We start from the raw sequence: 112,411 nt of genomic DNA, 5'->3' as shown, positions 1-112,411 counted from the left end.
GACCAGAAATGGCGAATGGCTGGCAGTCAATCCGCCGCCCGGCGCGCTCGCGGTCAATATTGGTGACATGCTCGACCGGCTGACCAATGGCAAGTTGCGCTCGACCACGCACAGGGTCGTGAATCCGATGGGCGAAGCGGCCTATCGCGCGCGATATTCCATGCCGTTTTTTCTGCATTTCCGGCCCGATTACGTCATCGAAACGCTGCCTTCCTGCGATGACGGTAATGCTCCGGAGCCGATTTCAAGTCACGAATTCTTGTTGCAACGCCTGCGCGAGATCAACCTGGCCTGATTCTCTAACCGCTTGCCTAACCGGGCCGGATTCGCGCCAGCGGAATCTTTGCAGAATCCTGTTGCATTGCAGCAACAGTCATAAGGCTCTGAAATAACGTCTTTTATTGACCGTCATTGCGCCTGTGTAAAAGTTTTGCCCTGGTTGTCATTGTCAGGTCACAAATTCCCCTTTTTCGCATCACCTATCGCATCTAGCGGGCGGGCAATTCCGATCCCACCCATTCGTATCGACAAGAGAACAGGGACCATCCGACCCATGAAACTCAAATATCTTCTGGCCGCCAGCGTCGTCAGCCTTTCGGCAACGGCCATGGTTGCCGCACCCGCCACCGCACAATCGATTACTTCGGGCGTTGAAGGCGAAGTCACTTCGACCACCGGCAGCGCCATCCAGGGCGCAACGGTTGTCGTGACCGACACGCGAACCGGTCAGAGCCGCACGCTAACCACGAGCGCCGATGGTACATTCCGCACCGCCTCGCTCGTCCCGGGCGGGCCATACACCATCACGGTTACGGCTGACGGTTACGAAGGCCAGTCGGTTGAAGGCCAGTTCATCACCGTGTCGGGTAACACCGATTTCACTTTCGAGCTTTCGGATGCCGCGGCTGGTGCGTCGGGCGACGGCTTTATTGTCGTCACCGGTGAGCGCGCCAATGTGCAGCAGCTTGCTGTCGGCCCCGGCACCGCATTCGGCGAAGCAACTCTCGAAGCTTTCCCGAGCCTGACCCGCGACGTTCGCGACATCATCCGCCTCGACCCGCGCGTGAGCCTTGAGCGTGACAACGAAGTCGATCGCATTTCCTGCCTAGGCGGTAATGATCGCTCGAACACGTTCACCGTCGACGGTATCGTCCAGGCCGACGTTTTCGGCCTGAACGGCACGCCTTTCGCAGCGCGTAACTCGCTGCCGCTGCCGTTCGACGTAGTCCGTGAAACCTCCGTTGAATTCGCGCCGTTCGACGTCGAATATTCGGACTTCACCGGTTGTCTCGTCAACGTCGTGACCAAGTCAGGTACCAACGAGTTCCACGGTTCGGCATTCTACACCTTCTTTGATGACAGCCTGCTTGCAGACACGATCATTGACGGTGACGGTAACGAGCGTCCGCTGTCTTCCGGCAGCGAGAAGCGCTGGGGTGCGACCCTTGGTGGTCCGATCATTCCCGACCGCCTGTTTTTCTACCTTGGTTATGAAGAGACTGACCTGGGTGATGCGAATGACGAAGGCCCGGTTGGCGGCGGTTTTGCCAATGAAGTCGATGCCATCAGCCAGGCCGACTTCGACCGTTTCGCGCAGATTGCGCGCGATGTGTACGGTCAGGACATCGGCGGCTATCCGCGCACACTGGAGGAAACCAGTGTCCGCTACTTCGGCCGTCTCGATGCCTACATCACTGACGATCACCGCCTCGAAGCTTCGTATCAGAAACTCAAGGAAAGCAATGTCGAGCCCGACTTCGGCGGCGATAATCTGGGCGGACTGAACTCCTTCGAGAATGAAGGCACGCAGTCGGATTACTACTCGGTCCGTTTGTATTCGGACTGGAGCGACTCGGTTTCGACCGAATTGCGCCTGAGCCGTTCGGAAGTATCCGACGTGCAGGGTCCGTTCGGCTTCGGTGAAGCACAGTCGGACAACCCGACTGTCCGCCTCGTCGTCGGTACCCGCCAGCCGGGTAATGACGGTATCCTCGGTAACAATGATGACGATTTCGGCGTTCTGAACACCGGCCCGGGCATTTTCCGCTCGGCCAACGCGCTCAATACCACGATCGACCAGGCGAAGTTCCAGATGAACATCGACGCTGGTGCAGGCCACCTGTTCAAGATCGGTGCCGAGATTAACCAGTTGGAAGTCTACAACCTTTTCGCAATCAACGCGACCGGTTCGCTCTACTTCTCCAGCCTCGACAATTTCGAGCAAGGCATCGTCAATCAGGGCAACCGCTTCTTCCCGACCAACGAACAGATCGTTCGCGGTCAGGGTTATGGTGCCGACATCAACGCCACGCCGACCGGCGACATCAATGAAGCGGCAGCAACTTTCAATCGTACGATCTATTCGTTCTACGCACAGGATGAGTGGCAGGCGACTGATCAGCTGACGATCAATGCCGGTCTTCGCGTCCAGTTGTACGATGGCGACACGCCGCGCGCGAACCCGTCGTTTCTGGACCGCGTGGGCTTCTCGAACGCCAATCCGTTCAGCAAGCTCGACCCCGTCCTTCTGCCGCGTTTCTCGGCAACCTACGAGTTCGATAACGAAGGCTTCCTGAGCAGCTCACGCCTGACTGGTGGCGTCGGTATTTTCTCGGGCGGTGACCCGGTGGTCTACTTCTCGAATGCGTTCTCGAACAACGGCTTCTCGACCGCGCTGGGTACATCGCTCGACTGCGGCGCTGCTTTCCCGGCGAGCGTGGTCCAGAATGGCGCATTCACCGGCTTCCCTGACTGTGTGCGTGCCGGCGGCAGCGCCGATGCGGCAGTCGGTGGCGGTGACGTCCAGTCGACCAATCCGGACTTCGACGTACCGACCGTGGTGCGGGCCAATATTGGTTTCTCGAGCGATATCGGGACCGACACCGGCTTCTTCAGCAACTGGAAGATGAACCTCGATTACATCTACTCGCGGTTCAACGACACGCTGAACTTCGTCGATCTGGTCCAGACGCCTGACGTTCGTACCAACGGCGGCTTCACTGTCGACGGTCGCCCGATTTACGCTGCGATCGACAACACCTTCCCGGGTTGCGACGCGTCGCTGGTCTACGCGGGCGGCACTCCGCCGGTGTGGAACAATGTCACTGCGGCCTGTTTCAGGAACACCGCCAACGGCCGCAATGCCGGCGTGGATGATTTCATCCAGCTGACCAACGGTCCAAGCTACGACAGCCACATCGCATCATTCCTACTGTCGAAGAACTTCAGTGAAGGCATCTTCACTGAAGGCGGCAGCGTGGCATTGCGCTTCGGCTATGCGTTCACCGATTCGAACAACAACCGCAACGTCGGCTCATCGACCGCGACTTCGTCTTACGACGTGACCGCCGCTTTCGACCGCCAGAACCCGGCTGTCTCGACCTCGAACTACGAAACCCGCCACAACATCACGGCGGCTGTGAGCTTCAAGGAAGAGTTCATCGGTGACTATGCAACGCGCCTCGGGATCTACTTCCGGGCACGTTCCGGTCGTCCGTACAGCCTGACTTTCGACGGCGGTGCGGTGTTTAACGACAGCTCGTCGGGTTCAGACAATGCTCTGGTCTATGTGCCGTCAGGCGTGGGTGACCCCAACGTTTCGCCGTTGAGCGATCCGGCTGCGGTCCAGTCACTGATCAATTATGTTGCGGCTTCTGGCTGTGATTTTGAGCCCGGTCAGTCGATCGAACGCAACACCTGCCGTAACCCTTGGTCCTATGACCTCGACCTGCGCTTCAGTCAGGAACTGCCGTTCCTCGGCAGCCTGACCGGCTTGGTCGACGATCGAATCGAATTGTTTGCGGACTTCGACAACTTCCTTAACTTTGTCGACAGCAAAGCAAACCGCGTGAAATTCCAGCGGGAATTCACCGATGTGGTCGATGGCGGGGTCGACGGCAATGGTCGATACATCATCTCGGGCTTCAATCCGGATGACGATCAGTTCGTGGCGATCTCCAGCTCGGCCTGGAAAATTCAGGTCGGCGTTCGCTACGAGTTCTAATCGAACCCGACAGCCCAACTCCTACCAAACAGGCGGCGGTCCCTTCGGGGGCCGCCGTTTGTGTTTGCGGATCATGCGGCGGCGAGCAGTCTTTCGGCCAGATCGGCCCGGCGTCCTGACGAAACCCCGTCTTCGCGCAGCGCCTTCTCAAAGGCCTTTGCGCGGTCGCCCAGTCCTTCCTCTCCGAACATGCCGGCCGTACCGGCAAGTTTGTGCACTGTGCGGGCAAGTTCCTCGATCGTTTGCGCGTCGTCGAAACCCTGGCGCAAGGTCGCGGCCACGGCGTCGAGTGCCTCTTTCCGGCGCTCCCGCCAGCGTTCCTCGAGAGAAGCTGACTTCTCCGGATGAACAAAGTCGTTGGTTGGTTGCGGCGCAACTTCGCTGCCAGCGACTACGGGCAGCCATTTGACCAACGCCGCTTCAAGGTCGGCCAAGGCCAGTGGCTTCGCCAAATGGCCCTGCATGCCGCTGTCGAAGGCCGCCCGGATATCATCTTCGAACGCATTGGCTGTCAGGGCCACAATCGGCAGCATATCTGCGTCTATTCCCAGGCTGCGGATCGTCTGTGTCGCAGTGTATCCGTCGCATTCGGGCATTTGCACATCCATCAGTACCAGCTGATACGGCCGCCCGCACGATTGCGCCGCCATAACTCGGGTAACGGCTTCCTGCCCGTCTTCAGCAATGTCGATCTCGAGCTGGAACCGCTCCAGCATGGCAGCAACAAGGATGCGGTTGATGTCATGATCTTCTGCCAGCAAGACGCGAGAGCCTGGTATGACGCACGCCTGCACGCTTTCCATGGCTGCTACATCTGAACGAGCCTCTACGTCCGAGGCTTCGACCAACGGTAGCCTTAGCGCAAAGCACGATCCGGTGCCTGACACGCTTTCGACCGTTAGCACTCCGCCGAGCAATTCGGTCAGGCGGCGGCTGATCGAAAGCCCCAGTCCGGTTCCCCCGTATTTGCGCGCAGTGCTGTTTTCCGCTTGCTCGAACGGATTGAAAATGTCTTCCAGCCGGTCCGGTGGAATTCCGATACCGCTGTCTGCGACCTTGATGATAAGAGCGGGCCCGTGGCGCGCCACCGATAGCTCGACCGCACCTTGGGTGGTGAATTTTACGGCATTGCCCAACAAGTTGAGCAGTATCTGTCGTAGCCGCAAGCTGTCACTCATAATCGCATCGGGAACATTGTCGGCCACGCTGTGGAGCATTGCGACACCCTTCTGTTGCGCAGTTGGCGAGTGGAGCCGCACGCATCCTTCGACCAAGTGCCGCAGCGACAAGGCTTCTGGCCGAATCGCGATTTCGCCCGCCTCGATCTTTGAAATGTCGAGAATGTCATTGAGCAGCAACATCATGTTCTTGCCGGAATCGCGCACCAGCTCGGCGTGCTGGCGTTGACCGCCGGTCAGATCGCTTTCCAGCAACAGGTCGACAAAACCCAGAACCCCGTTCATCGGCGTGCGGATCTCGTGGCTCATATTCGCCAGAAATTGTGATTTGGCGAGAGCGGCGTTTTCTGCGTGGCGCCGCGCCCTGATCAGCTTGCGTTCCAGCAGCACCCGCTCAGTTACATCGCGATAGGAGACGATGATCGAGTCCGCTTGTGCGGTTTCCGCGTCTCGCACCAGTGTGCAATTCGCCTCAATGTAAACCGGTTTGCCCTGATCATCGTCGAGCACGCGGCGATAGGTCAGCCGCTCGCGATCCGTCTCGCCTTTCATGAGGCTTTGCTGCAGCTCCGTGATCCGCTCTTTCTCGTCAGGATGAACACCGTCATTCGCCGGTTTACCGACAAAGGCCTCTGCTGGCTGGCCGAGTACTTCTTTGACCGAGGCCGATGCGAATATGCAGATGCCGCTCATGTCGAATTGCATAACCGCATCGGACATGTTGTTGGTCAGCAGGCTGATCTGAGCCTCGCTTCGCTTGAGATCCGCGAGAATATTCTTCTGCCGCTGGAGCGCGGCGGCAACCGGCAGGCCTGAAACAAAAGCCGAGGCGAGAAACACTTGCAATACGACCAGTTGGGTCTCCAGCGAATGGTCGATCAGGTGGATTGGCCCGGTGCCGCTGTATGTGCAGAGAGTTGCGACCACCCCTACCTTGAAAGTCGAGAACGCCGTGCCAAGGCTGCCCAGCCGAAAAGCATGCGCAATCACCACCATGGGAACGAGGAACAGCAGGGGGAAGTCGGTCTGGAAGAAGACGGCTGTGGTAAGCGTCGTTCCGGCGATCGTCAGAAATATCCACTCGTAGGCTTCGCGCCGCGTCGGCAGGCGCGGATCACGCATCGCCTGAAGGAATATCAGGAGCACCGGGGCGATGATAATCATGCTCAGGCCATCGGTGCCGGCCCATTTGACCCACCCGGACAAACCGTATTTGCCAAGCGTCGCCATCGAAGCTGTTGCGGCCACACAAGGCGCGGCCACCCCTGCCAGCAAGACGAATTTCGCCAGATGATCGATCCGGCGCATATCGGGCAGCGGGGCGATGAACCGCCGCGAGAGCATGACGGCAAGCGTGATCTCCAGCGTGTTGCTAGCGCTCAATATCGCTGCGGTGCTTGGTATGTCTCCGGCGGCAAGGTTGGCCGAGATATTCCCGATGAACAAAGTTGCAAGGACCGGAATTTCGCGCTGCAGGCGCAGATGCAGCAGAAATGCGACGGCGATGGCGTTCGGCACCCAGATCATCGCGATCCGGCCATCCCCGCGCGTCAGTTCAATAGAGGTATAGGCGACAAGAGCGAATGCCAGCCCTCCGCCGAGCAGCAAGACGCAGTTCCACGCCGCGTTGCGTAAATCGATCGACACCGGATTTTCGGCAGTTCGGAACATCGCCAGCCTCCTGACGATTGGTTATAGGCGGGGATGGTCGGCAAATTGCTGCGACGGATATAGGTGATTGTGCGCAATGGTAGAGGATGCAGGTCAGAGTTTCACGACGATCAAGCGCAAACCGCGTCCGGGGATGATCGCCTTGATCGTTCTCTTCCATATCGTCTTTCTCTATGGGCTTGCGCGTTTCCTTGCCCCCGGCGCTGTCCAGTCGGTGGAGCGCAGCGTGGTCGAAGCCGTTAGCGTGACGGTAACGACGCGCGATGCCACTCCGCCAGAAGACGACCCCGAACCTGACGAAGGCGCGGCGGGCGCGCCGGGTGAACGGGCGACGCCCAAGCCGGTGACGGCACCAGACATGCCGCTACCCCTGCCCAAGAAAACGCCTGTGCCCAAGGCATCCTCCACCGGCACTGAAAGCCGGTCGGGCGCGCGCGACAGCGGGGACGGGACCGGCGCATCCGGTGACGGACTTGGCACCGGTTCCGGCAATCAAGGCGGCGGACAAGGCAACGGCATCGCCAACAAGCCGTCGGTCCGTTCGGGCCGGTTGGACCAGGCGCGCGACTTTCCCGTGCCGGAAGGCGGGCGTTCAGTCCGGTTCGGCAAATCTGTCACCGTCGTCTTCACCGTCGCCACCGATGGCCGCGCCAAGAACTGTTCGGTTGCCCGCACACAGGTTGATGCGGAGGCAACGGCGCGTGTCTGTCCACTGGTGATCGACAAGATCCGCTTCAACCCCGCGACCCGGGCAGATGGCACGCCGGTCGAAGCACGCTATGGCTATCGGGTCGATTTCAACGGACGATGATGATGAACGGTGCGGTAACCGGATAGCAAGGCACCAGCGCTATGCCTCCTTTCGCGAAGGAACTGACGGCAATGAGCTCGAAAATACATCCGGTGATTCTGTGCGGCGGCAGCGGCACGCGGCTGTGGCCGCGCAGTCGTGCGGCGCGCCCGAAGCCGTTTCTTCCTCTGCTGGGTAAGCGGACGCTGTTCGAGCAGACCCTCGATCGCACGACCAATCCGGCCATTTTCGGTCCCGCTACGATCGTTGCGGGCTCCGCCCACAGGGATCTGATTGCCGGACAATCCGGTGCGGCCGAAGGCGTGCGCAGGATCGAAGAACCGGCCGCGCGCAACACGGCGCCCGCCATCGCTCTTGCCGCTCTGCTTGCAGACGAAGATGACATTCTGCTCGTCTGCCCGAGCGACCATCATATCGCCGACCCTCAGGCGTTCGCTGTAGCGGCGGAAAGCGCCGCCGCGTTGGCAGAGGAAAACTGGCTGGTGGCCTTCGGGATCGAAGCGGCAGCGCCGGAAGCCGGCTACGGCTATATCAAGCGCGGAGACCCAATCGCCGGTGGCTATGCGGTCGACCGCTTTGTCGAGAAGCCCGATCTGGAAACGGCGCGAGGCTTCGTCGAGAGCGGCGAGTACAGCTGGAATGGCGGCATTTTCTGCCTGAAGGCCGCAACCTTTCTTGAAGAGCTGGCGGCCCAGCGGCCGGCCATGGCGGATGCTCTGCGGCAGTCGGTCGAGCGCGGCGAAGAGCGGGACGGCATCTTCCACCCGGATGAAGCAAGCTTTCTTGCCATTGACGGTGAATCGATCGACTATGCGGTGATGGAAAACACCGACCGCGCCGCGGTGGTTCCGGTTGCGATGGGCTGGTCGGACATCGGCAACTGGCAGGCGCTGCATGCGGCAAGCGAGCGCGATGCGGACGGAAACAGCGTCAAGGGCCGGGCGCAGCTGGTCGATTGCAGCAATGTTCATGTGCAGACCGATGGGGCGCGCGTCTCCGCCATAGGGCTGGAAGACGTAGTCATTGTTGTCGACGGGGACGAAGTGCTGGTGACCACCGCCAGTGGTGCACAGAAAGTCGGCAAGCTGAAAGGCGCTGCGGGCCAGTGAGCGCGGTGCGCCGCCTGCCGATCCGCGAGGTCGCCAAGGTCTGGGGCAGGGATCGCCTGCCCGAACCCTTTACTACTCCAGCAGGCGAACGAATCGGCGAGATCTGGTTTGAACCGCAGCCGCCGGTCTCCGGCCTGCTCGCCAAATACCTCTTCACCAGCGAGAAACTGTCGGTCCAGGTCCATCCTTCCGATGCGCAGGCACCCGAAGGGCTCAGCGGCAAGGAAGAGTGCTGGCTGGTGCTGGATGCGGAACCGGGCGCGGCGCTGGCCATCGGGTTCGACGAACCGCTGGACCGCAAGGCAATGCGCGCGGCTGCGCTTGACGGCTCCATCGAGCAGCTGTTGACCTGGCACGAGGCAAAGCGCGGCGATTTCTTCTACCTGCCTGCCGGCACAGTCCACGCCATCGGTCCCGGCCTGAGCCTGGTCGAGATCCAGCAGAACAGCGACATTACCTATCGGCTGTACGATTATGGCCGTCCGCGTGAATTGCATCTCGACCAAGCGTTGGCCGTGGCGTGCGGCGAGCCTTACGATGCGGCGCTGCGCAGCCATGTCGATTTCAGCCAGAATGTTCGGCTGGTCGACGGCCCGAAGTTCACGCTCGATCTGGTGGTTTCTGCGCAAATGCCGACCGTCGATGGACCGTGTCTGGTGATGCCGCTCGAAGGTGCGGTTACGCTGGCGGGGGAAACTCTCGGGCCGGGCACGTGCTCTGCGGTCGAGGACGTTTCGCAAATCTCGCCATCCGCTGACGGGAAGCTCCTGATTGCCACTGCCCTGACCTGATTCCGAATTGCGTCGGTTGCGACTTGGCCCGAACATCGCCAAATGCTCCGTCAGCAACCTCCAACGCGGAAATTCCCGAATGATCGCACAGACCATCCAGCTCGCGCTTGCGCCGGTGTTCGTCCTTGTGGCGATCGGCAACATCCTCAACATCCTCACCAGCAGGCTGGCGCGGGTGGTCGATCGCAGCCGCGAACTGCGCCGTCTGCATGGCGAGACCGAAGATGGCGAACACGATATGGTGGTGGTGGAAATCCGCATCGTTGCGCGGCGGATTTCGCTGATCGGGCGCGCCATGCGGTTGCTGGTGATGTCCGGCCTCAGCATCGGCCTGACGGTGGGCCTGCTGTTTGTCGAGGAAATGGCGGGCGCGCGGCTGCAACAGATTGCCGCCGGGGCGTTCCTCGTGTCGGTAGGCCTGTTGATGTGGGCTCTGCTGTTGTTCCTGCGTGAAACACAGGTTGCGGCGGAAAGCCTGCGCATCCCCGAGACGTTTCTGGAACTGGACCGGAAACTCTAGAGCAGCTTGACACTTGCTTGACGAAGTTGACACCGTGTCAAGCGGGCGAATCTGCCCTTAACTATTGATATTGTTGAGATAAACGCCCTTTCGGCACCTTGACGCTTTGAGTGGAGCCCCCCGGGGACATGGTCAGGGCGGTCCACTCCTGATGGAACCTGCGGCGCGGCAAAAGCGGATGACCGGAAAACATCCCTGCACGATAGCGACCGCGGAACGTGTAGGAAAATGCTTTGGAGCAAAACCGGCTTCGCACGGAATGCCTCTAGCGAGTGTTTCCAGTCACAACCGCGCGCCTGTCCGGTTTCAGGCGACGCATCGCGGTAGCTGAATGGCCGTTGATGGGTGGGAAGCTGCCTGTCTGCTTTTGGCCTGCTAAATGGCGGAATCAGACATTAAAGCGAGCTCACTGGCATGGCAGCATTGCGCCCCAATCCAAGACATCGCCGTTCGAGATCTTAGTCCCCAAGAGCTGACGTTCTCCAAGGCCATTCCGGCCAAGGAGAATAGCAATGACGTATTCACATTTTGATCCTGCAACTCAAAACCGAGTGCCTTGGAACTTTGGAGCTAAGATCGGTCCCAAGCGTCCATTCAATCAGAAGCAGATCTGGGCGATCCGTTTCTTTCTAGACCGAGAGGAGCGTATCCGAGATCGCGCGCTGTTTGATCTGGCGATTGATAGCAAGCTACGAGGCTGTGACCTTGTCGAATTGAAGATCGGCGATTTGGTGAATGGTCCAGAAATCAGGTCACGAGCGACAATCACGCAACGCAAGACAGGTCGACCTGTTCAGTTCGAGATTGCGGCGGACGCGCGTGCAAGTCTGTTCGCCTGGCTGGAGCTCAGAGGCGGTGACGTAGAGGACTTTGTCTTCCCGAGCCGGGTTGATCCGGTTCGTCACTTGAGCACGCGACAATACGCTCGGCTTGTTGATGAGTGGGTTGAGGCCATTGGATTGCGGCCTGAGGAGTACGGCACCCACTCGCTGCGCCGAACAAAGGCTTCGATCATTTACAAAGCGACGGGCAACATCCGAGCAATCCAGATATTGCTCGGTCACTCCAAGATCGAAAACACGGTGCGCTACCTTGGCGTCGATATTGAGGACGCCCTCTCTTTAGCGGAGAAGACCGAGATCTGACCACTGCTGGACGCCAGTCACAAGCTGGCTGGCGTCCGCAATTGGGGTGGTATTTGCCCTTTCTCGAATGCTGAATTCGTCACGACTATCTCCTGAAAACGATCTCAGGCTCCTACCGTGTTAGAGGCCAACCTCTCTCACCGACGATGAAGTTGGGAGTTATCACGCAATTCTAATTTGGTGCTGCGTCATTCCTGGACTGACCCCACGCACTGCGGAAGGTGCTTGGAGAACGTCCCATGCCTTCTTTCGGAGAGAATCACGGAGGGGTTCGCTATCTGTTATCTTGCCGGGGATTCGAGTGAGGGAGCTTGAGATTATCGAAGGCTACAAGCCAAGTTCCTCAATCTCCGCTCTCTCGGTCTTCAACCGCGCGCGGATGGGATCAATCACCGCACGGATCGCTGGCAGATTACGGATCGGGTCGAATAAGGGATCGTCCTTGAGCAGGTTGAAATTCGTCGGATCGATCGTTGCATAGGAGTATGGCCAAGCAAATCCAGGGAGGGACTCGACGATTTCAATTGCTGTCTTCTCGTCCCCAATCAATGCTGCATACTCCAGCTGAATAATCTTCTGGTCGAGCCAGTTGAGGTCGGCGATGTTCCATCGTGTCATCACCTTTTCCAAACTGTCGAGATGTTTCGCCACCTCGCTCTCCCGGCCGGCACGGCGAAGCGCAAGAACCAGATAAACCGAGATATCAGGGATCACACGCTCGGGCTGGCCTGTTGCGTCAGCAAACTCAAGGTATGCGTCATGGTCGGGAAAACGGGCGTCGTAGTCTGCCAGCAGTTCTTCATGACGGTCATACTGGAGGTAGAGCGGAAGAGCGCCCTTAACAAAGTTCATGTCATCCCATGCACCTGATCCGGTCAGATCGAATTCGCGTAACACTTCGCGCGAAGGCAATCGGGCTAGGTCAACTTCATCCATTACGCTTGCAGGAGCCTTGTTCCGAGGCCAAACGATACCGTCCACTTGAGGCATGCCGAGCAGTATTCGTATCGAACGATCCTGCAGGTCCGAACCCCACATGCGTTCTGATTCAGTAGCGGTGCGAACGGCGTTTTGCATGAGGCGCATGTAGCCGGAAAGATCGCCCTGCAGCCGCGCGAGCCGCGCCTCGGCGAAAAGGCGCTGGCTCGGCGTTACCGCCGCAGCGATGACGTCGCTTTCCATTTCACGGGCGATGTCCAAATTGCCAAAATGAGCCGCCATGTCTGAGCCCATCCAACTTGCCGGCCAAAGCGGATCAATTTCAAGCAATTGTCGATGGCTCGTGAGCGGATGACCTCCTTCGAGGATGAATTTGCGCTGGGTCACCCCGAGCCAAAACCAGCCTTCGGAGTCGCCTGGGTCAAGCTCGACAGCGCGTTCCAATTGACTTAGCGCCTCATCCGCATCCTCGCTCGAGATGCCCATTACTTTCATCGCCTCGATCGTATCAGGATTTAGATCAAGCGCTTGCCGGGCGATTTCTCTTGCCTTCGCTACACTTTGTTTGCGCTCCTCGAATTCAAATGCCGGGTAGAGAAACTGCGCTTTCGACAGAGCACCCCATCCATCGGCAAATTGCGGGTTGCGCGTAGTGACCTGCTGCAGGATCTCCAGCGCAGCCTTTCGCTGGTCGTTACCGCGCGTCTTGAGCAGCCCCAACCCCACGAGGTAGAGGCGATAATCTCCCGCAGAAATCGACGTTGGTTCCTGCTCACCCTTCACTGGCCGGCTCAGCGCAGTGGTTATCGCACGCGCTGTTCGAAAGGGGAGGTGCTCGACTTCGTCGGGAGCGCTCTGGAAGGACTGTGAAAAGAACTCCTGTCCGTTCTCTACGTCCACGATCCGAACCTGAAGCGACGACCGCTCTACGTCGGTCGTGAAATTGCCAATCCACACGTAGTCAGCGTTGAGCCGTTCCCCGATTTCCGTTGGCGAAATGCCCTGATCGACGAGAATTTGTGCACTCTCACTGGCAGTGACTTGCATCGCACCGACCTTGGCGAAAGCAGACCGAAGTTCCGCTTCGAGGCCGCTTGAGTAGATAGGATCTACGCCTTCTTCGATCTCTAGTGGCAGCATTGCCAACCGAACCTCTTCGATCCCAGGATCTGCGGCAGGCCTCCACCACAAGATGGCACTTAGCAGCAAGATGAGCGTTGCTCCCACCGTTGCGGCGACCAGCGCGTGAGACCGCAGTGATCGCGCAGCCGTTTCGGCAGGGCTGCTCTCAGGATTTAGGCTTGTCCGGGGTTCATCTGACTGCCCATGGAGGAGCAAGCGATAGCCCACTTTGGGTATGTTCTCGACGACAAGGGCTTCACCGGCCACCTCCTTCAAGCCGCTGCGCAACACCGAGATCACTCGGTTGATCGATGTGTCACCAACGATCCGTCCTTCCCAGCAGCGTTCAATTAAGTCGTCTCGCGAGAGGGTGTTTCCAATCGGATCGGACAGAGCAGTGAGGACCTGCATCACCTTCGGCTCGAGCATGACTTCCGCCAGCGGACCGTAGATCTTTCTGACTGAGGGGCGCACGGTCACAGGACCAAGTTCGAAGTCGCCATGATGCGCGAGGTCGATTTTCTGCGACCGCGCCTTAAGCACTTCATCCGAATTGATCGTCTGATCGTTCATGCCACCTGCCCCTCGCGTACACACTACAGTGCAACTTTCTTATCGCAAATAGACCGCGTTCTCACCGCGAATTCCGCAGAATTTGGCAGAATGGGCGCAATATAAACTTTTCATAAGGTCAAAATCACTGAAATTGCTGTGTTTGTGTGCAGCGCCATAAGGCCAAATCGGTCACTTTCATTCTCGTCCAGCAGGCAGTTCGGGCCGATCCGATCAGCGCTTCAGGCCGGACGCCCGATGAATACGCGGTAATCTCGCCGCACATTTGAGGAGAATGAAAATGACGAAGTCCCTAACCGCAGCTGCAATCGCTCTCGCTGCAATCGCTCTGCCCGTTTCGGCCGCCCAGGCGAATGAAGGCGCAACCGTGCAAGTCAGTTATGCAGACCTTGATTTGAGCGGCAAGGCTGGTCAGGACATCTTCGACCGCCGCATCGAACGTGCGATCGAAAAGGTTTGCGGAAATTTGACTGGTCGTCCGACATTCGATTCGTCGATTCGGAATTGTCAGCTTGAGACGCGAGCGGCTGCCAAGCCGTCGCGCGACCTCGCAGTCGCAAACTACGGCAATGCGCGTCTTGCGCGCTCCGACCGCCAGATCCGCTTCGCCGTGAAATAGGCGGGGCCGCAGCCAAAAGGCTGGGCGGCACCTGCAAGGACTGGACACCTCGAAGGACTGTCCGCTCAACCTCCGATACCGGGCCGCTAGTGTCCCCTTGCGGCCCGGTATCATACACCCACCAAAGGCCGCGCTAGTTGCAAGCGCGGCCTCTTTAATGATCCAGATCAGAAGCTAGCGTCGAGCCGGACCGAAAATGTTTGGGGATCGCCCAATACACCGAACTCGGCGCCGGGCCTCGCTGCAGTCAGGAAGGTGTAATAATTCGCGTCGAAAAGGTTTCGCGCTAATAGGCTGATCCTGAATCCTTCTATCGCGTAACCCAGCCTGGCGTTGGCAGTAAGCCGCTCGCAACAGCGGTTAACAGCGAGGTTGGCGCTGGAATTAAACTGGCTCGAACGAAAATTTACATCGACCCCACCAAACATCCCGCGCGCAGGCTCGTGCGCGAAGCCGAGATTGGCGGACCAGCGCGATGAGAACGGAAAGCGATTTCCGTTGAAGTCGGGACTATTGAATTCCGACACGGGACGCGCTGGATTAAAACGGTCGTTGGGGAACTTGTCGAATTCGGTGTGCGCATAGCCGATCGCCCCGTAAAGCTCCCAGTCCTCAACAGGCTCAAATGCTAAGTCTGCCTCCAAGCCCCAAATTGTCGATGCGCCAGCATTTTCGATCGAGAAGACAAATGGGAAATCGGCCCGCGGCTGGCGAACCTGCTGGTCCGACCAGTCGGCGTAGTAGGCGTTGGCATTGAAGCGTAATCGACCGTCTAGCAACAACGTCCGGAGTGCCAACTCGTAATTCCAAAGATATTCCGGTCCGAACTCATTCACGCGGCCGTCGATCACGTCGAACACTCCACCACCCGCCTGATAGGCGCGCTGGACCACGAAGGAGACGTTTGCATTGTCATTCAAAGCCCAGCGCATGCCAATTCTCGGTAGCCAAGCATCGTAAGAAGCCGCGATGCTTTCGCTTTCGGATCCGAGAAAGCCATTCAGGAACGCGAGATCAGGTGGCAGCGGCGCCACCGAAGTAGTCAATGCAATCGATGCGGTATCAAGTTCTTCGTAATCGTATCGGAGGCCAAGGAGGAAATCGAGATGGTCGCTCAACGCGATCTCTGCTTCGACAAAGGCCGCATAGTTGCGCGTATCGATCGAGAAATCCGAATCGCGGGCCAGCCTCACATCGAAAGGGACGCTGGGTACGAGGAAAAAGAACGGAATCACGAAATCGTCAGTTCGCGCTTCTCTGAGGTCGTAATAATACCCGCCGACTACGCCGGCCCAGCTCTCGCCCGCGAATGCAAGGCGCAATTCTTGCGTGATGATCCGCTCGTTACCAGTACGCTGGCTGAAAGACAGCGGCGAGGGCGTGTTGTCGCCGTCGAGCTGTCGTGAATACACTGTATCCTGATACGTACTTATGAGCCTCAATTGCGCGGCAGGATTGATATTCCATGAAGCGTTCAGCGACTGGATGAAAGTCTCTGTACTCTCGAGACCGGGCAGGTCGTAGGCGACTTCGCGCATCACCTCGCCGGCACGTAAAGGCACGCCGGGATTGCCGTTTGTGGCGCTCACCCCGCTTTCGCCGCGCAGATTGTCGGTGAAGCTGGTGCTGGTAACAATCGAGATGTCCGCAACCGGTTCGATCAGCAGTTTCAGCCGCGCCGAGGTCAGGCGCGAGGGGTCGGCATGGCCGCCAAGGAAAGAATTGGTGACGAACCCGTCGCTTTCGAGCCGATTGATTGCAATCCTGAAAGCAAAGCTGTCGTCGATGATTGGTCCGCCGCCGGCGATGGCGGCCTGGTAAGTACTGGCTTCGCCAGCTTCGGTACGCAGGTCAAGTGACCACTTGTACTGAGGGTCGCGGGTTCGGATATAAATGCCGCCGGCCAGAGCGCTCCTTCCGAAATTAGTTGATTGGGGCCCGCGAAAAACCTCAACTTGCTCCAAGTCCCAGATGTCGGTCGGGCCAAGCGCGGTCGTGCGGTTGCCGAGCGGCGAATCATCCACAAAGATCAGCAATGTCGATCCCCGGCCGCTGACCCCACGCTGGTCCACGCCGCGAATGGAGAAACTGCGATCGCCGACGGTTGCTGAAGCGTTCGCAACGCGGTTGATCGTATCGGACAAGTCACGTCCGGTTTCGCGAAGCAATTCTTCTCGAGTCACGACCCGAACGCTGTCGGTCGTTTTCTGAAGGCTGCGATCCATCTTCTGACCGGTGACAATAATGACCGGTACATCATCGTCGGGATTTTCAACATCGGCGTCGACTTGCGCATGCTGCGCATGGGCCGCGCTAATTGAAAGAATCAAAGCCGAATAAAGCGAGCACGTCCTCGCAAGTGGAAAACGCATATTGGCACCCCTAAACAAAGAAGGTGTCGCTATCCCTCATCAAGACTAGCAGCACACCGACATTGTCCCCCTGTCGTTCAGACTGCCAAGTTCCTGAACGAATTGCAATTGTTGCTTTGCAAGCGATTGCTTCGGCACGTGCTAGGTTCCTCACATGGGAGAAATTCGGGCCAAGACGGGTTGGCGACCGACCGCAGTCTGATTTCCCTTTGCTACGCTCGAGTGACTGCGTCCTCGATGTCGACGCCGAGATAGCGAACCGTATTTCAATCTTGGAGTGGCCGAGCAAGAAATACGTCGCACTTATCTTGTCTGCCGCCTCGTGAATGAAAGAATATTTTGCGCGGCACGGTGAATTGTACTCCTCAGTTCGGAGGACATTTCGCTTAATCCACTCATCAGCCAGTCGTGTATTTTTGCGCACAATGACATGCGGTGTGTGATCGAACTGACCGAGAAAAAATAATGTCCGACGGAACTACCTCGAGGTTGAAGCCAGGCGAGCAGACTTACTATTGTGTCTGAAGTTGTACGCCAATGGGTCGCATCGAGAGCAAGTCATTTTCCATTCTTTGGGGGGAAGGACCTAGGCGTACGTCCGCTTTCAGTGACAAAATTAGGGGAGAGCTTAGGCTTGGATTGGGGCGCTAAGCGGACGCCGGAATGAGCTTAGCTCAATGACCGCCTCTGGGTGGAAAGCGGACATTCCGGCTACAACGATTGCGGTAATTTATAGCGCTAATGTAGAATAGCGCAGCAAGCTTTCACTTCACCAACTGAGTGCCGTCGAGATGTCGATAAATCCAAAGTCCCGAGTTTCTCGCTTGTCGGAGATGGAGTTTTTAAAACTAGCGGATTTCAACCAAGGCCAGGTTGGCGTGTTTTGGTCCGAGCCGGGAGGGCCAAGCCCGTGGGAGATGCATCCTGACACTGACGAAATGCTCTATATCTTAGAAGGCGCAATTGACGTGGAGGTACTGCCCATCAATGGAAGTGAAGGTGAAACGAATTCATTACGCTCAGGAGAATTCTGTATTATTCCGCGAGGATGCTGGCATCGGCACATCATTTTAGAGAAGACCCAAGAGCTTTACATAACCCCAGGGGCATCGATGCATTCGACCGATGCTGATCCACGATGAACCATCCGTATCGGGAAGCATGCTAGCTTAAAGCTGTTTTATTTTTTAGGGCATTGGGTATGAGTCCCGGTAAATCACTCGTCTCAGAGTTGCTCTAGAATTACTCAATAATCGAAACGGTTCACTCGGTTTCGTTTTGCTTTAATCTCCGAGCTATCAAGTTACTCACTTCGACCAAATTTCCGTCGGGGTCGTGGAAGTAAATCGATTCAATCAATCCTGTTGCTCCGTCTCTCTCCACCGGACCATCAATAATCGTGATGCCAGAAATCTTAAGAGCATCGGCAAACTGTCCAACCGGTTGGTCGGAGAGAACGCAGAAATTGCCGGTCCCTGGCAATGTGTTTTTGGCAATTTCAGGAACGCTATCAAACTGCTGTATGCTGATCTTGTTTGAACCGAAATGTAGAGACCATTTCCCAGGCCTTTCCTCTCTCCGAGCCATACCAAGCATTCGTTCGTAAAACTGCAGGCTCGCTTCAACGTCGCGCACACTTAGCACGATGTGGTCTAATCCGATTAGCGACATGAGCCTACTCCTACCAAAGATAAGGTATTAGACGCTTGACCGCCAAGTCCGCAATTGGGTCGTTAGCGGCTGGTCCGCTGTCAAGCATCGCACCCCTCATTGCCTAGGCTTCCGCACATTTCGGCAGCCGTAGTGTTGAGTATTACCGATTGCCTCCATCGCAATTGTTCGACATCATTTTCAGGTCATTACGGTAGACGCGGAGGCCGACAATGAAGATGCACATCAAGAGCGTAATGGTGGACGATCAAGCAAAGGCTCACGAGTTCTACACCGAGGTCCTTGGCTTCCAGACAAAGCACAACATAGAACTTGGCGAACACCGCTGGCTCACACTGGTGTCTCCTGAGGAGGAAGACGGGGTTGAACTAGCGCTAGAACCGAACGAATATCCCGCTGCAAAAGCGCTCCAGGCATCTCTTCAAAAGGACGGTATCCCGTGGACGCAGTTCAGTGTGACTGACATCCAAGCGGAATATGAAAGACTCCAGCAGTCAGGTGTCGCATTTACTGGTCCTCCAATGGAAGCTGGGGGCTTTAAGTTTGCGGTCTTCAACGATACCTGCGGCAACTTGATCCAGTTGATTGAAGTAAAAGACTGAATGACCGCAATTGGGTCGTTTGCTGGAACTGTGAGCGCTTCGCTACACATCACCCGAGGCTGACTTCGCTGCGAGCACATTTGCCAATTCATCGAGCGCAAGTGGCCAATTCTCGGCGTGCGCACTGCGAGAGTCTTCAGAGACGAAGCCGGAATGGTGGAGTTTCAATAAGGTCTGTTCGCCTGAAGGGATCAAGTCGATCCTCAATACCGTTTCAGCACCGCAGGTTCCTTCCTGCTTTCCATTCCCGGTTAGCCATGTGGTCTCGACCATCTTGTCAGGCTTAAGCTGCAGGAACCGGCCGTAGTGTGGATGCCGCCCCCAGTCGTCGCGATTGTAGAAGAACCACGCGCGCCCCTCTTGCGGCTCCATCGATAACGTGCCTGGCTGGGCAAACCAGAGCTCGAACCCAGTCGTCCAGGCGTCGTAGAGCGTCGCAGGGCTTGCATTGAATGAATGCCTCGCTTTAGCGGTCAGCGTCGGTGCACAGATCGCTGGGAGGGGAATGGAGGGCATGAGCGTATTCTAGAGTTAGTCACGCGTAGTGCCAGCGGAATTACTTCAGAACTCGATTCCAGTCGCGCCGGTCCTCATGCCGGGTGAGATTGTCTTTCGCACAGAAGAGGCGCAGAATGCGACCTCCTTGGAGGAAACGTGCGGGTGGAGGTTAATGCTATGAAACACGCAGGAAAGACGCCTTGGCACCTTTGGCTGGCCGGATCTTTGGCCGTCTTTTGGAACGCGTTTGGCGCTGTCGATTACACCATGACCCAATTAGGTAACCAGGCGTGGTTCGCTTTCATGGGCTTCGACGATGCCACCACTGATGCGATGCTTGAGTTTCTTGGCGCTGCCCCGGCATGGGCAGATGCAGTCTGGGCGCTTGGAGTGTGGTGCGGCCTGCTCGGATCGCTCCTGCTGCTGGCACGGAGCAAATGGTCTGTTTGGGCTTTTCTCGCATCGATCACTGGGGTGATCGGCTCGATGATCTATCAGGCGAACGTGGATTATCCTTCGTCTCTGGCAGACGTGGCCAGCTCTCCAATCATGTATATCGTGCTTGCGGTTGCGTTGGGTTTGCTTGGCTATGCTTGGGCCATGAGCAAACGCAGCGTCCTACGCTGAAGTTGTCGCAGTGCCATCCTGACCTGCAGAGAATCTGGGTTCGTCCATTCATCCAGATCACACTAGCCGCGTGTCGGGGGTTCGGGTCCATCCTCCGATGCCGCAGCAACAAATTGCTGTGCAAAGCCCGCACGTGGCAGCGGATTGTGCTGACGTCCGGAATTGGGTCGTTTGCCGACAGGCCGGTTTTGTCTCAAAAGTCGGATTAGCTGCCAGTCCGCTTTCGGAAAATCCAAGGCGCGGCTGGATGTCCGTTATGGGGTGGAAAGCGGACAACTGATTACCTCAGCAATTAAACCCAGTAGCGCCTTTTGGTGTGCACACAACGTAAACACCATCCTCGCTTCGACTTAGCTTGAATTTGACCGGACTTTTCTCGGATAGGTATGTGTGATCGAAGTATTTGATCGTGATCACGCGTTCAGAAACACTGCCACGCAGAACTTCCGACACATGCAGGCGAGCAGTGATCAATCCTTGTCCGACGACATCATCTGGAAGGTCCAAGGCCTCGTAGCTCAGGTTTTCGAGCCGACCGACAACTTCAACTTGATTCGCATTGGTACCGATACCAGGTGTGGCACAGCCGGAGACTGAGGCAGTCAACAGGAGGAATGGTGCCCTCATAATCATACGAATAGCTCACAAAACCGTCGCTCACAGGCGCCATCGTATCTCTAAAGCTAGCAATGGCATAGCCAGAAGACTGCTGCAAATGTCTGCAACTGGGTCGTTACCCGAAAGTCGGCTTTCGAGGTCACGGTGCGCTGAAAGCAGTCGTCTCGCGACACCTTCGCGCAGCTTCTTTGGGCCGCAAGCCCTAGTCGCCCTTGTCGCCCGGCCCCTCGAGCATCTTCGTGCCCTGTTCCTTGAAGCCTTTCGCGATCATCGGTTCGACGAAGCTCAGCATCATCGGCAGCTGGACTTCGAACACCATCTGGCCGTCCTCGACATCGACGTGGCCCTGGATTTGCTGGCCCATGGCGCCAACCATCAGCGCCAGCCGGTCATCGCTGACCCAGTCGCTTTCCACCGTCGCGCCGGGGAAAGGGATATGATCGACGATCTCGCCGGTTCGTTCGCGCAGGCGTTTGCGCACTTCTTCGCGCGGGAGGTTGTGGGGTACTGCAACGCGCATCAGCTTTCGTCCTTCTTGCCCTCGTCCGGCCCGTCGATTTCGCCGCCGTATCTGTACTCGAGATAGCGGGTGCGGATCGCCAGATCGTCGAGCGAGCCTTCGGCCAGTTGCCGGGTCACGCTGTCGATTTCCTTCGATATCTTGCCGAGGCTTTCGGTCAGCTGTTCGTCGGGCGTTGCGCCGGCGCGTTTCTCATCGCGCAGGTGGCGCGGGATCTTGTTGTAGCTGTCGACTGTCTCGGGCAGAACTTCACCCACCAGCTTGCGCACCTCGCGCGTCGCCGGGTGCTCCTGATCGACCGTTTCCAATTGCAGGCCGAGCGCGTCGAGCTGGACGCCCATATCCTCGACAATGCGCGCGGCGGGCGCGGGCAGGGCGGGGCGCTGGCTTTCCAGCCACAGCTCGGTCCGGCCGACCATCTGGCGCACATTCCCCTTGTTGAGATCGGCGCGCTTGGGGACTTTCATCTTGGGGAAGACGCCCAGGGCGGCCGTTGCGGCGATGATCGCAATCACTGTGATGACCACGCCCCAGAACCCGATGCCGTTCAGGATCATGCCGGCAAAGCTTGCCGCGATCATGATGCCGAACACCGCCAGCAGTACGCGGATGAGCTTGCGCATCAGGTGCTGCGACTTGAGGCTGGCCGAGCCCTGGCCGATCGACTTCGCGCGCCGGTGACGCCCGCCTTCGCGGTTGTCGCGCAGCACCATTGCGCTGTCCTGCATGATGCGGTCGCTGTCTCGGGTGAGGTCGTTCATTGCGGTCAGATCAGCTTTCGATGCTCAGCAGCTTGGATTCGCTGATCGAGTTCTGCGCCTGAGCCTGCCCTTCGGCGCGGGCGATATAGCCTTTCGATTTCTCGACTTCTCCTGACAGAGCCTCGACCGTCTGCTTCATCGAATCGAGCGCGCGCAGCTTGAACGTGTCGACCTCGTCCATCGTGTCGTAAATGTTCTGGAAGGCGCGCTGCAGCGTCTCCAGCGGGATGGTGCTGGCCGCGGCCTGTTCATGGATCTTGCCGGTCTGGTCACGCAGCATGGTGCTGGTGCTGTCGATAATGCCTGCGGTGGTCTGGTTGAGCGCGGTAATCTGGCCGAGCACGAGACGCTGGTTTGTCATCGCCTCGCTCACTGTCACTGCGGTGCGCAGCGCGCCGACTGTCGTGGTGCTCGCGCGATCGACCCCTTTCACCAGTTCGACATTGTTCTTCTTGACCAGATCGAGCGCGAGATAGCCTTGCACGGAAACCGCCATTTGCGTCAGCAGGTCCTGCGTGCGCTGGCGGACATAGAACAGTGCGGTCTCCCGCACGGCCTTGGCTTTCGCCGGGTCGGTCGCGTCGAGTTCATTGGCTTTCTCTTCGAGCTTCTCATCGAGCGTCTTGGAGATGTGGATCATCTGCTCGAGATTGCCCATCGCTTCCCACAGCTTGGCACGTTCGACATCGATCGCGGCGTTGTCCATCAACAGCTCGTCCTTGCCGTTGCCGAGCTTGTTGAGGATATCCTGGATGTGGGTTTGCGCGCTCTGATAGCTGCGGAAGTAGTTGGTCAGCTTGTTGCCGAACGGAATGATGCCGAGGAATTTGCGCGGTCCGGTGATCTTGCCGCGCCGGCCCGGATCGAGATCTTCGACCACCCGGCGCAATTCGGCGAGGTTCGCGCCGACACCTTCGTCCTGATCCATCGCGCGCAAAGGGCGATCGAGGAAACGGTTCGACTGTCCCGCCGCCGCCATGATTTCCTTGCGGCCCATATTGGTCAGCTGGTCGACCTTCTTGCCAAACTCGGGCGAATTCGCGTCGACCGAGATGAGGTCGGTGACGAATCCGTCGACTTTCTCCTCCAGCTTGCTCTTCACTTCTTCGCCGACCGGAACGAGGCCGGCGGCCTTTTCAGGCGCGACTTGCGGCACCGGATCGGGCGGTGTCAGCTCGAGATCCGTCTCGGTCGCGGTGGCCGTTGGCTTCTGGGTTTCGGTCGGTGTCATTCCTGCTCTCTTCTCCCTGCGGACAACCGCCCGCGCACTTCATGTACTGTATTAGTAACATAAGACACAAAAGACAAGCTTTGCGCCTTCGGATGGCAATGGAAGTGTCGGCTTTTTTATTGGCTTGGCAAGCGCTAAGGACGCAAGCCATGAACGAGACGACGACCAGCGGTGCCGGTGTGGCAGAGAAAATAGTGCCATCGGCGCGCTGGACCTTCCTTCGTGCGCTCGCCAGCATCCGAATCTGGTGGCGCGAAGCTGTTCTGGGGACCGTCAACCAGGGCGAAGTTATCGAGAAGCGCCGCGAAGACTGCCTCTTGTCGGCGCGTTACATGTTCATGACCGCAATGTCCGGCGGCATTGCGATCCTCGGCCTGCTGCAATCCTCGCCTGCGGTGGTCATCGGTGCAATGTTGCTGTCTCCGCTGATGGGTCCGATCATGGGCCTCGGCTTCGCCTTGGCGATCGGCGATTATCGCTGGTTGCGGCAATCGGCGAAATCGCTCGCCTGGGGTTCGGTGATGGCGGTGGGCCTGTGTGCGTTGGTCGTCTTCATCTCGCCCCTGCAGGAAATTACTCCGGAGATTGCGGCGCGCACTCGGCCCAATCTGTTCGATCTGTTTATCGCGCTCTTCTCCGCCCTTGCCGGTGCCTATGCAATGATCCGCGGCAGGGAAGGAACAATCGTCGGCGTGGCGATTGCAACGGCCCTGATGCCGCCGCTTGCGGTGGTCGGCTTCGGCCTGGCGACGTTCAACTGGACGGTCTTTTCCGGCGCGCTCCTGCTCTATGTGACCAACCTGCTCACCATCGCTCTCACCGCATGGGGCATGGCGAAGCTTTATGGTTTCACCACCATGCTCAGCGAAAAGCAGACGCAGTTCCAGAATTTCGTCGTGATTGCGGTTATCATTGCTTTGGCCGTTCCGCTCTATCTCTCGCTCCGCCAGATCGTGTGGGAAGCCAATGCCGCCCGGCAAGTGCGCGCGGAACTGGTCGAGAATTTCGGTTCCTCAGCCCGTCTTTCCCAGCCGGAGATCGATTTCGATAGCGACCCCATTAGAATTTCGGCCTTTGTCTGGACGACATCGATCAAGCCGGATGTCGAGACGATGGCGGAACGCCGACTTTCCCAGCAATTGGGCGACGACGTGATTGTCGATCTCAAACAGTTTCTGGTTCGTGACGAGCAGAGCGCTGAACAGGCGCAGCTGGCGTCTGCCAAGATCGAAGAAGAGGCGGCGGCCAATGAGCGGGTCGATGATCTGGGTGCGCGTCTGGCAGTGGTGGCAGGGGTCGCAGAAGCCGACGTACTGGTCGACCGCCAGCGCCGCAAAGCCATGGTCCGGGCCAAACCGCTACAAGGCGCAACGCTGGAGACTTACGCGGCGCTAGAACGACGCGTCGCAGCGACCGAGCCGGAATGGACAATCGAAATGATCCCGCCGGTTTCGCGCATACCGGACTTTGCCTTCAACGGAGAAGAATTCACGCCTGAACAGGCCAGCGTGCTGCAACTGGCCGCATGGGCTTCGGCGCGCAACGGAATGCCGCTGCGGGTCATCGGGCGCGGCGACGCGGCGGAAATGGTCGCAGCGGCGCTGTCCGAGAACGGCGCGAGCGATGTCCGCCGGGTCGAGCAGTCAGGTGCCGTCCGGATTGAATGGGGCGATGCTTCGGGCCGCTGAGCGCCCCATCGCAGTTCGAGCGGAAACAGGCGCTGGTCAGGCGGCCTCAAGCAGCGACAAGGGTTGAATCTCGCCGTTCAGGTAAAGCCGTTTCGCCTTGGCGCGGCTCAATTTGCCCGAGCTCGTGCGCGGCAGGCTGCGCGGCGGAACCAGTTCTACGACGCAGTTCATGCCCGTAATCGAACGGACCTTGTCCCTGATCTGCTCGTGCAGCCGGGTGCGTTCTTCCGGGTCGGACACGCGGCAATGGACCAGCACGGCCGGCGCTTCTTCGCCATTGCCGGTTTCCACGCTGAAAGCTGCAATGTCGCCGTGGTTGAAGCCGGGCAGCTGTTCCACTGCCCACTCGATGTCCTGCGGCCAGTGGTTCTTGCCGTTGATGATGATCATGTCCTTCGCCCGCCCGACGATGAACAGATAGCCATCGGCCATGTATCCCATGTCGCCCGTGTCGAGCCAGACATCCCCGTTTTCCTTAGCGACGAGGCATTCGTCGGTCGCTTCTTCGTTGCGGAAATAGGAATGCATCACGCTTTTGCCGCGGCACCACACCTTGCCGATCTGGTGATCGCCCTTGGCGGCATCGTTCTCGCCGCGAATCTCGACTTCCATCCCCGGCAGAGGTTTGCCGCAATTGACGATCGCGCGATAGCGGGCAGGGCGCGAAAGATCGCCGCGCGTGCCCGAAAGGCGCTCTTCCTCCACCAGCTCGACCTTGATGCCTTCGCCCGGCGGCATGACTGTGACGGCCAGCGTCGCTTCAGCCAGACCGTAGGACGGGGTGAAGGCATTGGCCTTGAATCCGGCTTCGGCAAAGGCGTTGACGAAGTGCTGCATCACATCCGGGCGGATCATGTCGGCACCATTGCCGGCGGTGCGCCAGCGCGACAGATCGAAGCGGTCGCCAACATGGCTCTGGCTGGAAATCCGGCGGGCGCAGATATCGTAGCCGAACGTCGGCGAATAGCTCAGCGTGGTGCCCTTGTTGCGGCTGATGAGGTCGAGCCAGGCCAGCGGACGGCGCGCGAAATGCTCGGTCTTGATGTAATCGATCGACGCCTGGTTCGCGATCACCGACAGGAAACACCCGACCAGTCCCATGTCGTGATACCATGGCAACCAGCTGACAACCCGGTCGTTCTCGCGGAAATTCATCGAGGTGGAATGGCCGTGCAGATTATGCAGCAGCGCCTCGTGGGTTACGGCCACCCCGGTGGGGAAGCGGGTCGAGCCCGAGGAATATTGCAAATAGCAAATATCCTCCGGTTTTGCTTCCGGCAATTCGCACTCCGGCGCATCGCGCATCGCAAAACTATCCCAGTCGGTTCCCTCGCAGCCCTGACGATCGGCTGCCGCCTTGGCCATTTCAGCAATTTCGGGTGGATAGATCAGGACCTTGGGGTCGGAGCTTTCCAGTTGCACCGCCAGCTGGTCGATATAGCCTTCCTTGCCGCCGAACCCTGTCGGCAGCGGAAGCGGGACCGGCCAGGCGCCGACATAGATGCAAGCGCAGAACAATGCCGCGAATTCGGGGCAGGTTTCCGCAATCAGAGCGACCCGGTCTTCCTTGCCAATGCCCGAGGCAACCATCCGGTGGGCCATGACCAGAGCGTCTTCACGCATCTTGCGGTAGGGATAAACGCGTTCCAGCGTGCCGCGCATGTCATGAAAGTTGAGGCCCTTCTCGCTTAACGCAGCGTAGTCGATCGCCTCGTTGAAGGTCGTGAAGTCAGACCTGCGCCGGGGTAGGCTGCAGTCGTTTGGCGTCGGCACTGGCGTGGCGTCGGTCATGGTGTCTGCTGTCATAGTGTTAGGTCTGAAACCTGTCCCTCTGGGGCGTTGCCTGCACGCCCGTTTCCTGATTCAGTGCTCTTAATCCGCGGTGGCACCGTTTTCAAACTTTCCCATTTCCCAAGGAGTGTGGCACGAATATGGCCGATGAGCGACCGTGCCATATCCGGAAAGCGTCAGAAACGCCCGCCAAAACCGCTTGATTCGCAGCGATTACAGGATCTTGCGCTTTCCTATGTCGCGCGTTTCTCGACCAGTGCAGCGAAACTGGAAGGATATTTGGCCCGGAAATTGCGCGAACGCGGGTGGGAAGAAGAGGGGCAACCCGATATTCCCGCACTTGTCGGCCGCTATGTCGACCTCGGATATATCGATGATGAAGCCTATGCGCGCTCCAAGGCGGGTTCGCTTTTGCGGCGGGGCTATGGCGCGCGGCGGGTCGGGCAGGCGCTCTATGCTGCCGGGATCGACGAAACCATTCGCGCGGCTCTCGATCCTGAAGAACATACGAGGCGTGAAGCTGCGATAGTCATGGCGCGCAAGCGGCGTTTCGGGCCTTTTTACGTCGGAGAACTGGAACGCGACCGCCAGGAGAAGCAGATTGCGGCGATGCTGCGCGCAGGCCATTCATTCGATCACGCCCGCAAGGTAATCGGCGCAAATGAAGAGCGAATCCTCGAAGAATGGTTGGCCGAAGCGCAAGCCGAGCTAGACTGAGACCATGAACATGATCGCCCGATTCGCTGCATTGCTCGCTGCCTCGCTATTCCTGATCGCTTGCTCGCCGCAGCAAAGCGCCGACCGGACAAGCTCGCTGGCCACTGAAACGCCGCGCGGGCTCCATCCGGAATCCGGTCTCAAAGTGATTCCCCTGACCGTCACCAGCGGCACGGCAGTGCACAGTTTTCAGGTCGAAGTCGCCGCGTCCGCAGAGGAGCAGCGCAAGGGATTGATGTTTCGCGCCAGGCTGGGGCCGAACGAAGGGATGATCTTTCCGCGCAATCCGCCCGATCTCGCCAGTTTCTGGATGAAGAACACACCGCTCCCGCTCGACATAATCTTTGTCGGGGAAGACCGGAAAATCCTCAACATTGCTGCAAACACTGTTCCCTATTCACTCGACTCGGTTCCTGCGGCGGGCCTGACGGCACTGGTGCTGGAAATACCCGGAGGACGTGCGGCGGAACTGGGGATCGAGCCCGGGGATAGTGTCGAATGGTAATCTTGGTGCTTGGCCAGCGCCCTGCATTCCGCTAGTCGCGCGGCCATGGGTTTCCTCGGCAAGATATTCACCTGGTGGGATGGCGCGACCATCGGCACGCATCTGTGGACCGCGCGCAAGGGCGAGCATATCGGCACCGATGCTCAAGGGAATAAATATTACCGCTCGCGCAAGACGGGCGAAGGGCAGCGCGAACGGCGCTGGGTCATTTACGACGGCGCAAACGACGCGAGCCGTGTTCCTGCAGAATGGCATGGCTGGCTGCATGGCTCGTTCGACGATGTTCCGGAAAGCTTCCTTCCGGCGCCGAAGATCTGGGAAGTGGATTTTACCCCGAACGCGACCGGTACGCCGGATGCCTATCGCCCCGCCGGTGCGCTTGAGCGTGGCGGCAGGCGCGCGAAGGCGGACGGGGACTACGAAGCCTGGTCGCCCGAGGGCTGACCATGAGGCGGACGGGTCTCTCAGCCAGCGTGGCGGCTCTGCTGCTTGCCAGCTGCGGCAGCGATTCTCCCCCGCCCGCCGAAGCACCCGAGACTGAAATTCCGGAAGACCTTCAAGCGCAGGCCGGTGCCGCACGCGCCGCGCCCGCAGGCGAGATCGGCACCCCCATGGCGGACCGTGTCGCGACGCTCGGCCTGCTCAACAAGCGCAACAATTTGACCGAGGACATTCAGCTCAAACCCGGCGAATCACGCCGTGTCGGCGATGTGATCATCCGGCTGTCCGCGTGCGAACGGACCGCGCCGTGGGAAATGCCGCAGGAGACCGGAGCTTTCGTGCAAGTGCTCGTGCGCGACAGGGCGAGCGATGAATGGAACCGGGTCTTTTCCGGCTGGCTGTTTCGCAATTCGCCATCGCTCAACGTGGTCGAGCACCGGGTTTACGATGTCTGGGTGAAGGACTGCGCGATGAGTTTCCCGGGTGAGGAAGATGGCCCGCCGCGGCCTGCCCCGTCGCCCTCCCCGTCGCCCTCAGCACCGCCTGCACCGGCAGCCTCGGAACAGACCGCCGAATAGGCCTGCGGAAGGGTCATTGCCGGCTCGCCCCGCGCTTGCGCCAACAATGCCAGATAGTCTTTTTGCGGTAACTCGGCAGCACCGAGCGAAGCAAGATGTTCCGTCATGAACTGGCAGTCCAGCAAACGATACCCGGCACGCTTCATCAGGGCCACGAGCCACGCGAGCGCGACCTTCGAAGCGTTGTCGGCACGGCTGAACATGCTCTCACCGCAGAATACCTCGTCGAACGCCACGCCATAAAGGCCGCCGACGAGTTCTGCGCCGTCCCAGCATTCGATCGAATGGGCATGGCCGATCTCGTGCAGCGCGCGATAGCTGGCCGCAATGCGGTAACTGATCCAGCTCTCGGGGTGATCCGCGCGCGGCGCGGCGCAAAGGCTCACCACATCGGTGAAGGCCCGATTGATTGTCACTCGGAAGCGATCTTTCCGGAGAAGTTTCCGCAAGGATCTGGAACACCGGAACCCGTCGAGCGGGATCACCGCGCGCTCGCGTGGCTCGACCCAGAATATCTCGGGGTCGTCGCGCCCGTCGGACATCGGGAATATCCCGCTGCGGTAAGCCAGCAGCAGCGTCTCTGGCGGGATCAACGGAAAGGCAGGGGCGTGCATCGCCTGCGTTCTATACCCTGCGACGGGCTCTTGCGATAGGGATCGGTATCGCGCCTTGCCAAGCTGTGTGCTTGGCTCTAGAGGCGGCTTCCGCCTGCAGGGGTGTAGCTCAGTTGGTAGAGCATCGGTCTCCAAAACCGAGGGCCGTGGGTTCGAGTCCCTCCGCCCCTGCCAGGCGTCTTGTCCGAAAATCATCGCCGGCCGCTCGCATTGATGCGATCGGGAACCGCTGTCTTTCCAGCGCATTACATTTGCTGGACGGGGCGAATTGCCTATCGGAGTATCACAATGTCCCAGCAATCGTTTCGCAGCAGTGCGCCGGACAATTGGACCCAGCCGCGCCCGCATAGCGACCCGACCCTGCGCTATATGCGTTACGGCCCGGTACAGCCGATGGATCAGCCCGGTTTCTTCGCGCGCCTTTTCGGACGCGGATAGAGAATCCCGACCGATCCTGAACGGTAGCCATTGCTTGGCTTCAGGGAACCGCAAGACCAGTTGTGCATTTCTATCGGTGAACGGAGCAATCCGTCATATAGGAGATAAACCATGTCGAGCGGAAGTTTTCGCAGCAGCCGTCCAGACAACTGGAATTCACCGCGCCCTTATAGCGATGCGTCCACGCGTTACATGAAGCACGGTCCGATCTTGCCGATGGACGAGCCTAGCTTCTTCAGCCGGATTTTCGGCTGGCGCTGAGCGGCAACACTTCGGATCAAGTCGCCCTGCCTGACCATGCGATGATCGCGTCGCAAGGCAGAGCGGCGGCGCGGCGTTGTTGTCGCAGCGCTTGAATTACAGGATCCAGAGCAGCGCTCTCCATCACCGCGACAACGGCTCCGCCGAACCCGCCGCCGGTCATCCGCGCGCCGCCTCTGCCTCCGATCAGCGTCTGAAGATCCGTCACCAGGCTGTCGACAGCAGGGTGACTGACTTCGAACAGATCGCGCAGCGATGCGTGGCTCTGGTTCAGGATGGCGCCAAAGCCCGAGAGGTCGCCCGCCGCCAGGCAGATGGCCGCTTGGCGCGTACGGTCGGTCTCCTCCACAACATGCCGCGCCCGCCGCTTCACCACCGGATCAAGCGCCGCTTGCGTGACGAGTTCGCTGCCCGCTTCCCGCAAGGAGGCAAGCCCGAGCGCCTTGGCAGCGGTTTCGCATTGCTGGCGCCGCAAGTTGTATTCGCCATCGACCAGCCCGCGCGTCACATTCGACTGGACAATGAGCACCGCCCAATCTTCCGGCAAGGCGATATGCTCAACCGACAGGTCGCGGCAATCGAGCAGCGTCGCATGGCCGGATATCCCTGCCGCCGATGCCATCTGGTCCATGATGCCGCATTGCACGCCTGCATACCGATGCTCGGTCTGCTGCCCGGCTTGCGCCATTGCGACCGCGCCGGGGTTCTTGTTGCCTGCCGCCTGAGCGAAGGCACGGGCGAGTGCTATCTCCAGCGATGCGGAGGAGGACAGGCCGGTCCCGCGGGACAGGTCGCCCGCAATAGCGAGTCTCATGCCCGGCACAGGCAATCCGAATTCCGGCATGATTGCCGCCATGCCGCGCAGATAGCTGCGCCAGCTACCATCAGGGCCAGGTATGACGGAAAGCCGGAAACTGTCGGTCTCCCCACTCGCGTCGCGGGCAATTGCTTCTACCTCTTGGCTGGCAGGAGCCCAGGCAACGGCAGTGCCCTGCGCAAGCGGCATCGGCAGGACCAGCCCGTCGTTGTAATCCACGTGATCGCCGATCAGATTGACCCTTCCGGGTGCGAAGGCGACGCCTTGCGGCTCCTCGCCGAAGTGTGTGACGAACGCCTCACGGGCCTTCTCGCGTGCCGAAATGTTCATGGTGCGACCGCCCGCAGCCGTTCAGCCGCCTGCTCGGCCGTCATGTCGCGCTGCGTCTCCGCCATCAGTTCGAACCCGACCATATGTTTGCGCACGCTGGCCGAGCGCAGCAGCGGCGGGAAGAAATGCGCGTGCAGGCGCCAATGATCGCATGAGCCTTCCATACCGTGCGGAGCGCCGTGCCATCCCATCGAATAGGGAAACTCGCAGCCGAAGAGCCCGTCATAACGCGCCAGCAGCCTGCCGAGAATTTTAGCCAGATCATGGCGCTCATCATCGCCGAGTTCTTCCAGCCGGGCCCGGTCGGCACGCGGAACCAGCGCAGTCTCGAACGGCCACGCGGCCCAGTGCGGGACAAAGGCGGCCCAATTGTCATTGACCTCGACCAGACGTTCCCCGGCTTTCAATTCCTCCGCCAACACGTCATCCAACAGAGCGCGACCGTTGTTCTCCCGATAGGCCGCTTGCGCCGCATCTTCGTCGGCCACGATCTGCGGAAGAAAATCGGTCGCCCACATCTGCCCGTGAGGATGGGGTGAGGACGCGCCCATCATGGAGCCGCGGTTTTCGAATATCTGGACATGCGCCCAGTCTGCCCCGGCCTTTTCCGACAGGTCGCACCAGCATTCGACCACGTCGCGCCGCTGTGCATCATCCATCCGGCTGAGCGAGAGCGCGTGATCGGGGGCGTAGCAAATGACCTGCGTTTCTCCGCGGACTGCTTCCCGTTGAAACAAGGGGCCGGCGTCGATAATCTTGGAATCGGATGCCAACAGGGCAGGGAAGTCGTTCGGAAACACCCATGTTCCGCAATAGTCCGGATTGGTATCGCCGTTCGCGCGGGAATTGCCCGGGCACAAATAGCAGTTCGGATCATGCCCCGGGCGTTCTTGCGCAGAGGGCGACGAGACTTCGCCCTGCCATGGGCGCAGGTTCCTCTGCGGGGAAACCAGCACCCATTCGCCGGTCAAAAGGTTCCTGCGCCTGTGGGGCAGCGCGTGGTCGGGCAGATCAGTCATGGCTGCGCTGTATCAAAGTCTGGCGGTTGCGGGTATTGCGAGTTTGCGCATCGTCCTTGGCCCAAGTAAGTCGTAAGACATGGACACCAACCCACCAGACCACAGCATCAATTTTTGCCAGGCTTGCGCGATCCGCAATCGCGCGATCTGTGCCGATCTCGAAAGCGCCGAGATAGATCTGCTCAACAAGATCGGCAGCCGCCGCAGATTGAAGCCCGGCGAACAGATTTTGTGGGAAGGTGAAGAGGCCGTGCTCGTCGCCAATGTGATTGAAGGCGTGTTGAAGCTTTCGACGCAAACGGTCGATGGCAAGGAGCAGATCCTGGGCCTCGCCTATCCGTCGGATTTCCTTGGGCGCCCATTCGGCTCGACCACGCCCTATGGTGTCGAGGCGCTGAGTGATGCGCATGTGTGCACTTTCCGGCGTAGCGACTTCGAACGGTTCGCGCGCGAACACCCGCGGCTGGAGCACAAGCTGCTAGAGCGCACGCTGAGCGAGCTCGACAGAACGCGGCGCTGGATGTTGCTGCTTGGCCGGATGAACGCCGAACAGAAGCTCGCCAGTTTTCTACTCGAAACGTCGGAGCGGCTGACCCCTGCCGATTGCGCCTTCACCATGGACGAAGCGCCGATGCAGTTCACTCTGCCGCTCACCCGGCAGCAGATCGCCGATGTGCTGGGGCTGACAATCGAGACGGTCAGCCGCCAGTTCAGCAAGATGAAGAAGGACGGATTGATCGACCTTCCGACGCGGCGCGAAGTGACGATCCTCGAGCGGGCGGCACTGGAAGATCTGGCGGGCTAGGCCGACCAGACCGACAGGTCTTGCCCGGCGGATTTTTTGACCTCGCCTGAGAGCCCGACCGGCTCTTGCGAACCGTCGGTCAGCAGAGCGATTAAATCCGCATCACCCGGCGCGATGGAAGCAAGCGTCCGCGCGCCTTCGGGTGTGCGTGCAACAATGACACCCGAGCGCACCGAACCGTCGCGGTCGTAGTGCAGCGTATAACTCTCGATATTCGCCGGTCCGGTATAATCTTCGGCGATTTCCGGTACTTCGCCGCGTGCAGCATCGGCCACCGCCTGGCGGTCGAAATCCTGAGGGAAGGCAAGAACCGGCGGCTCGGATGACAGCAACACTGCATGGTTGTGCGTTGCGTAACCGCCGTTGGCGAACAGCAGGCCTCGGGTAACGCCGTTGCCGCGCTCGCGGCGTAGCACATCGACCATGCTCGCCACCGCATGGCTCATGTAATTGCCGATCGGTCCGCCGCCGAAGGTGAGGCCGCCGAACACTGTGGCCGGTTTTTCGACCGGCCAGCCCAGCACGCGCCGGGCCATCTTGGGGACGCAGGGGAAACAGGAATAAAGCTCGACATAGTCCAGCTCCGCCACTGTCACACCATTTGCCTTCATCGCTTCTCTGATAGTCACTTCGAGGCTGGGCGAACGATCGTAGTGGTCGCGTTTGAGGAAGTTCTTATCCTCTTCAGCCGCAGCGCCGTGACCGATGAAAATCAGCCGTTCGCGCGGGACACCGCGTCGCTCCGCTTCGGCTAGGCTGGTGACGAGGAAGCCCGCGCCCTGGTTCACGCTGGCGTTGGCGACTTGGAACTTGGTGTAGGGAAAGGCGATCGGGCGGTTTGTATCGCTTGGCGTGACGACTTCTGCCGCGCTCACGGGTTTGCGCAGCCACGCGGCTTCGTTGGCGGCGGCCACCTCGGAGAAGCGTGACCAGATCGCGCCGCTTTCTTCCTGCCCCTCGGCCAGCGTCTGCCCGTAGGCCGCGCGCCCGGCGTTCTCATACAGTGGGTAGACGTCGGTTGGCACCACGAGACCGTAGCTTTGCGCGTAGCCCTTGTGGACGCGGTGGGTCGCATCGCGCAGGGCATCGGGTCGCTGGGCATCGGGTCGCTGGGTATTGGGTTGGGGCTTGTCGGCTGCTGCCTGTGCGGCCTTGAGCTGGCCTGCCGTGCGCAGCGCCTCGCCCCCGACGATGGCGCAGATCGTCGCTTCGCCGCGTGCGATCCGGTTGGCTGCTTCGCTCATCAGCCGCGTCGGGCTATCACCGTGCGGCGGGGTCTCGACTACATGCGCAGGATGGATGCCGAGCATTTCGGTCAGCTTGCCCGCCACAGGATTGAGGTGCGGCCATGCGATCTGGCCAATCACCGACAGGCTGTCGCAATCGGCCAGCCATCCATGGCCGGCGTCTGCATCTGCTTTGTGGAGCGCGGCGGACATCAGAGCGACCGGATCGAGCCCCTTGTCGGGCGTTTCGGGCCGGTCGTTGATCTGGCCGACGCCGACAACAACCGGAGTTTTGGCCGGATCGTTGCTCATGCCGGAACGCGGCTATCGCTGAGCGCGGAGTAGATCAGCGTCTTCAATTGCCGCCGGATCGGATAGGCGCTCGAGGGGTAGACCTGTGTCATGAACACCATGCTGATCGCTTCGACCGGATCGACGAAAAAGGCGGTCGAATACGCGCCGCCCCAGTAGAATTCACCTTTGCTCGCAGGCATCAGCGTCTTTGCCGGGTCGATCACGCAGGCGAAGCCGAGCCCGAAGCCGACACCGGCGTTCTGGCTTTCGGAGAACATGCTTTCCGAAAGCTGGGTCAGGTCTGCGCCGCCGGGCAAGTGGTTGGCGGTCATCAGGTCGAGCGTCTTGGGCGCGATGATCCGCGCGCCGTCGAGCTCTCCCCGACCAGTCAGCATCGCACAGAAACGGTGATAGTCGGCCAAAGTGCCAACCAGACCGCCGCCGCCGCTGTCGAAACGGCCCGGCTTTCTGAGTCCGCTGGCGGGTCCGGCATCGAGCAGTTTGGCAGGCTTGCCCGGCTGGTACTGATAGGCATCGACCAGGCGTGCGTGGTTTTGATCATTGGTCCCGAACGCCGTGTCGACCATCCCGAGCGGGCCGAAGATATGCTCGGCGAAGTAGTCACCCAGCCGCTGACCGGAAATCCTCTCAACCGCGATGCCCAGCACATCGGTCGAGACCGAATAATTCCACCGTTCGCCCGGATCGAATTCGAGCGGCAGCTTCGCAAGGCGATCAACAAATTCAGCCGAATCCAGATGGCGCCGTGCAAAGTCGAAATTGTGCTCCCGGTAAAGCGCGTCGATATTGGTGCGGTTCTGCAGCCCGTAAGTGAAGCCGGACATATGCGTCAGCAGGTCGATAAACCGCATCGATGCAGCTGTGCGGCCGGGCATGAAGGGGATCGATCCGCCGCCGCCGGCATAGAGCGAAAGGCCGGCGAACTCCGGAAACACCCGCGTGACCGGATCTTCCAGCGCGACCTTGCACTGTTCGACCAGCTGCATGAAGGCGATCGAAGTGACCGGCTTGGTCATCGATGCGATGCGGAACAGCGCATCCTCGCGCAGATCCTCGCGCCCTTCGCCCATCGTGCCCAGGTTCACATGATGCACCGGCTTGCCGTCGCGGGCGACCAGCAGCTGCGCCATTGGCAGCTTGCCCGGGCCGACATAGGCTTCTGTCAGAAAGGGCGCGATCCGAGCCAGCCGGTCGGCGTCGAAACCCAGCGAGGCCGGGTCATGCAGGTCGAACATGGTCAGCCGATCAGTCTTCGAAGCCGTCGACCCGCTCGACGATGATCGCCGGGGCCATGCCGCCTGCCGCGCACATGGTCACCAGACCGCGGCTCTTGCCCTGCCGTTCCAGCTCATCGACGATGGTGCCGATCAGGATCGAACCGGTTGCCCCGATCGGGTGACCCAGCGCGATCGAGCCGCCGTTGACGTTCACATTGTCCCAGTCGAGCTCCAGGTCGCGCACGAATTTTGCCGCAACTACCGCGAAAGCCTCGTTAATCTCCCACAGATCGATGTCGTCCTTGGTGAGGCCGGCTTTTTCCAGCACCTTCTTTGCAGCCGGAACCGGCGCGTTGAGCATCAAGGTGGGGTCGTCGCCCATGTTGGCGGTGGCGACGATGCGGGCGCGCGGTTTCAGTCCGTGCTTCTCGCAATAGTCCTTGCTCGCCACCAGAACGGCAGCTGCACCGTCAACCACGCCCGAGCTGTTGCCCGCATGGTGGAAGTTCTTGATGTCGAGATCGGGATATTTCTGGTTCACCAGTTTGCGGAATGTCGTGCCGTTCGCATCGAGCGGGACATCGGCAATCTTGGTGAAGGCCGGCTCCAGCTGAGCGAGGCCTTCTCGTGTGGTCTGCGGGCGGGGAAACTCCTCCCGGTCGAGGATCACAGTGCCTTCGTCATCGACCACGGGGACGATCGATTTGTCGAACCGGCCTTCCTCGATCGCCTGTGCCGCGCGCTGCTGGCTGCGGTAGCCGACTTCGTCCAGCTCTTCGCGGGTAAAGCCTTCCATGGTGGCGATGGCATCGCCGCAAATGCCCTGATGGCTCTGCGGGTGAACCTTCTGCAGGCGCTCGTTATAGCTGCCCATCATCGGCGGCTTGAGCCCGGCCTGCATCTTTTCCTTCGCCATCTGCGCGGTGAGGCTCATCATCTCCGTGCCGCCTGCCACAACGCAATCGGCCATGCCGCTCATCACTTGCGCAGCGGCCAGGTTCACTGAAGTGATCCCGCCGCCGCAAAAGCGGTCGAGCGTCATGCCTGAGCTGGTCACATCGTACCCGGCATCGAGCGCCGCCATCCGGCCCAGATCGCCGGCCTGCATCCCGTCTTGCGTGGAGACCGACCAGATCACATCGTCGACTGTCGAAGTATCCAGATTGTTGCGATCCTTGATCGCTCTCAGGACCGCCGCGGCAAGATGTTGCGGGTGCTGCTCGGCCAGAGCGCCTTTGCCTTGTTTGCCAATCCCGCGCGGGGTGCGGGCAGTGTCGACGATATAGGCTTCGGTCATCTCTTGTTCCTCTCGGGTCGTTCCGTTTGCAGTTGACGTATCCGTAAACCTTGGCCAGCAATGCGGCAAGACAGGTTTCAAATGAAAATCGGAGAGGACCCCCATGACCGTCGAACAGCCGAGCGAAGAACAGCAGAGCGCGGAAGTGCTCACCGAAGAGCGCGATGGCATCCTGATCATCACGATCAACCGTCCCGAAGCGAAAAACGCGATGAACAAGGCCGCGGCCGACGGAATCGCGGCCGCTGTGGACAGGCTCGACTCGGACGATAATCTGCGCGTTGCAATCCTCACCGGTGCGGGCGGCACCTTCTGTTCGGGCATGGACCTGAAAGGCTTTCTGCGCGGGGAATCGCCCAGCATCGAAGGGCGCGGCTTTGGCGGCATCACGCAGAAGGGCCCGGTCAAGCCGCTGATCGCTGCGGTTGAAGGCTATGCGCTCGCTGGCGGGATGGAGCTGATGATCAGCTGCGACCTGATCGTCGCCAACAAGGATGCAAAATTCGGCATTCCCGAAGCCAAGCGCGGCCTTGCCGCCGCTGCAGGCGGCCTGATGAAGCTGCCGCGCATGATCCCGCCGAAGATCGCCATGGAGCTCGCGCTGACCGGCGATTTTGTCGACACCGCGCGCGCCTATGAACTGGGCCTCGTCAACCGCGTGACCGATGGGCCGGCGCTCGATGCGGCGATCGAACTGGCCAATGCGATCACCAAGAACGGTCCGATTGCGGTGCGCGTTTCGAAGCAGATCGTGATCGAGTCCGGCGGCTGGAGCCAGGACGAGATGTGGGACAAGCAGGCCGCGCTGCTGCCGCAAGTCTTCATGTCCGAGGACGCGCGTGAAGGCTCGCTCGCCTTTGCTGAAAAGCGCGCGCCCAACTGGAAGGGCAAGTAACGATGGCTCAGACGAAAGGCGGTCCACTACACGGGATCCGCATCGTCGAATTTGCCGGGATCGGGCCGGGGCCGTTTTGCGGCATGATGCTGGCGGACCATGGTGCCGAAGTGATCCGTATCGACCGGGCAAGCGGTAGCCGTGGCGGTTCGCAACCGGTTACGACCAAGGACGTGCTGGCACGCGGGCGCAAATCGATCGCGCTCGATCTCAAGAGCGCTGAAGGCGTCGCGCTTGCCCGCAAGCTGTGCGCCAGCGCCGATGGCATTATCGAGGGTTTCCGTCCCGGCGTGATGGAGCGGCTGGGTCTTGGGCCGGAGGAACTGCTGGGGGACAATCCCAAGCTGATTTATGGCCGGATGACGGGGTGGGGCCAGACCGGGCCGTACGCGCCCTATGCCGGGCATGACATCAATTACATCGCACTGGCCGGGGCGCTGGCGCATTTCGGGCGAGAGGGCGGCAAACCGACCCCGCCAATCAACATGGTCGGCGATTTCGGCGGCGGCGGGATGATGCTCGCCTTCGGCATGGTCTGCGCCCTGCTCAATGTTGCGCGCGGCGGAGAAGGCCAGGTGATCGACGCGGCGATGACCGATGGCACCGCGGTGCTGATGAGCATGATGCACGGGATGAAGAACATGGGCGTCTGGTCGGAAGACCTCGGCGTGAACCTGCTCGATACCGGCGCGCATTTCTACGACACTTACGAAACGGCGGACGGCAAGTTCGTCTCCATCGGCAGCATCGAACCGCAATTCTACGCCGAGCTGCGCCGCCTTGCCGGTCTGGTCGAGGATGCCGATTTCGACGCTCAGCATGACCGCCGCCAATGGGGCGCGCTGAAAGACAAGCTGACCGCCCTGTTCAAGAGCAAGACCCGCGACGAGTGGGACGGACTGATGGAGCACACCGATGTGTGTTACGCGCCGGTGCTGACCATGAGCGAGGCGACCGCGCATCCGCACAACGCCGCGCGCGAGACTTTTGTGGAGATTGCCGGGGATCTGCAGCCTGCGCCCGCGCCGCGTTATTCCGGCACTGCGACCGCAACTCCGCAACCGGCACCCATGCCGGGTGACGACACCGACGAAATTCTCCAGTCGCTCGGCCTGTCCGATGATGAACGCAGCGCCCTGCGCGAAGCAGGGACAATAGCTTAAACCGACCAGCCTTCCAGGGACCGATCCGATGCTCGATACCGCCAACCGTTTTGCCTATAACGAAGACCATGAGATGTTCCGCGACACCGTTCGCAAGGTCTTCGCGCAGCACATGGAACCCTATCTCGACGAGCACGAAGAGAAAGGCATCGTCCCGCGCGAGACGTGGAAAGCGGTGGGCGAGGCAGGCCTGCTGTGTCCGACAGTGGGCGAGGATTACGGCGGCCTCGGGCTCGATTTCGGCTATTGCGCGATCGTCAGCGAGGAACTGACGTACCTCGGTTCTTCCGCCGGTTTCACTTTGCAGAACGACATTACGGCGAACTATTTCGAACGGCTCGGCAGTGAAGAGCAGAAGCAGAAATATCTGCCCGGCATGGTCAGCGGTGACGTGATCACTGCCATCGCCATGACCGAACCGGGTGCCGGGTCCGACCTGCAGGGCATCCGCACCACTGCGAAAGAAGACGGCGATGACTACATCGTCAACGGTTCCAAGACCTACATCACCAATGGCCAGAACGTCGATGTGGTGATTGTGGTGGCCAAGACCGACCCGACGATGGGCGCGAAGGGCACTTCGCTGATCCTCGTGGAAGAGGGCATGAAGGGCTTCGAGAAAGGCCGCAATCTGGACAAGATCGGGCAGCACAGCGCCGACACCAGCGAGCTGTTCTTCGAGGATGTGCGCGTGCCCAAATCCAACGTGCTTGGCGGCGTGGGCAGCGGCTTCGTCCACCTGATGGAAGAACTGCCGCAGGAACGCCTCGGCATCGCGGTCGGCGCGCAGGCGGCGGCGCAAAAAGCGTTCGATCTCGCGGTGGAATTTACCAAGGATCGCAAGGCCTTTGGCAAGACCGTGTTCGAGTTTCAGAACACCAAGTTCACCCTCGCCGAGCTGAAGGCGGAGCTGCAGGTCGGCTGGGCGCATCTCGACTGGGCACTGCTGCGGCACTTCAAGAAAGAGCTGACCACCGACGAGGCGAGCGCGGCCAAGCTGTGGCACACCGACCTGCAATGGAAAGCGGTCGACACCGCGCTCCAGCTGCACGGCGGCGCGGGCTATATGAACGAATACCCGATCGCACGCCTGTGGCGCGATGCCCGCGTGACTCGCATCTTCGGCGGCACGAACGAGATCATGAAGGAAGTGATCTCGCGCAGTATTTGAGGTGCACTCCTCACTCGTCATTGCGAGGAGCCTAAGGCGACGCGGCAATCCAGTGTAATTCGTGCCGCCCTGGATTGCCGCGCGGCTGCGCCGCTCGCAATGACGGGAGTTGGGTGATTAGCTGCCGTCGGGTCAACCAGACATGCCTTGCCTTCGATACCGAACGACTAACCCGTAGCTGCCAATTACGATGAATGCTGATGCAAGGAGCGCGAGGAGGGTCATCCTACTCAGATCGCCATTTTGCACATTGTCGCCGAAAAGACCGACTTCTATCAGAACACCCCAGTAGGTTAGGCCCCACACGGCAGCCAACATCAAGACAACGCTCGAAATTTGCGGCCAAATGCTTCTCGATGTGCGACTTGCCTCCATGCGCAAGAAAATTGCCAAGGCGAGTGGCCCACAGAATAGCGCAACGGGGAAAAGAGGGTCAAACATCCATGAGTTTTGAATGAAGAATGCAATGACCGCAACTGGGCTTTAAGCAGACATCGGGCCCGCTTTTCCCCTCACCCAATAAACCCCCGCACCTCCCCAACGAAATCCTCGAACCGGTCATGGTGCACCCAGTGCCCGGCGCGGTCGTAGTCGGACACGCTCACATTGTCCCCGAAGTGCGCGATCCGCCCATCCTTTACCGGATTGCTCGCCCAGCTGTCGTTGCCGTAGATCATCAGCGTGGGGCAGGTGATCCGGCCCCATAGTTCCTCGATCTGCTCCATCGTCATGTCGTCTTGCGGCCAGGCGTGGAGGTGGGGGTCGAACTTCCAGCTCCAGGTGCCGTCTTCGTTGCGGATGGTGCCGTGGCGGGTCAGGTGTTCGGCCTGTTCGCGGCTGAGATAGCTGTTCGCTTCGTGCATCCGGCTGGCCGCGTCCTCGAAGGTCTTGTAACGTTTGGGCAAGCGCGCGGAGGCATCGCGCTTCTTGTCGATCCATTCCTTGCGGTGTTCGTACCATGGCTTCTCCGCCATCTTGGCCTGCACTTTCGGGCTTGGACCCAACCCCTCGATCGAGACCAGCTTGCGGACCTTGTCGGGATACATACCGGTAAAACGCGTTGCGACATTGCCGCCGAGCGAGTGCGCCACGACGGTTACCGGGGCCAGCTCCAGCTGGTGCACCAGCTGCGCGAAGTCATACACATAGGCGGTCATCGGATAATGGCCGGTGTTGGTCCACTCGCTGTCACCGTGCCCGCGCAGGTCGGGGCAAATCACGTGCCAGTCCTTGCGCAGTTCCTCCGCCACCCAGTCCCAGCTGCGGCAATGGTCGCGCCCGCCGTGCTGCAGGATCAGCGGCGGCGCATCCTGGTTGCCCCAGTCGGCATAATGCAGCCGGGTGCGCTGGCTGATGAAGCTTTGTGATACAGGGCCGATAAGATCCAAGTGGGTTTCCCTTCACGTAAGCGGAAATTTGCGTTGCGAGGCGCTACCTATCTGATACGCTGCCCGGCAACAACATATCGAGAGAGGAAATCAGTCATGCCCGCCATCGACGTGCCCCAGCCCGAGTTCATGGAAGACGAGGAAATTTCGATCTTCGCCGATGCCGTGGGCAAGTTCTACCAGCAGCATGCCCCGGAAAAGCGCATTCTGAAATGGCGCGAGGATGGCCAGGTCGAGCGCGAGTTCTGGAACGAGGCGGGCGGCGCAGGTCTGCTCGGCGTCTCCGTGCCGGAGGAATACGGCGGCCACGGCGGCGATTTCCGGCATGACATGGTGGTGATCGATCAGCAGGCCAAACACGGGGTGGAAGGCTTTGCAGCCTCGCTCCACAACACCGTCATCCTGCCTTACCTCGTGCGCCACGGGACCGAGGAGCAGAAGAAGAAATACCTGCCCAAGCTGGTCACCGGCGAACTGGTTAGCGCCATCGCCATGACCGAGCCGGGCGTGGGATCGGATTTGCAATCCATCACCACCACCGCGCTGAAGGACGGCAATGGCTACCGGATCAACGGGGCCAAGACCTATATCTCCAACGGGCAGACGGCAGACTTCATCATCGTGGTCGCCAAGACCGACCCGAAGGAAAGGGCCAAGGGCATTTCATTGATGCTGCTCGAAACCGACGGCGCAGAAGGGTTCCAGCGCGGCAAGAAGCTCGACAAGATCGGGCTCGACGCGGCCGATACCAGCGAGCTGTTCTTCGACGATGTCTTCGTTCCGGCGGAAAACGTGCTTGGCGGGGTGGAAGGCAAGGGCTTCTACCAGCTGATGGGCGAATTGCCGCAGGAACGGCTGATCATCGCCATGGGCGCAATGACCGGCATCGAGAAAGCGCTCGAAGTGACGCTGGAATTCGTCAAGGACCGCAAGGCGTTCGGGCAGACGATCTGGGATTTCCAGAACACCCAGTTCACCCTCGCAGAGCTGAATGCGCGCGGCACTGCGGCGCGGGTGTTCGTCAACCACTGCATCGCCTTGCACCTCAAGGGCGAGCTCGACGTGCCGACAGCTTGCATGGCCAAACTCATGGTCACGGAGCTGCAGGGCGAAGTGGTCGACAAGTGCCTGCAATTCCACGGCGGGGCAGGCTTCATCAACGATTACCCGATCGCCCGGATGTACCGCGATTGCCGCATCACCCGCATCTTTGGCGGCTCCAACGAAGTCATGAAGATGGTGATCGCCAGATCGATGTGACGAATGGAGCTTAGGCTGTAACCCGGATCAGTCCGGTATGGACTCGCGCCCCACGACGCTGAGGCCGTAGCCTTCCAGCCCGACCACAGTGCGGTCGCTGTCGGTCAGCAGGACCATTTCGCTGACCCCGCGGTCGACCAGGATCTGCGCGCCGATGCCGTAATCGCGCAACTCGCCTTCGCCCGGCGGGTGGCGGCCGATTTCGGCCTGCAGCTTCTCCGGCCGGTCGGGCATGATCAGCACGATCATGCCGTTTCCGCGCTCTCCGATGGCGGCCATCGAACGTTGCAGCTGGCGCTTCTTCGGGCCTGACTGGCCCAGCACATCGTCGAAGATCGAGATCGCGTGCATCCGCACCAGCGTGGGATTGTCAGGATCGACATGGCCTTTCTGCAGCACCACATGCGTCGCGCCGGACACCTTGCTGCGATAGGTCATCGCGCGCCATTCGCCGCCGTAATCCGACTTCAGGCTGCTTTCACTGACGCGTTCGACCAGATGATCGTTGCGCAGACGATAGGCGATCAGATCGCGAATGGTGCCGATCTTCAGATCATGCTTGCGCGCAAAGCTGACCAGATCGTCGAGCCGCGACATGGTGCCGTCTTCGTTCATGATCTCGCAGATCACGCCGGACGGATTGAGCCCGGCAAGCCGAGAGATGTCGACTGCCGCTTCGGTGTGGCCGGCCCGCACCAGGACCCCGCCGTCGCGCGCGGTCAGCGGGAAGACGTGTCCGGGGGTGACAATGTCATCGGCGGTCTTGGAACTGTCCACCGCCACGCTGATCGTGCGCGCCCGGTCGCCCGCGCTGATCCCGGTGGTCACGCCTTCGCGCGCTTCGATCGACACGGTGAAAGCGGTCTGCATGCTCTCCCGGTTGTCGCGCGTCATCGGCTCTAGGCCGAGCTGCTGGCAGCGCTGCTTGGTCATCGACAGGCAGATCAGGCCGCGCCCGTGCGTTGCCATGAAGTTGATCGCTGCGGGTGTCGCCATCTGTGCGGGGATGATCAGATCCCCTTCGTTCTCGCGGTCTTCGTCGTCGACGAGGATATACATCCGGCCGTTGCGCGCTTCCTCGATGATGTCTTCGATGCTGGCGAGGACCGGGCGGTCGTCATTCGCTTCGAGGAAGGCTTCGAGCTTGCCGAGCGTTTCTGCGGTGGGGTTCCACTGCGGTTCGGTGCAGTCACGCAGCGAGTTGGCATGAAGGCCCGCGGCCCGGGCAACGGCGGAGCGCGACATGGTCCCTTGATCGACAAGGTTGCGGACGCGCTGCTGGATGGTTAGTTCACTCATGGCGAAGGACGCTAAGCATCCGAATGTGATTCTGCAAGCCGCAGTCCACATTGTAATGTGAAAGTTAGAGGAATGGGCGCGATATGACCGATCCCGCAACGGGCGATCTGGCGCAGCAATTGCGCTCGGCCATGCGCCGGCTGCCGGGGCCGGTGTCGATCGTTACGACGCATGATCCCTCGCTCGACGAGCCGGTCGGCATGGTCGCCTCGGCTGTCATTCCGGTGTCGATGGAACCGGCTTCCATGCTGGTTGCGGTCAATCGCCAGTCGCAATGCCACGCTTCGATCGAGCAGGCGGGCCGGTTCTGCATCAATTTGCTGGGGACGGGGCACCGCGATCTGGTCGAGCCGTTCTCGACCCCCTCGATGCGCGACTCGCGTTTCGCCAGCGGAAGGTGGGAGTATGCCGACACCATGCCCTATTTACCCGGAGCGATGGCGAGCCTGTTTTGCCGCGTCGAAGCGACGCTGGTCCACGGGTCGCACGAACTGTTTGTCGGCAACACCTATGACGTGAAACTGGCGGAGGGCGAGGAACTCGACCCGCTCGGCTGGATGGAAGGCGGTTTTGCCCGCTTCGGCGCGCTGGACTGATGCGCGGTCAGGCCGCGCGGTTGACCAGATCGCCGATAAACAGATCCCCTGCACCATACAGATAGGCCTGATCGAAATCGCCCATCCGCTCCAGCGCCTTGCGATCATTGCACACCAGCTTGCCCCGGCGGAACTCGGCAAGTCCCGTCTTGCGCAGCTCCCCCAGCGACCGGTTCATATGGATCGGGGTCGTGCCGCACATGTCGGCGAGATCGGCCTGCGTCAGGGGTGAACGGAACCCGTTCGGCTGCGAGAGACCGACCTGTTCCAGCCGCAGCCAGATTTCCGCCAGCAGATGGGCCGTGCGCTTGCTCGCCTTCAACTGGTGGAGCTTGAGGATCCACTGGCGGTGGATCGATGCGTCGAGCAGAGTGGAGAACCAGAACAGGCGCGCCAGATGCGGTTCGCTCTGCTGGATATCTTTCAATCGATCGTGCGAGACACGTCCGATTTTGGCCGGCCCAAGGGTAATCAGGTCATGGTCGAGCCGCTTCAGGGCGTAGGCATGCAAATCCATGAAATCGCCGGGCACCTGCACGCCGACAACGTGGCGCTGGTTGTTCTCGATGATCGAGCGGATGGCAAAACCTTCAATCAGCATGGTTGAGAAATCGCACACCACGCCGCGCTGCAGAACGACGTGATCGTCGTCGAACGACTGGACATCCTCGATCGAGCTTTCGAAAATCTCCTTTTCGCGCTCGGTCATTGCATGGCGCAGGCGGCCTTGCAGGAAGCGGCAGGTCAGCGGATACTTTTCAAGCTCATCCTTCATATCCTACTCAAGGCTGGAAGCGGGCTTCTGTTCCGGCCAGACATCAATATTTATAACATTGGCGCAGATTTGGCCCCGTGATGGGCGAGCGATTCACGCACGCGTTCCAGCGCACTTCCGACCGGGTCGGTCTCGTCCAGCAAGGCGAAGCTGCCGCTGACCACATAGCTGCAATGGCCATGGACCGACGCAATGAGCGACCGGGCGAAGCGGGCAACATCAAGCGCGGTGTCAGGCGGCAGGACTGCCGCGACTTCCTGCTCGACAATCCCGGTCAGTGCCGCACGGCCTTCCAGATCAGCGTCCGACAATCCTTCGCCTTCGGGCACCTTGTGTTCGTAAATCGCCGACCACAGCAGCGGGCGGGCGAGGGCAAATCCGAAATATCCGCGGACTAGGCTTGCGATGCGGTCTTCGCCTCCGGTTTCGAGCTCCTGGCGCAGCCATGCGGCCCACTGTGTGAATGTGCGCGTGTTGATCGCCGCCAGCAGCGCGTCGAGCGAGCCGAACACATTGTAGATTGTCCCGACCGAATAGCCCGCACGCTTGGCGACTTCACGCCCAGAGAAGCGCGGGTAGCCGACTTCGCCCATCAGCTGATGACCCGTGGCCAGCAGCAGTTCGCGCAGTTCGCCCGGTGTGTGATCAGAACGGCGTCCCATGGGGCCATCCTTAACAGACAATTGAACGCTGTCTAATTTTTATATTGAACAATGTTCAATTGTGCGATAGCCCGTGCTTCGATTGCGATTGGGGAGAATTCCGCGTGACTGTATTCCTGCTGCTCGTTCTTGGTCTGGCCACAGCCGTCCTGTGGACCCGCGCCGACCGGCTCGATCGCAAACTGCGCAATGTCGAGCCGCGGCTCGAAATGCTCGAATGGGCACTGCGCCAGCGTGCCAGGCAGGATGCGGGACCCGAACCGACTGCCGAAGGGCCACCGGCTGCTGTCCCTGAAGTGCCTCGGGAGACGGTCGCCGAGGAAAGGCCGCAACCGCAAGCCGCGCCTGTCGCCGCACCCGCACCCGAACCCGCACCCGAACCCGCACCCGAACCCGAACCCGCACCCGTTCAGGCAACCAAACAGCCGAAGCTTGTCCCCGCCATGCGCCAGGCCGAAGAGACGGTCAGTGCTGCCGCCGCGCCACCCGCTCCGAGTTATCACGAAGAGGTTGAGCCATCGCGGGGCTACCGCGGTCCGCGGTTCGATTTCGAGGATCTGTTTGGCCGCCTGCTGCCGATCTGGGCGGGCGGCGTCGCGCTCGCGGTCGCGGGCTTTTTTCTCGTGCGCTATTCGATCGAGCAGGGATTGCTCGGCCCCAGCGTACGCACCGCGCTGGGTTTCCTGTTCGGTACAGGCCTGCTGGCCGGCGCTGAACTTGCCTATCGTCAGGAACACCGCCTCGCCGATCCGCGCGTCAGGCAAGCACTGGCAGGGGCGGGCATCGCCACGCTTTATGCCAGTTTCTACATGGCGGGCAGCCTGTACGGGCTGATCGGGCCGGGGCTTGCCTTTGTCGGGCTCGCCGCTGTCACCGCGGCTGCCATTGCGCTGTCGTTCCGGTTCGGATTGCCCAGTGCGATCCTCGGCCTGGTCGGCGGCTTTGCAGCCCCGGTGCTGGTCAACAGTGATGACGCGAACCTGCCGCTGCTCGCGCTCTATCTGGCGCTGGTAACCGGCGGGCTGAGCTTTGCGGGTGACCGGCAGGGACGCAGCTGGCTCGGCCTCGCCGCGCTGGCGGGCGGGCTGGGCTGGGGCGTGCTGATGCTGTTCAGCGGGGTCACCGGCACAACCGATATTCTGGCGCTGGGCGGATATATCGTGCTGCTCGGTGCGGTTATCCCGGCCTTTACCGGCGGTCCCGAAGCGCCCCCGATCCTGCGCGCGATCATCGCCGCCATTGCCGCCTTGCAGATGGCGGCGATGGTGTCGATCGCGGGCTATGATCCGGCCGCCTGGTCGCTCTACCTGCTGCTCGCCGCCGCGCTCGCTTTCTTCGCCTGGCGCGAGCCGCGCATGCGCGAGGCGACCGGCTTCGCTGCCTTGCTGTCGCTGTGGATGCTCGGCCTGTGGAACGACCCGCCGACGGATGCTTTCGTCGCAGTGGTCGCGGGGCTGACAGCGATCTTCGCGCTTGTGCCTCTGGCGCATGTCTGGCGCCAAAGCGAGCGGTGGAGCGATATTGCGCAGCTCGTCATCATGCCGCTGGGCCTCGCTTTGATCGCCGGGGTGCAGTTCCATTTTGACTTCAACGAATATGGCCGCGCAGCGCTTGCGCTCGGATTTGCCGCGATACCTGCGATTGCGGCGGCCCGGCGCTGGCCCGCTCGCGATGAGGACGTGGCGTTCGTCGCACTGTTCCCGCTTGCGGCGGCATCCCTGCTGGTGACAGCAGCCGGCTGGTGCGTCGTACCGCTGTGGGCGGCGGTGTTCCCGCCGGCCATCGTAGGCTGCGGCATCCTCGCGCTGGGTTTCCAGCGGGACCAGATGGGGCTGTCAGCACAGGCGTGGGCCGCGTTCGGCGCAGCCGCCGTTGCGTTCACGATCGGCTCGACCGGCGACAGCGAGATCATCCGTCTGGTGGAATGGGGCGATGCGCAATTCGAAGGGCAGTCGCTCCTGCGCTGGCTTGCCTTGCTCGCGCCGCCGCTCCTGTTTGCCATGCGCAAGGCGATCACGCCAAGCCGCCTGATGGGCGAGATCGTGGCGGTCGGAGTGTTTTACGGCCTCGCCGCGCAGATCCTGCCGGGTGAAGCGCTCGCCTGGTTCATCGCGTCGGCTGGCGTGGCGCTTGCGCTGCTGCCGCAAAAACGCTTGCCGGGTGCCTTCACCGCGCTGGCGATCAGCGCTGGTTGGGCGCTGGAGCCATTGGCCAAATGGGCCATGCATGCCGCGCAGTCGCTCACCGGCGAGGCGATGATGATCGCCGACGTCGTCGGCTGGAGCGAGCTTGGCCTGATGATCCTGCCGGGAATGCTGGCGCTGGGCGTGCTCGCGCGCACCCGGTTCGAGGAGGACGGCGACGCACGCGTACCGCTGCAACTCGGTTTTGGCGTGCTGGCGATGGTGGCGTTCCATATCGTGTTCAAGCAGCTCTTCGCAATCGTCACGCCGGAACAATTCGTGGCTTATGGCCTGACCGAACGCACGGTTTGGCAAGCGCTGCTGCTTGGTGCAGCCTTGATGCTGTGGAAGCTGCCCGAAGGCCGCGCAGGAACGCGTTTGGCGGGCGGGCTGGTGGCCGGGGCATCGCTCGCGCATTTCACGCTCTATTCGCTGGTGTTGCACAATCCGATGCTGGTGGCGCAGGCGGTCGGACCGTGGCCGGTGGCAAACCTGCTGGTCCCGGCCTTCGGCCTTGCGCTGGGCTCGATCGCTCTGCTCCGTCACCTTGGCGAAGCGCAGGGCAAACCGCTTCAGCGGGTGTGCGATGCAGCCAGCATGGTGCTGATCGTGCTGCTCTCGCTCGGCCTCCTGCGACAGGGATTTGCCGGATCAATCCTGCTCGATCCTCCGGTTGGCGCGGCGGAAGATTTGCTCCGTTCGCTGCTCGGCATCATGCTCGCAATCGGGTTCCTCGGGTGGGGCGCATACAAGGACAGCCGAACCTGGCGCATCGGTTCGCTGGTGCTGATCCTCGTCGCAGTGCTCAAGGTGTTCCTGTTCGACGCCGCCGGACTCGAAGGGCTGGCGCGGATTGCATCGTTCATGGCGCTGGGGTTCAGCCTGATCGGGATCGGGTGGTTCTACACACGGCAATTGCGGCGCGCGCAGCCAGGGGGCCAAGGCTAAAGCCCTATTTCTGTTCGCGTTCAGTTTGCTGTCACCTGCGTCTCATGTAGGGTATGTGACGGGACTGGACGGAGGGACCGAAATGATTCTCTGGTCGGGGCTCCGACTTGCCCTGATGGCAGGTCTGGCATCGGCGGCCGCCCCGGGGTGGGCGGACGTGTTGGAAATCGATGGCGAGGAAAGCCGCTGGGTGGCCGGCGGGCCGGAAGTGCTGTCCGCTGGCGGGCAGGGCACTGCGGTCATGCTCGCGCAGCCGCCGGTGCAGCTTTCTGCCGATTTCATCGTCCCTGAAGAATCGATCGCCGATGTCGCTGCCGGCGTCGGGCTGGTTCCCGCAGAATATATCGCCAAGGTGCACGAACTGGCGGGCCGGTTCGATCTCAGCCCGGCGCTGATCGAAGCGCTGGTGTGGCAGGAAAGCCGCTGGCGGACGGGCGCTGTCTCGCATGCCGGTGCACGCGGACTTGCCCAGCTGATGCCCGGCACGGCGCGCGAGATGGGCGTCGATCCGGATGATCCCTTCTCCAATCTGGAGGGCGGCGCACGCTACTTGCGCGAACAGCTCGACCGGTTCGGCGGCGATCTGGAGAAGGCGCTCGCCGCTTACAATGCGGGGCCGGGGCGCGTGATCGCTGCGAATGGTATCCCGCGCATTCGTGAAACCCAGTTGTATGTCGCGGCCATCATGGGCCGTCTCGCCAATCATTCCCGGAGTGTTGAATAGATGCATTCGTTTTCCCGCCTGACCGCCGTGATGCTGGCCCAAGTTCTGGTCGTGGTTCCCACCGCTGCCTTCGCCCAGACCGCCGACCCGCAGGGTTCGGGTCCGATTGTCGCTGCACTCGGCTGGCTGCAGGGAACGTTGCTGGGCAATGTCGCGACCGCCGTGGCCGTGATGGCTGTCGCCGCTGTCGGTTTCATGATGCTGACCGGCCGGCTTAACTGGCGGTTCGGCGCGACGGTGATCATCGGCTGCTTCATCCTGTTCGGGGCGGCTTCGATCGTAGCCGGTATCCAGGGCGCGGCAGGGGGCTGACGCGGCGATGGATAGCCCGATGGACACACTCGTCCGCCACCCGGTTCACCGCGCTTTGACGCGGCCGCAGATGTTTGCCGGGGTGACGTATAATTATTTCATCATCAACATGCTGGTGACGACTGAACTGTTCCTGATCTTTCAAAGCTGGCTGTCGCTGCTCGGCGCGCTGGTGATGCATGTGATCGGCTATTTCGCCTGCTTGCGCGAACCGCGCATTTTCGACCTGTGGATTACGAAAGTGAGCAAATGCCCACGGGTCCCGAACTGGAAACGCTGGGGCTGCAACAGCTACGCCCCGTGAAAACAAGAAACCGGAATTGCGACCTGTTGGAGGGTCGAGACGTATGAGCAAATGGATCGGAGCCGCAGCCTGGAGCGCGAAGGAAGCCCGCGCGGGCGACCGGCTGCCCTATGCGCGGCTGATCGATGCGAACACGCTCTTGCTGCGCGATGGTTCGGTCATGACCGCGATCCAGGTTCCCGGCCTGCTGTTCGAAACCGAAGACACGATCGCGCTGAACGCCCATGCCGCGACCCGCGAAGTGGTGCTTCGCTCTACCCTCGACGCGCGGTTCGTAATGTATCACCACGTGATCCGCCGCCGGGTGGAGGTGGAGCTGGACGCGGAATTCGACGATCCACTGTCTGCGCATATCGACCGGCGATGGAAGGAACGGCTGGGCAAGGGCGCGCTGTTCATCAACGATCAGTTTGTAACTCTGATCCGCCGCCCGGCGCGCGGCAAGGCGGGCCTCGCCGAACGCGCGGCCAAATTCTTCAATCGCAAGCGCGACGCTGAATATACCTACGATCCGAAGGATGTGCGCGCACTGAAGGCTGCGGCGACCGGTCTTGTCGCTTCGCTGCAAAGCTACGGTGCAGCAGTTCTGGGCGAGTACGACGCGCAAGAAGGGCGGACCAATTCCGAACTACTCGAACTGCTCAGCGCGCTCTACAATGGCGAGATGCGCCCGGTTCTCAAACCGTCGGACGAGACCGATATCGGCCATATGCTGCCTTATCGCCGCACTTCGTTCGGGCTCGATGCGATGGAGCAGCGCGGCGCGCACGAGCCGGATTTTTCCGCGATCCTCAGCCTGAAAGACTATCCCGACGCGACTTCGCCCGGCCTGCTCGACGGGCTGCTGCGGCTGCCGTTCGAGATGATCGTGTCGGAAAGCTACGCTCCGTACGAACGCCAGACCGCGCGCGAGCGGATGGACCTTGCGATCCGCCGCCTGCGGTCGGCCGACGAGGAAGCCGTGGCCGAGCGCGGCGACATGCTGAACGCGCGCGACGAGCTGGGCAATGGTGCGGTCGGCTTCGGCGATCATCATTTGTCGGTGCTGGTGCGCGAAAGCGATCTGGCGCGGCTCGATGAAGCCAGTGCCGCCTGCGCTGCCGCGCTGGCCGATACCGGCGCGATTGCCGTGCGCGAGGATACCAATCTCGAGCCCGCCTTCTGGGCGCAGTTCCCCGGCAACGAAGGCTATATCGTGCGCCGCTCGATGATTTCGAGCGCCAATATGGCGAGCTTCGGCAGCCTGCATGGTTTCGCGCTGGGGCAGGCGCATGGCAATCACTGGGGCGATGCGGTCACGCTGCTCGAAACCACCAGTGCGACGCCGTTCTTCTTCAATTTCCACCACGGCGACCTAGGCAATTTCTCAGTTATCGGGCCGTCGGGTTCTGGCAAAACCGTGGTGATGAATTTCCTTGCCGCTCAGGCGCAGAAATTCGCCCCGCGCACCATCCTGTTCGACAAGGATCGCGGCGGCGAGCTGTTCATTCGCGGCATTGGCGGGCGCTATGACCGGATCAGCGCGGGCGAGCCGACCGGCTTCAATCCGCTGGCATTGCCCGATACGCCGACAAGCCGCGCTTTCCTGCGCGACTGGCTGGGCGTGCTGCTCAATGCCGAGGGGCCGGAAGAGGCCGCGACCATCGCTGAAGCGGTCGATGCGACCTATTCGAACGAGCCTTCGCTGCGCCGCCTGCGCCATTTCAAGGAATTGCTGTCGGGCACCCGCCGTCCGCAGCCGGGAGACCTGGCGGACCGCCTCGCGGCATGGATCGGAGCAGAGAACGGGAACGGGGGCGAGAACGGCTGGCTGTTCGACAATGCGCAGGACCGGCTCGATCTGAGCAACCGTGTGCTCGGTTTCGACATGACTGCGCTGCTGGAGAATCCCAAGCTGCGCACGCCGACCATGATGTATCTGTTCCACCGGATCGAAGAACGGTTGGACGGCAGCCCCACCATGATCCTGATCGACGAGGGCTGGAAAGCGCTCGATGACGAGGTTTTCGCCGCGCGTATCCGCGACTGGCTCAAGACGCTGCGCAAGCGCAATGCGCTGGTCGGTTTCGCGACGCAGTCGGCGCGCGACGCGCTCGACAGCCGCATCTCCACCGCGCTGGTCGAGCAGACCGCGACGATGATCTTCATGCCCAACAGCCGCGCACGCGCAGAGGATTACTGCGACGGTTTCGGCCTGACCGATCACGAGCTGTCGATTATCCGTACGCTGCCGGCGCACAGCCGCTGCTTCCTTGTCCGCCAGCCTGACGCCAGCGTGGTGGTGCGGCTGGATCTGTCGAACGCGCCCGAAGTTCTGACCATCCTTTCGGGCCGCGAAGCCTCGGTTCGCCGGCTCGACCTGCTGCGCGAAGCGGTGGGTGACGAGCCAAGCGAATGGTATCCCGCGCTGACCAGCCATACATGGCCCGGCCTCGGCCCCGAAGCACCCGAAGGCGGGCTGTGGGAGGCCGCCGAATGAGCACCGCATGCGATCAGGCCAAGGCGGAAGTCGGCAATGGTGTCGCAGCAGCTCTGCGCGCCGTCGATTGCACCGCCAATGAAGTGACCGGGGCAGCCTTCGGACGGCTGTTCGCACCCGGCGGCGCCATGGGGCCGACACTGTCGATTCTGCTGGCCATTTTTGTGGCGCTGTTCGCCATCGCGCTGTTGCTCGGGCGGACCAATCTGTCGATCAAATCGCTTGTGCCGCGGATGATGACGCTGGGGCTGGTGGTCACCTTCGCCACCAGTTGGGCGGCGTATCAGGGGGTGGTCTGGAACCTCGCCATTCTCGCGCCGGACTGGATCGCGACGACGCTGTCCGGCACCGATGCTTCGGCCACGATTGTCTTTGCCGACAAGCTCGACGTGGTGTTTGCCGCGATCGAACGGGCAACGCAGGATCCGCAGAATGCTCAGCCGGTTGACGGTTCGGGCTACGGCGCGACCAGCGGAGAGGAGATCTCCGCTTTCTCGCCCAAAGGCTTATTGTGGATGGGCGCGATGATCCTGCTACTCGGTACGGTCGGCGTGCTGGTGACCGCCCGTATCGGCCTCGCGGTGCTGGTCGCGCTCGGCCCGATCTTCGTGGTGCTCGCGCTGTTCCCGGCAACGCGCGGCCTGTTCACCGGCTGGCTCAAGGGTGTGGTGATGCTCGCGCTGACCCCGCTGTTCGCTGTCTTGGCGGGGGGTGTCATGCTGGAGATCAGCATCCCGATCCTGTCCAGCCTGCAGCAAGTGCCTGGTCAGGTCGATGCCCGTGCGGCGGTGGCGTTCTTCCTGATCGCAGCGGTCCACGCGGCGCTGATGGTGATGGTGCTGAAAGTCAGCGCCACCATGGTTTCAGGTTGGCGGGTGTTCGGCCTTGTCCCGCAGCAGGGCGTGAGCGAGCGGGGCCTTGCCGCCAGCGCACCTGCTGCCGCGCCGCGGCGCCTGCAAACTGCGCAATCGACTGCGCAGGCAGCGGGCTTGTCCAACCCGCCGCGCCGTATCGCCGTGTCGGGCGTGCCCGCCGCCATGCCAGCCAATGACGCGGCCGGTTCGTCTGCCGCGCAGCCGCGCACCGGCAAGGTTTTTGCGACATCTTCAGCTGCCGCTCAGGCGCAATCGCCGAGGACGGCGCCGCAACGCGCTCAAGGGATCGGCAACCGGTTCCGCCCGGCGCACAGCGGCGCACTCGCCCGCTCAACGGAGAAAATGAAATGATCCGCGCAGGACTTCCCGCGCCCTCTCTTGCTCTGGCCGCTCTGGTCCTTCTCGCGGCTCCCGCGATGGCGAACGACCCGCGTTTGGTCGAACGGCTTTATGATCCCAACACGGTGGTGCGGATCGAAGGCCAGACCAAAGTCCAGGCGACGATCAAATTCGGCGAAAACGAGCAGATCGAAAACGTTGCGATCGGAGACAGTACGGCATGGCAGGTCACGCCCAACAAGCGCGCCAATCTTCTGTTCGTCAAACCGCTGTCGCCGTCGGCTGCGACCAATATGACCGTCATCACCAATCGCCGGACATATCTGTTCGACCTGGTGGCGAGCCCGCGCGCAAAGCCGCTTTACGTGCTGACCTTCACTTACGCCGAAGAGCCGGAAGAACCGGAGATGGCCGGGGTCGTCCGCGAAACCGCGTCCAGCATCGAGCTTGCGGCGGCGACGGACCCCTATGCCGTGGTCGATCCGGCGGAGCTGAATTTCCAATGGGAGCGCGAAGGGGTGCGCCAGCTGCTGCCGAGCCAGGCGTATGACAACGGCGCGGCGACTTTCCTGACCTGGCCGAGCGGCCAGCCGGTACCGGCGATCCTGGTCAAGGACGAGGCCGGCACGGAAGGCCCGGTCAACTTCGTAGTGCGCGGCGATTTGATCGTCGTCGAGGGCGTGCCGCGCGAAATCATTCTGCGTTCGGGGGAGGATTCCGCAACGCTGACCAACACAGGGCCGATCCGTTCGGTCCGTACACCCGCCTCGTCTGCCTTTGCGCAGTCGGGTCGATAGGAGGTAGCAGGCTATGCGTCTCGCAATGCGTCTTCCCGCCAGGAACGGCGGCACCGGAGTGGCCAACGACACCGATCCGCGTGAACAGGAAACAGCCGAGGTCATCGACCTTGCGAGCCGCAATTCCTACCCGGCGGTAACCCAGCGCAAAGGCGCGTCGGACGGCTTCGGGCTGGCGGCGGGCGTGGCAGTTGTCGCGCTGCTTGGCTTTGCGGCGTTCTGGGGCATGAACAGTGCGCGCACCGACGGCGATGAGGTGGCACCCGCCGCGCAGGCCGGCACTGAGCCCGCGCAGGTCGGCGGGGTTCCGGTCTCGCAGATCCCGATCCAGCAGCCGGTGACCAGTTCAGTCGCGCCCAATCCGAATATCAATCGCTACGATCCGGCGCCGCAGCCGATCTACTCGCGCGATCCGGGCGCTTACGCCGTGGCGGCTGCCAACCCCTATGCCACGCCAACTCTGGTATTCGACATGAGCGGCGCGCCGGTCGGTTCGGTCGCAGTGCCGGCCGCAGCAATCACCGGTGAGCCACTGGCGGCTGCCGTTGCGACGGGCAATTCCGCTGCCGATTTCGCCAGCCGCGTCGGCGGCGTGGGCGGTTCGACCGCGCAAGCCAAGGCGATGGTCAATCCGGCGACCACGGTCACGCAGGGCACGCTGATTCCCGCGATCCTGGAGACTGCGATCGACACCGATGTGCCGGGCTATGTCCGCGCCGTGGTGAGCCAGGACGTGCGCAGCTTCGATGGCACCAAGGTCCTCGTCCCGCGCAGCAGCCGCCTGATCGGCCAGTACCAGTCGGGCGTGCAGAACGGGCAGAAGCGCGCCTATGTGATCTGGAACCGGGTCATCCGGCCCGATGGTGCGTCGGTCAGCCTGCAATCTCCGGCGGTCGGTTTCGACGGCACGACGGGTCTCAAAGGCGATGTGGACTCGCGCTTCTTCCAGCGGTTCGGTTCGGCCATGCTGCTTTCCGTGGTCGGCGGGTTGTCCGCGATTGGCACCGGCGGTGCTTCCGTCGTTCTCGGCGGCGGCGGGCAGGCAGCGGCCAGCGCAGCGCAGCAGGACGGGCAGATCGGCCCGGTCATTCGCGTTCGCGTCGGCGCGCCGATCCGGGTGTTCACCGCGCGCGATCTTGATTTCTCGTCGGTCGACTGATGCGGCTGTGAGCGCCGACATCCACCCCTTGCAGCAGAGCGAACCGATCGCCGGAGAGCGCAGCGTCTATCTCGACGCCTATCTCGCACCGTTCCGCCAATGGCTCGAGCGGGACACTGTTACTGAGATCATGGTCAATCGGCCGGGCGAGGTGTGGATCGAAGACGCCGCATCGCCCGGCATGCAGAAAATCGACACGCCCGATATCGACGACAAGCTGGTCCAGCGGCTCGCCGAACAGGTCGCGCGGGTCAGCCATCAGGGCATCAATCGCGAGCACCCGCTGCTCGGCGCGACACTGCCGGACGGCGCGCGCATCCAGTTCTGCGGGCCGCCCGCCGCGCGCAAGCACTGGGTCATGGCGATCCGCCGTCACCGCCGGCTCGACTTGCCGCTGGACGCATATGATGCGGGGCCGCTGGCTGCGCCGCGCCAGGACGCGATGCCCGATGCGCAGCAGCAGCCGATTGCCTATCTGCGCGAGGTGATCCGCCAGCGGCGCACGATCCTGATTTCCGGCGGCACTTCCACCGGGAAGACGACTTTCCTCAACGCCATGCTCGGCGAAATCCCGCGGGAAGAACGGGTGGTGCTGGTCGAAGACACGCCCGAACTGAAGCTTCCCGGCGAAAACGGTGTCGGCCTCGTCGCTGTGAAGGGGGAGCTGGGCGAGGCCAAAGTCACTGCGAACGAACTTCTCCAGGCGGCGCTACGCCTGCGTCCTGACCGGATCGTGCTGGGCGAGTTGCGCGGGGCGGAATCGGTTTCTTTCCTGCGCGCGATCAACACCGGCCACCCCGGCAGTTTCTCGACCATTCATGCCAATTCGCTGCGCGGTGCGCTCGAACAATTGGCTCTCATGGTCATGCAGACCGGGATTGGCCTGACCCGCACCGACACCATCGACTATGCCGCATCGGTGATCGATGTGATCGTCCAATTGGGCCGTGACGCGTCGGGCAAGCGCGGTATTTCACAAATCGCCAAGAGTCAGGATCTGATTTAGCAGCCGGCCTTTTCCTGTCTGGCGAACACCGCCGTTCTGTGTCATCCAGAGGTTGAGGATATTCACGAGGTCTGGCGCGTATCACCGACAAGCCTATCATCCACGCAAACGACGATGCGGTGCACGGCCGCTCAGGACTTATGAGCAGCCAGATCGCGGCCAAACTCGACGAGCATTATGAGCCCTCGGAAGAAGCGCCGCAGCGCTACATCAATCGCGAGCTGAGTTGGCTGGCGTTCAACACGAGGGTGCTGGAGGAATCGCGCAACGCGAACTACCCGCTGCTCGAACGGCTGCGGTTCCTGTCGATCTCAGGCAGCAATCTCGACGAGTTCATGATGATCCGTGTCGCCGGTCTGGTCGGCCAGGTGCAACGCGGGATCGAGCGGGTTGCCATCGATGGCCGCAGCCCTTCGCAGCAACTTGCCGCGATCCGCGAAGCGGTGCTGGAAATTAATCACCAGCAACGCGGCAATTGGGCCGCCCTGCGCGACCTCCTCGGCGAAGCGGGGATCGACATCGCCAACAATGTGCGGGTCGATCCGGAATCCTATGACCGCCTGAAAGAATATTTCCTCGACGAGATCGTGCCGATACTGACGCCGCAAGCGCTCGATCCGGCTCATCCGTTCCCGTTCGTCGCGAATGAAGGGGTCGGCCTGCTGTTCACGCTCACGCGTCAGAGTGACGGGGCGCAGATTGTCGAAATGGTGCTGGTGCCTTCGGCGCTGCCGCGGTGGGTCCGCGTTCCGGGCGACAAAGCGGTCTATATCAGCATCGAGCGGCTGATTTGCCGCTTTGCCGACCATATGTTTCCCGGCTTCACGATCGAAGGCGATGGCGCGTTCCGCGTGCTGCGCGACAGTGATATCGAGATCGAGGAAGAAGCCGAAGACCTCGTCCGCACCTTCCGTAGCGCAATCCAGAGGCGCCGCCGGGGGCAGGTTATCCAGCTCGAAATGGAAGAGGATTTCGACAAGGTCGCTGAGGATATCCTGCTCCAGCAGCTGGCGACGAGCGAGACGACGATCATCCGGACCGACGGGCTGATCGGGGTCGAAGGTCTGTCCGATATCGTCGAGGAAGACCGACCCGACCTCAAGTTTTCCAGCTACAGCCCGCGTTATCCAGAGCGGATTCTTGAGCATGACGGCGATTGCTTTGCCGCCATCCGCGAGAAAGACATCATCATTCACCACCCCTATGAAAGCTTCGAAGTGGTGGTCGATTTCCTGCGTCAGGCAGCGCAGGACCCCGATGTCGTGGCGGTCAAGCAGACGCTCTATCGCGCAGGCAGCCAGTCGACCGTCATCGCAGCGCTGATTGCGGCAGCCGAAGCGGGCAAATCGGTCACAGCTGTGGTCGAACTCAAGGCTCGGTTCGACGAAGAACAGAATTTGCTGTGGGCATCCGAACTGGAGCGGGCAGGGGTGCAGGTCATCTATGGCTTCGTCGACTGGAAGACCCATGCAAAGGTGTCGATGGTGGTCCGCCGGGAAGGGGCGGGCTATCGCACCTATTGCCACTTCGGGACCGGCAATTATCACCCGGTAACGGCCAAGATCTATACCGATCTAAGCTTCTTCACCGCCGATCCGAAACTGGGCCGCGATGCTGCGCGGCTGTTCAACTTCGTGACCGGCTATATCGAGCCGCGCAAGACCGGCCAGCTGGCGGTTTCTCCGATCGGATTGCGTGAGAAACTGTATGACCGGATCGATAAAGAAATCGCCCATGCGCAGGCGGGAAAACCGGCGGCAATCTGGGCCAAGCTCAATTCATTGACCGATCAGGGGGTGATCGACCGGCTCTATGCCGCATCGCAGGCGGGCGTCGAAATCCAGCTGGTGATCCGCGGGATATGCTGCCTGCGGTCGGCCATTGCCGGCCTGTCGGAAAACATCCGGGTCAAATCGATCATCGGCCGGTTTCTCGAACACAGCCGGATCTGGGCGTTCGCCAACGGAGAGGAAATCCCGAGCAGCAAGTCCAAGGTCTATATTACCTCGGCCGATGCGATGTCGCGCAACCTTGACCGGCGGGTGGAAGTGATGGTTCCGATCCGCAACAAGACGGTGCGCGACCAGGTGCTCGAACAGGTCCTCCTCGCCAATTTGCTCGATACGGAGCAAAGCTGGGAGCAACAGAGCGATGGCAGCTATCAGCGCGCCGGGCCGGGTGAAAAACCGTTCAATTGCCACCGTTACTTCATGACCAATCCGTCGCTGTCGGGGCGCGGCGGTGCGCTGGAGGCCGGGGCGGTCCCGCAACTCGCGCTGCGCAAGGGCGCTGTTTGATGGCGCTGGGCCGGCGGCACGCGGACAGGCAGGGGGCATTTTCCGGCAATCGCGTGTCGCGTGCGATCATCGATATCGGCTCGAACACCGTCAGGCTGGTGCTCTACGGCGGTTCGCCGCGCGCGCCGGTTGTGCTGTTCAACGAGAAAGTGACCGCTACTCTGGGCCGCGAAATCGGTGAGACCGGACGGCTGGCGGACGAAGCAATCGATCTGGCCATGCGCGGATTGCGCCGCTTCGCCTTGCTCCTGCGCGATCTCGACGTGACCAAGATCGATGTCGTTGCCACCGCAGCCCCGCGCGAAGCCAGCAACGGGCCGGAATTCCTCGCACAGGTCGCAGCGCTCGGCTTCGAGCCGCGCTTGCTGTCGGGCGAAGAAGAGGCGGAAACCAGCGCGATGGGTGTAATTGGCGCTTTTCCCGGCGCGACCGGAATCGCAGCCGATCTCGGCGGGGGCAGCCTCGAGCTGGTGCAGATCGCTGACGATGCTTGCTCTGCCGGCGCCACCATGCCGCTCGGCACGTTGCGCCTGCGCGCACTTGTCGGTGCTGACGAAGCGGCAAGCGCGGCGGCAATCGGAGACCTGATCGATCGGGCCGGTGCGCAGTTTGCCACCGGGCAGACGCTGTATCTTGTTGGCGGGACATGGCGGGCCATGGCGGTGTTCGCGATGGAGCAGCGCAATTATCCGCTGACGGACCCGCATGGTTTCAGTATCTCCGGCGAAGAAGCGCAAGGCCTCGCACGCGCGATCGCCCGGTCGAAACCCGGAACCCTGCTCGCTCTGCCCCGGATATCCGAAATGCGGTCCGAAAATCTGCCCTATGCCGCAACTCTGCTGCTGGTTCTGCTCAGCCGGTTGCAGCCCGACAAGATCGTTTTTTCTTCCTGGGGCCTGAGAGAAGGCGTGCTCTATTCCGGGCTCGAGCCGCATGCCCGGCAGCAGGATCCGCTGCTCGCCGGGGTTGGCGAATTTGCCAGCTTGCGCGGATGCCCGCCGGTCCTCGCCACTCGCGTGGCTGGCTGGACGGCCGCCGCCGTTCCGGCAAGTGGACACGGCAGCGAAAGATTGCGGCTGGCGGCTACCATGCTGGCGCTGTCTTCCATGCAGATCGAGCCCAATCTGCGGATCGATCTGGGTATCGAATGGGCGCTCCATAAACGCTGGATTTCCGTCTCTGCATCGGATCGGGCACTGATGGCTGCAACGGTTTCAGCCAACGGAAATGTTTGCGACATGCCCGATGCGGTGAAAGTGCTCGCTTCACCCGATGCGATAGAGGCGGCGATTTGCTGGGGGCTGGCAATACGGCTGTGCCGCCGGCTTGGCGCGCGGTCCCGCACGCTCTTCCAGCTCAGCAGCTTGCAGGTCGAAGACGACCGGAAACTGGTGCTCTCGATCGAACACAGCCACACGCCGCTGTTCGGCATCCCCAACGAGAAGGATCTCGATCTGCTCGCCGGGCGGCTGGGGCTGGAACCGGAATTCCGCCCGATCGAAGATGCCGGCGCGGCGCGCGCTCAGGCCTATGCAAAGTAGGCGTACAGCTGCGGTAACGGCTAATTATTCGCGCCTGAGCGCAGTGTTTTGCGTAATCCTATTGCCAGATGCCCATCAACTGGCTTAGCTTCCATCTTACAGGCTGCAACAGACGGCCATAACATGGGAGAGGACTATGAGGGTGAAGGCCACCTTGCTTGCCGGCATCGCGGGTTGCGTGCTTGCCGTTCCAGCATACGCTCAGGACGAAACGGACACAGAAACGGCACCACGTTTCAAACCCGGTGAAATCGTTGTTACCGCGCAGCGCCAGGCCGAAAGCCTGCAGGCGGTTCCGATCGCGGTTAGCGCATTCTCCGCCGAATCGCTCGAAGCGCAGCAAATCGAGAACGCCAGCGATCTGCAGCTGACCCTGCCGAACGTATCCTTCACCAAGAGCAACTTTACCGCGTCCAGTTTCACCATCCGCGGGATTGGCGATCTTTGCGTCGGCGTCAGCTGCGACAGCGCGACCGCCATCCATCTGAACTCTGCACCGTTGTTCGGCACGCGGCTGTTCGAGACCGAATATTTCGATCTCGAGCGGATCGAAGTCCTGCGCGGTCCGCAGGGCACGCTGTTCGGACGAAATGCGACTTCCGGCGTGGTCAATGTGGTCAGCGCCAAGCCCGACCTGTCCGGTTTCGGCGGGAAGGCCGAATTCGAATACGGCAATTACAACAGCATGAAGGCCAAGGGCATGATCAATGTGCCGATCGGCGAGACGATCGGTGCACGTGTGGCGGGCTTCTATCTCAAGCGTGACGGCTACACGAACAACCTGTTCGACGGCAACGATATCGATGACCGCGATATGTACGCCATCCGCGGCTCGCTGCGGTTCGAACCGGGCCCGGATACGACCATCGACCTGATGGGCTACTACTTCCGCGAAAACGACAATCGTCTGCGGATTCAGAAGCAGCAGTGTCAGCGCGATCCCACCGGCGTGCTCGGCTGTCTCAACAACCGTCGCGATTTCGACAAGACCAATTCCAATTCGACCTTTACCGGTACGCTGGGTTCATCCGAATTCCTCGCCATTAACGGGATCCCGTCAACCTTCGGTCTGAACAGCCTGTATGGCCCTGACGCCTATGCGAATTTTCAGGAGCCTGCCGATGTTCGGACGGTGAACACGCAGTTCACGCCGGAATATTTCGCCGACGAATTGCAGATTTGGGCCCATATCGAGCATGATTTCGGCGCGATCAACGTCGGGCTCTCGGGCATGTACCAGGAAACCAGTGTCGACTCGCGGCAGGACTACAACCTCGGCGTGGGCGAAATCCCCAATGCTGCGCTTGCCTTCGGCACGTTGAATACTTTCGCCAATCCGCTGGTCGTCGGTCCAGCTGTCGCATCCTATTTCCAACCCATCACCGATGCCTTGTTCGATGGTAACGGCAATCTGTGTGTTTCCGACACGCGGCTCGACAATCGCGGTGCATTCGAGGGCTTCCGGGTCTGTACCCCGGACGGAACCCAGTTCGACCGGTCCAATCAGGAAAATGAATCCTGGTCGGCGGAGCTGATCATTTCATCGGATTTCGATGGTCCGTTCAACTTCCTGCTCGGCGGCATCTATGCTGACTCCAAAGTTCTGGAGAACAGCTATTACGTGAATGCCTTTGCCATCGATTATATCACCGGTGTGCTGGGTTCGTTTACCAGCCTGGGCGGCGGTCTTCCGCCGAGCTATCTGGCGACATCGTTCTTCCGCAACAACACGCAGGACTTCAAGCTGGAAAGCTACGGCATTTTCGGAGAGGTCTATTTCGACATCTCCGATAGCCTGAAGCTGACAGCCGGCCTGCGCTACAACGATGACAAGAAGGCGATCTCTGCGCGTTCCACTCTGGCGAGTTTCCTGAACCCGTACAGCAACGATGGCGATCCATTCGACTCGCCGTTCGTTGGTTCGTTCGATGCGGACCCCGGGACTGCGGGCAATCAACTGGTTCAGCAGCGTTCGGTGGCATTCGACGAGATTACCGGCCGCGTGGTGCTCGACTACCAGATTTCGCCGGATAATCTGCTCTATGCATCCTACTCGCGCGGCTACAAATCGGGCGGGATCAACCCGCCCCTGCAGCCGATTTTCGCTGTGCCGGACAGCTTCGGTTCGGAATCGATCGACGCGTTTGAAATCGGTTCGAAGAACACTTTCGCCAACGGCGCGCTGCAGCTCAACGCGACCGCGTTCTACTACAAATACAGCGATCTGCAGCTCAGCCGCATTATCGCGCGGACATCGGTCAATGATACGATCGATGCCAATGTCTGGGGCCTTGAACTTGAATCGCTGATCCAGCCGAGCGACCGCTGGCTGTTCAACATCAACTTCAGCTATCTCAATGCCGAGGTTGCCGGTGACCAGTTCTTCTCCAATCCGCGCGATCCGGGCGGCGGCGATCCGAATGCGGTGATCATCAAGGACATCACCAATGGTGCGCTGTGCGCCGTGCAAGGCGACAATGCGAATGCATTTGTCAATTTCGTCAATGACTTCGTCAGCAATGCCGTCGGGCAACCCGGATTGTTGGGACCCACGACGGCTTTCCCGGGGGATAGCGGCATCGCATCCCGCGGAGCGTTCAGTATCTGCCAGAACCTTGCCAATGCGGCAGCTGGACCTGCGGCGGCGCTTTTCGGTCCGATCAACGTCCTCAGCCCGGGCGTACAAGTGAACCTGAAAGGCAACAAGCTGCCGCAGGCGCCTGAGATGAAAGCCTCGGTGGGTGCGCAATACACCTATGATTTCGATAACGGGATGTCTTTGGTCCCGCGCTTCGATGTGGCCTTCACCGGTGAGCAATACGGCAATGTGTTCAACGGCCGGGTCAACCGGTTGGAGCCATTCGTTCAGGCGAATGCGCAAATCCAGCTGAACGGTCCGGACAGGCAGTGGTATGCCAGGGCCTTCGTACAGAACATCTTCGACAGCAACTCGACCACGGGCCTGTATGTCACCGATGCTTCTTCGGGCCTGTTCACCAACATCTTTACGCTCGACCCGCGCCGCTATGGTATCGCGGTCGGTATCGATTTCTGATCCACCAATCGGCGTAACAAGGGAAAGGCCGGGCCATCACGCCCGGCCTTTTCCGTTTGGCGCAGGGGTACTTGCTCTATTCCGATTTTGCGAAGGGGGAGAAATTGGTCCCGGTGTCGTAGATATCGATCCCCTCCGCCCGCTTGAGCTTGCTCACCACGAGATAGGTAACCGGCGTCAGCACAGCCTCCCACAAGACCTTCAAAGCCCAGTTGGTGACCATCACCAGCAGCACGTCGCGCGTGTCCCACACGCCAAGAAACGCGACCGGATAGAAGATTGCACTGTCCACCGCCTGGCCGAACACCGTGGAGCCGATCGTCCGGCTCCACAGCGCTTTGCCGGCGGTCCACACTTTCATCTTCGCGAGCACGAATGCGTTGACGAATTCGCCGGCCCAGAACGCCAGGATCGAAGCAAGGACAATCCGCGGAACCTGCCCGAAAACGCTTTCATAGGCCGCCTGACCGTCCCAGCTATCCGCCGGGGGGAGCGCCACCACGACGAACGACATGAACGCCATGAAGACCATCGCGGCAAAGCCGACCCAGATGCACCGCCGCGCGCGCTGGTAGCCGTAAACCTCGGTCAGGATGTCTCCGATCACATAACTGACCGGGAAAAAGAGGATGCCCGCGCCGAAAATGAAGGCCCCCTCCGGTGCGGGCCACCAGCCCTGCGGCCACCATGCCACTTCGACGGCGGACAGTTTCGCTGCGCCGATTACGTTCGACAGCAGCAGGATGGCGACAAACGCCGCCATCACGATATCGAAATACCGGAAGCGGCGCTGCTTGGTGCTGCTTGTGTCGATACGTTGTAAAGGGCTTTCCATGGAAGCAGCACTTATCGCCATTTGCGAGCGGCGCAAAGCACGGTATGGCCGCATCCGGCGCGCGCCCGTAGCTCATCTGGATAGAGCGCGAGACTTCTAATCTTGAGGTAGCAGGTTCGAGTCCTGCCGGGCGCGCCAACCGGCCCGCAGGGCCGGGTGGTGGGCCCCAAAGGCATGAAGCTTGTTCGGATTCGGAGCAGCCGCAGGCTGAGGAGAAGAACGAGGAGCGCAGCGACGAGGACAGTCCTGCCGGGCGCGCCAACCGGCCCGCAGGGTCGGGTGGTGGGCCCTAAAGGCATGAAGCTTGTTCGGATTTGGAGCGCCGCAGGCGCGCAGATGAACGAGGAGCGCAGCGACGAGGACAATCCTGCCACGCGTCAATTCCGCATGTCGGCAGAATTTCAGGATTCGTGAATTGCCTTGCAGGGACATCCGGCGAACCAATGAGCAGCGTAGCACCCGCTGATGGATAGTCCGCTAACGACCCAAAGGCCGACAGCGTGGCGACGGCCCAATTGCGTTTAATGTCCAGCAGCGCGCTTGATCCCGGCAAAAACGCTCAGCAGAAACCATCGGGGCGCCAGCCCAACTAAGGTTGAGGGTCCCTCAATAATCAAGCTTCCTTCCGACAGGGCCTCGCCAATTGGGCGAATGCCACGCCAGATTTCAGCCATCGTCCTTACATCGGTCTCGATGCGAAGGGTATCATCGAACCCGGGAGGCTTGATGCAGACGTCAACGCGAGGGTGTTCGCAAACAAGCCAGAACAAGCGGTGGTCTTTCGGGGCGTCCCTGAAGTAAAGTGCGAGCACGGTCCGGCCCTTGGGCATGGCCGCCGTGTCGATCCGCCGGTGCATGGCCCAAACCAGCCAGGCCGGATCAAGGTCTTCCTTCTCAATGTCCCGCGCCCAGCGTTGGCCCCAGGTTCCTACAGCCGAAAGTATAGGTTTCAATTCCGATCCGGCCTCAGTCAGGATGTACTCTTCATGCCCATCGGGACCGAACGGTCTTCGCGAAACAATTCCAGCGCTTTCGAGTTGGAGCAGCCGCTGCTTCAACAGCGTGGCAGAGATGCGTGGAACTCCCCGGCGGATTTCGTTGAAGCGGGTGGCCCCCGCATTGAGCTCGCGAAGAATCAACAGCATCCATTTTTGCGTCAGCACTTCGGATGCCAGGGCAACGGGGCAGAACTGGCCAAATTGGGATGGCATGGGCATTCCCTCCAGCTTTACATTGTCACAGCTGGCGACAAATGGCGATGACCGGTCCAGATATGTGACTAGCCGGCACGTGCTGGCGCCTTATCCTTGCCTTCATGATTGGGCACAAGACCACCTCTGCCATTTCGCGCAGAGCCATGCTGGCGCAAGGGACCGCAGTCTTGGCCGCGGCGTCGGCGAGGAGAGCATTTTCGATGGAAACAACGGACGACCGGAAACCGAGAACCCGCCAGCGCGCATTCGACCGCGACCGCTTTGTTGAGGACTGCGTGAGGGCTCACCGCGCTCAGGGCATGGAAGCCGTTGGCGAGGTTCTGGCCGCTGAGCTCAAGGATCATCATGCTGTGCTGAGAGCTCTTGGCGGTCCAACCAAGGCAGGCCTCGATGTTATGTACTCCTCGCCGGACTTCACCATATTTGCAGCGCACTGGACGCCGCAGATGAATCTCCTGCCACACGACCATATGATGAAGGCTCTGATCGGCATCTATACCGGGCGCGAGGACAACATCCTGTGGCGACGGAGTGACGACGGCATAGAGGCCTATGAAGCCAACTGCTTGTTCGAAGGTGATATCGCATACCTGCCTTCAAACGCGATCCATTCCGTTACCAACCCGCTTCAACGCTTCACCGGCGGTATCCACATCTATGATGGCGACTTTTTCGAGACCGAACGTCATCAGTGGGACCCGGAAACATTGGCGGAGGAGCCGTCCGACGGGGATGCGATCAAGGCCATGTTCGCACAAGAGAACGAGCGGCATTTCGCCAGGCGCGAAAGCTGAGTTTCGGGTGCCGAGGAATGCGGTCCGCTTTCCACTCAACAGCTGAAATTCGGCTATCGCTCGATGCCTCCTGACGCCGGGCAGGCAGCTTCCAATCTTTGTCTGCCGGGCGCGCCAATTGATTCATTCGGCCGAGGTGCCCGCCAGGAGGCTTGCGTTGCAGCGGCGGTGGCAATCACCCGCGCATCACGTCATCCAGCGGCTCGCCGGTGATCGGATAGCCCGCATCGTCCGGTATGCGCAGCCAGCGTTGCTCGCCTTCGACCGACAGGAAAGGTGCGATCGTTTTTACCGGGAAGCGGGCGCAATCTTCTGCTGCGCGGGCAAAACTGCCGAATTGCGCCAGCCGTTCGAGATTGCGCCGCGTGGGATAGATTACGGAGAGGTCGCCGCGCTCTGCGGCATCGAGCGCGCCTTGTGCGGTGATCCAGAACAGTTTCGTGTTCTCGGTTTCGTCGACTGCGATATCGACCGCGCCCGTTCCAAGATCGGCGAGGTAGAAGCGCGTGTCGAACACGCGCGGAATGCGCTCGTTCTTGGGAAACCAGCGCGCAAACGGCAGCACTGCGTCGATCTGAAGCGTCCAGCCCATTGCCTCAAGCACAGGCGCGATGGCGCCGTCCTCCAGCAGCAGTGCCCGCGCCTTTTGTGCCGCAGCGGCATCAATCGCGCCCTTCAGGCCGATCGCAAGCCCGGTCTCTTCCAGCGTTTCGCGAATGGCGGCGATGCGATGAGCGACTTCGTCATGCGGCAGATCGCTGGCGGTGGCACTGGCGAGATCGTAATCCGCCGGGTCCACCCTACCGCCCGGGAACACAGCGGCACCGCCGGCAAAGGTCATGCTGCGCGACCGGGTTACCATCAGCAATTCTGGCGGCCCGCCATCCCCGGCGCGGCGAAAGACCACGACGGTTGCAGCGGGAATGCCATCGGCGTTCGCGCCTGGGTGTATTTCGTGTTCTGCCATGCTTAGGTGTTTGGCCCAGCGCCCCGCTTTTGCCAAGCGTCATGCGCCGGCACTTGATCCGGGCCGTCGGAAAGTTTTACAACTGCCAGCTCGGCCAATTCCTGTTAACCACTGCAGAGCGCGGAAAACTGCGGTTCAAAAGTTCTGGCACGCGTCCTGCATATTGTAACACATATCGATTGGTCCTCGATAACAGGTGCAACCCACGGTCTCCCGGGTTGCCCGACCCGAAAAAAGAAGGCCCGGTTCGTGCAACACGAACCGGGCCTTTCTTTGTGGTCTCGGACTGACCGGGTTACTCCGCTTTCGCGACGCCTTTTTCGGTCATGACTGTCTGGAGTTCGCCCGCTTCGAACATCTCCATCATGATGTCGCTTCCGCCGAGGAATTCACCCTTCACATACAGCTGCGGGATGGTCGGCCAGTCGGAATAGGCCTTGATTCCCTGGCGGATTTCCATGTCTTGCAGCACGTCCACGCTTTCGTAGGCGACGCCGCAATGATCGAGGATCGCGACGGCACGGCTGGAAAAGCCGCATTGCGGGAACAGCGGGGTTCCCTTCATGAACAGGACGACATCGTTCTTCTTGACGATTTCGTCGATGCGGGTGTTGGTCTCGGACATAGGATTTCCGTCTGGCAGTTTGCGTCTATGCGTCGGAAGTGGGGGCTTGCGTCGTCAGTTGCAAGGCGTGCAAGGTGCCGCCCATGTTGCCGCCAAGCGCATCGTAAACCATCTTGTGCTGCTGAACCCGGCTTTTGCCCGCGAATTGCGGCGCAACAACCTTGGCTGCCCAGTGATCGTTGTCACCGGCCAGATCGCGCATTTCCACTTCTGCGCCGGGCAGAGCGGCTTCGATCATGCTGACGATATCTTCTGCCGCCATCGGCATCCGATCAGCCCTCGCTCATGAACTGGCGACGCGCTTCGATCGAGCACTCTTCCAGTTTGGCGCGGATGTCGGCTTCGCTGACATCGCATTCTGCAGCGGTCAAATCGCCCAGCACCTTGCGGATCACGTCTTCATCACCGGCTTCCTCGAAATCGGCCTGAACAACGGCCTTCTTGTAGGCGTCGGCTTCTTCTTCGGTCAGGCCCATCAGCTCTGCAGCCCATGCACCAAGCAAACGGTTACGGCGCGCGGCAACGCGGAAAGCGGTGTCCTCATCCATCGCAAACTTGGCTTCTTCGGCGCGCTCACGGTCTTTGAAATCAGTCATTCGGCCCTCACAAAAGGAAACTATTCACTGTGCTTGAAATAGGTGCCGCGTCCCTCCCGGGCAAGCGGCATTGTGCGCCGGTCAGTCCATTGTGACGACCAGCTTGCCCACCGCCTGCCTGCTTTCCAGCTTGGCGATGGCATCACCGCCGCGCTCGAGGGGGAAGGTTTCGGAGACCAGCGGGTCGATCTTGCCGGCCTTCATCAGGTCGAACAGCTCTTCGACTTGCGCGCGGAACTTGACCGGTTCGCGCGCGGTAAACGCGCCCCAGAATACGCCGGCAATGTCGCAGCTCTTGAGCAGAGTCAGGTTGAGCGGCATCTTCGCGATGCCGGCCGGGAACCCGACAACGAGGAAGCGCCCCTCCCATGCTATGGAGCGAAGCGCGGGTTCGGAATATTGCCCGCCGACGATATCATAAACAATATTGGCGCCTTCCGGGCCGCAAGCGGCCTTGAACGCGCCGGCCAGTTCCTTCGAAGCGGCCTTGTCCATTTCACCCTTGGGGTAGATCACGACTTCGTCCGCCCCGGCCTTGCGGGCGACTTCGCCTTTCTCTTCGGAAGAAACAGCGGCGACCACGCGCGCGCCGAAAGCCTTGGCCAGTTCAACCGCCGACAGGCCGACGCCGCCCGCCGCCCCGAGCACGAGCACAGTGTCGCCCTGTTTGATATGGCCGCGGTCCTTGAGGCCATGGATGGTCGTGCCGTAGGTCATCAGCAGAGATGCCGCTTTTTCGAACGGCACGCCATCGGGAACGGGGAACATCCGGCCAGCCGGGACAACGACCTTTTCCGCCAGCCCGCCATTGCCGATCCCAGCCATCACCCGGTCGCCGACCTTGTAGCCTTCGACCCCTTCGCCGACCGCTTCGATCACGCCAGCGATTTCACCACCCGGTGCGAAAGGGCGTTCCGGCTTGAACTGGTACAGGTCGCGAATGATCAACGTGTCGGGAAAGTTGATCGCGCAGGCTTTCACATCGACCAGCACTTCTCCCTTGCCGGGTGCCGGCGGATCGATTTCGTCCAGGGTCAGCGTTTCCGGGCCACCGGTGGCGTGGGTGCGCAGGGCTTTCATGCAACTTTCTCCGTAGTTCCTCGGGCAAGCCACGGCATCTGCTGAGCATGGCGGCTCTCATAATCTGAAATGGCGGCATCGCGTTCGAGTGTCAGCGCGACTTCATCGAGCCCGCCGATCAGGCAATGCTTGCGAAAAGGATCGACCTCGAAAGCGAAGCGATCCTGAAACGGGGTCGTGACTGTCTGGGTGTCGAGATCGATAGTGACCGGATCGCTCTGCGCGACTTCCAGCAGGCGGTCGACTTGTTCTTGCGGCAGTTCGACAGTCAGAATGCCGTTCTTGAAAGCGTTGCCGCTGAAGATATCGGAAAAACTCGGCGCGATGACTGCGGCAATGCCGAGATCGAGCAGCGCCCATGCTGCGTGCTCACGGCTCGACCCGCAGCCGAAATTGTCACCGGCGATCAGGATCGGCGCACCGGCATATGCGGAATCATCGAACACATTGCCCGGTTGCGCGCGGACAGTCTCGAACGCGCCTTTGCCAAGCCCTTCGCGGCTGATGGTCTTGAGCCAGTGTGCCGGGATGATCACGTCGGTGTCGACGTTTTTCGCGCCGTAAGGAATTGCGCGTCCCTGAATGGTCGAGACCGGTTCCATCAATCGGTTTCAGGCGGCTCGCCGGTCGGCGTGTGCGGCGCGATCGAGGTTCTGGGCGGCTTGCTGTCTTTCGCCTCCTTGCGCTTGTTGGCATAGAGCAGGGCCGCAGCAATCGCCGCCGACCCGATGGCGCCAGCTGCCATGGCAGCCTTCCCGGTGATTTTCTTTGTCATGTCTTTCTCATGGGGTTGGGGCTGGATTCTGGCAAGGGTTGAGTGCGGTGAGTGGCCCGTCTGTTTCGATCAAATGTCTGTTCCGCTCAACTCGCTTGGGGCGAACAGCCACATGTCGATCCCCACCCGGTCTCCCGGACAATGCTCGGTCAAGCTCCAGTGCGTCACTGCACCGCAGTGGCAAGTGGCGATTGTCATACCAGATCGCGAACGTCTGTGAGTTTTCCCGTCAGCGCGGCGGCCGCCGCCATTGCGGGGCTCATCAAGTGGGTGCGCGCACCGGGCCCCTGACGGCCGACGAAATTGCGGTTGCTGGTCGATGCGCAGCGTTTGCCGGGCAAGACCTTGTCCGGGTTCATGCCGAGACAGGCCGAACAGCCCGGCTCGCGCCATTCGAGCCCCGCGTCGATGAAGATCCTGTCCAGCCCCTCTTCCTCAGCCTGCCGTTTCACCAGGCCGGAGCCGGGGACGACAATGCCCCATTCGATATTGGCCGAGATATGTTTGCCGCGCAGCACATCGGCGGCGGCGCGCAGGTCTTCGATCCTGCTGTTGGTGCAGCTCCCGATAAACACCGCCTGCACTGCGACATCGGTCAATTGCTGGCCGGGCTGAAGCCCCATATATTCCAGGCTCTTGCGCGCAGCGGTCTGCTTTGAAGGGTCGGCAAAGCTTTCCGGGTCAGGCACGGCGCCGCCGATCGGCGCGGTGTCTTCCGGGCTTGTGCCCCACGTTACCGTGGGTTCGATATCCGCTGCATCGATGCGGACCGAGGTATCGAATTCAGCGCCGGTATCGGATTTCAGACCGCGCCAATAGTCGACGGCGCGGTCCCAATCGTTGCCGGATGGTGCGTAGGGCCGGCCCTTGAGATAGGCGAACACAGTCTCGTCCGGGCCGATCAGTCCGGCCCGTGCACCGGCTTCGATGCTCATGTTGCAGACGGTCAGGCGGCTTTCGACGCTCATGCGTTCGAATACGTCGCCGCGATATTCAATGACATGTCCGGTGCCGCCCGCAGTGCCGATTACGCCGATGATATGGAGGATCAGATCCTTCGATGTCACGCCCGGACCAAGTTCGCCGTCGACGCGAACCTCCATCGTCTTCGCGCGCTTCAACTGGAGTGTTTGCGTCGCCAGGACATGTTCGACTTCACTGGTGCCGATGCCAAAAGCGAGTGCGCCTATTCCGCCATGGGCAGCGGTGTGGCTGTCCCCGCAAACGATGGTCGAGCCGGGCAGAGAGAAGCCCTGCTCCGGGCCGACGACATGGACAATGCCCTGCGCGGCGGCGGTGGCGCTGATATATTCTATGCCGAATGCGGGCGCGTTGGCTTCCAGCGCAGCGAGCTGGGCGGCGCTTTGCGGATCGGCGATGGGAATGCGTTTCCCGTCCCCGTCCACGCGGGCTGTCGTTGGCAGATTGTGGTCGGGAACCGCCAGCGTCAGATCCGGGCGGCGGACTGTGCGACCGGCCAGACGCAATGCCTCGAAGGCTTGCGGGCTGGTGACTTCATGCACCAGATGCCGGTCGATAAAGAGGATGCTGGTCCCGTCTTCGCGTGTCTCGACGACATGGGCGTCCCAGATTTTCTCGTAGAGTGTGCGCGGACGAATGCTCGGATGTGTTTGGGGGCGGCTGGCCATGGCATGTCGCCTAGGCCGGCCGCCCCCAAGTGAGCAAGCGAGGAAAACTTCAGCCCGCTCGCCATCGGGCTTTCACCTTTGCACGATCAGCGGCGGTAGCCGCCGCGATAATCGTCGCGATAATCGCGCCGGTTGTCGACCCGGGCGCTGTTGTAGCGCGCGCGGTCAAGCACGTCATAGGCCTGGCTGATGCGCCAATTGACAGTCCGGATATCGTGACGCGACAAACCGTTGCGGGCGAACGCGAAGTAAGACCGTTCGGCTGCCTCGAGCCGGGAGCGGACCGAATAGGCTTGGTTGCGGCTCAACTCACCGCTGCGGCGGGCCTGCCGGATGTCGCGGCGAAGCTGGTTTAGCTTGCGCTCGATCTGCCGAGCGCCCCGAACGTCACGATAGTCGCGCTGATGGCCGCGTGCGCGATAGTCCCGCTGGTCACCGCGCTCGCGATACTCCCGTTGGTCGCGGTCCCAGTTGCCATAAGGCGCGGCAACGGCTGGTGCTGCGAGGCCGATAGCCAGCGGTGCTGCAAGGCTGGCGGCGATAAGCTTGAACTTGGTATTCATGTTCGGTTCCTTTGTCTTTCGTCCACCTGTTCATAAAATAGCGCCTTTTTATGAACGGCAGCAGAATGCGGTTGTCGGACGATAGAAAGTTGCCTGCTTTTGCGACATTCGGGCAACAAATCCATTTCGCAGGATCATTTCCGGCGATAGTCATGGTATTGTAAGCAATGGATAGCTAACTGACACGCATGTCAGCAAAGCCCTTCACATTCCCCATCCGCGTTCTGCCCGAAGACATCGACTTCATGGGCCATGTAAACAACGCCCGCTATCTTGGCTGGGTGCAGGATGTCGTGCTGGCACACTGGAACAAACTCGCGCCGGCAGAGGAAGTCGCGAGCAAGGCGTGGGTCGCGCTCAAGCATGAGATAACCTATCGCAAGCCCGCATTTCTCGACGATGACGTGATCGCAGAGACGGTGCTGGAACGGATCGCCGGTGCGCGCAGCTTCTACAACACGGTGATCCGCCGCGGCGAAGATGTGTTGGCCGAAGTGACAAGCATGTGGTGCTGCATCGATGCCGAGAGCCTGCGGCCGGCCCGGATAAGTCGTGAAGTGGCGGAGACCTTCTTCGGCCTGCCGCGCAAACCGGACACCGATACTGCGGACTGACAGCCGCGATTTCCGTATCGGCCTTTGCCCTGCACAAGTGCGCGGGCTATGAAGACGGGACAATGGATACGCTGTTCGCCATTCTGATCGTGCTCGCAACCGTCCTCGCGATGGAATTTGTCGCTTGGTCGAGCCACAAATACATCATGCACGGCTTCGGCTGGGCATGGCACCGCGATCATCATGAACCGCACGACAAAGCGTTTGAGAAAAACGATCTCTACGGGGTGGTCGGCGCTGTCATGAGCATTTCCATGTTCGCGCTGGGTAGCCCGCTGGTCATGGGGGCCGGTGCATGGTGGCCGGCGACATGGATCGGTCTGGGGATCCTCGCTTACGGGATAATCTATACGCTGGTCCACGATGGGCTGGTCCATCAGCGGTATTTCCGCTGGGTGCCGAAACGCGGCTACGCCAAGCGGCTGGTCCAGGCGCACAAGCTGCACCATGCGACGATCGGCAAGGAAGGCGGGGTCAGCTTCGGCTTCATCCTTGCGCGCGATCCGGCCGCGCTGAAAGCGGATCTCAAGCGTCAGCGCGAACAGGGCATTGCCATCGTGCGCGAAAGCGCGGGGGCGTAACGGCGCACTGCGCGCCGCACCATACAAGTTGAAAGAAAAAAACGGCCGACGGCGCAAAGTTGCGCTGCCGACCATTACACGCTCGATCACGTGTCGCAATTCGCCGATGTCAGTTGGCGTAATTCACATAAAGCCCGTGGATCAGGCCGGGGATATAGCCGAGCAGCGTCAGCACCAGGTTGAGCAGCGCAGTGCCGCCGAAGCCATGCTTGAGTGCAACGCCCAGCGGCGGGATCAGGATGGTGAGAATAAGTGTAATAATGCCCATTGATATGTCCTTTCGGGTGACTGTCCGTGTTGGACTATCAATGGCTTGCCTCTGCGATCGTTCCGCCGGGTTATTCGTTGCGCGTCCAGATCCAGCTGCCGCAGATCAGCAGGATGGCTAGCGAGAGCCAGTACCATGGGTGGCCCAGCGTCAGATAGGTGACCGCCGCACCGGTCGCCATCGCGCCGATCGCCATGACCTTGGCGCGGCGGTTGATCGCACGCCGCTCCGTCCAGTTGCGGACTTGCGGGCCCCATTGCGGGTGGTCGAGGATCTTCCGTTCCCACGCCGGATTGCTGCGCGCAAAGCAGAACACTGCCAGCAGCAAGAAGGGAACGGTTGGCAGGATCGGCAGCGCCGCGCCGATGGCACCTAGACCGACAAAGAATATGCCGCCTGCGAGATAGAGGCTGCGCATCGCCGCCGGGGTCAGCACGCGGCGAGACGCGCCGCATGCTCCTTCACCAGGCTGATCATGTTGGGAATGCCCTGAGTCCGGTTGGACGACAGCTGATTGGACAGATCGAACGGGCCTAGCGCGGCGGCGATGTCCATTCGCGCAACTTCTTCAGCCGGCTTGTCCTGAACCGCTGCGATAACCAGCGCGACAATCCCCTTGGTGATTGCAGCATTGCTGTCTGCGAGGAAGTGCAGCGCAGCGTCCTGATCGGTCGGATAGACCCACACGCTGGCCGAACAGCCGCGCACCAGCGTGGCATCGGTCTTGAGCGCGTCGGGCATTTCATCCAGCTCACGGCCCAGTTCGATCAACAAGCGATAACGCTCGTCGCCTTCGAGAAACTCGTATTCTTCCTGGATATCATCGAGACTTCGCATGCTGCGCAATTAGGTATCGTCGCGCCAAAGCGAAAGGGGTAGTGCTCAGCCCGCGATGCCGCCGGGCCGGGTCAGAGCGTAATAGATAACGTAGAACCAGCTGAAGAACCCATGGACGATCGCCCAGATGATCGACTGGTGCAGGCTCCAGCTGATCGCAACGGCGATTGCACTGCCAAGCCCGATGCCCGCGCGCGCCGCGTCGCCTGACGAGCTCAAAGGTCCACTCCGCTGGCAATCGCTTCGAGCTTGCGCAGGCGTTCCTTGAGGTCGGCGATTTCGATCCGGGCCGCGCCTTCGGGCGATCCGTTCTCCATTTCGAACTTACGGTGCACCGGTTGTTCCAGTTCACGCTCTTTCAGCGTGAGCCAGCCCTGCCAGCAGCGCATCGCAGTGAGCGAGAAAATTGTCAGGCCCGTCAAGGTAGCCAGTGCGATGATGATCTGTTCGTTCATGGTGCCTCTCCTCCCTTTGGCCGGGCCAAATCCTGGGGTGTTCCTATTTCTTCCTGAGTTCTTCGATTTCTTCGGCGATTGCTCTGGCTTCACGCCCGTCGACTGTGATCCGTTCGAGCACTTTGACCCGCTCACGCAGTTCTCTCAGTTCCTGCTCGGTCTCCGCCTCATGGTGCGACGGGTGCTGTTCGCGATCATCCTGCTCGCCTTGCCCGTGCCGCAGGCCGCGAACCGTGCGATTGCGTTCGATCACAATCATGACGATGGCAAAGATCAGGAGGGCCACATACCAGCTCATCGGGCGCGCTCCTTGGCGGTCGTCTTGTCTGTCGTCAGATCCTCGATCATGTCGAGATCGCGCAACTGCTCGATCTGCGCTGCCAGGTCGCTGCGGTTCTCGGTCGCGATGCGTTCCAGAACACGGACACGTTCCTCGAGCCGGTTGTCGCCTTTACCGCCACCGCCATGTCTGGCTTCCTCCGCGCGGGCAATCAGTTCGAGCTTGCGCTCTTCATGTTCGATTGTTCTGCGATGCGTCGTGCGGGCAAACGTGAATACAATCACCGCCAGCACAGTCACAAAGCAGAATATGAGGAGTAGATCGCCGTCCATCAGTTGACTTCCGTCTCTTCGCGCAGGCGGTCGATCTCGTGGGTCAGCTGGTATCCGCTGTCGGTCACGATGCGCTCGACATTGTTGAGCCGGTCTTTCATCGATCCCAGTTCTGCCCGCAGCTGCGCGTTTTCCTGAGTCAGCAAGGTGACCCGCTCTTCAGCCTCCGTTTTCTTCGGATAGATTGCCTTGCCCCAGCTGTTTTCGAGGGGATAGCCGTGGCGCATGCGCATCCAGGTGTTGATCACCCATCCGCCGGTCATGATCGCCACGCCGGCAATCATGGCTGTTTCTGTGATTGGGAAGTCCATCAGGCTTTCTCTTTCGTGTCGATCGAAAGCGGTACGCCGCTGTCCGGTTTGATGGTGCCCGGCACATCGCGCAGAGCTTCGATTTCCTCGCGGAGCGAATAGCCGCGGTCGGTGACAATTTTTTCGAGCACGATCATGCGGTCCTGCATCTCGTCGATCTGGCCGCGGAGCGCCGTGTTTTCCGCTTTCAATTCCTTGCTTTGCGCCGTGTCGCGCGGCTTGGTTTTGCCGCCCCACTCGTCTTCCAGCTCGTAACCGTGTTTCGCGCGGATCCAGTTGTTGACCAGCCATCCGATGGTGCTGAGCGCGATAATCGCGACGACAAATTCGGGACTGCCCCAATCCATTATGCTGTTTCCTTCCGATCGATGCCGAGTGGCACACCGTTGTCGGTGTCTTCGACCTGTTTCTGGTCGCGCAGAGCCTCGATCTGGGTCGCGATGTCGTATCCGCGATCAGTGACAATTCGCTCAAGTACGCGGACGCGCTGTTCAAGTTCTGCAGTGTGGCTCGCGTATTGTGCTGCCTTTTCGCTGCTCATTTCAGCGGTCGCGGCTATGCGCTTCTCTTCCAGTTTCTTCTGGCTCCCGATCCACACGATCCCGAGGACCATGAGAAAAGGGGCGGAAACGGCTACCAATCCGATCAATTCACCCACGTTCAATCCCTCCGTTCTGGCTTAGCGCAGCTGTTCGATTTCGGCCGTCAGGCGCGGGTTGTTGTTGACATAATAGGCTTCGACTTCGGCCAGGCGGCGATCCACGTCGCGCATCTGGCTGCGGATTTCCCGCGTCGTGCGCTTCGGGTTCTGCCGCACGCGCTGCCAGTATTTCTGCTCGCCCGGATCGGCGTAGAGGTGCGGCGGCTTCTTGCTCAGCAGCAGGCCCATCAGGATGTAGATCGGGATGATAATGCCGCCGGTGAGCGGCAGGCCGGCCAGCGCGGCGAGGCGGATCCAGATCGCGTTCACGCCGGTATAGTCGGCGATGCCTGCGCAGACCCCCATCAGCTTCTTGCCGTATGGATCCTTGTATAAAGTTGTGCGCGAGCTGTTCACCGGCTTTCCCCCTTCTTCTCTGCCATCATGCGTTCCAATTCGCGCAGCGGCTGATCCTGTTTTTCGCGGTTCGGCAGGAGCCGCGTGTTCTCGAAATCGGGATGGTCTGCCGAAACCAGCCGCTCGACCGTGTCCATCCGCTCGTCGAGGCGCTTGGCGAGCTGGTACAAATCGTCCAGCAGCGCTTCGTCGTCGGTGGTGATCGTGGCTGCGGTTTTCCATTTGGTCACATAGTGGAAAATGAGCCACGGCAGCGCGATGAAGAACATCGCGGGTACGAGAATGTCTTCCAACATGGCTTAGCCCTCGTCTTTCTTGTCATCGGTGCCCGCGCCCTTGCCGAGCGCGCGCTTCATTTGTTCGAGTTCGTCATCGATCTTGTCCGCACCTTCGAGCGCGGCGATCTCGTCCGACAGGCTCGGCGTTCCCGTGCCGTCGGCGATGGCGAGCGATTCCGCGCGGCCTTCGGCATAGTCGACCCGGCGTTCGAGCTGGTCGAAACGCGACAAGGCGTCGTCGGCCCGTTCGTGCGTCATCAGGCTGCGCAGCTTGACGCGGTTCTCCGCGCTTTCCAGCCGGGCCGCGATAGCGGTCTGGCGGCTGCGGGCTTCGCGCAGGCGGTTCTGCAACTTCTGAATGTCTTTCTCGTAAGCCCGCAGAGCATCGTCGAGCACGGCGATTTCCGCCTTGAGCTGGTCAGACATGTCAGCGGCTTTCTTGCGCTCGACCAGCGCCGCCCGGGCGAGATCTTCGCGGTCCTTGCTCAGCGCCAGCTGGGCCTTTTCGGACCAGTCGGCCTGGAGGCGGTCGAGCTTGATCGTGGCGCGGTGCATTTCCTTCTGGTCGGCAATGGTGCGCGCGGCAGAGGCGCGGACTTCGACCAGGGTTTCCTCCATTTCGAGGATGATCATGCGGATCATTTTGGCCGGGTCATCGGCCTTGTCGAGCATATCGTTGAAATTGGCCGCGACGATATCGCGAGTACGGCTGAAAATTCCCATGAAGGGTACTCCGGAGTTGAAGACGTCTTGAATCCGGTCGCGGGTGGAAGGCGACTGGGTGGGTGTCGGGCTCTTGCGGAGACGTTCGATCTCCGTTTCGAGCCGCGAAAGGGGATTGCGGTCCGAAGCGCCGCCGCGAGCCATTGGGGACGCGGGGGACTGGATGCGCTGGGCTTTCGCGGAGCGCTCCGGACCTAGGGGGTTCGTGTCAGGGGGCATGATCATGCCAGTTCTACAACCTCGTGCTGCAGTTCTGCGGCGTGAACGACGGGGCTCACCTGCATCTGCGTGGTCAGTGCGACGAAAGCGCACATCGCAGCGATGCTGGCGAGAGCAGCCTGACCGAGTTTGGTCTGGAAGAAGCTGCGATCGTACATGGTCATTACCTCCCGATTGGTGTTGTTCACCTATCAGCAAGGCCCGTGCCAAACTCAAAAAACCAACTTTTATCAGTGATTTGATACTAATCGACGAACGACATGATGGCGCGTATTGCCATGAATTGGGAAAAATCCCTATATGTTGGCCCATGGAACGGGAAAACCAGTATATCGGCCAGTCCGGCGCTTTCCTCGACGCGGTCGAGCGGACTTCGCGCGCCGCGCCGATGCGCCGCCCTGTGCTGGTGATCGGCGAGCGCGGGACGGGCAAGGAACTGATTGCCGAGCGTCTGCACCGGTTGTCCGAACGCTGGGGCGAGCCGCTGGTCATCATGAACTGCGCGGCGTTGCCTGAAACGCTGATCGAAGCCGAACTGTTCGGTCACGAGGCCGGGGCATTTACCGGTGCTACCAAGGCGCGCGCGGGCCGGTTCGAAGAAGCCGACAAAGGCACGCTATTTCTCGACGAACTGGGTACGCTTTCGATGGCCGCGCAGGAACGGCTGCTGCGCGCGGTCGAATATGGCGAGGTGACCCGTATCGGTTCTTCCCGCCCGATCCACGTCGATGTCCGGATCGTTGCTGCAACCAATGAAGACCTTCCTGCGCTGGCGGCGTCCGGCGAGTTCCGTGCCGACTTGCTGGATCGGCTCAGCTTCGAAGTCATCACTCTGCCACCGCTGCGGGTACGCGAAGGAGATATTGGCGTGCTGGCCGACTATTTCGGACGCCGCATGGCAGCAGAGATCGGGTGGGAAAAATGGCCCGGTTTTTCCAGTCACGTCGAAGACCAGCTCGAGAACTATCCGTGGCCCGGCAATGTCCGCGAACTGCGCAATGTGGTCGAACGGGCAGTCTATCGGTGGGACAACTGGGAATCGCCGATTGGCCATGTGCAGTTCGATCCGTTCGATTCGCCGTGGAAGCCGCTGCCTCAGGCGAAGCCCGAAAAGGACTCGACCGATTTCAGCACATCCGTATCGTCAGAGGCGCGGCCGACCGCCGGTCTCGAAAATATCGACGATCTGCGTGCTGCGGTTGACGAGCATGAAAAGCTCATCGTCGAACATGCGCTGGGCAAGCATCGCTGGAACCAGCGCCAGACCGCCAAGGCACTCGGCCTGAGTTACGATCAGCTGCGCCATTGCATCAAGAAGCACGGGCTGGCCGACGAAAGCTGAACCCGGGGTCGCGGTGTGCCCCCGTCCTGTCACCATCATGCAACATTAATCATCATGTGTGCAGCCAGCGGCTTGTCGGCCCGCATTGCAGTGCTATGCAGGTCACGGGATTGGGAACTACGCCAATATGTTTGCTGTGAATGCCCGGGTCGCAGGGCATCGTATACTTCTGTTTTACTGTGCGCTCGGCATTGCGTGCGCAGCGCTGTTCGCCCCGGGTCTGGCTCAGGCTCAGTCCGGCTCGCGAACGCTCACCGATATCCAGCTGGTCGCAGAGAGCGATACGCAGGCGATTTTCCGCCTCAGATTCGCGCCCGAAGTTGCGGCAGCGCAGAATACGGGTTCCGCTGGCGAGGCGGTCATCCGACTGGCGGACACGCGCCGCGCGCAGACCGCTTCGATCAATCGCAACCTGACGGGCTTTGTTCGCTCGGTCGTTTTCGAACAGGATGCCGACGCTCTGGTCGTCACTTTCCGCAGCCGCGGCCCAGCCATCGTCGAGACGCAGACCAGCGGGCAGATCAACATGCTGGTCACCATCCGACGGCCTCAACCGGGTGAGAGAATCGCCATTCGCGGCGGTTCTGGTTCGGCCGGTTTCGATGGCAGCCGGGACGGCGATCTGCCGGAATTCTACGATCCGCCTGCCGGCGAGGATGATTTCGCGCTGATCGAGCTGAAATATGCCGATGTCAGTGAAGTGGTCGGTCTTATCGCCGATGGCGCCAGCGTCCGCCCGAACGATGCTTTTATCCGGTCGGAGCCGGGCTTCGGATCGCCGGGTACCAATGGCACCAATTTCGGCAATGTCGTCCGTCCGCAGGAAGAAGAAGAGCTGCCGCTGGGTGAAAAAGTCAATTCAGGTCTCGCGATCGATCGCCGACTGAACGCAATCTGGGTCGAAGGCTCGCCGCAGCGCATCGCGCGGGTCCGCCGGATGATTCAGTTGATCGATCGCCCGGTCGACAGCGTAATCCTCGAAACCCAGTTCGTCGAGCTGACCGAAACAGGGGCCAAGAACGTCGGCTTCGATTTCACCGATGGCAATGGCCGGGTCGGATTCGGGACGGTCCAGTCGGGCCAGTTCCTCGATTTCCAGTTCGATCCGCAGGCCATTGTGGAATCCTTCAGCCTGCAGGCAGCGGTTTATGCGCAAGTGCAGAAGGGGGAGGGCCGGATCGTTTCCTCGCCGCGCATCGCCGCGCAAAGCGGATCGACCGCGAAAATCACTACTGGCGATGCACTGCCGATCCTGACATCGATCCAGCTGTCAGGGGTCAATGGTGTTTCGCAGCAGGTCCAATATGTGAACGTCGGCGTGACTTTGCAGATCGCGCCGCGCTCCAACAGCGACGGATTTGTCAATTCCAAGATCTATGCGGTGGTATCCAGCGTGACAGGCTTCTCGCAGGGCTTCCCGACCATCAGCCAGCGCGAAGCGGAAACCAGCGCTTCGGTGCGCGACGGCGAAACCTTCGTGATCGGCGGGCTGACGCAGGAAGCGCGGCTCATTTCGAAGAGCAAGGTGCCGATCCTGGGCGATATTCCGCTGATCGGCGAACTATTCAAGCGCGAGAATTCAAGCGAAAGCAACACCGAGCTGTACATCATCATCACCCCGCACATCATCCGGCATGGCGACACGGAGCGGATGCGCGCCTTGCTCAGGCGCGAGGCGAATAGCGAACTGCCCGTTATTGAAGAACCGCAAGAGTAAATGCTGCTTGTCGGGCCTGTCCAAAGTAATAAAAGAACAAGTCCGTTGCATTCGTGTCACTCCATTGTGGTTAAATCGCGCTTACCAAAAAATAGTTTCGTGGCGCGCTTGACCGCCCCCTGCGGCAGCGTAGTGTTCGGCCCACGGGGAGTCGGGCTGGGATCGCAAGCCAAGTCGCATCCGGGCGCAAGTCAGGAGCGGTAGGGAGCCGGCATTCTACTTTTCGGGATTGAAAATCTGTTTGGAGAGAACTTGATGAAAATCACCAAAGGCAAGGTCGTTCTGGCCGCCGGTGTTGGTCTTGCAGCTGTGGCAGCTGTACCGGCCGTAGCCACCCACGCATGGAACAACTATCACTGGGAGCGCACAGGCGCCGAGGTGACCGTACCGGTCATCGACAACACCACCGGAATCTGGGCTCAGCGCAATCACACGCAGCTGGCGGTCAACGACTGGAACCAGTCGACCGTGATCCAGGCACCGTATTCGCGCGGCAATGCCGATCCTTCCTGTGCCGCTGTCGCCGGACAGATCCATGTCTGCAACGACAACTATGGCAACACCGGCTGGCTCGGGATTGCCAGCATCAGCGTCGGCCGTGGCCGTGACTCGCACATCACGGCGGGCATCACCAAGCTGAACGACTTCTACTTCGATCAGGCGCAGTACAACAACGACACCTGGCGCCAGCTCGTGACTTGTCAGGAAATCGGTCACGATTATGGCCTCGGCCACCAGAACGAAGACTTCAGCACCGACCTGACCACTTCGTGCATGGAATACACCAGCCAACCGGCCGGTAACGAAAGCCCCGATGCGCACGATTATGAAATGCTGCTCGACATCTACGCCCACAGCGATGGCGGCGGCAGCGGCGGCCCTGGTGGCGGCAAGGGCAAGCCGAAGAAGTTCGACGCGGGTAACTCACCGTCTGACTGGGGCCGTGCGGTCGCATTCGACGCGAAGGGGCGTCCGAATGTCTACCAGCGCGTTCAGGGCAACGAGATTATCGTAACCCACGTAACCTGGGCCATCGGTGAAGGACCGAGCCACGGCGATCATCACTAGGACTAGCTGTGATTCCGTGACGAGGGAGGGTCCGGTTCGCGCCGGGCCCTTTTTCTTTGTCTTTCGCGCGGCAGCAAGAGTGGTTACCGCACCGGCCTGTTGCATTATCCATCGTCATGAAGCCTGCCTGTTCGCGCGGGATTAGCCTTTCTATCGTCCTAATGCCTGCCGCAGGACCAATCTGCCGGGGAAGGACATTTCATGACAAGACATACCATTCACCATCGCGCATGGGTTGCGGCGATTCCGCTCGCCATGCTCGCAGGAGGGACAGCGATCGCGAACCATTCGTGGGGCACCTATGCGTGGTCACAGGACGCGACCAATCCGATAACGGTTCCGATCGTCGACAACACCAGTTCTACCTGGACGAGCTATGTCGACACCGCTGTAACAGACTGGAACCGGTCAGCAGTCATCCAGGCAACTTTGGAGCGAGGCAACAACTCGTCCTGCAACATGGTCACGGGCACGATCCAGGTGTGCAACTCGGATTACGGCGCCAACGGGTGGCTCGGCCTTGCCAGCATCGCGCTGTCGAACGGCAAGATCATCGCCGGCACAACCAAGCTGAACGACAATTATTTCAATCGCGATGCCTACAACACCTACAGCTGGCGCCAGCTCGTCACATGTCAGGAAATCGGCCATGATTACGGTCTCGCGCACCAGAACGAAAACTTCAGCACCGACGAAACCACATCCTGCATGGAATACACCAGTCGGCCAGCGGACAACGAACATCCCGACCAGCATGACTACGACCAGCTCCTGTCGATCTACAGCGGCGGAGGCGGAGGCGATACCGGTGGTGGCGGTAAAGGAGGCAAGGGCGGCGGCAACGGAGGCGGCAACGGAGGCGGCAAGGGCGGAGGGAAAGGCAAGAATCGCCTCAGCCTGCCCGATGTCGGCAACACGCCCGCCAGCTGGGGCCGCGCGGTCGAATATTTGCCCAACGGAAAGCCGCATAAGTTCGAGAAGACCGTCAACGGCATCAAGTTTGTCACCCATGTGACCTGGGCCCCTGACGAAGGCGACGGTCACGCCCACGATCACTGATCGGATCAATCTGCCAAGGCTGAGGGGGGGCAGGCGGCGTCCGGTCCCCCCGGCTTTCCGCTTTCCGGCTTTAACCCAATCTTGAAGCGGAATTGCTATCCGTCCCGACGCTGCAGACAGAGGCTTCGAGACGACCGATGAAAGCGTTCAAGATTATTGCCGGTGCTTTTGCCGGCCTATGGCTGATCACAGTCGTGCTGATCGGCGCCGGCGGAACCTGGCTGACCAACAACACCGATGTGGTTGCCGAAGCGGCAGTCGAGGCGTCGGGCATCAAGGAACAGGTCGCCAAGGCGGAGGCCGAACGCTGCCGTGCGGCGGAGGAGCAATTCAGCATGGCGTGGAACCGCGCTGTCGATTCCAACCGGCTGGACCAGATGGAAGATTCGCTGCGCCAGATGGAAAGCCAGGTAAAGGCGATGTGCGCCGGGCTGTAAGCCGCTGGTGTAAGCGCTAGTCGACCATCGCTATCTTCAAACTGAGACAAGACCAGCACTTGCTTTTCGATCACGTCACGCCTAACTGACCCACATCACGACATCGTCGGGACACTGAAGCGCTGGCGCCTCCGGGGGCCGGCACCAAGAAGCTTTGTCTTGCACGTCGAACCGAACGGAGACCGAATGGCTGATATTGCGCGCCTGACTGAAGAGATCGAACCCGAAGCAAAAGCACTCGGTTTCGAACTCGTGCGCGTGAAGATGATGCCGTCCGAAGCCGGAGACGGCGGCATGGCGCTGCAGATCATGGCGGAGGATCCGGCAACGGGCCAGTTGGTGATCGAACAATGCGCCGCCTTGAGCCGCCGTGTGTCCGACCGGATTGATGCGCTCGAAGAACAGGGCGAAGTTTTGATCAGCGGGGCATATCACCTCGAAGTCAGTTCACCCGGAATCGATCGGCCGCTCACCCGTACGAAGGATTTTGCCGACTGGTCGGGACACGAGGCGAAGATTTCGCTCAGCGAGAAAGTCCATGGCCACCGCAATCTGCGCGGCACGCTGAAGGGCATAGATGATGACGGTCTGGTGACTGTCGATGATAATAAGGCGGGCGAGGTATCTTTCCCGCACAATCTGATCCATGCGGCCAAGCTCGTTCTGACCGACGAGCTGATCGCTGCGACAAAACCGCTCGACACCGCCGGTGCCGAAGACATTGTAGAAGACGAAGAAGAGAAGGCTGACGACTGATGGCCAGTGCAATTTCCGCCAACAAGGCAGAGCTGCTCGCGATTGCAAACGCAGTTGCCACCGAAAAGATGATCGACAAGTCGATCGTCATCGAGGCGATGGAAGAAGCGATCCAGAAAAGTGCGCGCAACCGTTACGGGTCTGAAAACGACATCCGGGCAAAGCTCGATCCGGTCACCGGCGATTTGAGCCTGTGGCGCGTGGTCGAAGTGGTCGAGGAAGTCGAAGATTACTTCAAGCAGGTTGACCTCAAGGCGGCGCAGAAGTTGCAGGATGGCGCCAAGGTTGGCGATTTCATCGTCGATCCGCTTCCCCCGGTCGATCTGGGCCGCATCGATGCGCAGAGCGCCAAGCAAGTGATCTTCCAGAAGGTCCGCGATGCCGAGCGTGAGCGCCAGTACGAAGAGTTCAAGGACCGCGCCAACGAAGTCATCACCGGGGTGATCAAGTCGGTCGAATTCGGCCATGTGATCGTCAATCTCGGCCGGGCCGAAGGCGTCATCCGCCGCGACCAGCAGATCCCGCGCGAAGCCGCCCGTGTCGGCGAGCGCGTGCGTGCGATCATCACCAAGGTCGAACGCAACAACCGCGGTCCGCAGATTTTCCTCAGCCGCGCCCACCCTGACTTCATGAAGAAGCTGTTCGCGCAGGAAGTACCTGAAATCTACGACGGCATTATCGAGATCAAGGCCGCCGCGCGTGATCCGGGGAGCCGCGCCAAGATCGGCGTGATCAGCCATGACAGCAGCATCGATCCGGTCGGCGCCTGCGTCGGCATGAAGGGCAGCCGTGTCCAGGCCGTGGTGCAGGAACTGCAGGGCGAGAAGATCGACATTATTCCGTGGAGCGAGGACACCGCCACTTTCGTGGTCAACGCGCTCCAGCCCGCCACCGTGGCCCGGGTGGTGCTCGACGAAGATGAAAGCCGCATCGAAGTCGTGGTGCCAGACGACCAGCTGTCGCTCGCAATCGGCCGCCGCGGCCAGAACGTGCGCCTCGCCAGCCAGCTGACCGGTCATCAGATCGACATCATGACCGAGGAAGAGGCGAGCGAGAAGCGGTCGAAGGAATTCGCTGAACGCTCGAAGATGTTCGAGGAAGAACTCGACGTCGACGAAACCCTGTCGCAGCTGCTGGTGGCCGAAGGCTTCACCGAGCTGGAAGAAGTCGCTTACGTCGCGCTCGAAGAGGTCGCGACCATCGAAGGCTTCGACGAAGAGCTGGCCGAGGAACTCCAGAGCCGTGCGATCGAAGCGCTCGACCGCCAGGCAGCAGCCGCGCGTGCCGAACGTCGCGAGCTGGGTGTCGAAGATGCTCTCGCTGAGATCCCGCACCTGACCGAGCAAATGCTCGTGACGCTGGGCAAGGGCGGCATCAAGACGCTGGATGATCTGGCTGATCTGGCGACCGACGAACTGATCCAGAAGAAGCGCGAAGCGCCGCGCCGCCGGAACAATCCCGATGGTCCGCCGATGCGCCGTCCCTCGATCCGCGAACAGGACAAGGGCGGCGTGCTGGGCGAATATGGTCTGAGCGAAGAGCAGGGCAACGAAATCATCATGGCGGCCCGCGCGCACTGGTTCGAAGACGAGGAACCGCAAGCGGCTCCAGCGAGCTCGAAAGACGAAGACGAAGACGAAGACAAGGCGGCCCCGGCAACGGATGCGCCGACCGAGTCCGACACACAGGAGGCCGCCGATGCGGACTCCACCCAATGAGCGCGTAAGTTCCGATATCACTGACACGCCGCAGGTGCGGGGGCGTAAAGCTTCCGCACCCGGCAAGTCTTGTGCCGAACGCCGCTGCATCCTTGCCGGAGAGAGCGCGTCGCGCGATGCGCTGATCCGTCTGGCTATCTCGCCTGCCGGCGATGTGTTGCCCGATGTCATGGCCAAGGCACCTGGCCGCGGCGCATGGATAGGGGTGACGCGGGCAGAACTGGAAACTGCGATTACGGCCGGCAAGCTCAAGGGCGCTTTGGCTCGTGCGTTCAAAGGCGCGCCGCTGTCTGTGCCGGATGATCTGCCGCAGCGGGCCGAAGATGCGCTGCGCAAGACATTGCTTGACCGGTTGGGCCTCGAAATGCGCAGCGGAACGCTTATCTTGGGTTCCGACCGGATTGGCGAACAGGCACGGCTGGGACGCATATCGTTGCTGCTGCACGCCGCCGATGCGCGCGAGGACGGGCGCAAGAAACTCGATCAGGCATGGCGCGTGGGGCGCGATGCTGAGGGAAGCGGTGAGCGGGGAACCACCTTGCCACTGGACCGGGCGGCTCTGTCTGTGGCATTGGGCCGCGACAATGTCGTCCATCTGGGCGTGAGCGGCTGCGGAGCGGCCGGACGGATCACTTCGATCCTCACGCGCCTGCAGCGCTATATCGGGGTAGACGACCCCGCTGAAACAGCCAGTGCGGAGGCTCCGGCCGCCGCGCATGACGACGAATGAATGTTTGAAGGATAAAGTGAGCTTTATGAGCGACGAAGACAAAAAACCGGCACGCAAACCGCTTGGGATCAAGCGGTCGCTCGATGGCGGCGAAGTCAAACAGACCTTCAGCCACGGCCGCACCAACAAGGTTGCGGTCGAGGTCAAGCGCAAGCGCGTGCTCGTAAAGCCCGGCGAGACACCGCCCCCGCCGCCGCCTCCGCCCCCGCCGCCTCCGCCGCCCGCTCCGGCACCGGTCGAAGCCAAGAAGCCGGCTGCCAAGAAGGCACCTCCGGGCGAGACGCCGCAGGAGAAGGTCGCGCGCATGCAGCGCGAAGCGGAAGAAGATCGCCTGCGCGTCGCGGAAGAAGCGCGCAAGCGCGAAGACAAACAAGCCAAGGAAGCGGTCAAGACCGAGAAGCAGCGGCAGGAAGAAAACCGCAAGGCAGAGCTTGAAGCAGAAAAGCAGGCAGTCGAAGAGGCGAAAGCCGCCGACGCCGCTCCTGCGGCTGAACCTGCCTCTGAATCGGGCGCTGAAACCGGTGCCGATGCTGATGCTGCTGTGGCGGAAGCGGCACCAGAGGCTGCACCGGCAGCCCCCGGCAAGACCGCCCCGGCGGCGCGCAAGTTTACTCCGGTCGCTCGTCCCGAGCCGAAGAAGCCGGCCAAGAAGAAAGAAGAGAAGCGTCCCACACCTGCGGAGCGCAAGGACAAGCGCCGGGCCGGCAAGCTGACGGTCACGAAGGCTCTGAACGAGGACGAAGGCCGCCGCGCCATGTCGCTCGCCAAGCTCAAGCGTGCGCGCGAGAAAGAACGGCGCATGAAAGGCGGCGGTTCGTCCGCTCCGCGTGAAAAGCAGGTTCGCGACGTGATCGTGCCCGAGGCCATCACGGTTGGCGAGCTTGCCAAGCGGATGGGTGAAAAGGGTGCCGATCTGGTCAAGGAACTGTTCAACCTCGACATGATGGTCACGGTCAATCAGACGATCGACCAGGACACTGCGGAATTGCTGGTCGAACAGTTCGGCCACAATATCCAGAAGGTGTCCGAGGCCGACGTCGATATCGATACGGCCGAAGACAAGGATCCCGAAGAAACGCTGATGCCGCGGCCTCCGGTGGTGACCATCATGGGTCACGTCGATCACGGCAAGACATCGCTGCTCGACGCATTGCGCGGAACGCGCGTCACCAAGGGTGAAGCCGGCGGCATCACTCAGCATATCGGCAGCTACCAGGTCGAAACCAAGCCTGCGAAAAAGGGCGAGAAGGGTCAGAAAATTACCTTCCTCGATACGCCGGGCCACGCCGCGTTTACGGAAATGCGCCAGCGCGGTGCCAATGTGACCGATATCGTGGTGCTGGTTGTGGCGGCGGATGACGGCATCATGCCGCAGACGATCGAAGCCATCAAACACACGAAGGCGGCGGGCGTCCCGATGATCGTCGCGATCAACAAGATGGACAAGCCAGAGGCCAACCCGCAAAAAGTGCGCGAGCGCCTGCTCGAACATGAAGTCATCGTTGAAGCGATGTCGGGTGATGTGCAGGATGTCGAAGTTTCGGCCACCAAGGGCACCGGGCTTGACGATCTGCTCGAAAAGATCGTGCTGCAGGCGGAACTGCTCGAGCTCAAGGCTCGACCAGACCGCATGGCAGAAGCGACAGTGATCGAAGCGCAGCTCGACAAGGGCCGCGGCCCCGTCGCGACGGTGTTGATCACGCGCGGTACGCTCAAGCGCGGCGACACGTTTGTCGTCGGTACGCAAAGCGGCAAGGTGCGCGCCATCGTCAACGATGCGGGTCAGCAGATCAAGGAAGCAGGGCCATCGATGCCGGTCGAGGTCCTTGGCCTCGGCGGGGTTCCGGGCGCCGGTGATCAGATGACCGTGGTCGAGAACGAACAGCGCGCCCGCGAAGTGGCGCAGTATCGTCAGGAAAAGGCGACGGCAACGCGCACCGCGCTTGCTCCGACCAATTTCGATACGATGTTCAACAACCTCCAGTCGAATCTGGTCGAATTCCCCGTGCTGGTGAAGGCGGATGTGCAGGGTTCGGTCCAGGCGATCACCACCGCGCTGCACAATCTGGGCAATGATCTGATCAAGGTCCGGGTGCTGCATGCCGGGGTTGGTGCGATTACCGAAAGCGACGTGACTCTGGCGGCTGCATCGAATGCGCCGATCATCGGCTTCAACGTGCGTCCGAACCCGAAGGCACGCGAATTGGTCAAGCGCGACGGCGTGGAGATGAAGTATTACGACGTCATCTATCACCTGACCGAAGAAATCGCGAAAGAGATGGCTGGCGAGCTAGGTCCGGAGCGGATCGAGCATGTCGTTGGGCGAGCAGCGGTCAAGGAAGTCTTCAAGTCCGGCAAGAAGGACAAGGCGGCAGGTCTGCTGGTCGAAGAAGGCGTCATTCGCAAAGGGCTGTTTGCCCGTCTCACCCGGGACGATGTTATCGTCTCTGCCACCACCATCGCTTCGCTGCGACGCTTCAAGGACGATGTGGACGAAGTCCGCGCCGGTCTCGAATGCGGCGTGGTCCTCGCTGATACGAACGACATTCAGGCTGGCGACCAGCTCGAAGTCTTCGAAGTCGAGGAGCGTGAACGGACGCTCTGATAGCATGTGGCTCCTGACCCGGTCGGCGGGGGTGGAGGGCGTTCGCCCTTCATTTGGCGGGTTCGAGTCCCGCTAATGGAACCGCCATAACCGGGGGCACTACGCATGACCGACATGTTCGACCGATCACAGGTCTGGCCACATGCCAAGCTGATGGGGGCCGAGGCCGTCGCGTTCGACGAGGCGACGCAGACCATCACCATGCGCTTTTCCGCGCCGCCTGAATTCATCACCCCGCGCGGCAGCGTGCAGGGCGGGCTGGTTGCGGGCTTTCTGGACGAGGCGATGGGCTGGGCCTACACCCGCGCGACCGGTGGGACGCATTCTCCGCTGATGCTCGACCTCAACATCTCGCTGCTGAAGCCGGTGCCCGAAGGCCCGCTGATGGCAAAGGGCAGGGTGGTAAAATCGGGCCGCCGCGTATTGTTCCTCGAAGCCGAGCTGATGCTGGAGGACGGCACCGTCGTCGCCCGCTCGACCTCGACCGCGATCCCGACGGAAAATCCCGGCATAACCGGCTGATGACCCGCTATCTCGCCCTGCTCGGCAGCATCAATGTCGGCGGTCACCGCATAAGAATGGCAGACTTGAAAGCCGCGATGGAGTGTGCCGGGTTCGCCAATGTGACGACAATCGGCGCGAGCGGGAATGTGATCTTCAACAGCGATGAAACGGCCGCAGACGCGCTACCGCAACGCATCGCCACGCTGATCGCCGACACATTCGATATCAAGACCTTCGCCATTGTCCGCACGCAGGCTGAGCTTCGCCAGTCATTGTCGGAATGCCCGTTCCACGGCGCGGGGGAGGACAAGCTCGTTCATGTGATGTTTCTCGATACGCAGCCTTCGCCCGGGCAGTTCGCGCAGCTTGAAACGGACCATGAAGGGAGAGGACCGGAAAAGCTGGCTCGCGGCACCCGCACGCTCCACATCGATTACGTCGATGGCGTCGCGGCCAGTAAGCTGACCAAACAATTCATCGAGCGCCGCCTCGGTTGCCGCGGCACCGCGCGCAACGTAAACTCGCTCAGGACTCTAATCGGGAAATTCGACTGATGGCCCGCCAGCAATTCACCACTGAACAACAATCCGTCCGCGTCCTCAAGGTGGGCGAGCGGGTGCGGCATATCCTGTCAGAGCTGCTCGCACGGCAGGAAGTGCATGATGAAACCGTCTCGGCGGCCAATATCAGTGTGACGGAGGTCCGCATGAGCCCCGACCTGCGCAATGCGACTGCCTATGTGAAACCGCTGCTCGGCAAGAGCGAAGACGAGGTCATCAAGGCCTTGCAGCAAAACACTGCCTTCCTGCAAAAGGAAGTGGCCAAGCGGCTCGGCCTGAAGTTCGCCCCGAAGCTGAGATTCCGCCCTGACGAAAGCTTCGATGAAGCCGACCGGATAGAAGCCCTGCTGCGCGACCCGAAAGTTGCCCGCGACCTCGAAGACGAAGACTGAAGCGCACTGCCGATCCTTCTGATAGGCTTGTCCCGCGAAACACGAGGGGAGAGCCATGGAAAGCGAGCGAATTGCCTTTGACGCGCCGGTCGAAGGCGTTGCACGGATCACGCTGACGCGGCCCAGCAAGGCCAATGCGCAGGACAAGGAAATGCTTTACGCGATCGACGCTGCGCTGACCCGCGCGGCGCAGGATGACGCCGTTCGCTGCATTGTGCTGGCCGCAGAGGGCGCACATTTTTCTTCCGGCCACGATCTGCGTGATGACAGCAATCTGGCGGGCTTTCCTGCGGTCACCCAATGGGGCGGCTTCGACGGTGATGGGCAGGAAGGCCAGCTTGCTGCCGAACACGAGATGTATCTCGGCCTGTGCCTGCGCTGGCGCAACCTGCCCAAGCCGGTGGTGGTGCAGGTGCAGGGACTGTGCATGGCGGGCGGGCTGATGCTGGTCTGGCCGTTCGATATCGTAATCGCCAGCAAGGATGCGCTGTTCTCCGATCCGACCGTGGCGTTTGGCGTCAACGGGGTCGAATATTTTGCCCATGTGTGGGAGCTCGGCAGCCGCAAGGCGCGCGAATTGCTTTACACCGGGTGCGACCTGACGGCGGAGGAATGCAGGGAGCTGGGCATGGTCAATCATGTCGTGCCGCGGGCCGAGCTCGAGGCGTTTACGCTCGCCATGGCGCAGCGGATTGCCAAACGTCCGCTGATCGGGCTGCGGCTGGCAAAGCTCGCCTGCAACCAGAGCCTTGATGCGCAGGGTCAGACGAATCTGCTGCAATCGGCGATGGGCTGGCAGCAAGTCGGCCATGCCAACGCGCGGTTGCGGCATGGCCAGCCGATCGATCCGGCTGGCGCGCCGCTTATCCGGGGCGAACGCCAGCCGAAAGATTGACCTACTGAGCGGTGACCCCGGCGCCCGGCAGCGCATAGCTGACCGGTGCATCGGGCCCAAGCGGAATGCCGAGATAGAACCACACCACGATCAGCAGGACGCCGGAAATCAGCAGCCACACCGAATAGGGCAGCATCATCGCGGTCAGGCTGCCAAGCCCGAAATCCTTCTGCCAACGCTGCGCGAAGACCAGGATCAGGGGGAAATAGACCATCAGCGGCGTGATGATGTTGGTAGCGCTGTCGCCCACGCGGTATGCCGCCGTTGCGCCTTCCGGACTGACCCCGAGCAGCATGAGCATCGGCACCAGGATCGGGGCGAGCAAGGCCCATTTTGCGCTCGCCGACCCGACGAACAGGTTGAGCAGGGCCGCGAACAGCACCATCAATCCCAACACCAGCGGCAACGGCAGGCCGGTCGACTGGATCGCATCGGCCCCATGCACCGCTGATATCAGGCCAAGGTTGGACCAGCCGAACATCGCCACGAAATGGGCCGCTGCGAAGGCCAGCACGAGGTAATAGCCCATGTCCTTCATCGACTCGGCCATCATATTGACCAGGTCGCGGTGGTTCTTGATCGCACCTGTAGCGCTGCCATAGGCCCAGCCGCAGGCGAGGAAGAGCAGGAAGAAGCCTGCGACCAGCGAACGGTAAAGCGGGCTCAACTGGGTGTGGATCGAACAATCGGCGGCGGGCACATTGGCGCAGGCCCCCTCGTCGATCAGCGGCGTGCCGGGTGCGAAAACCATAACCAGCCACAGCGCGACAATCCCGAGCGCTGCGAGACCGGCGTTGCGCAAGCCCTTGCTCGCCTTCGGTCCGGCTTCCTCGGTCGGATCGGGGCTAAGGCCGTCGGCACTGTCTGCGCCCGCTGAAGTGCCGCCGGTCCATGCACCGAGGCGCGGCTCGATAATCTTGTCGGTCACATACCAGATGATCGGGAGGTACAGCAGCGTCATCGCGCTGATGAAGTACCAGTTGCCGGCAATGTTCGCGGTCCACGCCGGATCGAGCGCGCTCGCCCCGACTGCTTCCTCTGTTATCCCGAACAGAAGCGCATCGAGCTGGCCCGGCGAAATGTTGGCGGAAAACCCGCCTGAAACCCCGGCGAAGGCTGCAGCAATGCCCGCCAGAGGGTGACGCCCTGCCGCAGCGAAAAGAATGCCCGCGAGAGGTATGAGCACCACGTAACCTGCGTCAGCCGCATGGTTGCCGAGCATGGCAACCAGCGCGACGACCGGTGTGAGAAGGGAGGTTGGGGCGCTTTTGACTGCCTTGGCCATGCCGGCCGCGAAAAAGCCGGAGCGTTCAGCAACACCTGCGCCGAGCATGACCACCAGCACATATCCCAGGGGATGAAAGTGCGTGAAGGTTGCGGGCATTTCGACCCACAGGCGCTGGATATTCTCCGGACTGAGCAGGCTGACCGCGTCGATCTGCAATGCGCCGCCGGTCGCTTCGTCGATCTCCGTCGGATGCAGCGCGGAAACACCCGTCAGCGCTGCGATAATCGAAACAACCACCAGCGCGATGATCAGGTAGAAGAAAATGAAGACCGGATCGGGCAGTTTGTTGCCGGTTCGCTCGACCCAGCCGAGAATGCCCTTCTGTCCCGGCGCTGCCGCTGCTGCTTCTGCCACTTCAATTTCCCCTGCCAGTGCTTTGCGTTTGCGAGGCGCTAGCATTGCGAATCACGCCTGTCGCCCCGCTTAACGCTGTGATTGTTGAAGACTCGGCGTGAAACCTCGCGCTCTGCCCAAGGCGCGGCTAGCTTCGGTGCATGGCCAAGCTCTATTTCTACTACGCCAGCATGAATGCGGGCAAATCGACCACCTTGCTGCAGGCGGATTTCAATTACCGCGAACGAGGCATGTCGACCATGCTGTGGACCGCTGCGCTGGACGACCGTTCCGGAGGAAAGCCGATTGCCAGCCGCATCGGGCTGGAAGCGGGCGCGCATCTGTTCGAAGGCGAAACGGATATGTGGGCAAGGGTGATGGCGGCGCACAGGGCGGAACCGGTCCACTGCGTGCTGATCGACGAAGCCCAGTTTCTGACCAGGGAGCAGGTGTGGCAATGCGCGCGTCTGGCGGACGAGGCGGGTATTCCGGTTCTGTGTTACGGTCTGCGGACGGACTTCCAGGGTGAACTGTTCCCCGGATCGGCAGCGCTGCTGGGAATCGCGGATTCGCTTACAGAGCTTAAGGCAATCTGCCACTGCGGCCGCAAATCGAGCATGAATTTGCGGGTCGATGCCAGCGGCGCCGCGGTGAAGCAGGGCGCGCAGACCGAAATCGGTGGCAACGACCGCTATCTGGCGCTGTGCCGCAAGCATTTTTCCGAGGCTATGGCGGTATAGGGTGCCGGACCCTATCTACAGCGCATGACCGACGGCATTCTGCTCGCCCTGATTGTGATCCCCTGTCTGGTGATCGCGATCGTGTTTCATGAAGTTGCGCATGGCCTTGTTGCCAATATGCTCGGCGATCCGACCGCGAAAATGCGCGGGCGGCTGACGTTCAACCCGATCAAGCATGTCGACCCGATCGGGACGCTGGTGGTGCCGGGCGCTCTGTGGCTGATGGGCGGCCCGATTTTCGGCTGGGCCAAGCCGGTGCCGGTGATGAAGAACCGGCTCAACAACCCGCGTTACGGCATGATGGCTGTGGCTGCTGCCGGGCCGGGGATGAACCTGCTCTTGGCGCTGGTGGGTGCGGTGCTGTTGGGTCTGATGGCGCCCGGCATATCGGTCGAGAACTTCTCCGAACCGGGTGTTCTGGTCGAGGGCCTGTTCTATTTTATCCTGATCAACCTGTTCCTCGCCATCTTCAACCTGCTACCGATCCCGCCATTCGATGGCGGTCATATCGTTGAGGGGCTGCTGCCGCCGTCGCTGTCGCGGCATTGGGGCAAATTGCAGCAGTATGGCATGTTCCTGTTGATCGCGCTCATTGCTGCAAGCTGGGCATTCCCGCAGTGGAACATTATCGGCAACACCATCGGCCCGCCGGTCGAGTGGATGTTGGAGAGGTATCTCGGTATTGCGCAGGCGATTTCCGGGAGCGGTGCTAGCTAGAGCGGGCGAACCACGCGTCGATTTTGGCGGCGGCATCGGCTGGCAGATGCAGACCAAGCTTGCTGCGCCGCCAGAGAACATCCTCGGCCGTGCGGGCGAATTCGGCCTCGCGCAGGTAGCGCAGCTCGGCTTCGAACAGGCCGGGTGCGATTTCGGCGCCCGGGTCGGCCGGGTCGTCAAACGCACCGACGACTTTTGCCATTCGTGAGCCGTAAGCCCGCGCCATCCGGTAAATCGTATCCTGCGACCATGTCTCGTAGCTCCAGGCGAAATTGGCTGCGAGTTCTTCCCCGTCTTCGATATGCGGGCCAAGATCGCCGCCCGGCAACACCGCATCGCCGGTCCACGCCTTCCCGCCCAGGCCTCCGAGTTTCTCCAGCGCGTGTTCGGCCAGCTTGCGGAAGGTGGTGATCTTGCCGCCGAACACCGACAGGATCGGCGCGCCGCCCTGGTCGTCGAGCTCGAACACATAGTCGCGGGTGACGGTCGAGTTGCTGGCCGATTTGTCGTCATAGAGCGGGCGAACCCCGGCATAGGACCAGATGGCCTGTTCGGGTGACACATCGGCGCGCAGATATTCGTTGATCGCATCGCAGATGTAGCGGCCTTCCTCGTCCGATATGTCGATCTTGTCCGGATCGCCGGTGAACAGCACGTCGGTCGTGCCGACCAGTGTGAAATCGTGTTCATAGGGAATAGCGAAGACGATCCGCCCGTCGCCGTTCTGGAAGATATAGCAGCGGTCGTGCTCGTAAAGTTTCGGGAACACCAGGTGGCTTCCCTTGACCAGACGCAGGTTCTGGTGCCGTTCGGCCGGGATCGCCTTGCCGAGCACTGCATCGACCCATGGTCCGGCGGCATTGACCACCTTGCTGGCGGAGACTTCGCTCGCTGCACCGGATGCATCGCGCAATTGCGCTGTCCAGTGGTCGGCATGGCGTTCCAGCCCGACGCATTCGGTGCGCGTGCGGATATCCGCGCCTCTTTCTTGTGCATCCAGAGCATTGAGCACCACCAGCCGCGCATCCTCGACCCAGCAGTCGGAATATTCGTAGCCAGTGGTCAACCGGTCTTCCAGCACATCGGCATGTGGCGGCTGGCGCAAATCGACCGTCTTTGTTGGCGGCAGGAGTTTGCGGCCCCCGATGTAGTCATACAGATAGAGGCCGAGCCGCAGCATCCATTTCGGGCGCAGCCCTGCATCATGCGGCAGAACGAAGCGCAAGGGCCAGATGATATGCGGGGCGAGCCGCAGCAAGCGTTCACGTTCGATCAGGCTCTCGCGCACCAGCCGGAATTCATAATGCTCAAGATAACGCAGGCCGCCATGAACCAGCTTGGTCGATGCGGACGAGGTGTGGCTGGCCAGATCATCCTTCTCCACCAGCAGCACCTTTGCGCCGCGCCCGGCCGAATCGCGGGCGATGCCTGCGCCGTTGATGCCGCCGCCGATCACGAGAAGGTCGTAGCTGTCGGTCATGCGTCGCTCTCAAGGTGATAGATCAGGCAGGTGTCGGGAAAAGTCTGTGGCAATTGCATTCCGAAGTCCATCAGTGCCGAGCCGGCAAAGGACGCTGGCTCTGTCCGCAAACTCTCCGGCCAGACGCAGGTCAGGCGATAGCGCCGCGCCGGATCCAGCCCGGCAAAGCGGATTTTCGGCGGATGCGTGGCGGGATGCTGGTCGAGTACGGCGATCTGAAAGAGCGCCTCGCTGCGATTCCCCGACACCGTGCCCATGCCGCTGAGATGGTCGGGCACCGCCAGCCGGTGATAGGCCCCGGCATGGATCAGTGCGCGATAGCGCTTGTGCAACGCGATAGCCTTTGCCAGCACGGCCCGGTCCGTCTCGGTCTCGCTCGCGAGGTCGAGCTCCATGCCCATATGGCCGAACACCGCCGTGCCCGCACGGAACGCCATATCGAACCGCCGTCCGGTGATGTGGCACCGCTTCGGCCCGACATGGTTGCCGAGCACCGACAGGGGCAGGAACTGCGCTGCACCGCGCATGATCGCATATCGCTGGCGCGCATCGTTGTTATCGCTCGTCCAGACCCGATGCGTCCGTGCGAGGATTCCGTAGTCGGCCCGCGCGCCGCCGCTTGAACAGCTTTCGATCTGGAGCTTCGGATGCGCGCTGCGGAGCCGGTCGATCAGATCGAAGAGCGCGCAAACCTGACGGTGCATTGCTGGCCGCCCGTCCGCACCGCCAGGGTGCTGGATATCGCGGTTCATATCCCACTTGATGTAGCCGATGCCGAGCTCGCTCACGAGGCTGTCGATCCGCTCAAACAGGTAATCACGGACTTCGCGGCGCGTGAGGTCGAGCGGTAGCTGGTGGCGCGAAGGAATCGGCTCCAACCCGTCAGCCTGCAGGATCCAGTCCGGATGGGCGCGGTAGAGGTCGCTGTCGGGATTGACCATTTCAGGCTCGAACCACAAGCCAAACTCCATGCCGAGGCTGCGGACGTGATCGGCCAGCGGCCCAAGCCCGCCCGGATAGACATCAGCGGAGACAAACCAGTCGCCCAGGCCGGCACGGTCGTTGCGCCGGGCGCCGAACCAGCCATCATCGAGCACGAAACGTTCCGCACCTACGCTGGCGGCATGGTCAGCCAGCGCGAGCAGCTTTTCCGGCGAATGGTCGAAATAGACCGCTTCCCAGGTGTTGTAATGAACCGGCCGCGGGCCAGCGGGCTGGGGCGAGATTGCACTGACGAAGCGGTGCAGCCGCCGGGTAATTTCGCCATAGCCGGTATCGGACCAGCACGCGTTAACTGTCGGGGAAGAATACTCCTGACCCGGTTCAAGCATGATCTCGCCCGGGAGCAGCAATTCGCCCGCCTGCACAGAGACGCTGCCATCCGGGAGACTGTCGGCGCGCAACCGGCTGTTGCCGCTCCATGCGAGATGCAATGCGCAGGCCGGTCCGTGGTCTTCCCCCGTCGTCGGCGTGCCGAGATACAGGCCTGGAAAACAGTCGTGACTGGTGCGCCCCGCGCGGCTTTCACGGACGAAAGAACCGCGCGCGAGGTCGTGTTGCTCGATCTGGAATTCATTCGCCCACTTGCCAGTGAAGCTGGCCACCCGGCGTATCCGCTCATCGATCGGAAGGCAGACGGCTGCGCACCAATCCAGTGCCACGCGGCGCGCCCCGTCGTTGATCACGCTGGTGGCAAATGATGCTACCCCGCTTGCCGGGTCGATCTGTACCGAATGGTCGAAGCGCAGCCCGCTTGCAGCGTCTCGGGTGACAATGGTTGCGCTGCGTTTGGCGGTCACTGTTGCCTGGACCACACGCGGATCGAGCGCCCAGTGCTCGCCATCGCTGTGCGCGAGCAATCCGGGCGGCGAGGGATGCCCCGTGCCAACGGCGTTCAGCCATGACGCATCGACCGGTTCTTCCGGCCCACCCGGTGCGTGCTGGCGGTGGGAAAGCTGCTCCAGCTCTTCGGCCCGGACCGAGGGCAATGCCGGACCGGCGTACAGCACGCTCAGCCGCGAGCCATGCCTGCCGCGCATGACAATCATCGCGCCCCCGGCTTCAAGGATCACCAAGCCATGGTCACTTTCGTCAGAAGTTTGTGTTTGCCCGCGGGTCATTGCACAGCGCCTCTATCGGATTTCGCAGCCGCCCGCTATCGCGCGGTTAGGGAAGGGAAAATTTGCCGATGGGAAGCTTAGTACAGATCCTGGTGTTTGCCGCGCTGATGGCATTGCTGGCGCTGATGACGTGGCGCAAGGTCGCTGCGGCGCGCGCGGCGAGCCATGCCTCGGCGGACAAGGAGATATTCCTCGCCGGTGGGGGGCTCAGCTGGATCTTCGTCGCGGGCGCGATCACGCTGACCAACCTCTCGACAGATCAGCTGGTGGGCATGAACGGCAACCAGATGCTGTTGCTCGCCTGGTGGGAACTGGCAGGCTTCATCGGCCTGCTGCTGCTCGCCTTCGTCTTCGTCCCGATTTACTATCGCAACAATTGCACCACGATCACCCAGTTGCTTGAGCAGCGCTATAAGGGCGGCAGCATCCGCACGGTCATCTCCGGGCTTTTCCTGCTTGGCAATTTTCTCATCTACCTGCCCGCAGTGATCTATTCCGGCGCGCTGTTCATGCAGACATTGTTCGGGGTCGAAGCTTCGATCACGGCGGTTGCGGCAGTGTTTGCGGTGGTTGGTGCAGCCTATGCCATTCTCGGCGGACTGCGCGCGGTTGCGGTGCTCGACACTTATGCGGGAGTCGGCATTCTCGCGCTGGCGCTGGTGGTGGTGTTCCTTGCGATGCAGGCGGTCGGGTGGGATATCACCACCGGTGTGCCGGAAGAACGGCTGACGATGATCGGTTCGCTCGACAGCCCGATCCCGCTCCACACGCTGTTTACCGGGATGCTGTTCATCCAGATATTCTACTGGTCGACCAACCAGAACATCACGCAGAAAGCGCTTGCGGCCCCGAATGTGAAAGAAGCGCAGAAAGGCGTGATCGCTGCGGCGATTATTCGCGTGCTGATCGTGCCGCCCATCGTGGTGATCCCCGGTATCGTCGCGTTCAAGCTGTTCGGCGACGTGGACGACCGTGCTTATGCGATGGTCGTCGGTGAAGTGCTGCCCGACTGGACCAGCGGCATGTTCGCCGCGATGATTGCGGCGGCGGTGCTGACGACCTATTCCGCAGTGATGAACGCTACGATCACTCTGTGGTCAGTCGATTTCCACCGCCGCTTCATCAATCCGCAGGTCGATGTGAAAATCCTCAACCGGGTGGTCGGTATTCTCGCCATGCTGGTCTCTATCGCGCTCGTTCCGCTCTACGCCGGGGCGGAGAGCATCATCAACCTGCTGCAGGAACTGAACGGCCTTCTGTCCATGCCGATTCTGTCCGCCTTCATCGCCGCGCTGCTGTTCCGCAACATGGACGCGCGCGCGGCGGTTGCAGGCCTTGCGTGGGGCTTCGGCACCTATGCGCTGCACACCTTCTATCTCTACGTCCCGGACAATTTCGGCGGCGAGACATGGTACGCGACCATCGGCCTGCCGTGGGTGCATTATATCGACGTGATGGTGTTCGTGCTGTTCAGCTCGGTGCTGGTCGCGCTGCTGACCAACCTTGTGGTCTTCGGCAACCGCGCGCAACTCGTGTTCGGGAACGCTGGCCGGCAGCCTGACGGGGTATGACCAAACATCCCGCACTGAATGGCTGGCTGATCCTCGATAAACCGCGCGGCCTTGGCTCGACGCAGGCGGTCGCGGCGGTGAAGCGCAATTTGCGCGAAGGCGGCTATGCCCCAACCAAAAAAGACATGCCCAAGGTCGGGCATGGCGGTACGCTCGACCCGGAAGCCGAGGGGGTGCTGCCGATCGCGCTGGGCGAAGCGACCAAACTTGCCGGGCGGATGCTCGATGCGAGCAAGATCTATGACTTCACCGTGCAATTCGGCGAAGAGACCGACACGCTCGACGCGGCCGGTGAAGTGGTCGAGCGTTCCGGCCGTCGCCCGCCGATGGCGGCCATCGCGGCAGTGCTTGCGACGTTCACCGGCGAAATCGAGCAGGTGCCGCCCGCCTACTCCGCGCTGAAGGTGGACGGCAGGCGAGCCTACGACCGCGCAAGGGCGGGGGAAGAGATCGAACTCAAGACCCGCCGCGTAACGATACATTCGCTGTCCTTTGCCGGGGAGCGGGAGGATCCCGGCCTGACGTCTACTTTCCAGACGACCGCCGGCAGGCCGGACCCTTACGATGCTTCGATTCCGCTCGAACTTGCCGATGCGGTGACCCTGACTGCGCATGTTTCCAAAGGCACCTACATCCGCTCCCTTGCACGGGATATCGCGCGCGCCCTTGGAACGGTCGGTCACGTCACCTATTTAAGGCGAACCAAGGCTGGCCCGTTCCGCCAGGAACAGGCGATTTCGCTGGACAATCTCAACGAAATCGGTAAGGGCGCGCCACTTCAAGACCTCCTCCTGCCGCTCGAGGCGGGGCTGGACGACATCCCGGCCCTAACTCTCGATCCGGAAAGCGCGCAGGCGGTCCGCCAGGGCCGGGTCGTTTCCGGGTTGCCCCACACCGACGGGCTTTACTTCGCGAAGCTGGAAAACATTCCGGTTGCGCTGGTGGAACTCAACGGTGGTGCGATGAAAGTCGTGCGGGGCTTCAACCTTTCCGATGTCGCTGAGTAAAAGTGAGAAAACATATGTCGGTAGCACCCGATGAGAAGACAACGATTATCCAGGACAACGCCCGCGACAAGAACGACACGGGCAGCCCCGAAGTTCAGGTTGCGATCCTGACCGCGCGGATCAAGAACCTGACCGGCCACTTCAAGGACCACCACAAGGATAACCATTCCCGTCGTGGCCTGCTGCAGATGGTCAACAAGCGTCGTAGCCTGCTCGCCTATCTGAAAAAGAAGGACCTTGAGCGGTACAACGCGCTGATCCAGAAGCTGGGTCTTCGCAAATAAGAGTTTCGTGAAGGGCGGCTCCGAGGGGCCGCCTTTTTCGCATTTGAGATCACCGGCATCCGGCTGGTGATCTCGGGGGCATAGCAACATAGCCCCACACCGGACCGGGACGGAATCCCCGGCACAGTAGGCCCCGCCGCGCAATCAGGCGTCATGCGGGTTCAAAAGGAAAATACATGTTCGACAAGAAAACCGTATCGATTGAGTGGGGCGGAAAGACCCTCACCCTCGAAACAGGTCAGATCGCCCGTCAAGCCGACGGCGCAGTGCTGGCCACTTATGGCGAAACCGTGGTGCTGTGCGCCGTGACCGCCGCCAAGAGTGTACGCGAAGGGCAGGACTTCTTCCCGCTGACCGTCCACTATCAGGAAAAGTTTTCCGCTGCGGGACGTATCCCGGGCGGCTTCTTCAAGCGCGAAGGCCGCGCTACGGAGAAGGAAACCCTCACCTCGCGCCTGATCGACCGTCCGGTCCGTCCGTTGTTCCCCGAAGGGTTCTACAACGAAATCAACGTAATCTGCCAGGTCCTGTCGTATGACGGCGAGACCGAGCCGGATATCGTTGCGATGGTCGCCGCATCTGCTGCCCTGACCATTTCCGGTCTTCCGTTCATGGGCCCGATCGGCGCTGCACGCGTCGGTTTCGTCGATGGCGAATACGTCCTCAACCCGGCCGTGAACACCATCTTCGACGAAGGCCGTCTCGACCTCGTCGTTGCTGCAACGCAAGACGCGGTGATGATGGTTGAGTCCGAAGCCAAGGAACTGAACGAAGAAGAAATGCTCGGCGCGATCATGTTTGCGCATGACGAAAGCCGCAAGGTTATCGGTGCTATCATCGATCTGGCCGAGCAGGCAGCCAAGGAACCGTGGGAAGTCAGCACGTCTGACGACACCTCGGCGATCAAGGAAAAGCTGCGCGGCATCATCGGCGACGATATCGCCGCTGCCTACAAGCTGACCGACAAGGGCCAGCGCAGCGATGCACTCAACCTCGCACGGGCCAAGGGCAAGGAAGCTTTCGCTGACGAAGACGGCCAGACCCAGATGGTCGCCAACAAGGCGGTCAAGAAACTGGAAGCTGAAATCGTTCGCGGTGCCATCCTCAAGGACGGCCAGCGTATCGACGGCCGCAAGACCGACGAAGTCCGCCCGATCGAAGCGATGGTCGGCCTGCTGCCCCGGACCCATGGTTCGGCATTGTTCACGCGCGGTGAAACGCAGGCAATCTGCACCACCACGCTGGGCACCAAGGATGCAGAGCAGATGATCGACGGGCTGGAAGGCCTCTCGTACAATCACTTCATGCTGCACTATAACTTCCCGCCCTATTCGGTCGGCGAAGTGGGCCGTTTCGGCTTCACCAGCCGCCGCGAAACCGGCCACGGCAAGCTCGCATGGCGCGCGCTGCACCCGGTGCTGCCTGCGCATGAAGATTTCCCGTACACCATCCGCCTTCTGTCCGACATCACCGAGTCCAATGGCTCGTCCTCGATGGCGACCGTATGCGGTGGCTGTCTGTCGATGATGGACGCAGGCGTTCCGATCGAACGTCCGGTATCCGGCATCGCCATGGGCCTGATCCTTGAAGGTGACGAGTTCACTGTGCTGTCCGACATTCTGGGTGACGAAGATCACCTGGGCGACATGGACTTCAAGGTGGCCGGTTCGGAAGCGGGTATCACCAGCCTCCAGATGGACATCAAGGTTGCCGGCATCACCAAGGAAATCATGCAGACTGCCATGGAACAGGCGAAAGCCGGCCGTGCGCACATCCTGGGTGAAATGACCAAGGCGCTGGGCAATGCCCGCGGCGAAGTCAGCAAGCATGCTCCGCGTATCGAAACGATGCAGATCGACAAGTCGAAGATCCGTGACGTTATCGGTACCGGCGGCAAGGTGATCCGCGAAATCGTCGCGGAAACCGGCGCCAAGGTGGATATCGACGACGAAGGCGTGATCAAGATCAGCTCTTCCAATGCGGACGAGATCGCTGCTGCACGCAAGTGGATCGAAGGCATCACGGAAGAAGCCGAAGTCGGCAAGATCTATGACGGCAAGGTCGTCAACATCGTCGATTTCGGTGCGTTCGTGAACTTCATGGGCGGCAAGGACGGTCTCGTCCACGTGTCCGAAATGAAGAACGAGCGGGTCGAGAAGCCGACCGACGTCGTGTCCGAAGGCCAGGAAGTAAAGGTCAAGGTTCTCGAGATCGACCAGCGCGGCAAGGTCCGCCTGTCGATGCGCGTTGTTGACCAGGAAACCGGTGAAGAACTGGAAGACACCCGTCCTCCGCGCGAAAACAAGCCGCGCGGTGACCGTGGTCCTCGCGGCGGCAGTGGCGGCGGCGGTGATCGCCGCGGCGGTCGTGGCGGCCCGCGTCGTAGCGGCGGTGGCCGTGACGGCGGTGGCGATAGTGGAAACGGCGGCGGAAACGGCGGCGGTGAAGCCCATGTGCCGGACTTCCTGAAAGACTAAGTCGCAAGACTTGTCTAGATTGAGAGGGCCGCTCGAAAGGGCGGCCCTTTCTGTTTGGAGAATCAACCAGTGTTACCCCGCGAAACCATAGCCACCGCCCGCATCCCCGATGGGGAGGAGCTGACGCTCGTCAGCCATGGGCGCGATTTCATCATCATGCTTGGACGCGACGAGTTGATGGGCACGCGGATGCAGTTCAGCGAAGAACAGCTCGCGCGGCTGACGCTCGAACGGATCGACAAGCCTGCGCCGCGCATCCTGATCGGCGGCTATGGCATGGGCTTTACCTTCCGCTCGGCGCTGGAACATGCGCCGCAGGACGCAAAAATCGTGGTGGCGGAAGTCGTGCCGGAAATCCTCCAGTGGGCGGAAGGTCCGCTGGCGCATCTGACCGGAGATTGCCTGAAGGATCCGCGCGGTGAGGTTATCCTTGCCGACGTTGCTGCGCTGATCGACGACGCCGGTGACGGGACCACGCCGCTCTATGATGGGATCCTGCTCGATGTCGACAATGGTCCCGATGGCATCGTGCGCGAAGGCAATGAGCGGCTCTATACGCGGACCGGGATTGCCCGGATGCGTGATGCGCTGGAAGTCGGCGGCGTGCTTGCGGTGTGGTCTGCTGCGCCCGATCACAAGTTCACCGGGCGGCTCAAAGATGCCGGGCTGATGGTCGATGTGCAGACGGTTCGCGCCCGTCCGAACAACAAGGGTCCCCATCACACCATCTGGTTCGCGACCAGGGTCCGCTAAAGCAAGTCCGCTGCTGACATATCCAATGCGCGTTCTTGCGCAGTTCATACATCGTGTGGAATGATGGCTGCGCTGTACAGGTGGGGAGGGCACGACATGCGCAAATCAATCCTGGGATTGGGGGCTTTCGTGGCGAGCGTCTGGGCATTGCCGGCGCTTGCGGGCGGTGCCTATTGTACGCCCGACTGGCGCCCGGAAAATCGGGATCTGGCTTGCACAAGCCAGATCGCCATTTCTCCCGGCAACGATACCCGGATCAACATCTTCCTGCTTTTGCAGGACAGGGCAGGTGTTGACGGGCGTGATCGGAACTACCCCGATCTTGAATGGCGCAGCTTTTATGGCAGAAACTTCATCCGCTGGCAGGATCTGCGCGATGCCTGGTTTCCGCCCGAGCCGTATGATGAAGAGGCGGATTCCGGATCGATCCTCTATGGTTATGGCGATCGGTGCCAGACGATAGATAGCGGCCGGGCGGCATTCCTCACTGCCTTGCGTGACAGGCCGGCGCTCGATCGCGATGAGCTGGAACTTCTGACTCAATCGAGAGAGCGTTTGACGGATGCCTGCAAGAACGGTCCCGGCACATGGGGCGCTCCGGGGCAGGGCGGGTACTTCGCCAATATCGCAAGCCCGATCGCCGCCGATCCCGCGCTTAATTTCATGGCTTATCTCGAAGGGTCGGCCAGTTTCTACAGCGGCGAATGGAAACGCGCCGAGCAATATTACACCATGCTCCAGGAGGACGGAACCGACCCCTGGGTTGCTGAAACCTCTTCGTACATGATCGCTCGCACCCGGCTCAATGAAGCTATCGCGACGGCAGAGGATCGCTGGGGATACACTGATGTCGCAGCAGCGGATGGCTCGATTGCCAAGGGATCTGAAGACGCGTTTCACGCTTATCTGAATGCCTATCCCGGAGGGCGTTACGCCAGCTCGGCGCGCGGCCTGATCCGCAAGGCGCTGTGGCTGCAGAGGGAATATGACAGGCTCGGGGCGGTCTATGCCGAGCTGTTGTCAGAGATCGACCCGGCACAGGAGGAAGCGGCACAGCTGATCGAAGAGGTCGATGACAAATGGCTTGTGCGCGATGGCCGGGCGGCACCTGCCGATCCCGTGTTGCAGGCGGTAGATGACTTGCGCAGGATGCGCAGCTGGAACTACGAGGCCGAGCAGCAGCAATTCGGTGCCGACGCAATTTCGATCGAGGAGATCGAAGCTCAGGCCGACATCTTCGGCGATCACCCGGAGCTTTATGGCTTCGTGAAAGCCAACCATGCATTCTACGTCGCGAAAGATTACCGTGCGGTGCGGGACCTGCTGCCGGACGATGCCCGCCGGGAAAGCTACACGCCGCTCGCTTTCAGTCGCCAGTATTTGCGCGGGCTGGCGCTCCATGCCCTGGGGGATCGCAACGAGGAAGGCTTCTGGCTCGAACTGATCAACGGGGCAAAAGGCATTTACCAGCGGCCTTCGGTCGAGCTGGCACTTGCGCGCTTGTGGGAGCAGCAGGGCAAGCTGGACAAGGTCTTTGCCTCCGATTCCCCGATAACGGATGCGCGCATCCGGCGGATCCTGCTCGGCGGGTCAGCCGGTCCCGATATCCTCAAGCAACAGGTCCGCGCGGAGGATGCCGACCCGAGCGAGCAGGCCTTCGCGCTGTTCACCGTGTTGCTCAAGCAATTGCGCCATGGCGAATACGCCGGGTTCATGGCGGACTATCCGTTCGCGTCGAAATTTAATCCCGATGAGGAGCAATACGGGCTGTGGGGGATCTATGAAGCCGAGGTGCCGCCGCTAAACCTGTTCACCGATGGCAAGTGGTCAGATGGCTATGCCTGTCCGACCCTGGCAAAGACCGCGCAAACCCTGGCACGCGATCCGCGTGATGTGGATGGCCGGTTGTGCCTCGGTGACTTCTATCGCCTGAATGGCTTCGACGAGTTCGAATTGCATAGCCGCTATGAAGAGGAAGGCGTACCGCCGCAGCTGGGCGATACGCAGACATATCCCGGCGATGTGACCCCGCGACATGACTTCTACACTGCGATAATGGCCGACCGCCGCGCATCGCGTGATCAGCGCGCTTACGCGCTCTATCGCGCCATTCGCTGTTATGCTCCTGCCAACCACAACACCTGCGGCGGCGACGGGGTCGAGGAAAGCCAGCGCAAGGCGTGGTTCGACCGTATCAAGCGTGACTATGGCGCCACCAAATGGGCGCAGGGGTTGGACTATTACTGGTAAGCGTTGGCTCGCGCTTTTCCTCGCGCTCGGGCTCGCCGCGTGCAGCAGGGAGAGCGCGCAACCTGCCAGGGTCGATCCGTCAGAATATTCCGCGTTTTACCTGTGGAGCGGGGTTGAGCCGCCGCCCTCGATGGAGCGGGCCGATGCGGTCTACCTCTTGTGGGGCGAATTGCGGAGGGGTGATCCTGACCGGATCGTGCCGCTGCGCCGCACAGTCCCATCCGGCGGTGCGGGCGAAATGTGGCTGGTCGTCCGGGCCGAGCGGCTCGACTGGGGGGAACCGGCCTATGCGCAGCTGTCGGAAGCCGCGCGCCGCTGGGACCGAAGCGGCGAGCTGACAGGCGTACAGGTCGATTTCGATTCCTCGACCGGCCAGCTCGGCAATTACGCAAACTTTCTCGGCGCTTTGCGTGCGCAGCTGCCGGAAGGGATGCAGCTATCAGCCACCGGGTTGATGGACTGGCCGACCAATGCCTCCGATGCGGATCTCGCCGCTTTACGCGCCGCTCTCGACGAAATTGTCATCCAGACCTATCGAGAGACCACGACGACGCCTGACTATGCGCGCTATCTTGCAGCGACCGAAAGGCTGCAAATGCCTTTCCGGGTTGCGGTGGTCCAGGGCGGAGAATGGCGCGCGCCCGCCCATCTCGCCCAAGACCCCTGTTTCAAAGGGTATATCGTGTTCCTGCTGGCCAAACGGTTTCGTCAGAAATCGTAGATCAGCGTGATGCGCGTCAGTGTGTCGGTCTTGACCGAACCGGCTGGCGGATCGGTTTCATGTTCGATCACATAGGCGATGCCGGCAGACATGCTGTCGTCGATCTTGATTTCCACTCCGGTGCTGGCGAGCAGTGTGGTCGATCCCGCTTGCAGCATTGCGCTCGCGTCCTCGGTCAGCTTGATCGAATCGGCGATTCGCCAGTCCAGGTCGAGCGCTGCGCGCCCGCCGAGCCGTTCGGTCGTATCGCCACCAATCAATTCGGTTCGCCGATAAGCGGGACCGCCGTCCACCGAAAGCTGAATGGCGTCGTCATCGATGACGAGATAGCCAATCCCTGCCGATGCGGCATAGCGCGCCGAAAAGCCTTGAAACCGGTCGCGCTCGTATTGGCCAAGCCCATAGAGGTAGAGCCGGCCCGACAGCTTGTAATTCGGCTCATAGGCGATGTGGAACTGCTCGCGCGTAGTGACACCATTGTTGCGCTGATAGTCCGCAACGGCAGACAATTTGTGCCGCCAGTCGATGCCTTCACGCTGCAATTTGAGCGCGGCAGTCACCCCGGTGTTGCTGCTGTTTCCGGTAGAACGAAAAGCACCCAGCTGGCCGCGACCGGACCAGTTGTCGAACAGTCCGGCTTCGCGAATGGCGCGCTCTTCCTGCTCGGCGGCTTGTGCCGCAAGCCGCGCTTGCTCGGCATCGAAAGCGGCCAAGACCGCATCGATCTCATCCACATCATCCGGATTGGTTGCTTTCGCCAGCTCGGCAATTGTCGCGACCTTGTCCGCATCACCGGTTTCTATGGCGGCATCGATCATCGCACGCACCGGATCAGGCAACGCCGCCTGTGCACCGGTCGCGGTCGCTGCGGCCGCCAACAGGCAAGGCGCGATCGGAAAGATTGCGCCGAAGCGCAGCGGATTTTTCATAAGGTTTCTCTTGAGTTGAGCCGCGTTCAGTCTTCGACCGGCAATTGTCCAAGATAGTCGCGCTTGCCGATCTCGAGCCCCTTCATCCGCAGGATGTCGTAAGCTGTTGCCGCATGAAAATAGAAGTTGGGTTGGGAAAATCCGAGGAGGAAGTTCTGAACGGTAAAATTGCGCCGGAAATTCTCGCCTATGGCAAAGACCATGTCATTCCCCGCGATCTGTTCCAGCGCATCGGTGTCTGTGTTTTGCATCGTCTCGCTGGCCTTGTCGAGCAATACGCGAAGCCCGTCGAGACTGTCTGGCGGCGGGTCCATATGCGGCACGAACTTGCCGTCTTTCACACAGTCGAGCGCGTGCGCCGAGTGAGTCCAGCAACTTTTGACCTGATACTCGAACGGCAGCATGTCATGCGCCAGCTTGGCACCCAGCATCTCGGCCTGCGAGTGTCCGTTCTGCTCACACCAATCGTCTGCCTTGTCGACCAGGGCACGGACCGAAGCCGTTACCTGCAACCAGCCCGGGATCAGCGCGTCGCGCAGTGACAGTGCCATCAGTGTTCCTCCTGTGAGCAACAGGGCTTAGCGGGACATTGCAAGATCGACCACCCTGTCGGTCAGCCGGGTCACTTCCGCCGCATTGTGGCTCACATACAGGATCGGGATTCCAAGCCCGTCACGCGCGCGTTCGATACATTGCAAGACCTGTTCACCCCGATCCTGATCGAGCGACGCAAGCGGTTCATCGAGCAGCAGAAATCGGGGAACCGAGAGCAACGCCCTTGCAATTGCGACACGGCGTGTTTCCCCGCCTGACAGCGTGGCTGGTCGGCGTTCCAGCAATTGCGCAATATCGAACAGTTCGATCAAATCGGATCGTTTCGCGAGCCCTGCGGAATCCGCCGCGAGCGCTTCGCCGTAACCGAGATTCTGCTCCACCGTCAGATGCGGGAAGAGCCGGCAGTCCTGAAACACATAACCGCAGCGTCGGCGTTCCGGTGGCAGATCGATATGGCGATCGCTGTCGAACAGCATCTGGCCATCGATCGCAATCCTCCCTGACTCGGGCCGCAGCAAACCGGCAATGCAATTGAGAGCGGTCGTTTTGCCCACGCCTGAGGGGCCGACAACCGCCACCAGCGAAGCATCACTGACGATTTCCATCGCAATGTCCCGCTTGCCGATGCGCTTGGCGAAATGGATGTCAAACGACATGTGCATCTTTCCCGCTGCTGCGACGAATCAGCCATTCGCTCAGCACGAGAGCAGCAAGCGACAGCAAGACAGCGATGACCGCCAATCGGGCGACGGCAATATCGGTGCCCGGCACCTGCAGCGCGCTGTAGATCGCCAGCGGCAAAGTGCGCGTTTCACCCGGGATATTGGACACGAAGGTAATCGTCGCACCGAATTCACCGATGCTCCGTGCAAAGCCGAGCACCAGCGCAGCAAGGATGCCCGGGATGGAGAGGGGGAGCGTGATCGTACGAAATGCGTGCCAGCGACTTGCCCCCAAGGTGCGGGCCGCATCCACCAGTTTTCGGTCCACGGCTTCGATCGACAGCCGCATCGCGCGAACCATCAATGGCAGCGCCATCACCGCTGCCGCGAGCGCTGCGCCGGTCCAGCGGAACATCAGCGTCAAACCAAAGGTGGCTTCCAGCCAGCCGCCGATAGGTCCGGTCCTCCCGAACAGCAGCAGCAGGATATATCCGGTGACTACCGGCGGAACGACCAGCGGCAAATGAACCAGCGCGTCGAGCAGCATACGGCCGGGAAAGCGTCTGCGGGCGAGCAGCCAGGCAAGAGCATAGGCAATCGGCAAAGTGAGGCCGACGGCGATCAGGCTGACTTGGAGCGATAACGCGATACTGTCCCACTCGGCGGCGCTGAGCGGCGCCATCATGGGCGCACGAAGCCATGCCGCGCAAAAACATTTGCGGCCTCTGCGGATGCGAGAAATTCGAGGAAACTGTCTGCGTCTGGGTGTGCGCTGGCGGGCAGCCGAGTGGCGAAATACTCGATCGGACTGTGGCTGGCCGAGGGGAAGATCGCCACTACCTCCACGGCATCCGTGTTGTCGGCATCGCTGGCGTAAAGCACGCCGAGCGGGGCTTCGCCGCGGCTGACCAGAACAGCAGCCGCCCGCGCAGACTGCGCGCCGACGATATTGGGCTCGGCCGCGTCCCACAAATTCTCGGAAACAAGCGCTTCCTGCGCAAAACGGCCCAGCGGAACAGT

Annotated in this window: 113 protein-coding genes, 2 tRNA genes and 1 pseudogene (2 of these 116 running past the window's edge); 64 read left to right on the top strand and 52 right to left on the bottom strand. The window is 61.1% G+C overall.

Going from position 1 to position 112,411, the window contains the following annotated elements; genetic code table 11:
- Positions 1–295, top strand: partial view of an isopenicillin N synthase family dioxygenase gene (locus E0502_RS03905; protein ID WP_137676634.1) — the end only. Its footprint begins 623 nt before the window's first position; only the last 295 of its 918 coding nucleotides appear in the window; the start codon falls outside the window, past its left edge; the stop codon is at positions 293–295.
- 258 nt (positions 296–553) lie between these two features.
- Positions 554–4,003 (top strand): TonB-dependent receptor, encoded by a 3,450-nt coding sequence (locus E0502_RS03900; RefSeq protein ID WP_137676633.1) that lies wholly within the window; start codon positions 554–556, stop codon positions 4,001–4,003.
- A 71-nt stretch (positions 4,004–4,074) separates the two neighbouring features.
- On the opposite strand, the gene E0502_RS03895 is transcribed toward E0502_RS03900, so the two are convergent.
- Positions 4,075–6,852 (bottom strand): ATP-binding protein, encoded by a 2,778-nt coding sequence (locus E0502_RS03895; RefSeq protein ID WP_137676632.1) that lies wholly within the window; start codon positions 6,850–6,852, stop codon positions 4,075–4,077.
- A gap of 76 nt (positions 6,853–6,928) precedes the next feature.
- On the opposite strand from E0502_RS03895, the gene E0502_RS03890 reads away from it, so the two are divergent.
- The 5 genes from E0502_RS03890 (at position 6,929) to E0502_RS03870 (ending at position 11,228) form a co-directional block, all read left to right on the top strand.
- Entirely contained in the window at positions 6,929–7,663 is a 735-nt protein-coding gene (locus tag E0502_RS03890; protein WP_137676631.1) for an energy transducer TonB, read from the top strand.
- 71 nt (positions 7,664–7,734) lie between these two features.
- Positions 7,735–8,772, top strand: a complete 1,038-nt coding sequence (locus tag E0502_RS03885) for a mannose-1-phosphate guanylyltransferase (protein WP_137676630.1) — start codon at positions 7,735–7,737, stop codon at positions 8,770–8,772.
- Positions 8,769–9,563 carry a class I mannose-6-phosphate isomerase gene (locus E0502_RS03880; protein WP_420813466.1) on the top strand — a complete coding sequence of 265 codons (795 nt, stop codon included), beginning with the start codon at positions 8,769–8,771 and terminating at the stop codon, positions 9,561–9,563. The genes E0502_RS03885 and E0502_RS03880 overlap by 4 nt, the downstream gene beginning before the upstream one ends.
- A gap of 79 nt (positions 9,564–9,642) precedes the next feature.
- Positions 9,643–10,083 carry a DUF2721 domain-containing protein gene (locus tag E0502_RS03875; protein WP_137676629.1) on the top strand — a complete coding sequence of 147 codons (441 nt, stop codon included), beginning with the start codon at positions 9,643–9,645 and terminating at the stop codon, positions 10,081–10,083.
- A gap of 512 nt (positions 10,084–10,595) precedes the next feature.
- Positions 10,596–11,228, top strand: coding sequence for a tyrosine-type recombinase/integrase (locus E0502_RS03870; protein WP_137676628.1), 633 nt, complete (start codon positions 10,596–10,598; stop codon positions 11,226–11,228).
- A gap of 327 nt (positions 11,229–11,555) precedes the next feature.
- Here the strand turns inward: E0502_RS03870 and E0502_RS03865 are convergent, their stop codons facing one another.
- Entirely contained in the window at positions 11,556–13,862 is a 2,307-nt protein-coding gene (locus E0502_RS03865) for a winged helix-turn-helix domain-containing protein (RefSeq protein ID WP_137676627.1), read from the bottom strand.
- A 146-nt stretch (positions 13,863–14,008) separates the two neighbouring features.
- Between E0502_RS03865 and E0502_RS15385 the strand changes: the two genes are divergently transcribed.
- Positions 14,009–14,131, top strand: coding sequence for a hypothetical protein (locus E0502_RS15385; RefSeq protein ID WP_275668348.1), 123 nt, complete (start codon positions 14,009–14,011; stop codon positions 14,129–14,131).
- Between the two features lie 11 nt (positions 14,132–14,142).
- Positions 14,143–14,481 carry a UrcA family protein gene (locus tag E0502_RS03860; protein ID WP_161593698.1) on the top strand — a complete coding sequence of 113 codons (339 nt, stop codon included), beginning with the start codon at positions 14,143–14,145 and terminating at the stop codon, positions 14,479–14,481.
- Positions 14,482–14,648: 167 nt separating this feature from the next.
- Here the strand turns inward: E0502_RS03860 and E0502_RS03855 are convergent, their stop codons facing one another.
- Complete coding sequence (locus E0502_RS03855) at positions 14,649–16,811, bottom strand: TonB-dependent receptor (protein WP_240048846.1); 2,163 nt, start codon at positions 16,809–16,811, stop codon at positions 14,649–14,651.
- A gap of 833 nt (positions 16,812–17,644) precedes the next feature.
- Here E0502_RS03855 and E0502_RS15440 point away from each other — a divergent pair.
- A complete protein-coding gene (locus tag E0502_RS15440) occupies positions 17,645–17,995 on the top strand; it encodes a cupin domain-containing protein (RefSeq protein WP_137676624.1) in 351 nt (116 codons plus the stop codon).
- A 121-nt stretch (positions 17,996–18,116) separates the two neighbouring features.
- Here E0502_RS15440 and E0502_RS03845 read toward each other — a convergent pair whose 3' ends face one another.
- Positions 18,117–18,524, bottom strand: a complete 408-nt coding sequence (locus E0502_RS03845; protein ID WP_137676623.1) for a VOC family protein — start codon at positions 18,522–18,524, stop codon at positions 18,117–18,119.
- A 212-nt stretch (positions 18,525–18,736) separates the two neighbouring features.
- Between E0502_RS03845 and E0502_RS03840 the strand changes: the two genes are divergently transcribed.
- Positions 18,737–19,126 carry a VOC family protein gene (locus E0502_RS03840; RefSeq protein ID WP_137676622.1) on the top strand — a complete coding sequence of 130 codons (390 nt, stop codon included), beginning with the start codon at positions 18,737–18,739 and terminating at the stop codon, positions 19,124–19,126.
- 42 nt (positions 19,127–19,168) lie between these two features.
- On the opposite strand, the gene E0502_RS03835 is transcribed toward E0502_RS03840, so the two are convergent.
- Positions 19,169–19,642: an SRPBCC family protein gene (locus E0502_RS03835; protein ID WP_137676621.1), complete on the bottom strand. Its 474-nt coding sequence runs from the start codon at positions 19,640–19,642 to the stop codon at positions 19,169–19,171.
- Positions 19,643–19,801: 159 nt separating this feature from the next.
- On the opposite strand from E0502_RS03835, the gene E0502_RS03830 reads away from it, so the two are divergent.
- Positions 19,802–20,251 (top strand): hypothetical protein, encoded by a 450-nt coding sequence (locus E0502_RS03830; RefSeq protein ID WP_137676620.1) that lies wholly within the window; start codon positions 19,802–19,804, stop codon positions 20,249–20,251.
- Positions 20,252–21,071: 820 nt separating this feature from the next.
- Here the strand turns inward: E0502_RS03830 and E0502_RS03825 are convergent.
- The 3 genes from E0502_RS03825 to E0502_RS03815 are packed head-to-tail and all read right to left on the bottom strand — an operon-like array spanning position 21,072 to position 23,381.
- Positions 21,072–21,389 carry a polyhydroxyalkanoic acid system family protein gene (locus E0502_RS03825; protein WP_137676619.1) on the bottom strand — a complete coding sequence of 106 codons (318 nt, stop codon included), beginning with the start codon at positions 21,387–21,389 and terminating at the stop codon, positions 21,072–21,074.
- Positions 21,389–22,150 carry a hypothetical protein gene (locus tag E0502_RS03820; RefSeq protein ID WP_137676618.1) on the bottom strand — a complete coding sequence of 254 codons (762 nt, stop codon included), beginning with the start codon at positions 22,148–22,150 and terminating at the stop codon, positions 21,389–21,391. Before E0502_RS03820 ends, E0502_RS03825 begins: the two co-directional genes overlap by 1 nt.
- A gap of 10 nt (positions 22,151–22,160) precedes the next feature.
- Positions 22,161–23,381 carry a toxic anion resistance protein gene (locus tag E0502_RS03815; RefSeq protein ID WP_137676617.1) on the bottom strand — a complete coding sequence of 407 codons (1,221 nt, stop codon included), beginning with the start codon at positions 23,379–23,381 and terminating at the stop codon, positions 22,161–22,163.
- Positions 23,382–23,530: 149 nt separating this feature from the next.
- Here E0502_RS03815 and E0502_RS03810 point away from each other — a divergent pair, with 149 nt between their 5' ends.
- The gene (locus E0502_RS03810; RefSeq protein WP_137676616.1) at positions 23,531–25,069 is read left to right on the top strand and encodes a TIGR00341 family protein; all 1,539 of its coding nucleotides are present in this window, start codon (positions 23,531–23,533) and stop codon (positions 25,067–25,069) included.
- Positions 25,070–25,105: 36 nt separating this feature from the next.
- Here E0502_RS03810 and E0502_RS03805 read toward each other — a convergent pair whose 3' ends face one another.
- A complete protein-coding gene (locus E0502_RS03805; protein ID WP_137677513.1) occupies positions 25,106–26,860 on the bottom strand; it encodes a fatty acyl-AMP ligase in 1,755 nt (584 codons plus the stop codon).
- A 147-nt stretch (positions 26,861–27,007) separates the two neighbouring features.
- On the opposite strand from E0502_RS03805, the gene E0502_RS03800 reads away from it, so the two are divergent.
- Genes E0502_RS03800 through E0502_RS03785 form a run of 4 tightly spaced genes read left to right on the top strand, consistent with a single transcriptional unit; the run spans position 27,008 to position 29,101 of the window.
- Positions 27,008–27,577, top strand: coding sequence for a regulatory protein RecX (locus E0502_RS03800; RefSeq protein ID WP_192895915.1), 570 nt, complete (start codon positions 27,008–27,010; stop codon positions 27,575–27,577).
- 10 nt (positions 27,578–27,587) lie between these two features.
- Complete coding sequence (locus E0502_RS03795; RefSeq protein WP_137676615.1) at positions 27,588–28,082, top strand: DUF192 domain-containing protein; 495 nt, start codon at positions 27,588–27,590, stop codon at positions 28,080–28,082.
- Positions 28,083–28,127: 45 nt separating this feature from the next.
- Positions 28,128–28,526 carry an NADH:ubiquinone oxidoreductase subunit NDUFA12 gene (locus E0502_RS03790; protein ID WP_137676614.1) on the top strand — a complete coding sequence of 133 codons (399 nt, stop codon included), beginning with the start codon at positions 28,128–28,130 and terminating at the stop codon, positions 28,524–28,526.
- Positions 28,527–28,528: 2 nt separating this feature from the next.
- Positions 28,529–29,101, top strand: a complete 573-nt coding sequence (locus E0502_RS03785; RefSeq protein ID WP_137676613.1) for a DUF2155 domain-containing protein — start codon at positions 28,529–28,531, stop codon at positions 29,099–29,101.
- A gap of 77 nt (positions 29,102–29,178) precedes the next feature.
- Here E0502_RS03785 and aat read toward each other — a convergent pair.
- Positions 29,179–29,715: pseudogene (gene aat, locus E0502_RS15260) on the bottom strand (leucyl/phenylalanyl-tRNA--protein transferase); the annotation flags it as partial.
- A 98-nt stretch (positions 29,716–29,813) separates the two neighbouring features.
- On the opposite strand from aat, the gene E0502_RS03775 reads away from it, so the two are divergent.
- From E0502_RS03775 to E0502_RS15170, 3 genes are all read left to right on the top strand, one after another.
- A tRNA-Trp gene (locus E0502_RS03775) sits at positions 29,814–29,889 on the top strand.
- 114 nt (positions 29,890–30,003) lie between these two features.
- The gene (locus E0502_RS15175; protein ID WP_192895914.1) at positions 30,004–30,153 is read left to right on the top strand and encodes a hypothetical protein; all 150 of its coding nucleotides are present in this window, start codon (positions 30,004–30,006) and stop codon (positions 30,151–30,153) included.
- A 111-nt stretch (positions 30,154–30,264) separates the two neighbouring features.
- Positions 30,265–30,414: a hypothetical protein gene (locus E0502_RS15170; RefSeq protein ID WP_192895913.1), complete on the top strand. Its 150-nt coding sequence runs from the start codon at positions 30,265–30,267 to the stop codon at positions 30,412–30,414.
- Between the two features lie 16 nt (positions 30,415–30,430).
- On the opposite strand, the gene galK is transcribed toward E0502_RS15170, so the two are convergent.
- Together galK and E0502_RS03765 are read right to left on the bottom strand one after the other, a co-directional pair.
- Positions 30,431–31,561 carry a galactokinase gene (gene galK, locus E0502_RS03770; RefSeq protein WP_137676611.1) on the bottom strand — a complete coding sequence of 377 codons (1,131 nt, stop codon included), beginning with the start codon at positions 31,559–31,561 and terminating at the stop codon, positions 30,431–30,433.
- Complete coding sequence (locus tag E0502_RS03765; protein WP_137676610.1) at positions 31,558–32,580, bottom strand: UDP-glucose--hexose-1-phosphate uridylyltransferase; 1,023 nt, start codon at positions 32,578–32,580, stop codon at positions 31,558–31,560. The genes galK and E0502_RS03765 overlap by 4 nt, the downstream gene beginning before the upstream one ends.
- A 79-nt stretch (positions 32,581–32,659) precedes the next feature.
- Here E0502_RS03765 and E0502_RS03760 point away from each other — a divergent pair, with 79 nt between their 5' ends.
- On the top strand, positions 32,660–33,385 hold the full coding sequence (locus tag E0502_RS03760) for a Crp/Fnr family transcriptional regulator (protein ID WP_240048845.1): 726 nt from the start codon (positions 32,660–32,662) through the stop codon (positions 33,383–33,385).
- On the opposite strand, the gene E0502_RS03755 is transcribed toward E0502_RS03760, so the two are convergent.
- From E0502_RS03755 to E0502_RS03745, 3 genes are read right to left on the bottom strand one after another with little or no spacing between them, the layout of a single operon-like run.
- The gene (locus E0502_RS03755) at positions 33,382–34,923 is read right to left on the bottom strand and encodes an acetyl-CoA acetyltransferase (RefSeq protein WP_137676609.1); all 1,542 of its coding nucleotides are present in this window, start codon (positions 34,921–34,923) and stop codon (positions 33,382–33,384) included. The two genes, E0502_RS03760 and E0502_RS03755, sit on opposite strands and share 4 nt — an antisense overlap.
- Positions 34,920–36,161 (bottom strand): serine hydrolase domain-containing protein, encoded by a 1,242-nt coding sequence (locus E0502_RS03750; protein ID WP_137676608.1) that lies wholly within the window; start codon positions 36,159–36,161, stop codon positions 34,920–34,922. Before E0502_RS03750 ends, E0502_RS03755 begins: the two co-directional genes overlap by 4 nt.
- 10 nt (positions 36,162–36,171) lie before the next feature.
- Positions 36,172–37,440: an acetyl-CoA C-acetyltransferase gene (locus E0502_RS03745; protein WP_137676607.1), complete on the bottom strand. Its 1,269-nt coding sequence runs from the start codon at positions 37,438–37,440 to the stop codon at positions 36,172–36,174.
- A 103-nt stretch (positions 37,441–37,543) separates the two neighbouring features.
- Here E0502_RS03745 and E0502_RS03740 point away from each other — a divergent pair, with 103 nt between their 5' ends.
- Genes E0502_RS03740 through E0502_RS03730 form a run of 3 tightly spaced genes read left to right on the top strand, consistent with a single transcriptional unit; the run spans position 37,544 to position 40,669 of the window.
- On the top strand, positions 37,544–38,335 hold the full coding sequence (locus E0502_RS03740) for a crotonase/enoyl-CoA hydratase family protein (RefSeq protein ID WP_137676606.1): 792 nt from the start codon (positions 37,544–37,546) through the stop codon (positions 38,333–38,335).
- Between the two features lie 2 nt (positions 38,336–38,337).
- On the top strand, positions 38,338–39,498 hold the full coding sequence (locus E0502_RS03735; RefSeq protein WP_137676605.1) for a CaiB/BaiF CoA transferase family protein: 1,161 nt from the start codon (positions 38,338–38,340) through the stop codon (positions 39,496–39,498).
- A 28-nt stretch (positions 39,499–39,526) separates the two neighbouring features.
- On the top strand, positions 39,527–40,669 hold the full coding sequence (locus E0502_RS03730) for an acyl-CoA dehydrogenase family protein (RefSeq protein ID WP_137676604.1): 1,143 nt from the start codon (positions 39,527–39,529) through the stop codon (positions 40,667–40,669).
- A 512-nt stretch (positions 40,670–41,181) separates the two neighbouring features.
- Here E0502_RS03730 and E0502_RS03725 read toward each other — a convergent pair.
- On the bottom strand, positions 41,182–42,057 hold the full coding sequence (locus E0502_RS03725) for an alpha/beta fold hydrolase (RefSeq protein ID WP_137676603.1): 876 nt from the start codon (positions 42,055–42,057) through the stop codon (positions 41,182–41,184).
- A 96-nt stretch (positions 42,058–42,153) separates the two neighbouring features.
- Here E0502_RS03725 and E0502_RS03720 point away from each other — a divergent pair, with 96 nt between their 5' ends.
- A complete protein-coding gene (locus E0502_RS03720) occupies positions 42,154–43,317 on the top strand; it encodes an acyl-CoA dehydrogenase family protein (RefSeq protein WP_137676602.1) in 1,164 nt (387 codons plus the stop codon).
- Positions 43,318–43,344: 27 nt separating this feature from the next.
- Here the strand turns inward: E0502_RS03720 and ribB are convergent, their stop codons facing one another.
- Complete coding sequence (gene ribB, locus E0502_RS03715; RefSeq protein WP_137676601.1) at positions 43,345–44,616, bottom strand: 3,4-dihydroxy-2-butanone-4-phosphate synthase; 1,272 nt, start codon at positions 44,614–44,616, stop codon at positions 43,345–43,347.
- 83 nt (positions 44,617–44,699) lie between these two features.
- Between ribB and E0502_RS03710 the strand changes: the two genes are divergently transcribed.
- The gene (locus tag E0502_RS03710; RefSeq protein ID WP_137676600.1) at positions 44,700–45,212 is read left to right on the top strand and encodes a flavin reductase family protein; all 513 of its coding nucleotides are present in this window, start codon (positions 44,700–44,702) and stop codon (positions 45,210–45,212) included.
- Between the two features lie 7 nt (positions 45,213–45,219).
- Here the strand turns inward: E0502_RS03710 and E0502_RS03705 are convergent, their stop codons facing one another.
- Entirely contained in the window at positions 45,220–45,987 is a 768-nt protein-coding gene (locus E0502_RS03705) for a Crp/Fnr family transcriptional regulator (protein WP_137676599.1), read from the bottom strand.
- Positions 45,988–46,037: 50 nt separating this feature from the next.
- On the bottom strand, positions 46,038–46,649 hold the full coding sequence (locus E0502_RS03700) for a TetR/AcrR family transcriptional regulator (RefSeq protein ID WP_137676598.1): 612 nt from the start codon (positions 46,647–46,649) through the stop codon (positions 46,038–46,040).
- A 104-nt stretch (positions 46,650–46,753) separates the two neighbouring features.
- Here E0502_RS03700 and E0502_RS03695 point away from each other — a divergent pair, with 104 nt between their 5' ends.
- The 12 genes from E0502_RS03695 (at position 46,754) to E0502_RS03640 (ending at position 64,668) form a co-directional block, all read left to right on the top strand.
- Positions 46,754–49,780, top strand: coding sequence for a DUF2339 domain-containing protein (locus E0502_RS03695; protein WP_137676597.1), 3,027 nt, complete (start codon positions 46,754–46,756; stop codon positions 49,778–49,780).
- 82 nt (positions 49,781–49,862) lie between these two features.
- The gene (locus E0502_RS03690; RefSeq protein WP_240048844.1) at positions 49,863–50,504 is read left to right on the top strand and encodes a lytic transglycosylase domain-containing protein; all 642 of its coding nucleotides are present in this window, start codon (positions 49,863–49,865) and stop codon (positions 50,502–50,504) included.
- Positions 50,505–50,816 carry a TrbC/VirB2 family type IV secretion system protein gene (locus E0502_RS03685; RefSeq protein WP_137676596.1) on the top strand — a complete coding sequence of 104 codons (312 nt, stop codon included), beginning with the start codon at positions 50,505–50,507 and terminating at the stop codon, positions 50,814–50,816.
- Between the two features lie 19 nt (positions 50,817–50,835).
- Positions 50,836–51,120, top strand: coding sequence for a VirB3 family type IV secretion system protein (locus tag E0502_RS03680; protein WP_137676595.1), 285 nt, complete (start codon positions 50,836–50,838; stop codon positions 51,118–51,120).
- 43 nt (positions 51,121–51,163) lie between these two features.
- On the top strand, positions 51,164–53,599 hold the full coding sequence (locus E0502_RS03675; RefSeq protein ID WP_137676594.1) for a VirB4 family type IV secretion/conjugal transfer ATPase: 2,436 nt from the start codon (positions 51,164–51,166) through the stop codon (positions 53,597–53,599).
- Complete coding sequence (locus tag E0502_RS03670) at positions 53,596–54,825, top strand: TrbL/VirB6 family protein (RefSeq protein ID WP_137676593.1); 1,230 nt, start codon at positions 53,596–53,598, stop codon at positions 54,823–54,825. The genes E0502_RS03675 and E0502_RS03670 overlap by 4 nt, the downstream gene beginning before the upstream one ends.
- Positions 54,822–55,610 carry a TrbG/VirB9 family P-type conjugative transfer protein gene (locus tag E0502_RS03665; protein ID WP_137676592.1) on the top strand — a complete coding sequence of 263 codons (789 nt, stop codon included), beginning with the start codon at positions 54,822–54,824 and terminating at the stop codon, positions 55,608–55,610. The genes E0502_RS03670 and E0502_RS03665 overlap by 4 nt, the downstream gene beginning before the upstream one ends.
- A 13-nt stretch (positions 55,611–55,623) precedes the next feature.
- Positions 55,624–56,769, top strand: coding sequence for a TrbI/VirB10 family protein (locus E0502_RS03660; RefSeq protein WP_240048843.1), 1,146 nt, complete (start codon positions 55,624–55,626; stop codon positions 56,767–56,769).
- Between the two features lie 7 nt (positions 56,770–56,776).
- Positions 56,777–57,775, top strand: coding sequence for a P-type DNA transfer ATPase VirB11 (virB11, locus tag E0502_RS03655; RefSeq protein ID WP_137676591.1), 999 nt, complete (start codon positions 56,777–56,779; stop codon positions 57,773–57,775).
- Positions 57,776–57,915: 140 nt separating this feature from the next.
- Complete coding sequence (locus E0502_RS03650; RefSeq protein WP_137676590.1) at positions 57,916–60,072, top strand: RNA degradosome polyphosphate kinase; 2,157 nt, start codon at positions 57,916–57,918, stop codon at positions 60,070–60,072.
- A complete protein-coding gene (locus tag E0502_RS03645) occupies positions 60,072–61,613 on the top strand; it encodes a Ppx/GppA family phosphatase (protein WP_137676589.1) in 1,542 nt (513 codons plus the stop codon). Before E0502_RS03650 ends, E0502_RS03645 begins: the two co-directional genes overlap by 1 nt.
- A 136-nt stretch (positions 61,614–61,749) precedes the next feature.
- Positions 61,750–64,668: a TonB-dependent receptor gene (locus E0502_RS03640; protein WP_137676588.1), complete on the top strand. Its 2,919-nt coding sequence runs from the start codon at positions 61,750–61,752 to the stop codon at positions 64,666–64,668.
- 76 nt (positions 64,669–64,744) lie between these two features.
- Here the strand turns inward: E0502_RS03640 and E0502_RS03635 are convergent, their stop codons facing one another.
- Positions 64,745–65,503, bottom strand: coding sequence for a queuosine precursor transporter (locus E0502_RS03635; RefSeq protein WP_137676587.1), 759 nt, complete (start codon positions 65,501–65,503; stop codon positions 64,745–64,747).
- A 61-nt stretch (positions 65,504–65,564) separates the two neighbouring features.
- On the opposite strand from E0502_RS03635, the gene E0502_RS03630 reads away from it, so the two are divergent.
- A tRNA-Arg gene (locus E0502_RS03630) sits at positions 65,565–65,641 on the top strand.
- Between the two features lie 383 nt (positions 65,642–66,024).
- Here E0502_RS03630 and E0502_RS03625 read toward each other — a convergent pair.
- Positions 66,025–66,666 (bottom strand): winged helix-turn-helix transcriptional regulator, encoded by a 642-nt coding sequence (locus E0502_RS03625; protein WP_161593697.1) that lies wholly within the window; start codon positions 66,664–66,666, stop codon positions 66,025–66,027.
- A gap of 251 nt (positions 66,667–66,917) precedes the next feature.
- Between E0502_RS03625 and E0502_RS03620 the strand changes: the two genes are divergently transcribed.
- Complete coding sequence (locus tag E0502_RS03620; protein WP_137676585.1) at positions 66,918–67,511, top strand: hypothetical protein; 594 nt, start codon at positions 66,918–66,920, stop codon at positions 67,509–67,511.
- A 175-nt stretch (positions 67,512–67,686) separates the two neighbouring features.
- On the opposite strand, the gene E0502_RS03615 is transcribed toward E0502_RS03620, so the two are convergent.
- The 9 genes from E0502_RS03615 to E0502_RS03575 form a co-directional block, all read right to left on the bottom strand.
- The gene (locus E0502_RS03615; RefSeq protein WP_137676584.1) at positions 67,687–68,478 is read right to left on the bottom strand and encodes an NUDIX hydrolase; all 792 of its coding nucleotides are present in this window, start codon (positions 68,476–68,478) and stop codon (positions 67,687–67,689) included.
- 295 nt (positions 68,479–68,773) lie between these two features.
- On the bottom strand, positions 68,774–69,103 hold the full coding sequence (gene grxD / locus E0502_RS03610; protein ID WP_137676583.1) for a Grx4 family monothiol glutaredoxin: 330 nt from the start codon (positions 69,101–69,103) through the stop codon (positions 68,774–68,776).
- 25 nt (positions 69,104–69,128) lie between these two features.
- Positions 69,129–69,371 (bottom strand): BolA/IbaG family iron-sulfur metabolism protein, encoded by a 243-nt coding sequence (locus E0502_RS03605; protein WP_137676582.1) that lies wholly within the window; start codon positions 69,369–69,371, stop codon positions 69,129–69,131.
- 4 nt (positions 69,372–69,375) lie between these two features.
- Entirely contained in the window at positions 69,376–69,699 is a 324-nt protein-coding gene (locus E0502_RS03600) for a DUF1476 domain-containing protein (protein ID WP_137676581.1), read from the bottom strand.
- An 81-nt stretch (positions 69,700–69,780) separates the two neighbouring features.
- The gene (locus E0502_RS03595) at positions 69,781–70,779 is read right to left on the bottom strand and encodes an NADPH:quinone oxidoreductase family protein (RefSeq protein ID WP_137676580.1); all 999 of its coding nucleotides are present in this window, start codon (positions 70,777–70,779) and stop codon (positions 69,781–69,783) included.
- Complete coding sequence (gene leuD, locus E0502_RS03590) at positions 70,776–71,381, bottom strand: 3-isopropylmalate dehydratase small subunit (RefSeq protein ID WP_192895912.1); 606 nt, start codon at positions 71,379–71,381, stop codon at positions 70,776–70,778. Before leuD ends, E0502_RS03595 begins: the two co-directional genes overlap by 4 nt.
- Positions 71,381–71,554 (bottom strand): isopropylmalate isomerase, encoded by a 174-nt coding sequence (locus E0502_RS03585; protein WP_137676578.1) that lies wholly within the window; start codon positions 71,552–71,554, stop codon positions 71,381–71,383. The genes leuD and E0502_RS03585 overlap by 1 nt, the downstream gene beginning before the upstream one ends.
- 194 nt (positions 71,555–71,748) lie before the next feature.
- The gene (gene leuC, locus E0502_RS03580) at positions 71,749–73,203 is read right to left on the bottom strand and encodes a 3-isopropylmalate dehydratase large subunit (protein WP_137676577.1); all 1,455 of its coding nucleotides are present in this window, start codon (positions 73,201–73,203) and stop codon (positions 71,749–71,751) included.
- An 86-nt stretch (positions 73,204–73,289) separates the two neighbouring features.
- Positions 73,290–73,766, bottom strand: coding sequence for a hypothetical protein (locus tag E0502_RS03575; protein ID WP_137676576.1), 477 nt, complete (start codon positions 73,764–73,766; stop codon positions 73,290–73,292).
- A gap of 188 nt (positions 73,767–73,954) precedes the next feature.
- On the opposite strand from E0502_RS03575, the gene E0502_RS03570 reads away from it, so the two are divergent.
- On the top strand, positions 73,955–74,380 hold the full coding sequence (locus tag E0502_RS03570) for an acyl-CoA thioesterase (protein WP_137676575.1): 426 nt from the start codon (positions 73,955–73,957) through the stop codon (positions 74,378–74,380).
- A 62-nt stretch (positions 74,381–74,442) separates the two neighbouring features.
- On the top strand, positions 74,443–74,961 hold the full coding sequence (locus tag E0502_RS03565) for a sterol desaturase family protein (RefSeq protein ID WP_137676574.1): 519 nt from the start codon (positions 74,443–74,445) through the stop codon (positions 74,959–74,961).
- A 109-nt stretch (positions 74,962–75,070) separates the two neighbouring features.
- On the opposite strand, the gene E0502_RS03560 is transcribed toward E0502_RS03565, so the two are convergent.
- From E0502_RS03560 to E0502_RS15035, 14 genes are all read right to left on the bottom strand, one after another.
- Positions 75,071–75,229: a YqaE/Pmp3 family membrane protein gene (locus E0502_RS03560; protein ID WP_137676573.1), complete on the bottom strand. Its 159-nt coding sequence runs from the start codon at positions 75,227–75,229 to the stop codon at positions 75,071–75,073.
- A gap of 70 nt (positions 75,230–75,299) precedes the next feature.
- Positions 75,300–75,647, bottom strand: a complete 348-nt coding sequence (locus tag E0502_RS03555) for a YbaN family protein (RefSeq protein ID WP_137676572.1) — start codon at positions 75,645–75,647, stop codon at positions 75,300–75,302.
- Between the two features lie 11 nt (positions 75,648–75,658).
- Positions 75,659–76,066 carry a SufE family protein gene (locus E0502_RS03550; protein ID WP_137676571.1) on the bottom strand — a complete coding sequence of 136 codons (408 nt, stop codon included), beginning with the start codon at positions 76,064–76,066 and terminating at the stop codon, positions 75,659–75,661.
- 45 nt (positions 76,067–76,111) lie between these two features.
- The gene (locus E0502_RS15165; RefSeq protein ID WP_192895911.1) at positions 76,112–76,285 is read right to left on the bottom strand and encodes a hypothetical protein; all 174 of its coding nucleotides are present in this window, start codon (positions 76,283–76,285) and stop codon (positions 76,112–76,114) included.
- Positions 76,282–76,521 carry a hypothetical protein gene (locus E0502_RS03545; protein WP_137676570.1) on the bottom strand — a complete coding sequence of 80 codons (240 nt, stop codon included), beginning with the start codon at positions 76,519–76,521 and terminating at the stop codon, positions 76,282–76,284. Before E0502_RS03545 ends, E0502_RS15165 begins: the two co-directional genes overlap by 4 nt.
- 43 nt (positions 76,522–76,564) lie before the next feature.
- Entirely contained in the window at positions 76,565–76,819 is a 255-nt protein-coding gene (locus tag E0502_RS03540) for a hypothetical protein (protein ID WP_137676569.1), read from the bottom strand.
- Positions 76,816–77,133 carry a hypothetical protein gene (locus E0502_RS03535; RefSeq protein ID WP_137676568.1) on the bottom strand — a complete coding sequence of 106 codons (318 nt, stop codon included), beginning with the start codon at positions 77,131–77,133 and terminating at the stop codon, positions 76,816–76,818. Before E0502_RS03535 ends, E0502_RS03540 begins: the two co-directional genes overlap by 4 nt.
- Positions 77,133–77,444, bottom strand: coding sequence for a hypothetical protein (locus tag E0502_RS03530; protein ID WP_137676567.1), 312 nt, complete (start codon positions 77,442–77,444; stop codon positions 77,133–77,135). The genes E0502_RS03535 and E0502_RS03530 overlap by 1 nt, the downstream gene beginning before the upstream one ends.
- Entirely contained in the window at positions 77,444–77,791 is a 348-nt protein-coding gene (locus tag E0502_RS03525; protein ID WP_137676566.1) for a hypothetical protein, read from the bottom strand. Before E0502_RS03525 ends, E0502_RS03530 begins: the two co-directional genes overlap by 1 nt.
- Positions 77,791–78,102, bottom strand: a complete 312-nt coding sequence (locus E0502_RS03520; RefSeq protein WP_240048842.1) for a hypothetical protein — start codon at positions 78,100–78,102, stop codon at positions 77,791–77,793. Before E0502_RS03520 ends, E0502_RS03525 begins: the two co-directional genes overlap by 1 nt.
- A 21-nt stretch (positions 78,103–78,123) precedes the next feature.
- On the bottom strand, positions 78,124–78,501 hold the full coding sequence (gene pspC / locus E0502_RS03515) for an envelope stress response membrane protein PspC (RefSeq protein WP_137676565.1): 378 nt from the start codon (positions 78,499–78,501) through the stop codon (positions 78,124–78,126).
- The gene (gene pspB, locus E0502_RS03510) at positions 78,498–78,794 is read right to left on the bottom strand and encodes an envelope stress response membrane protein PspB (RefSeq protein WP_420813486.1); all 297 of its coding nucleotides are present in this window, start codon (positions 78,792–78,794) and stop codon (positions 78,498–78,500) included. The genes pspC and pspB overlap by 4 nt, the downstream gene beginning before the upstream one ends.
- A gap of 6 nt (positions 78,795–78,800) precedes the next feature.
- A complete protein-coding gene (pspA, locus tag E0502_RS03505) occupies positions 78,801–79,646 on the bottom strand; it encodes a phage shock protein PspA (protein ID WP_137676563.1) in 846 nt (281 codons plus the stop codon).
- Between the two features lie 77 nt (positions 79,647–79,723).
- On the bottom strand, positions 79,724–79,885 hold the full coding sequence (locus E0502_RS15035; protein WP_161593696.1) for a hypothetical protein: 162 nt from the start codon (positions 79,883–79,885) through the stop codon (positions 79,724–79,726).
- A gap of 146 nt (positions 79,886–80,031) precedes the next feature.
- On the opposite strand from E0502_RS15035, the gene pspF reads away from it, so the two are divergent.
- The 13 genes from pspF (at position 80,032) to E0502_RS03435 (ending at position 93,504) form a co-directional block, all read left to right on the top strand.
- Positions 80,032–81,063 (top strand): phage shock protein operon transcriptional activator, encoded by a 1,032-nt coding sequence (gene pspF / locus E0502_RS03500; protein ID WP_137676562.1) that lies wholly within the window; start codon positions 80,032–80,034, stop codon positions 81,061–81,063.
- Between the two features lie 127 nt (positions 81,064–81,190).
- Positions 81,191–82,780, top strand: a complete 1,590-nt coding sequence (locus E0502_RS03495) for a type II secretion system protein GspD (RefSeq protein ID WP_137676561.1) — start codon at positions 81,191–81,193, stop codon at positions 82,778–82,780.
- A 255-nt stretch (positions 82,781–83,035) separates the two neighbouring features.
- On the top strand, positions 83,036–83,848 hold the full coding sequence (locus tag E0502_RS03490) for a hypothetical protein (RefSeq protein ID WP_137676560.1): 813 nt from the start codon (positions 83,036–83,038) through the stop codon (positions 83,846–83,848).
- Between the two features lie 201 nt (positions 83,849–84,049).
- Positions 84,050–84,907, top strand: a complete 858-nt coding sequence (locus E0502_RS15160; RefSeq protein ID WP_192895910.1) for a hypothetical protein — start codon at positions 84,050–84,052, stop codon at positions 84,905–84,907.
- Between the two features lie 137 nt (positions 84,908–85,044).
- Positions 85,045–85,344, top strand: coding sequence for a hypothetical protein (locus tag E0502_RS03475; protein ID WP_137676558.1), 300 nt, complete (start codon positions 85,045–85,047; stop codon positions 85,342–85,344).
- A gap of 186 nt (positions 85,345–85,530) precedes the next feature.
- Positions 85,531–86,100 (top strand): ribosome maturation protein RimP, encoded by a 570-nt coding sequence (gene rimP / locus E0502_RS03470; protein ID WP_137676557.1) that lies wholly within the window; start codon positions 85,531–85,533, stop codon positions 86,098–86,100.
- Entirely contained in the window at positions 86,100–87,818 is a 1,719-nt protein-coding gene (nusA, locus tag E0502_RS03465; RefSeq protein WP_137676556.1) for a transcription termination factor NusA, read from the top strand. The genes rimP and nusA overlap by 1 nt, the downstream gene beginning before the upstream one ends.
- The gene (locus E0502_RS03460) at positions 87,799–88,548 is read left to right on the top strand and encodes a DUF448 domain-containing protein (protein ID WP_137676555.1); all 750 of its coding nucleotides are present in this window, start codon (positions 87,799–87,801) and stop codon (positions 88,546–88,548) included. The genes nusA and E0502_RS03460 overlap by 20 nt, the downstream gene beginning before the upstream one ends.
- A 25-nt stretch (positions 88,549–88,573) precedes the next feature.
- Entirely contained in the window at positions 88,574–91,153 is a 2,580-nt protein-coding gene (gene infB, locus E0502_RS03455) for a translation initiation factor IF-2 (protein WP_192895909.1), read from the top strand.
- 105 nt (positions 91,154–91,258) lie between these two features.
- Complete coding sequence (locus tag E0502_RS03450; RefSeq protein WP_240048841.1) at positions 91,259–91,675, top strand: PaaI family thioesterase; 417 nt, start codon at positions 91,259–91,261, stop codon at positions 91,673–91,675.
- Positions 91,675–92,211 (top strand): DUF1697 domain-containing protein, encoded by a 537-nt coding sequence (locus tag E0502_RS03445; RefSeq protein ID WP_137676553.1) that lies wholly within the window; start codon positions 91,675–91,677, stop codon positions 92,209–92,211. Before E0502_RS03450 ends, E0502_RS03445 begins: the two co-directional genes overlap by 1 nt.
- On the top strand, positions 92,211–92,609 hold the full coding sequence (gene rbfA / locus E0502_RS03440) for a 30S ribosome-binding factor RbfA (protein WP_137676552.1): 399 nt from the start codon (positions 92,211–92,213) through the stop codon (positions 92,607–92,609). Before E0502_RS03445 ends, rbfA begins: the two co-directional genes overlap by 1 nt.
- Positions 92,610–92,664: 55 nt before the next feature.
- Positions 92,665–93,504 (top strand): enoyl-CoA hydratase, encoded by an 840-nt coding sequence (locus tag E0502_RS03435; RefSeq protein ID WP_137676551.1) that lies wholly within the window; start codon positions 92,665–92,667, stop codon positions 93,502–93,504.
- Position 93,505: 1 nt separating this feature from the next.
- On the opposite strand, the gene E0502_RS03430 is transcribed toward E0502_RS03435, so the two are convergent.
- Positions 93,506–95,191 carry an AbgT family transporter gene (locus tag E0502_RS03430; RefSeq protein ID WP_137676550.1) on the bottom strand — a complete coding sequence of 562 codons (1,686 nt, stop codon included), beginning with the start codon at positions 95,189–95,191 and terminating at the stop codon, positions 93,506–93,508.
- A 95-nt stretch (positions 95,192–95,286) separates the two neighbouring features.
- Between E0502_RS03430 and E0502_RS03425 the strand changes: the two genes are divergently transcribed.
- Both E0502_RS03425 and E0502_RS03420 read left to right on the top strand, forming a co-directional pair.
- On the top strand, positions 95,287–95,865 hold the full coding sequence (locus tag E0502_RS03425) for a thymidine kinase (RefSeq protein ID WP_137676549.1): 579 nt from the start codon (positions 95,287–95,289) through the stop codon (positions 95,863–95,865).
- Positions 95,866–95,889: 24 nt separating this feature from the next.
- Positions 95,890–96,582, top strand: coding sequence for a site-2 protease family protein (locus tag E0502_RS03420; protein ID WP_137676548.1), 693 nt, complete (start codon positions 95,890–95,892; stop codon positions 96,580–96,582).
- Here E0502_RS03420 and glpD read toward each other — a convergent pair.
- Positions 96,575–98,062: a glycerol-3-phosphate dehydrogenase gene (gene glpD, locus E0502_RS03415; RefSeq protein ID WP_137676547.1), complete on the bottom strand. Its 1,488-nt coding sequence runs from the start codon at positions 98,060–98,062 to the stop codon at positions 96,575–96,577. The two genes, E0502_RS03420 and glpD, sit on opposite strands and share 8 nt — an antisense overlap.
- On the bottom strand, positions 98,059–100,182 hold the full coding sequence (locus E0502_RS03410; RefSeq protein WP_137676546.1) for an alpha-galactosidase: 2,124 nt from the start codon (positions 100,180–100,182) through the stop codon (positions 98,059–98,061). Before E0502_RS03410 ends, glpD begins: the two co-directional genes overlap by 4 nt.
- Before the next feature lie 68 nt (positions 100,183–100,250).
- Between E0502_RS03410 and E0502_RS03405 the strand changes: the two genes are divergently transcribed.
- From E0502_RS03405 to E0502_RS03380, 7 genes are all read left to right on the top strand, one after another.
- Positions 100,251–101,753: a sodium:solute symporter family transporter gene (locus tag E0502_RS03405; RefSeq protein ID WP_137676545.1), complete on the top strand. Its 1,503-nt coding sequence runs from the start codon at positions 100,251–100,253 to the stop codon at positions 101,751–101,753.
- Entirely contained in the window at positions 101,750–102,760 is a 1,011-nt protein-coding gene (truB, locus tag E0502_RS03400; protein ID WP_137676544.1) for a tRNA pseudouridine(55) synthase TruB, read from the top strand. Before E0502_RS03405 ends, truB begins: the two co-directional genes overlap by 4 nt.
- 14 nt (positions 102,761–102,774) lie before the next feature.
- Positions 102,775–103,044 carry a 30S ribosomal protein S15 gene (gene rpsO / locus E0502_RS03395; RefSeq protein ID WP_137676543.1) on the top strand — a complete coding sequence of 90 codons (270 nt, stop codon included), beginning with the start codon at positions 102,775–102,777 and terminating at the stop codon, positions 103,042–103,044.
- 176 nt (positions 103,045–103,220) lie between these two features.
- On the top strand, positions 103,221–105,521 hold the full coding sequence (gene pnp, locus E0502_RS03390; protein WP_137676542.1) for a polyribonucleotide nucleotidyltransferase: 2,301 nt from the start codon (positions 103,221–103,223) through the stop codon (positions 105,519–105,521).
- A 69-nt stretch (positions 105,522–105,590) separates the two neighbouring features.
- Complete coding sequence (locus E0502_RS03385) at positions 105,591–106,274, top strand: spermidine synthase family protein (RefSeq protein WP_137676541.1); 684 nt, start codon at positions 105,591–105,593, stop codon at positions 106,272–106,274.
- Between the two features lie 96 nt (positions 106,275–106,370).
- Positions 106,371–108,524, top strand: a complete 2,154-nt coding sequence (locus E0502_RS15030; protein ID WP_161593695.1) for a PA5441 family protein — start codon at positions 106,371–106,373, stop codon at positions 108,522–108,524.
- A gap of 130 nt (positions 108,525–108,654) precedes the next feature.
- On the top strand, positions 108,655–109,245 hold the full coding sequence (locus E0502_RS03380) for a DUF3142 domain-containing protein (RefSeq protein ID WP_161593694.1): 591 nt from the start codon (positions 108,655–108,657) through the stop codon (positions 109,243–109,245).
- Here E0502_RS03380 and E0502_RS03375 read toward each other — a convergent pair.
- The 5 genes in view from E0502_RS03375 to modA are tightly spaced (at most 27 nt apart) and all read right to left on the bottom strand, a layout consistent with a single transcriptional unit that may run on beyond the window.
- Complete coding sequence (locus E0502_RS03375; RefSeq protein WP_137676539.1) at positions 109,233–110,174, bottom strand: DUF481 domain-containing protein; 942 nt, start codon at positions 110,172–110,174, stop codon at positions 109,233–109,235. The genes E0502_RS03380 and E0502_RS03375 overlap by 13 nt on opposite strands.
- Before the next feature lie 26 nt (positions 110,175–110,200).
- The gene (locus E0502_RS03370; protein ID WP_137676538.1) at positions 110,201–110,725 is read right to left on the bottom strand and encodes a DUF1993 family protein; all 525 of its coding nucleotides are present in this window, start codon (positions 110,723–110,725) and stop codon (positions 110,201–110,203) included.
- A 27-nt stretch (positions 110,726–110,752) separates the two neighbouring features.
- Positions 110,753–111,385: an ATP-binding cassette domain-containing protein gene (locus E0502_RS03365; RefSeq protein WP_137676537.1), complete on the bottom strand. Its 633-nt coding sequence runs from the start codon at positions 111,383–111,385 to the stop codon at positions 110,753–110,755.
- Positions 111,375–112,076 (bottom strand): molybdate ABC transporter permease subunit, encoded by a 702-nt coding sequence (gene modB, locus E0502_RS03360; RefSeq protein ID WP_420813465.1) that lies wholly within the window; start codon positions 112,074–112,076, stop codon positions 111,375–111,377. The genes E0502_RS03365 and modB overlap by 11 nt, the downstream gene beginning before the upstream one ends.
- Positions 112,073–112,411, bottom strand: the final stretch of a protein-coding gene (gene modA, locus E0502_RS03355) for a molybdate ABC transporter substrate-binding protein (RefSeq protein WP_137676535.1). Its footprint extends 411 nt past the window's final position; the window shows 339 of its 750 coding nt (coding positions 412–750); its start codon lies off the right edge, out of view — the gene reads right to left on this strand; its stop codon occupies positions 112,073–112,075. Before modA ends, modB begins: the two co-directional genes overlap by 4 nt.

The organism is Parerythrobacter lutipelagi (assembly GCF_005434975.1).
GTDB lineage: Bacteria > Pseudomonadota > Alphaproteobacteria > Sphingomonadales > Sphingomonadaceae > Parerythrobacter_A > Parerythrobacter_A lutipelagi.
The sequence above is the reverse complement of the archived record's forward strand: the minus strand, read 5'-3'. Positions and strand labels throughout refer to the sequence as shown.

Coding starts and splice junctions, on each gene's coding strand:
- E0502_RS03790 (WP_137676614.1), top strand. CDS start 28,128: ATGGGTTTCCTCGGCAAGATATTCACCTGGTGGGATGGCGCGACCATC.
- E0502_RS03740 (WP_137676606.1), top strand. CDS start 37,544: ATGACCGTCGAACAGCCGAGCGAAGAACAGCAGAGCGCGGAAGTGCTC.
- E0502_RS03755 (WP_137676609.1), bottom strand. CDS start 34,923: ATGAGCAACGATCCGGCCAAAACTCCGGTTGTTGTCGGCGTCGGCCAG.
- pspF (WP_137676562.1), top strand. CDS start 80,032: ATGGAACGGGAAAACCAGTATATCGGCCAGTCCGGCGCTTTCCTCGAC.
- pspA (WP_137676563.1), bottom strand. CDS start 79,646: ATGGCTCGCGGCGGCGCTTCGGACCGCAATCCCCTTTCGCGGCTCGAA.
- E0502_RS03410 (WP_137676546.1), bottom strand. CDS start 100,182: ATGACCCGCGGGCAAACACAAACTTCTGACGAAAGTGACCATGGCTTG.
- E0502_RS03675 (WP_137676594.1), top strand. CDS start 51,164: ATGAGCAAATGGATCGGAGCCGCAGCCTGGAGCGCGAAGGAAGCCCGC.
- ribB (WP_137676601.1), bottom strand. CDS start 44,616: ATGAGTGAACTAACCATCCAGCAGCGCGTCCGCAACCTTGTCGATCAA.
- E0502_RS03800 (WP_192895915.1), top strand. CDS start 27,008: ATGAGCGACCGTGCCATATCCGGAAAGCGTCAGAAACGCCCGCCAAAA.
- E0502_RS03375 (WP_137676539.1), bottom strand. CDS start 110,174: ATGAAAAATCCGCTGCGCTTCGGCGCAATCTTTCCGATCGCGCCTTGC.
- rimP (WP_137676557.1), top strand. CDS start 85,531: ATGGCTGATATTGCGCGCCTGACTGAAGAGATCGAACCCGAAGCAAAA.
- E0502_RS03450 (WP_240048841.1), top strand. CDS start 91,259: ATGACCGACATGTTCGACCGATCACAGGTCTGGCCACATGCCAAGCTG.
- E0502_RS03460 (WP_137676555.1), top strand. CDS start 87,799: ATGCGGACTCCACCCAATGAGCGCGTAAGTTCCGATATCACTGACACG.
- E0502_RS03640 (WP_137676588.1), top strand. CDS start 61,750: ATGAGGGTGAAGGCCACCTTGCTTGCCGGCATCGCGGGTTGCGTGCTT.
- E0502_RS03445 (WP_137676553.1), top strand. CDS start 91,675: ATGACCCGCTATCTCGCCCTGCTCGGCAGCATCAATGTCGGCGGTCAC.
- E0502_RS03865 (WP_137676627.1), bottom strand. CDS start 13,862: ATGAACGATCAGACGATCAATTCGGATGAAGTGCTTAAGGCGCGGTCG.
- E0502_RS03540 (WP_137676569.1), bottom strand. CDS start 76,819: ATGAGCTGGTATGTGGCCCTCCTGATCTTTGCCATCGTCATGATTGTG.
- E0502_RS03575 (WP_137676576.1), bottom strand. CDS start 73,766: ATGAATACCAAGTTCAAGCTTATCGCCGCCAGCCTTGCAGCACCGCTG.
- E0502_RS03860 (WP_161593698.1), top strand. CDS start 14,143: ATGACGAAGTCCCTAACCGCAGCTGCAATCGCTCTCGCTGCAATCGCT.
- leuC (WP_137676577.1), bottom strand. CDS start 73,203: ATGGCCAGCCGCCCCCAAACACATCCGAGCATTCGTCCGCGCACACTC.
- E0502_RS03600 (WP_137676581.1), bottom strand. CDS start 69,699: ATGACTGATTTCAAAGACCGTGAGCGCGCCGAAGAAGCCAAGTTTGCG.
- E0502_RS03665 (WP_137676592.1), top strand. CDS start 54,822: ATGATCCGCGCAGGACTTCCCGCGCCCTCTCTTGCTCTGGCCGCTCTG.
- E0502_RS03785 (WP_137676613.1), top strand. CDS start 28,529: ATGAGGCGGACGGGTCTCTCAGCCAGCGTGGCGGCTCTGCTGCTTGCC.
- E0502_RS03535 (WP_137676568.1), bottom strand. CDS start 77,133: ATGGACGGCGATCTACTCCTCATATTCTGCTTTGTGACTGTGCTGGCG.
- E0502_RS03760 (WP_240048845.1), top strand. CDS start 32,660: ATGGACACCAACCCACCAGACCACAGCATCAATTTTTGCCAGGCTTGC.
- E0502_RS03890 (WP_137676631.1), top strand. CDS start 6,929: ATGGTAGAGGATGCAGGTCAGAGTTTCACGACGATCAAGCGCAAACCG.
- E0502_RS15035 (WP_161593696.1), bottom strand. CDS start 79,885: ATGACCATGTACGATCGCAGCTTCTTCCAGACCAAACTCGGTCAGGCT.
- E0502_RS03605 (WP_137676582.1), bottom strand. CDS start 69,371: ATGCCGATGGCGGCAGAAGATATCGTCAGCATGATCGAAGCCGCTCTG.
- E0502_RS03635 (WP_137676587.1), bottom strand. CDS start 65,503: ATGGAAAGCCCTTTACAACGTATCGACACAAGCAGCACCAAGCAGCGC.
- E0502_RS03555 (WP_137676572.1), bottom strand. CDS start 75,647: ATGCGCAGCCTCTATCTCGCAGGCGGCATATTCTTTGTCGGTCTAGGT.
- E0502_RS15170 (WP_192895913.1), top strand. CDS start 30,265: ATGTCGAGCGGAAGTTTTCGCAGCAGCCGTCCAGACAACTGGAATTCA.
- E0502_RS15030 (WP_161593695.1), top strand. CDS start 106,371: ATGCGCAAATCAATCCTGGGATTGGGGGCTTTCGTGGCGAGCGTCTGG.
- E0502_RS03420 (WP_137676548.1), top strand. CDS start 95,890: ATGACCGACGGCATTCTGCTCGCCCTGATTGTGATCCCCTGTCTGGTG.
- E0502_RS03820 (WP_137676618.1), bottom strand. CDS start 22,150: ATGAACGACCTCACCCGAGACAGCGACCGCATCATGCAGGACAGCGCA.
- E0502_RS03560 (WP_137676573.1), bottom strand. CDS start 75,229: ATGGGCATTATTACACTTATTCTCACCATCCTGATCCCGCCGCTGGGC.
- E0502_RS03530 (WP_137676567.1), bottom strand. CDS start 77,444: ATGGACTTCCCAATCACAGAAACAGCCATGATTGCCGGCGTGGCGATC.
- E0502_RS03570 (WP_137676575.1), top strand. CDS start 73,955: ATGTCAGCAAAGCCCTTCACATTCCCCATCCGCGTTCTGCCCGAAGAC.
- E0502_RS03830 (WP_137676620.1), top strand. CDS start 19,802: ATGAAACACGCAGGAAAGACGCCTTGGCACCTTTGGCTGGCCGGATCT.
- E0502_RS03680 (WP_137676595.1), top strand. CDS start 50,836: ATGGACACACTCGTCCGCCACCCGGTTCACCGCGCTTTGACGCGGCCG.
- E0502_RS03700 (WP_137676598.1), bottom strand. CDS start 46,649: ATGGGACGCCGTTCTGATCACACACCGGGCGAACTGCGCGAACTGCTG.
- E0502_RS03735 (WP_137676605.1), top strand. CDS start 38,338: ATGGCTCAGACGAAAGGCGGTCCACTACACGGGATCCGCATCGTCGAA.
- nusA (WP_137676556.1), top strand. CDS start 86,100: ATGGCCAGTGCAATTTCCGCCAACAAGGCAGAGCTGCTCGCGATTGCA.
- E0502_RS03720 (WP_137676602.1), top strand. CDS start 42,154: ATGCCCGCCATCGACGTGCCCCAGCCCGAGTTCATGGAAGACGAGGAA.
- E0502_RS15175 (WP_192895914.1), top strand. CDS start 30,004: ATGTCCCAGCAATCGTTTCGCAGCAGTGCGCCGGACAATTGGACCCAG.
- E0502_RS03765 (WP_137676610.1), bottom strand. CDS start 32,580: ATGACTGATCTGCCCGACCACGCGCTGCCCCACAGGCGCAGGAACCTT.
- E0502_RS03705 (WP_137676599.1), bottom strand. CDS start 45,987: ATGAAGGATGAGCTTGAAAAGTATCCGCTGACCTGCCGCTTCCTGCAA.
- pnp (WP_137676542.1), top strand. CDS start 103,221: ATGTTCGACAAGAAAACCGTATCGATTGAGTGGGGCGGAAAGACCCTC.
- leuD (WP_192895912.1), bottom strand. CDS start 71,381: ATGGAACCGGTCTCGACCATTCAGGGACGCGCAATTCCTTACGGCGCG.
- E0502_RS03380 (WP_161593694.1), top strand. CDS start 108,655: ATGGAGCGGGCCGATGCGGTCTACCTCTTGTGGGGCGAATTGCGGAGG.
- E0502_RS03475 (WP_137676558.1), top strand. CDS start 85,045: ATGAAAGCGTTCAAGATTATTGCCGGTGCTTTTGCCGGCCTATGGCTG.
- E0502_RS03615 (WP_137676584.1), bottom strand. CDS start 68,478: ATGGCAGAACACGAAATACACCCAGGCGCGAACGCCGATGGCATTCCC.
- grxD (WP_137676583.1), bottom strand. CDS start 69,103: ATGTCCGAGACCAACACCCGCATCGACGAAATCGTCAAGAAGAACGAT.
- E0502_RS03710 (WP_137676600.1), top strand. CDS start 44,700: ATGACCGATCCCGCAACGGGCGATCTGGCGCAGCAATTGCGCTCGGCC.
- E0502_RS03525 (WP_137676566.1), bottom strand. CDS start 77,791: ATGGATTGGGGCAGTCCCGAATTTGTCGTCGCGATTATCGCGCTCAGC.
- E0502_RS03670 (WP_137676593.1), top strand. CDS start 53,596: ATGAGCACCGCATGCGATCAGGCCAAGGCGGAAGTCGGCAATGGTGTC.
- E0502_RS03365 (WP_137676537.1), bottom strand. CDS start 111,385: ATGTCGTTTGACATCCATTTCGCCAAGCGCATCGGCAAGCGGGACATT.
- E0502_RS03620 (WP_137676585.1), top strand. CDS start 66,918: ATGGAAACAACGGACGACCGGAAACCGAGAACCCGCCAGCGCGCATTC.
- E0502_RS03750 (WP_137676608.1), bottom strand. CDS start 36,161: ATGTTCGACCTGCATGACCCGGCCTCGCTGGGTTTCGACGCCGACCGG.
- E0502_RS03490 (WP_137676560.1), top strand. CDS start 83,036: ATGAAAATCACCAAAGGCAAGGTCGTTCTGGCCGCCGGTGTTGGTCTT.
- E0502_RS03550 (WP_137676571.1), bottom strand. CDS start 76,066: ATGCGAAGTCTCGATGATATCCAGGAAGAATACGAGTTTCTCGAAGGC.
- E0502_RS03595 (WP_137676580.1), bottom strand. CDS start 70,779: ATGAAAGCCCTGCGCACCCACGCCACCGGTGGCCCGGAAACGCTGACC.
- E0502_RS03875 (WP_137676629.1), top strand. CDS start 9,643: ATGATCGCACAGACCATCCAGCTCGCGCTTGCGCCGGTGTTCGTCCTT.
- E0502_RS03870 (WP_137676628.1), top strand. CDS start 10,596: ATGACGTATTCACATTTTGATCCTGCAACTCAAAACCGAGTGCCTTGG.
- E0502_RS03885 (WP_137676630.1), top strand. CDS start 7,735: ATGAGCTCGAAAATACATCCGGTGATTCTGTGCGGCGGCAGCGGCACG.
- E0502_RS03685 (WP_137676596.1), top strand. CDS start 50,505: ATGCATTCGTTTTCCCGCCTGACCGCCGTGATGCTGGCCCAAGTTCTG.
- glpD (WP_137676547.1), bottom strand. CDS start 98,062: ATGACCGACAGCTACGACCTTCTCGTGATCGGCGGCGGCATCAACGGC.
- E0502_RS03900 (WP_137676633.1), top strand. CDS start 554: ATGAAACTCAAATATCTTCTGGCCGCCAGCGTCGTCAGCCTTTCGGCA.
- E0502_RS03730 (WP_137676604.1), top strand. CDS start 39,527: ATGCTCGATACCGCCAACCGTTTTGCCTATAACGAAGACCATGAGATG.
- E0502_RS15440 (WP_137676624.1), top strand. CDS start 17,645: ATGTCGATAAATCCAAAGTCCCGAGTTTCTCGCTTGTCGGAGATGGAG.
- E0502_RS03565 (WP_137676574.1), top strand. CDS start 74,443: ATGGATACGCTGTTCGCCATTCTGATCGTGCTCGCAACCGTCCTCGCG.
- E0502_RS03645 (WP_137676589.1), top strand. CDS start 60,072: ATGGCGCTGGGCCGGCGGCACGCGGACAGGCAGGGGGCATTTTCCGGC.
- E0502_RS03690 (WP_240048844.1), top strand. CDS start 49,863: ATGATTCTCTGGTCGGGGCTCCGACTTGCCCTGATGGCAGGTCTGGCA.
- infB (WP_192895909.1), top strand. CDS start 88,574: ATGAGCGACGAAGACAAAAAACCGGCACGCAAACCGCTTGGGATCAAG.
- E0502_RS03795 (WP_137676615.1), top strand. CDS start 27,588: ATGATCGCCCGATTCGCTGCATTGCTCGCTGCCTCGCTATTCCTGATC.
- E0502_RS03805 (WP_137677513.1), bottom strand. CDS start 26,860: ATGACCGACGCCACGCCAGTGCCGACGCCAAACGACTGCAGCCTACCC.
- rbfA (WP_137676552.1), top strand. CDS start 92,211: ATGGCCCGCCAGCAATTCACCACTGAACAACAATCCGTCCGCGTCCTC.
- rpsO (WP_137676543.1), top strand. CDS start 102,775: ATGTCGGTAGCACCCGATGAGAAGACAACGATTATCCAGGACAACGCC.
- E0502_RS15160 (WP_192895910.1), top strand. CDS start 84,050: ATGACAAGACATACCATTCACCATCGCGCATGGGTTGCGGCGATTCCG.
- E0502_RS03585 (WP_137676578.1), bottom strand. CDS start 71,554: ATGACAAAGAAAATCACCGGGAAGGCTGCCATGGCAGCTGGCGCCATC.
- E0502_RS03815 (WP_137676617.1), bottom strand. CDS start 23,381: ATGACACCGACCGAAACCCAGAAGCCAACGGCCACCGCGACCGAGACG.
- galK (WP_137676611.1), bottom strand. CDS start 31,561: ATGAACATTTCGGCACGCGAGAAGGCCCGTGAGGCGTTCGTCACACAC.
- E0502_RS03405 (WP_137676545.1), top strand. CDS start 100,251: ATGGGAAGCTTAGTACAGATCCTGGTGTTTGCCGCGCTGATGGCATTG.
- E0502_RS03845 (WP_137676623.1), bottom strand. CDS start 18,524: ATGTCGCTAATCGGATTAGACCACATCGTGCTAAGTGTGCGCGACGTT.
- E0502_RS03650 (WP_137676590.1), top strand. CDS start 57,916: ATGAGCAGCCAGATCGCGGCCAAACTCGACGAGCATTATGAGCCCTCG.
- E0502_RS03745 (WP_137676607.1), bottom strand. CDS start 37,440: ATGACCGAAGCCTATATCGTCGACACTGCCCGCACCCCGCGCGGGATT.
- E0502_RS03545 (WP_137676570.1), bottom strand. CDS start 76,521: ATGAACGAACAGATCATCATCGCACTGGCTACCTTGACGGGCCTGACA.
- modB (WP_420813465.1), bottom strand. CDS start 112,076: ATGATGGCGCCGCTCAGCGCCGCCGAGTGGGACAGTATCGCGTTATCG.
- E0502_RS03435 (WP_137676551.1), top strand. CDS start 92,665: ATGGAAAGCGAGCGAATTGCCTTTGACGCGCCGGTCGAAGGCGTTGCA.
- E0502_RS03370 (WP_137676538.1), bottom strand. CDS start 110,725: ATGGCACTGTCACTGCGCGACGCGCTGATCCCGGGCTGGTTGCAGGTA.
- E0502_RS03495 (WP_137676561.1), top strand. CDS start 81,191: ATGTTTGCTGTGAATGCCCGGGTCGCAGGGCATCGTATACTTCTGTTT.
- truB (WP_137676544.1), top strand. CDS start 101,750: ATGACCAAACATCCCGCACTGAATGGCTGGCTGATCCTCGATAAACCG.
- E0502_RS03835 (WP_137676621.1), bottom strand. CDS start 19,642: ATGCCCTCCATTCCCCTCCCAGCGATCTGTGCACCGACGCTGACCGCT.
- E0502_RS03840 (WP_137676622.1), top strand. CDS start 18,737: ATGAAGATGCACATCAAGAGCGTAATGGTGGACGATCAAGCAAAGGCT.
- E0502_RS03425 (WP_137676549.1), top strand. CDS start 95,287: ATGGCCAAGCTCTATTTCTACTACGCCAGCATGAATGCGGGCAAATCG.
- E0502_RS03660 (WP_240048843.1), top strand. CDS start 55,624: ATGCGTCTCGCAATGCGTCTTCCCGCCAGGAACGGCGGCACCGGAGTG.
- E0502_RS03430 (WP_137676550.1), bottom strand. CDS start 95,191: ATGCTAGCGCCTCGCAAACGCAAAGCACTGGCAGGGGAAATTGAAGTG.
- E0502_RS03810 (WP_137676616.1), top strand. CDS start 23,531: ATGAACGAGACGACGACCAGCGGTGCCGGTGTGGCAGAGAAAATAGTG.
- E0502_RS03895 (WP_137676632.1), bottom strand. CDS start 6,852: ATGTTCCGAACTGCCGAAAATCCGGTGTCGATCGATTTACGCAACGCG.
- E0502_RS03825 (WP_137676619.1), bottom strand. CDS start 21,389: ATGCGCGTTGCAGTACCCCACAACCTCCCGCGCGAAGAAGTGCGCAAA.